This window comes from Rhodoferax sp. SPJ4, assembly GCF_058216275.1.
In genome coordinates this window covers 330,750-417,462 of sequence record NZ_JBYZMN010000003.1, presented here as the reverse complement: position 1 = coordinate 417,462, position 86,713 = coordinate 330,750, and the positions used below count along the sequence as shown (strand labels likewise).

Here is an 86,713-nt window from a genome sequence, read left to right as displayed (position 1 = left end):
AAGAGCATGGCCCGTGACAGTGTTTTACGTTTGCATCAGATTGCTGGGTCCATCGCCACGGGCAGCGTTGGGCACCTGATCGCAGACGCGGCCGCCACATGGCGGCCGGTTGGTAAACAGATTTATTTGGCGCGGGCCGACACAATGGCTTCGGCCACATTGCGCGGGGCTTCCGCGTAATGTTTGAATTCCATGGTGTAGGTGGCACGGCCTTGCGACATCGAGCGCAGGGTGGTGGAGTAGCCGAACATTTCCGACAGCGGCACTTCGGCCTTAATGGCCTTGCCGCCACCGACCATGTCGTCCATGCCCTGGACCATGCCGCGGCGTGAGGACAGGTCGCCCATCACGTTGCCGGCGTAGTCTTCAGGCGTTTCCACTTCCACAGCCATCATGGGCTCCAGAATGACCGGGTTGGCCTTGCGGCAACCTTCCTTGAAACCAAAGATGGCGGCCATCTTGAACGCCAGTTCGTTCGAGTCCACATCGTGGTACGAACCGAAGTGCAGCGTGACCTTGACGTCCACCACCGGGTAGCCGGCGAGCACGCCTTGGCCCAGCGCTTCGATGACGCCCTTTTCCACCGCAGGGATGTACTCGCGTGGCACCACACCGCCCTTGATGGCGTCGACGAACTCAAAGCCCTTGCCGGCTTCTTGCGGTTCAATCTTCAGCACCACGTGGCCGTACTGGCCCTTGCCGCCGGACTGGCGCACAAACTTGCCTTCCGAGTCTTCCACCGTCTTGCGGATGGTTTCGCGGTAGGCCACCTGGGGCTTGCCGACGTTGGCTTCCACGCCGAACTCGCGCTTCATGCGGTCGACAATGATTTCCAGGTGCAATTCGCCCTGGCCACCAATGATGGTCTGGCCCGATTCTTCGTCGGTCTGCACGCGGAAAGACGGGTCTTCGGCGGCCAGGCGGTTCAGGGCAATGCCCATCTTTTCCTGGTCGGCCTTGGTCTTGGGCTCGACAGCCTGGCGGATCACCGAGTCCGGGAACACCATGCGCTCCAGCGTGATCACCGCATTCGGGTCACACAGGGTTTCGCCGGTGGTCACGTCTTTCAGGCCCACGCAAGCAGCGATGTCGCCGGCGCGGATTTCGTCGACTTCCTCGCGGTTGTTGGCGTGCATCTGCACGATGCGGCCGATGCGCTCTTTCTTGCCACGCACCGCGTTGTAGACAGTGTCGCCCTTCTTCAGAACGCCGGAGTACACGCGCACGAAGGTCAACTGACCCACAAACGGGTCGGTCATCAGCTTGAACGCCAGCGCAGCAAACTTCTCGTCGTCGTCGGCCTTGCGGGTGATTTCCTTCTCGTCTTCGTCAAAGCCCTTGATGGCCTTGACGTCCAGCGGAGAGGGCATCAGTTCGATCACGGCGTCCAGCATGCGCTGCACACCCTTGTTCTTGAAGGCCGTGCCACACAGCATGGGCTGGATTTCGCCCGCGATGGTGCGGGTGCGCAGGCCTTGGGTGATCTCTTCTTCGGTCAAGTCACCTTCTTCAAGGTACTTGTTCATCAGTTCCTCAGAAGCTTCGGCTGCGGCCTCGACCATCTTCTCGCGCCACTCTTTGGCCAGGGCCACGAGCTCAGCGGGGATTTCTTCGAAGTTGAACTTCATGCCCTGAGAGGCTTCGTCCCAGATGATGGCCTTCATCTTGCGCAGGTCGACCACACCCTTGAAGTGCTCTTCGGCACCGATCGGGATCACGACGGGCACGGGGTTGGCCTTCAGGCGCAGCTTCATCTGCTCAACGACCTTGAAGAAGTTGGCGCCGGTGCGGTCCATCTTGTTCACAAAGGCCAGCCGCGGCACGCGGTACTTGTTGGCCTGGCGCCAGACAGTTTCCGACTGCGGCTGCACACCGCCCACGGCGCAGTACACCATGCAGGCACCGTCCAGCACGCGCATGGAACGCTCCACCTCGATGGTGAAGTCCACGTGGCCGGGGGTGTCGATGATGTTGATGCGGTGCTCAGGGAAGGACGAATCCATGCCCTTCCAGAAACAGGTGGTGGCAGCGGACGTGATCGTGATGCCACGCTCCTGCTCCTGCTCCATCCAGTCCATGGTCGCCGCGCCATCGTGCACTTCGCCAATCTTGTGGTTCACACCGGTGTAAAAAAGAATGCGCTCGGTGGTCGTGGTCTTGCCGGCATCGATGTGTGCCGAAATACCGATGTTGCGATAGCGCTCAATGGGCGTCTTGCGGGCCATAAAAATTCTCCGTTAAAAAAGTGCGAGCCCGCTCGTGGCGGGCTGGCAACTCCGAATGGGGGACAGGGATCAGAAGCGGAAGTGGCTGAAGGCCTTGTTGGCCTCGGCCATGCGGTGCACTTCGTCGCGCTTCTTCATCGCGCCGCCACGGCCTTCGGTGGCTTCCATCAACTCGTTGGCCAGGCGCAGGGCCATGGACTTCTCGCCGCGCTTCTTGGCGGCTTCCTTGATCCAGCGCATCGACAGCGCCAGACGGCGCACCGGGCGCACTTCCACCGGCACCTGGTAATTCGCACCACCGACGCGGCGGGACTTCACTTCGACCATGGGCTTCACGTTGTTGATGGCCATGGTGAAGGCTTCCACCGGGTCTTTGCCGGGGTTCTTCTTTTCGATCTGGTCGAGGGCACCGTAAATGATGCGCTCGGCGACCGCTTTTTTGCCGCCTTGCATGATCACGTTCATGAACTTGGCGAGCTCGACATTGCCGAACTTGGGATCCGGCAGGATTTCACGTTTAGGGACTTCGCGACGACGTGGCATTTTTTCACCTCTTTGCTTCAGTTGGCACCGCACCAGCACACAGCTTTTGCAGCACCGCGAGAGTCATTTCAACCCTCACTTACTCGACCGGCGCAACCAATTTGCACTTGGGTCACTTCGCTCAAACAGCCTGCCCCGGCAGTTCAAGCACCTTTTTTGAAGGAGTCACAACAACTTCTTCTGGCACGGGCAAAACCCGAGCCGGCCCGGCTTATTTGGCCTTGGGCTTCTTCGCACCGTACTTGGAGCGCGACTGCTTGCGGTCTTTCACGCCTTGCAGATCGAGCGAACCGCGCACGATGTGGTAACGCACACCGGGCAAGTCCTTGACACGGCCACCGCGCACCAGCACCACCGAGTGCTCCTGCAGGTTGTGACCTTCACCGCCGATGTAGGAAATGACCTCGAAACCGTTGGTCAGGCGCACCTTGGCGACCTTGCGCAACGCCGAGTTCGGCTTCTTAGGCGTCGTGGTGTACACACGGGTGCACACGCCACGGCGCTGTGGCGAGTTTTGCATCGCGGGGCTTTTGGACTTGGTCGTTTCGACCTCGCGCCCCTGACGCACCAATTGATTGATGGTTGGCATTGAAAAACGTCCCTAAACGTCTGATAAACGAAAACGTGAAACCCTTCGGAAATTCCGAAAAGCCTTCGATTCTAACAGTTTGACCCTGTCGGCGCAAATTGGCCCGCTGACCGGGCCCCGAGAGCCCGGGCAAGCGCCAAGCGCTTCACTTGATCCACAGGCGCACCGCGTCCCAGGCCCGGCCGAAAATGGACGCTTGCTCCACCCCCTCCAGCACCACCAGCGGCACATCGACCAGGGTCTTGTCGTTGAGCGTCACCCTCAGCGTGCCCACCGCCTGGCCTTTGGTGAAAGGCGCCACCAGCGGGTCGGGACGCGCCACCTGGGTCTGGATTTTCTGGGTGTTGCCGGCCGGCACCGCCACCACCAGCGGCTCGGGCCGGCCCAGCTTCACGGTGTTTTCCCGACCCTTCCAGACCGCGGGCATGGCCACCGGCTGGTTGGCGTCGAACAGCTTGACCCCTTCAAACGCGGTGTAGCCCCAGTTCAGCAGCTTCTGGGCCTCGTTGGCACGGGCGTTCTCACTGGCCGTGCCCAGCACAATGGCCAGCAGGCGGCGGCCGGCCAGGTTGGGGAAGTCGCGCTTGGCGGTGGCCACCAGGCAGTAACCGGCCGCCGCGGTGTGGCCGGTTTTCAGGCCGTCCACCGTGGGGTCGCGAAACAGCAAGAGGTTGCGGTTGGTGTCGTTGGCGGTGGGCGTGCCCTGGTAACGGTACTTTTTGATGCCGTTGTATTTGACGTGATCAGGAAACTCGCGCAACAGCTTGGCCGCCAGCAAGGCCAGGTCCCGGGCGGTGGTGGTGTGGCCGGGCGCGGCCAGCCCCTCGGGGTTCATGTAACGGGTGTTGACCATGCCCATCGCCTTGGCCTGCTCGTTCATCAGCTGCACAAAGCGCTCCACCGAGCCGCCCACGCCTTCGGCCAGCGCCACGGTGGCGTCGTTGCCCGACTGCACCACCATGCCCTTGATCAGGTCTTCCACCGGCACCATCATCTGGGGGTCGATGAACATCCGCGAGCCCGGCGTCTTCCAGGCCCGCTCGCTGACCGGAAAGGTCTGCTCCAGCGTGATCTTCTTGGCCCGCAGCGCGTCGAACACGATGTAGGCCGTCATCAGCTTGGTCAGCGAGGCCGGCTCGACCGGCGTGTCGATGTCTTTGGCCGCCAGGATCTGGTTGGCCGACACGTCCAGCAGCAGGTAGGACCGGGCGGCCACTTCGGGGGCCTCGGGGGCCTGGGCCCCGCTGGGCGCGGCGAAGGGCAGGGCCACGACGGCCAGGGTCAGGACGCGCAGCGCCCGCAGGAATCGGGTCATGGGTGTGGGTGTTGCACGGGGCTCGGCGCCGCCAAGGCCTGGCCCACCGCTCAGGCGCGCAGGTGCCGAACCACCAGCTGTTTCAAAAGCGGCAATTGTCCATGAAAGAAATGTTCGACCCCGGGGATGACGGTGACCGGCAGTGTCTGGGGCCGGGCCCAGTCCAGCACCGCGGCCAGCGGCACCGTGTCGTCCTGCTCGCCGTGCACCACCAGCGCCACCGGGCGCAAAGCCTCGGGCAGAGGCGCCACCGTGAAGCGCGAGGCCGCCGTGCCGACCAAGACCACCTGATCGATGGCGCGATCGGGCGCCAGCGCCGCGATGGCATGGCTGCTCACGAAGGCGCCGAACGAGAACCCGGCCAGGGCCAGCGGCCCCTGGGGCGCCAGCGCCGCCACCAGCGCCAGCAGGTCGTCACACTCACCGATGCCGGCGTCGTGCTCGCCCTGGCTCAGACCCACGCCACGGAAATTGAAGCGCAGCGTGGCCCAGCCGCATTGCACAAAAGCCCGCGCCAGGGTCTGCACGACCTTGTTGTCCAGCGTGCCGCCAAACAGCGGGTGCGGGTGGGCCACGATGGCCGTGCCACGGGCCTGGCCCTCGGGCAGGTCGCGGGCCACCTCGATCAGGCCGACCGGGCCGGGCAGGGTGAAGCGTTCGGTGCGGGGGTTGAGGCTCATGGGTCGACCAGGTGAACGGGCGCTCACAGCGCCAGGTCATAACCCACGGTGATGGGCGCGTGGTCGCTGAAACGCTGGGCCTTGAAGATGTCGACCTCACGGGCCTGCGCCGCCAGCGCCGGCGTGGCCAGGTGGTAATCCAGCCGCCAGCCCACGTTGTTGGCCCAGGCCTGGCCACGGTTGCTCCACCAGGTGTAGCAAGCGTCGGTGGTGTCGGGGTGCAGCTGGCGGTAGACGTCCACCAGGCCACCGTCGGTCAAGACCTGCGTCATCCAGGCCCGCTCCTCGGGCAGAAAGCCGCTGTTCTTCTGGTTGCTGCGCCAGTTCTTCAGGTCGATCTGCTGGTGGGCGATGTTGACGTCGCCACACAGAATGAATTCGCGCTCGGCCTTCAGCCGGGCCAGGTGCGGGTAGAACGCGGCCAGAAAGCGGAACTTGGCCTGTTGCCGGTCTTCGCCGCTGGAGCCGCTGGGGAAATAGGCGCTGATCAGCGACAGCTTGCGCGCCGGCGTGTCGAAGCGCAGCTCGACAAAGCGGCCCTCGGCGTCGAACTCGGCGCCGTCAAAACCCACCACCACCTCGCTGGGCTCGCGGCGGGTGTAAATGCCCACGCCGGAATAGCCTTTTTTCTCGGCAAAGTGGAAATGCCCGCGCAGGCCGGACAGCTGCTCGAAGCGGCCCTGCACGTCGTCGGCCACCGCTTTGAGCTCCTGCACACACATACAATCCGGCTGCTTTTCGTCCAGCCAGGCCTCCAGCCCCTTGTTGGCCGCCGAGCGGATTCCGTTGAGGTTGAGGCTGGTCAGTTTGAACAAGGAAGCTCCCATGTCGGTCAATGCGGGTTCGACGACGCCGGTGGACGGTCTGGCCCAGGATTTCGTGCGGTTTGCGGTGGACGCCGGCGTGCTGCGGTTTGGCGAATTCAAGACCAAGGCCGGCCGCTTGAGCCCGTATTTCTTCAACGCAGGCCTGTTTGACGACGGCGCCAAGCTCGGTCGGCTGGCCGAATTCTATGCTCGCCGCATTGTCGACAGCGGCATCGTGTTCGACATGATTTTCGGCCCGGCCTACAAGGGCATCCCCCTGGCCGCGGCAGTGGCCGTCGAGCTGGCCCGCCAGGGCCGCAACGTGCCCTTTGCCTACAACCGCAAGGAAGCCAAAGACCACGGCGAGGGCGGCACGCTGGTGGGTGCGCCGGTGCAAGGCCGGGTGCTGATCGTCGACGACGTGATGTCGGCCGGCACCGCGGCCAAGGAGTCGATCGCCATCATCCAGGCTGCCGGCGCCACGCCCCATGCGGTGGCGATTGCGCTGGACCGCCAGGAAAAAGCCACCGAGAACGGCGCCGACGTGCCGTACAGCGCCGTGCAATATGTCCGCCAACAGCTGGGCCTGCAGGTCTGTGCGATTGCCAGCCTGAGCGATTTGCTGCAGTATCTGCAACAGAGCGGCGGGTCGGCGTTCGCCGACCACCACCCGCGTGTTGCAGCCTACAGGGAACGTTACGGCGTGGATTGATGGTTTTTGGAAAAGCAAGACACCTGCTGGCCGGCGCCGGCCTGCTGTGCGGCGTGGTACTGACCGGCAGTGGCCAGGGCATTTACAGCTGCGTCGATGGGCAGGGTCGCACCCTCTCCGCCGACCGCCCCATTCCCAACTGCGCCGACCGGGTGCAACGCGAGCTGAACCCCAGCGGCACGGTGCGCCGCAAGGTGGACCCCAGCTTCACCGCCGAAGAGCGGGCCCAGATCGAGGCCCGCGATCGCCAGGCCGCCGAGGCCAATGCCAAGCTGCTGGAAGCCCGCCGCCGTGACCGGCTGCTGCTGGTCCGCTACCCCAACCCCCAGGCCCATGAGCGCGAACGCGCCAGCGCGCTGGCCCAGATCGACGAGGTCATTCGGGCAGCGCGCAAACGCATGGGTGAACTGGCCCAACAGCGCCAGGCCACCGACGCCGAGATGGAGTTTTACCTGAAAGACCCGTCCAAGGCCCCTGAAACGCTGAAGCGCCAGCGCGCCGACATCGAGGCCAGCACCGCCATCCAGCAGCGTTTCATTGCCGATCAGGAGGTCGACAAAAAGCGGGTGTCTCAGCGTTTTGACGACGAGCTGGCCCGCCTGAAGCCGATGTGGAGCAGCCCCACGCCCTGACCCGCGGCTCTCAGCCGAGTTTCTGCTTCATCAAGGCATTGACCTGGGCCGGGTTGCCCTTGCCCTTGGTGGCCTTCATGGCCTGGCCGACCAGAGCGTTGAAGGCTTTTTCCTTGCCGGCCTTGTACTGCGCCACGTTGTCGGCATTCGCGGCAATCACCTCGTCGAGGATGCGCTCCAGCTCGCCGGTGTCGTTCATCTGCTTCAGGCCCTTGGCCTCGATGACGGCATCCACCGCGCTGCCCTCGCCGGTCCACAGTGCGTCGAACACCTGCTTGGCCGCGTTGTTGGAGATGGTGCCATCGGCGATGCGGCCAATCAGCTGCGCCAGCTGCTCGGCGCTGACCGGTGAGGCGGCGATGCCGCCCTCCTGCGTGTTGAGCCGCCGCGACAGCTCCCCCATGACCCAGTTGCTGACCAGCTTGGGCTGGCCGCTGGCCTGGGCCGCGGCCTCGAAGTAGGCCCCCATCGCACGGCTCTGCGTCAGCGTGGTGGCGTCGTACTCGGGCAGGCCGAAGTCGGCCACAAACCGCGCGGCCATCGCGCGCGGCAATTCCGGCATCTGCGCTTTCACACGTTCGATCCAGTCGGCCGCGATCACCAGCGGCGGCAGGTCGGGGTCGGGGAAGTAGCGGTAATCGGCCGCGTCTTCCTTGGTGCGCATGGCCCGGGTTTCGCCGGTGTCGGGGTTGAACAGCACCGTGGCCTGCTGAATGGCATGGCCGTCCTCGATCTGTTCAATCTGCCAGCGGATCTCGTAGTCGATGGCCTGCTGCATGAACTTGAAGCTGTTCAGGTTCTTGATCTCGCGCCGCGTACCCAGCGGCTGGCCCGGCTTGCGCACCGACACGTTGGCGTCGCAGCGGAAGCTGCCCTCCTGCATGTTGCCGTCGCAAATGCCAATCCAGGTGACGATCTTGTGCAGTTCCTTGGCATAGGCCACCGCCTCGGCGCTGGAGCGCATATCGGGCTCGGTGACGATTTCCAAGAGCGGCGTGCCGGCACGGTTCAGGTCGATGCCGCTCTGGCCGATGAAGTCTTCGTGCAGCGATTTGCCGGCGTCTTCTTCCAGGTGGGCGCGCACCAGGCGCACTGTCTTTTTCTCGTCGCCCAGGAAGAATTCGATCGCGCCGCCCTGCACCACCGGGATCTCGAACTGGCTGATCTGGTAGCCCTTGGGCAGGTCGGGGTAGAAGTAGTTCTTGCGGGCAAAAACGCTGCGCGGCGCCACATGGGCCCCGATGGCCAGGCCGAACTGGATGGCGCGCTCGACCGCGCCCTTGTTCATCACTGGCAGCGTGCCGGGCAGGGCCAGGTCCACCGCGCAGGCTTGCGTGTTGGGCTCGGCGCCGAAGGCGGTGGAGGCGCGGCTGAAGATCTTGCTCTGGGTGGAGAGCTGGGCATGGGTTTCAAAGCCGATGATGACTTCATAGCCACCCACCAGCGGCCCGGTGGGACGGCCCTGCTGTTGGGCTTCAAAGCTGTTCACGGTCTCGCTCATCTCAAAATCCCTCGGGCTTGGCAGCATGCCAGTCGGTCGACTGCTGCAGCCGGTGCGCCACGTTCAAAAGCTTGGCTTCCTGCAGGTAGTTGCCGATGAGCTGCAGGCCCACCGGCATGCCCCCTTCCCCAAAGCCAGCCGGCACGCTCATGCCGGGCAGGCCGGCCAGCGAGGCGGGCAGGGTGAAGATGTCGGCCAGGTAGTTGGCCACCGGGTCGCTGGATTTTTCGCCCAGCTTCCAGGCCACCGTTGGCGCCACCGGGCCGGCGATGACGTCACAGGCCTTGAAAGCCTGCTGGAAATCGTCGGCGATCATGCGGCGGATTTTTTGCGCCTGCAGGTAGTAGGCGTCGTAGTAGCCGTGGCTCAGCACGTAGGCACCGATCATGATGCGGCGCTTGACCTCGTCGCCAAAGCCCTCGGCGCGGGTCTTTTTGTACATGTCGAGCAGGTCGGTGTAGTCCGCCGCCCGGTGGCCGAATTTCACACCGTCGAAACGGCTCAGGTTGGAGCTGGCCTCGGCCGGCGCGATGATGTAGTAGACCGGGATGGACAGCTCGGTGCGCGGCAGCGAAATGGGCACCAATGTCGCGCCGAGTTTTTCGTATTCTTTCAGCGCGGCGTCCACCGCGGCGCGCACGTCGGCCGACAGGCCTTCGGCAAAGAATTCTTTCGGGATGCCGATGCGCAGGCCATCGAGGGAATCGTTCAGCACGCGCGAGAAGTCTTCGGCTGGCACGTCCAGCGAGGTCGAGTCACGGTCCAGATCGGGGCCACACATGGCGGAGAGCAGCAGCGCGCAGTCTTCGGCGCTGCGCGCCATCGGGCCGGCCTGGTCCAGGCTGGAGGCAAAGGCCACCATGCCGTAGCGCGAGGCCCGGCCGTAGGTGGGCTTGATGCCGGTGATGCCACAGAACGCCGCCGGCTGGCGGATGGAGCCACCGGTGTCGGTACCAGTGACGGCCGGCGCCAGCCGCGCGGCCACCGCCGCGGCGCTGCCACCCGACGAGCCACCGGGCACACGGCCGGCGTCCCAGGGGTTTTGCACTGGCTTGAAAGCCGAGTTCTCGTTGCTGGAGCCCATGGCGAACTCGTCGCAATTGAGCTTGCCCAGGCACACCGCGCCCTGGCCGGCCATTTGGCTCACCACCGTGGCGTCAAAAGGAGAGCGGTAGCCGGCCAGCATCCTGGAGCCGGCGGTGGTGGGGAAGGCGGTGGTGACAAAGATGTCCTTGTGCGCGACAGGCACACCCAGCAGTGGCGCACTGTCGCCGGCGGCCAGGCGGGCGTCGGCCGCCCGGGCCTGGGCCAGCGTGGCCTCGGCGTCGGTGGCGAGAAAGGCCCCCAGGCCGGCATGGGCCTGGGCACGCTGCAGAAAATGCTGGGCGGCCTCGGTGGCGGAAACGGTTTTGGCGCGCAGCTGCGCGGCCAGCTGGGCCACGCCGAGGTGATGAAGTTCTGTCGTCATGTGGGGTTCACTCTGGCCGCCTCCGAGGCGCCAATGGTGTTCATGAATGGGATGGTGTCGGCAGCGTATCGAACTCGCGCGGCGTCTATCCCCGCAAAGCGGGGCCCCTCGCCGGGGGCGCTCATTCGATCACCTTGGGCACAAGAAACAAACCCCGCTCGACAGCGGGCGCACTTTGCTGGTTGGCCTCGCGCTGGTTGGGCTCGCTGGCCAGGTCGTCGCGCAGGCGCAGCGCAATGTCCTGGACGGTTGCAACCGGGTGTGACAGCGGCTCGACGCCGGTGGTGTCCACCGCACGCATCTGCTCGACGATGTCGAAGAACTGGTTGAGCTGCACAAGCAAGCGCTCGCTCTCGTCAGGCTGCAGCTCCAGGCGGGCCAGGTTGGCAATCCGGCCAAGTTCAAGGGTGGTGAGGGACATGGGTGTCAAAAGTTGGATTCGGCGCCCAACAAGCAGCAATCTCGCCGGTAAGCGGGCCGTTCTCGCCAGGGGGCCGTCGGATGATGCGTTATTATCCCGCCTTTGAGAGGCCACCACGCCCCCGCGTGCTTTTGCGCCTAGACGTCCCCGTTCGACCCGTTTAATGAGTGTGGCGACAGCATCCCGAAGTGGTGGCTGTGCCTGAGAGGATTTGCAATGTTCGGAGCATTCAGTCGGTATTTCTCCACCGACTTGGCGATTGACCTCGGTACGGCCAACACGCTGATTTATGTGCGTGGCAAGGGCATCGTGCTGGACGAGCCCTCGGTCGTGGCCATCCGCCACGAAGGCGGCCCCCAGGGCAAGAAAACCATCCAGGCCGTGGGCAAGGAAGCCAAGGCCATGCTGGGCAAGGTGCCGGGCAACATCGAGGCCATCCGACCGATGAAGGACGGCGTGATCGCCGACTTCACCGTCACCGAGCAGATGCTCAAGCAGTTCATCAAGATGGTGCACCCGCGCAGCATGTTCCGGCCCAGCCCGCGCATCATCATCTGCGTGCCCTGCGGCTCCACCCAGGTGGAACGCCGGGCCATCCGCGAATCGGCGCTGGGCGCCGGTGCCAGCGACGTCTACCTGATCGAGGAACCGATGGCCGCGGCCATTGGCGCCGGCCTGCCGGTGGCCGAGGCCAGCGGCTCCATGGTGGTCGACATCGGCGGCGGCACCACCGAGGTCGGTGTGATCTCGCTCGGCGGCATGGTCTACAAAGGCAGCGTGCGGGTCGGCGGCGACCGTTTCGACGAGGCCATCATCAGCTACATCCGCCGCAACTACGGCATGCTGATCGGCGAGCCCACCGCCGAAGCCATCAAGAAGAAAATCGGTTCGGCCTTCCCGGGCTCCGAAGTCAAGGAGATGGAAGTCAAGGGCCGCAACCTCTCCGAGGGCGTGCCGCGCAGCTTCACCATCTCCAGCAACGAGATTCTCGAGGCCCTGACCGACCCGGTGAACAACATCGTCAGCGCGGTGAAGAACGCGCTGGAGTACACCCCGCCCGAACTGGGCGCCGACATCGCCGAGCGCGGCATGATGCTGACCGGCGGCGGAGCCTTGCTGCGCGACCTGGACCGCCTGCTGGCCGAAGAAACCGGCCTGCCGGTGCTGGTGGCCGAAGACCCGCTGACCTGCGTGGTCCGTGGCTGCGGCATCGCGCTGGAAAAAATGGACCAGCTGGGAAGCATTTTCACCAGCGAGTGATGCACCACACCTCTGCAAAGCCGGCGCGCAATTTCCTGTCGCCGGCTTTTTCCATTTCAGAGCGCTGACACCATGCCCCTGGGAACGCTGGACCGCTCGCCCCCGCCCTTCTTCAAGCAGGGCCAGTCGGCACTGTCCAAAATGGCCTTGTTCAGCGCCCTGGCCTTGTTCCTGATGGTGGCCGACGCCCGTTTTGGGCTGACCCTGCCGCTGCGTTCTGCCGTCATCACCCTGCTGTGGCCCCTGGAATGGGTGGCCCGCCAGCCGGTGCTGGCCGCCGAGTCGGTGGGCCATTATTTCGACGGCCTGATGGAGTTGCGCGCCAGCGAGCAGGCGGCCCGCAAGCGCATGGCCGCGATGTCGGAGCGGGCCAACCAGGTCGAGTTGCTGACCCTGGAAAACAACCGCCTGCGCCAGCTGCTGGAACTGCGCACCCAGGCCGCCACCCCGGGCGTGGCAGCCGAGGTGCTGTACGACGCCGCCGACCCCTATGCCCGCAAAGTCATTGTCGACAAGGGTCTGGTCGCCGGCATCGAGGCCGGCTCGCCGGTGATCGACGAGTCCGGCGTGCTGGGGCAGGTGACGCGAGTGTATCCGCTGGTCAGCGAGGTCACGCTGGTGATCGACCGCGACCACGCGGTGCCGGTGCTCAATACCCGCACTGGCGCGCGCAACGTGGTCTACGGTGAGCCGGCCGTCCACGGCGGGGCGCTGGAGCTGCGCTTCATGACCGGCAACGCGGATGTGCAGCAGGGCGACCTGCTGACCACCAGCGGGGTCGACGGCGTCTACCCCGCCGGCCTGCCAGTGGCCACCGTGGACCGCATCGACCGGCGCGGCGAATCGGCTTTTGCGCGCATCTTCTGCACCCCCAAGGCGCAGATCCAGGCCGCCCGCCATGTGGTGATTCTGCAGCCGGTGTCGGCCCGCATTCCGCAACGGCCGCCGGCCGAGCCGGCCGCGGTGGCGCCACGCAAAGGGGGCCGCAAATGATCATGCCGCAGGGCCAGCAGCTGCTGCTGCCGGCCAACCCGCTCTTCATCTGGGCCAGCCTGCTGGGCGCGCTGGTGCTCAACATGCTGCCGCTGGGCCGGGTGGCCTGGATGCCCGATTTCCTGGCCCTGGCCTTGTTTTTCTGGGCTGTGCACCAGCCGCTGCGGGTGGGCATCGGCGCGGCCTTTGTGTTCGGCCTGGTCATGGACGTGCACCAGACCGCCTTGCTCGGCCAGCATGCCTGGACCTACACCACGCTGGCCTTTTTCGCCGCGCTGGTGCATCGCCGCATTTTGTGGTTCAAGGTGCCGTCGCAGACGCTGCAGCTGCTGCCGCTGTTCATTGGCGCGTTTGCGCTGGAATTCCTGATCCGGCTGGCCAGCGGCAGTGGCCTGCCGGGCTGGCTGTTCGTCCTCAAGCCGCTGCTCACCACCGCCCTGTGGCCGCTGGTGACGGTGCTGCTGCTGGCGCCGCAGCGCCGAGCCCCCAACCCCGACGTGACCCGGCCGCTGTGACCGCGATCCGCAACCTCAAGTTCGAGCTGGCGCGTTTCCACCGGCGGGTGCTGGTGGTGGGCCTGGTGGTGGTGATGGCCTTTGGCCTGCTGGGCAGCCGGCTGGTCTACCTGCAGGTGGTGCGCCACGACGACCTGAACGACCAGGCCGAGAACAACCGCACCGCCATCCTGCCCATCGTGCCGAACCGCGGGCTGATCATGGACCGCAACGGCATCGTGCTGGCCAACAACTACTCGGCCTACACACTGGAGATCACGCCGTCCAAGGTGGGCAACCTGGAGGCCACCATCGACGCCATCGCCGAGGTGGTGCCGGTGGACGCGCGCGACCGGCGACGCTTCAAGAAGCTGATGGAGGAGTCCAAAAGCTTCGAGTCGCTGCCCATCCGGACCCGCTTGTCCGACGAAGAGGTGGCCCGTTTCGCGGCCCAGCGTTTCCGCTTTCCCGGTGTCGACATCAAGGCCCGGCTGTTCCGCAGCTACCCCTATGGCGACCTGGCCAGCCATGTGATCGGCTACATCGGCCGCATCAACCAGGCCGAGAAGGAGCGCATCGAGGACGCCGACGACGAAGGCAACTACCGCGGCACCGACTACATCGGCAAGCTGGGCGTGGAGCAGAGCTTCGAGCAGCAACTGCACGGCCTGACCGGGGTCGACCAGGTGGAAACCTCGGCCGGTGGCCGCGCGGTGCGCAAGCTGGCCACCACCCCGCCCACCGAGGGCGACTCGGTCAAGCTGTCGATCGACATCAAGCTGCAAAAACTGGTCGAAGACCTGTTCGGCGAACGCCGCGGTGCGCTGGTGGCCATCGACCCGACCAACGGCGAAGTGCTGGCCTTTGTCAGCAAACCCACCTTCGACCCCAACCTGTTCGTCGAAGGCATCGACGTGGAGAACTGGCAGCTGCTCAGCGAGTCCATCGACAAGCCGCTGCTGAACCGCGCGCTGCGCGGCACCTACCCGCCAGGCTCGACCTACAAGCCCTTCATGGCGATGGCCGCCTTGCAGACCGGCAAACGTTCGCCCGGCTTCATCGTCAACGACAACGCCTCGTGGACCTTTGGCGGCCACACCTTCCGCAGCCACGGCGACATCGCGCTGGGGCCGGTGGACATGTACAAGGCCATTGCCAAGTCCAGCAACGTCTACTTCTATTCGCTGGCCAACGAGATGGGTGTGGACGCCATCCACGACTTCATGAAGCCGCTGGGCTTTGGCCAGATCACCGGCATCGACATCCACGGCGAGGTGCGCGGCGTGCTGCCCAGCACCGACTGGAAACGCAACGCCTACCGCCGGCCCGAGCAGCGCAAGTGGTACGCCGGCGAAACCATCTCGCTGGGCATTGGCCAGGGCTACAACACCTTCACCATGCTGCAGCTGGCCCAGGCCACCGCCATCCTGGCCAACAACGGCATCAAGTACAAACCGCACCTGATCCTGGCCACCCAGGACTCGGTGACCCACACCAGCAAGCCGGTGCCGGTGCCACCGCCGGAAGACCTGGGCTACAAGCCCGACAACGTGGCCGTGGTGCACCGCGCGCTGGTGGGCGTGACGCAGGAAGGCACCTCGGCCCGGGTGTTCGCCGGGGCCGGCTACCTGAGCGCCGGCAAAACCGGCACCGCCCAGGCGGTGACCATCGGCCAGAAAGACAAGTACAACAAATCCAAGCTCGACGAACACCAGCGCGACCACGCCCTTTACATGGCGTTTGCGCCGGCCGAGCATCCCAAGATCGCGCTGGCGGTGGTGGTGGAAAACGCCGGCTGGGGTGCCGAGGTGGCCGCCCCCATCGCGCGCCGGGTGTTCGACTACTGGTTGCTGCAGCAATACCCCAGCACGGAAGACATCGCCGCGGTGCAAAAAGGCCAGGCCGCCGCGCCCGTGGGCAGTGCCCGCCCGGTGGCCGAGGTGCCCTGGCCGGCCGGCAACGCCACCCCCACCAACACCGCGGCCCGGCTCAGCGCCGGCAAGGCGGGCGAGCGTCCCACGGCCGCCAAGGCCAACGCCGCCAGTGCGGCCGCGGCAGCAGCCCCCGCGCGCTGACAAGCCCTCAGCGCAGGAACGCGTCCCAGCCAGTCTTCAGAATCAGGGCGCTGACCACCGCCATGAACACCTGGCGCACAAAGCCGGTGCCCAGCCGCAGCGCCAATTGGGTGCCCACCAGACTGCCCACGACGTTGGCCACCGCCATCGCCAGCGCCAAATGCCACCAGATGTGGCCCTTGGCGGCAAACAAGGCCAGGGCGGCGATGTTGGTGGCGGTGTTGAGCAACTTGGCCGAGGCCGAGGCGTGCAGGAAGTCGTAGCCCAGCCAGCGCACCCACAAAAAGATGAAAAAGCTGCCGGTGCCCGGGCCAAAAAAGCCGTCGTAGGCCCCCACCACCAGGCCGATGGCCACCGCCGGCAGCACCTCGGCGCGACCGGCGTAGCGGGGCCGGTGCTGTTGCCCCAGGTCTTTGCGGGCCAGCGTGTAGACCAGCACTGCCAGCAGCACCAGCGGCAGCAGTTTGCGCAGGAAATCGGGCGACACCAGGGTCACCGCCCAGGCCCCGCCAAAAGCGCCCAGCCCGCCAGCCAGCGCCGCCGGCAGCAGCGACAACCAGTTCAGCTGTACCCGCCGGCTGTAGCGCCAGGTGGCCATGCCCGTGCCCCACACCGAGGCGCCCTTGTTGCAACCGAACAGCGTCGCCGGGTGGGTGCCGGGGTAGGTGGCGAACAGCGCGGGCACCAGAATCAGCCCACCACCGCCGACGATGGCGTCCACCAGGCCCGCCAGCAGCGAGGCGGCGCAGACGAACAGCAAGTCCATCCGGCCATTGTGGCACCCGCGTCCTGGACGTCCCGGCTGCCCCGGACGCAACGGTCGCCCCCAAAAGAAAAGGCGCTGGAAATCCAGCGCCTTGTGCAAACACCTCGAGCGGGCGTCTTTGTGATCAATCCGTTGTGGTTGTTTTGTTCAGTGTCTCCTCGGCTCCTCGCGTTCGGGACGACTCCCTCCTGCAATGCCCAGAACTGTACCCCTGTGCCCCATGCCGGGGCACTCGGGGTTTCCCGATTCAGTGCGCAAATACAACAACGTGCACAGCAGCGGAAACCCGCCACGCGGCAGGCCACCTGCGCCCCGGCGAGGCGTGGCACGGCTTATGCAAACAGTGCCAAAAACAACCCTGAAGGACCCGTCATGCTGCGCGCCCTGTCGTTTGTTCTGGCCATCGCCCTGGGTGTGGCCCTGTGCGCCACCCTGCCAGCCACCGCCTGGGCACAGGGCGCCGCACCGGTGCTTGCCGGGCCCGCCAGCGCCCCGTCAGCAGCGTCCCTATCGGTCACGGCGGCGGAGCCCGGCGACGCTGCTGGGCCACCCACCCATCCCGCGCTGGTGAAGGAAGACACGCTGCGCCCCGCCGACACCGCCTGGATGATGACCTCGACCGCGCTGGTGCTGCTGATGACCTTGCCAGGCATTGCGCTGTTCTACGGCGGCATGGTGCGGCGCAAGAACGTCATCAACACCATGGCCTCGGTGGTGGCGGTGGCTGCCGTCGTCAGCCTGTTGTGGTTTGCTTGCGGCTACTCCTGGGCCTTCACGCCGGGCAACGGCTGGATAGGCGGCAACGGCCGGCTGTGGTTTGGCGGGCTGGACTATCGCAAGGACGCCGGCCTGGTGGCGGTGAGCCACATCGCGCCCCTGATCCCCGAGTCGGTCTACGCGATGTTCCAGCTGAGCTTTGCCATCATCACCGCGGCGCTGGTGATCGGTGCGCTGGTGGAACGCATGCGCTTCTCGGCCATGCTTTTGTTCATCGGCCTGTGGTCGCTGGTGGTCTACGTGCCCATCGCCCACTGGGTCTGGGAGCCCGGTGGCTGGCTGGCCCAGCGCGGTGCGCTGGACTTTGCCGGCGGCTCGGTGGTGCACATCAATGCCGGCATCAGCGGCCTGGCCTGCGCCTGGGTGTTGGGGCGGCGACGCGGTTTTGGCCAGCAGGCCTTCGAGCCCTTCAACCTGGGCCTGACCATGGCCGGCGCCGGCCTGCTGTGGGTGGGCTGGTTCGGCTTCAATGCCGGCTCGGCGGTGGCGGCCGACGGGCGGGCGGGCCTGGCGATGGCCGTGACCCACATCGCTGCCGCTGCTGGCGCCGTGGCCTGGATGCTGGGCGAATGGGTGGTGCGCCACAAGCCCTCGCTGCTGGGCCTGTGCTCGGGGCTGGTGGCGGGCCTGGTGGCCATCACCCCGGCGGCCGGTTATGTCAGTCCTTCATCGGCGCTGCTGATTGGCGGCGTCTCCGGTGTCGCCTGCTACTGGGGCGCAACCGGCCTGAAGCGGCTGCTGGGCGCCGACGACTCGCTGGACGTGTTCGGTGTGCACGGCATCGGTGGCATTGTCGGCTCGCTGCTGACCGGTCTGCTGGCCAGCAAGACCATCGGCGGTGTCAGCGGCGACCTGCTGACCCAGGCGGTGGGGGTGGGTGCGGTGCTGGGCTACAGTCTGCTCATCACCACGCTGCTGCTGTGGATCACCTCGCTGCTGGTGCCGCTGCGGGTGGATGCCGAGTCCGAAGACACCGGCCTGGACATTGCCGTGCACAGCGAGCGAATGGGCACCTGAGGAGCACCGATGACCCCCACCGAAACCGTGGCGATTGCCGCCCACCTGCATGTGTTGCTGCGTCGCAAGACCGGCCGGGTGACCGATGTCGAATGGATGGCGGCCAACGCCGAATACGCGGCCGAGGTGGTGCGTTACGCCCGCGCCAGGGCGGCCCAGGACGGCCACACCGAGCTGCTGGGCTGGGCCGACAAGCTGGAGCAGGCCATGACCGCTCTGGCCACGCCCCGGAGCCCGCCAGTGCCAGCGGCCATCCACGCGGTGGCCGTGGCCACCGGGCTGGCACCTGCGGCACCTGCACCCGCCGGCACGGCCGCTGCACCCAGCGCCGCCGACAGCCGCTACGTTGGCCGGTTGCGTTGAGCATGAAAAAAGCCGCCCCCTGACGGGAGCGGCTTGATGGCCGGCGGCCACGCCCCACCGGCACCCGGCCGGAGGCGCTGGCCAGGTGCCGATTACTTGGCGGCGGAAGCCGCAGATGCGGCGACAGCGGCAGCCGATGCAGCCTCGGCCGCTGCAGGCGCAGCAACGGCGGTTGCGGCAGAAGCAGCCGACTTGGCCTTGGCCTCTTCCATGTGCTGCGCTTCGGCGCCGTGCTTTTCACCGCCCATGTCGATGTCGCCACCCTTGGACAGGACGAACAAGGCGATGGCGGCGAACACCACAAAACCGACCACAATTTTCCACATGCTGATTTCTCCAGAAGGTCAATGAATTTCAAAAAATTGCCCTCGCGAAGAAAACGCTTCGCAAGGGCAATTTTTGGAAACGGCGCGAAGTGTACCGCGCCGAATGATGCCCTGGGGGCATCACCACCCGGAGCAAGGGGCCGTCACCGTGGTGTCAGCCCAATGACCGGGAAGGGGCTTCAGTCGCCTGCGTAGATGTCCACGTCCTTGGTTTCGCGGACGAACACCATGCCGATGACGAAGGTCACAGCGGCGATGATGATGGGGTACCACAGGCCGTTGTACATGTTGCCGGTCTGGGCCACGATGGCGAAGGCGGTCGTGGGCAGCAAGCCACCGAACCAGCCGTTACCAATGTGGTAAGGCAGCGACATGGAGGTGTAGCGGATGCGGGTCGGGAACATTTCCACCAGCATCGCGGCGATCGGGCCGTACACCATGGTCACCAGGATCATCAGGTAGCTGAGGATCACGATGATCATGACCTTGTCGACCTTGGCCGGATCGGCCTTGGCGGGGTAGCCAGCGGCCTTCAGCGCGTCGGCCACGGCCTTCTTGAAGGCGGCGTCCTTGGCCTTGGCTTCGTCAGCCGGCAGGCCCTTGGCCGAGTAGCCCTCGATCTTGGTCTCACCGATGGAGATCGCGGCCACGGTGCCAGCGGGAACCGTCAGGTCGTTGTCGTAGCTCACCGAGCTGGCGGCCAGCACCTGCTTGGCGATGTCGCACGAGCTGGTGAACTTGACGGTGCCGGTCGGGTTGAACTGGAACGAGCACTCGGCGGGGTTGGCATGCACGATGACCTTGTTGGCCTTTTGTGCGGCGTGCAGGTCAGGGTTGGCGGCCTTGGTCAGCGCTTCGAAGACCGGGAAGTAGGTCACCGCAGCCAGCAGCAAACCGGCCATGATGATGGGCTTGCGGCCAATCTTGTCAGACCAGGCACCGAAGACGATGAAGAACGGCGTACCGATGACCAGCGCGCCGGCGATCAGCAGGTTGGCGGTGGCGCCATCAACCTTCAGCGACTGCGTCAGGAAGAACAGTGCGTAGAACTGGCCGGTGTACCACACCACAGCCTGGCCAGCGACCAAGCCGATCAGCGCCAGGATCACGATCTTCAGGTTCTTCCATTGGCCGAAGGACTCGGACAGCGGGGCCTTGGAGGTCTTGCCTTCGGCCTTCATCTTGGCGAAAGCCGGCGACTCGTTCATCGACAGTCGGATGTAGACCGAGATGCCCAGCAGCAAGATGGAGACGATGAAAGGCACGCGCCAGCCCCAGTCGGCGAAGGCAGCTTCACCGATGATGGTGCGGGTCGTCAGGATCACGATCAGCGACAGGAACAGGCCCAGCGTGGCGGTGGTCTGAATCCAGGCGGTGTAGGCACCGCGCTTGCCCATGGGGGCATGCTCGGCCACGTAGGTGGCGGCGCCACCGTACTCACCACCCAGTGCCAGACCTTGCAGCATGCGCAGCGCGATCAGGATGACGGGAGCGGCCACACCGATGGTGGCGTAGTTGGGCAGCAGGCCCACGATGAAGGTCGACGCACCCATCAGCAGAATGGTCACCAGGAAGGTGTACTTGCGACCGATCATGTCGCCCAGACGGCCGAACACCAACGCGCCGAAGGGGCGCACGATGAAGCCGGCGGCGAATGCCAGCAACGCGAAGATGAACGCCGAGCCGGCGTCCAGTCCCGAGAAGAACTGCTTGGCAATGATCGCTGCGAGCGAACCGTACAAATAAAAGTCATACCACTCGAAAACCGTGCCCAGCGAGGACGCAAAGATGACCTTGCGTTCTTCAGCGGACATGGGACGCGCTGCGGGTGCTGTCGCCATGGATCGTCTCCTTCAACCTGTGAATAAATATCACCCCGACGGGGTGGAGGAGGCCGACTGTGGCGGTGGGGTCTGACCCATCGCTGACGGGTAGCTGTACAGACGCTTACAAACTAAGTTCTAACCCTTAGAAAAGCTTTCGTGATGCGAATTTGAGCCCAAAGCTTGCGGGTAAACCTTAGGATTGAATTTTCAACAGGCCCGCCCGGTGAGAGCGCCACCGGGCATCCAGCAGGTCGCATCACCGACCTGTGGACGCCCCGTTGTTAGGTTGCGAGGCACGCTCAGCAGTGGTCGGCCGCGATCCAGGCCGCGGCCTTTTCGGCAATCATCAGCGTCGGCGAGTTGGTGTTGCCGCTGGTGATGGTGGGCATCACACCGGCATCGACCACCCGCAGCGCGGCAATGCCGCGCACCCGCAACCGCGAATCCACCACCGCCATGGGATCGTTGGCGCGGCCCATCTTGGTGGTGCCCACCGGGTGAAAGATGGTGGTGGCAATGTCGCCGGCCAGTTTGGCCAGTTCCTCGTCGGTCTGGAACTGCACGCCGGGCTTCCATTCCTCGGGCTGGTAGGCGGCCAGCGCCGGCTGGGCCACGATGCGCCGCGTCACCCGCAGCGAATCGGCCGCCACCTGGCGGTCTTCCGGCGTGCTGAGGTAGTTGGGCTTGATCGCCGGCGCGTCTTCCAGCCGGGGGCTTTTGAGCTGCACCGTGCCGCGGCTGGTGGGGTTGAGGTTGCAGACGCTGGCGGTGAAGGCCGGGAAGGCATGCAGCGGCTCGCCGAAGGCGTCCAGGCTCAGCGGCTGCACGTGGTACTCCAGGTTGGCCCATTCGCGCGACGGGTCGCTGCGGGTGAAAGCGCCGAGCTGCGACGGCGCCATGCTCAGCGGCCCGCTGCGCTTGAGCGCGTACTCCAGCCCCATCTTGGCCTTGCCCCACCAGCTGTTGGCCATGGTGTTGAGCGTCAGCGCGTTCTGCACCTTGAACACCGCGCGGATCTGCAAATGGTCTTGCAGGTTGGCGCCCACGCCGGGCAGGTCCACCAGCACCGGGATGCCGTGCTGCTGCAACAGCGCGCCTGGGCCTACACCGGAGCGCTGCAGGATGTGCGGCGAGCCGATGGCGCCGGCGCACAGCACCACCTCGCAGGCGGCGGTGGCGGTCACCATCTCGTGGCCGCTCCACACCTCCACACCGGTGCAGCGCAACTTGGTTTGGCCGCTGGGGTCGTCGTGCGGCGCGAACACCAGCCGGTTGACCTCGGCCCGGGTCCACATCTCAAAATTGGAACGGCCATAGCAGGTGGGTCGGAGAAAGGCTTTGGCGGTGTTCCAGCGCCAGCCGTCCTTCTGGTTGACTTCGAAATAGCCCACACCCTCGTTGTTGCCGGTGTTGAAGTCGTCGGTGGCCGGAATGCCGGCCTGGGTGGCGGCCTTGGCAAAGGCGTCAAGGATGTCCCAGCGCAGGCGCTGCTTCTCCACCCGCCATTCACCGCCGGCCTTGCGCACCGCCTGTTTGTGCTGCGGGTGCTGGCTGCCGTGGCCATGGAAACGCTTGAAATTGGCGTTGACCGTGGGCTGGCCGGGGTCGAGCTTGTAATGGTCTTCGTGCTGCTTGAAGGCCGCCAGCGCCTCGTCCCAGCGCCAGGCGTCGTCGCCGGTGAGCTGGGCCCAGTGGTCGTAGTCGCGGGCCTGGCCGCGCATGTAAATCATGCCGTTGATGCTGGAGCAGCCACCCAGCGTCTTGCCACGCGGGTAACGCAGCCGGCGGCCGTTCAGGCCGGCGTCGGCCTCGGTGTTGTAGAGCCAGTCGGTGCGCGGGTTGCCGATGCAATGCAGGTAGCCCACCGGGATGTGGATCCAGTGGTAGTCGTCACGCCGGCCGGCCTCCACCAGCAGCACCCGCTTGGTGCCGTTGGCACTGAGCCGGTTCGCCACCAGGCTGCCGGCGGTGCCGCCACCGACGACGATGTAGTCAAACGCCAGCTCGGCCGCTTCCGGGGACTCGGCGCCTTGGTTGGCCGCGCTCATTTGGCGGTGGGCATGACAAACTCGGCGCCCTTGCCGATGCTCTCGGGCCAGCGCTGCATCACGCTCTTTTGCTTGGTGTAGAAACGCACGCCTTCTTCGCCGTAGGCGTGCATGTCGCCGAACAGGCTCTTCTTCCAGCCGCCGAAGCCATGCCAGGCCATGGGCACCGGAATCGGCACGTTGATGCCCACCATGCCGACCTGGATGCGGCGGGCGAACTCGCGCGCCACGTTGCCGTCGCGGGTGAAGCAGCTCACACCGTTGCCGAACTCGTGGTCGTTGACCAGCTTCACCGCGGTGGCGAAGTCGGGCACCCGCACACAGCTCAGCACCGGGCCGAAGATTTCTTCCTTGTAGATGCGCATCTCGGGTGTGACATGGTCGAACAGCGTGCCGCCCAGCCAGAAGCCTCCCGCGCAGCCCTCGCCGGCTTTGGCACCGTCGAAGCCCCGGCCATCGACCAGCAGCTGCGCGCCTTCTTTCACACCTTGCTCGATGTAGCCGGTGATGCGCTGCTGCGCGATGGCCGTGACGATGGGGCCCATCTCGGCCGCCAGGTTGCTGCCGTTCAAGACCTTCAGGGTCTTGGTGCGCTCAATCAGCGCCGGCATGATTTTGTCGGCGGCGTCGCCCACCAGCACCGCCACCGAAATCGCCATGCAGCGCTCGCCGGCACTGCCGTAGGCCGCGCCGATCAGCGCGTCCACCGACTGCTCGATGTCGGCGTCGGGCATCACCACCATGTGGTTCTTGGCGCCGCCCAGGGCCTGCACCCGCTTGCCGTGGTGGGCACCGGTCTCGTAGATGTAGTTGGCGATCGGCGTCGAGCCGACAAAGCTCACCGCCTTCACGTCGGGGTGCACCAGCAGCGCGTCGACCGCTTCCTTGTCGCCCTGGACCACGTTGAACACGCCGTCAGGCAGGCCGGCCTGCTTGAGCAGGTCGGCGATGAACAGGCTGGGGCTGGGGTCGATGGGGCTGGGCTTGAGCACGAAGCTGTTGCCCGCGGCGATGGCCACCGGGAACATCCACATCGGCACCATGACGGGGAAGTTGAATGGCGTGATGCCGGCCACCACGCCCAGTGGCTGGCGCAGCGTCCAGTTGTCCATGCCGGTCGACACCTGGTCGGTGAAATCGCCCTTCAGCAGCTGCGGGATGCCGCAGGCGAACTCGACGATGTCGATGCCACGCGCCACCTCGCCCTGGGCGTCGGTGAAGACCTTGCCGTGCTCGGCAGTGATCATCCGGGCCAGCTCGTCCTTGTGGCGGTTCAGCAGTTCCAGGAACTTGAACATCACCCGGGCGCGGCGGATGGGCGGCGTGTCGGCCCAGGCCGGAAAAGCCTGTTGTGCGGCCGCCACGGCAGACGCCACATCGGCGGCGTTGGCCAGCGCCACCCGGCCGGTCACCGCACCGGTCGCGGGGTTGAACACGTCCTGGAAACGGGTCGATGAGGCGGCCGTGGCTCGGCCCTGAATGTGGTGGGGAATATTTGCTGCGCTCATGGTGTCTCTGCCCTGTAAAGGGCGTCAGTATCCCGAATCGGCGAGGTTCTTGCCAATGACTTCGCCAAAACAGGTGTATAAATTTCGCAAATATGGCCGCACTGACCGAACCCCAAACCCTGCGTGCCTTTGTGGCCGTGGCGCGCGAGGGCAACGTCTCGCGGGCCGCCCAGCAGCTGCATTTGAGCCAGCCGGCGGTCAGCCTGCAACTCAAAAGCCTGGCCGAGAGCACCGGCCTGCAGCTCTTCACCCGCACCCCCCAGGGCCTGGTGCTGACCCGCGATGGCGCGGCCCTGCTGCCGCAGGCCGAGCGGGCACTGGCCGCGCTGCACGACTTCGGCCAGGCGGCTTTGGGTCTGCAGACCACGGTGCGCGGCCGGCTGCGCATCGGCACCATCCTGGACCCGGAATTCATCCGCCTGGGCGCTTTCCTGAAGGTGCTGGTGGAATCGGCACCGCAGATCGAGACCGAGCTGCGCCAGGGCATGAGCGGCGAAATGCTGACCCTGCTGACCCGCCAGGAACTGGACGTGGGCTTCTACCTGGGCCTGCCCGAGGGCCTGGCCGGCGTCAAAGCCGGCGAGCCCGCGCCCGTTTTCGAAGCCCGGGCCCTGACCCATTTCACCTACCGGGTAGTGGCCCCGGCCGGCTGGGGCCCGCAGGTGCTGGGCCGCGACTGGCGGGCCCTGGCCGCGCTGCCCTGGCTGGCCACCCCACCGGCCTCGGCCCACCACCGGCTGCTGGCCAGCGCCTTCGAGCCGCTGGGGCTGGAGCCCAAGCGGGTGGCGCTGGTGGACCAGGAGGCGTCGATGCTGGACCTGGTGAAGTCCGGCGTGGGCCTGAGCCTGGTGCGCGACTCGATTGCCATCCGCGAAAGCCAGGCCCATGGCCTGGTGATTGCCGACAAGGTGGGGCTGGACTGTGTGCTGAGCTTTGTCTGCCTGAAGTCGCGCGCGGCCGAGCCGGTGGTGGCCGCGGCCTGGAAGGCGCTGGAGGTCGCATGGCGTTGAGCCCGGTGCTGCTGGCCAAAGACCTGTGCGCCCACACCCCGCACCGCACGCTGTTCGACGGCCTGGCCCTGACGCTGCCCCCCGGCCTGAGCTGGCTGCGCGGCGGCGACGGCAGCGGCAAGACCACGCTGCTGCGGCTGCTGGCCGGCGCGCCCCAGCCGCCGGACCTCACCACCCACGCGACGCTGCCTGCCGACCTGGCGGTGTTCTGGGCCGACCCGCAGTCCGACGCGCTGGACAGCGCCACGCCCACCGAGGCCTGGGCCGCACTGGCCAGCCCCCACCCGGGCTTTGACGCCAGCCTGGCGCACGAACTGGCAGAGGCGCTGGGGCTGGCGCCGCATTGGCACAAGCCGCTGTACGCGCTGTCCACCGGCAGCAAGCGCAAGGTCTGGCTGGCCGCGGCCTTCGCCTCGGGCGCGGCGCTGACCTTGCTGGACGAACCGCTGGCCGCACTCGACGGCGCGGCCGCCCGGGTGGTGCTGGACCTGCTGGAAGACGCGGCCGGCCACCGCCGCCGGGCTTTTCTGGTGGCCAGCCACCACCCGCTGGACGGCCTGCCTTTGGCCAGCAGCGTGGACCTGGGCGGTGACTGAGCCCCGCAGGCCCCACCCGAGGACGCTGGCCGGCGGTTTGCGCTGCATCAGACGAACCGCACAATCCTGCCGGAAAGGGCCGCAATCGACACCCGACGGTCAAACACCGGCCAAAAAGCGCAGTGAATTGGCCTATCCTCAGCACCATGGCGCCTGCCCCTGGGGACAGGGCCCATGAAGCCACCCACCATGCACCTGCCATCCACCCCGTTTGCGCGCCAGATCGCCCTCACCCTGGCGGTGATGGCGGCCATGGTGTGCAGCTTTGTGGTCTATGTGGCGGCCGAAAAAACCATCGACATGGCCAACACCCGGCGTGTCCAGTCGCTGCTGCTGGTGGAGGAGTTGCGTCAGTCCTCCAACGACCTGACCCGCATGGCGCGGCTCTATGTGGCCACCGGCGAGCCCCGCTACGCCCGCCATTTCCAGCAGATCCTCGACATCCGCGACGGCCGCGTGCCCAAGCCGCCCGGCTACGACAACGTGTACTGGGACCTGGTGATGGCCGACTCGGCCGAGCCGCCCCCGGCCAAGGGCGCCGGTGAGGCCTTGCTGGCCCGGATGCAGGCCGCCGGCTTCACCGACGACGAGTTCGCGGTGCTGGCCCGCTCCAAGGAACTGTCGGACCAGCTGACCCGTACCGAACGCGAGGCCATGCGCCTGCGCCAGGTCAGCGGTGACGGCGCCGAAGCCGCCCACCGGCAGGCCCGCGCCCTGTTGCTGGATGCCAATTACCTGACCGCCAAGGCCGACATCCTGCGGCCGGTCGCCGACTTCACCCGCCGCATGGAGACCCGCACCGCCCAGGCCGTGGCCGACGCCGAGCAGCGGGCGCTGGCCATGCGCTGGGTGCTGATTGGCTTTGGGCTGGTGCTGCTGTTCATGGTCTACCGCTCGGCCAAGGCCTTCCACGCCATCATGGGCGGACCGGTGGACCAGGTCCATGCCCAGATCACCCGGCTGGGCTCCGGCGACTTCTCCGACAGCTGGCCGAACACCGCCGCGCAGCCGGGCACGGTGATGGCCCGGCTGGCCGACACCCAGGCCAAGCTGCAGCGCCTGGCCGACGAACGCAACACCGCCCAGAGCGACATGCAGCGCAGCGAGGCCCAACTCAAAGAGGCCCAGCGCCTGGCCCGGCTGGGCAGCTGGGAGGTGACGCTGTCCACCCGCCAGCTGACCGGCTCGGACGAAACCTTCCACATTTTCGAGCTCGACCGGTCGCGCTTCGACGGCACCTACGACGCCTTCATGGCCGCCGTCCACCCCGAAGACCGCGACGCGGTGCGCAAGGGCTTTGGCGAGGCCATGGCCCGGCGCCGGCCCTACGCCAGCACCTTCCGGCTGCAAATGTCGGACGGCCGCATCAAGTACGTGCACGAACGCTGCGAAATGCAGCTCGACGGCCAGGGCCGGGCGGAGCGGGCAGTGGGCACGGTGCAGGACATCACCGAAAGCCGGCTCGGCAAGCTGGCACTGGAGCGCGCCAACCGCGACCTGCGGCTGCTCAGCGACTGCAACATGGCACTGGTGCAGGCCGAAGAAGAGCACCGCCTGCTGGCCGAGATCTGCCGGCTTTGCGTGGTCAACGGCGGCTACCGCATGGCCTGGGTGGGCTACGCCGACAACGACGAGGCCAAGACCGTGCGGCCCATCGCCCAGCATGGCCACGAGGCCGGCTACCTCGACCAGGTGAGCATCAGCTGGGCCGACAACGTGCAAGGCCATGGCCCCACCGGCACCGCCATCCGCACCGGCCTGCCCAGCATCAACCAGAACGTGCTCACCAACCCGCGCATGGACGCCTGGCGCGGTTCGGCCGCCGAGCGCGGCTTCCAGTCCAGCGTGGCCCTGCCGCTGGTCTGCAATGGCCAGACCCTGGGTGCGCTCAACCTCTACGCGGCCGAGGCCAACACCTTCGACCCCGAAGAGCTGGAGCTGCTGATGGAGCTGGCCAACGACCTGGCCTACGGCATCCTGACGCTGCGCACCCGCACCGAGCATGCGGCGGCCAAGGAGCGGCTGGAGTTTCTGGCCAACTTCGACGCGCTGACCAATTTGCCCAACCGCCTGCTGCTGCGCGACCGCTTCGAGCATGCCGCCCGCATCGCCGAAATGGACGGCAAAACGGTCAGCATGCTCTACATCGACCTCGACCGCTTCCAGGAAATCAACGACAGCCAGGGCCACGCGGTGGCCGACCAGGTGCTGGTGCTGGTGGTCGAGCGGCTGCGCCAGGCCATCCCCGCCACCGCCACCATCAGCCGCCACAGCGGCGACGAATTCATCGTGCTGCTCAACGGCCAGCACGACATCCCGGCCGTCATCGGCCTGGTCACCGCCATCCGCGAGGCCTTGAGCGAGCCCATCGCGCTGGACGGCGGCACCCTCAACGTGTCGTGCTGCATCGGCATCGGTTTCTTCCCCGGCGATGGCGAGGATTTCGACACCTTGCACCGCCACCTGCGGGCTGCGGTCGACAGCGCCAAGGAGGCTGGCGGCGACACCTACCGCTTCTACTCGCGCGACATGAAGAAGGGGGCGCTGGAGCAAATCCGGCTGACCGGCGGCCTGACCAGCGCACTGCGACGCGGCGAGTTCGTGCTGCACTACCAGTCGCAGGTCGACATCCGCAGCGGCCGCATCGTCGCCGCCGAGGCCCTGGTGCGCTGGCAGCACCCGACCGACGGGCTGATCGCGCCGTCGCAGTTCATTGCACTGGCCGAGCGCAGCGGTCACATCGTGCCGCTGGGCGAATGGGTGCTCAACGAAGCCTGTCGCCAAGGCCGGCTGTGGCAGGACCGGCTGGCCATCCCGCCGGTGGTGGCGGTCAACCTGTCGTCACTGCATTTCAAGCGCGGCGATGTGCTCGAAATGGTGCGCCGCGCGCTGGCCAACTCGGGCCTGCACCCCGACCTGCTGGAGCTGGAACTGACCGAGTCGGTGCTGTTGCAGGACTTCACCGCCACCGTCAAGACCCTGCTCGACCTGAAGGCCCTGGGCGTCAAGCTGTCCATCGACGACTTCGGCACCGGCTACTCCAGCCTGTCCTATCTGCAGCAGCTGGCGGTGGACAAACTCAAGATCGACCAGTCCTTCATCCCGCAAGACCTGTCGGCCACCGGCAACGCCGCCATCGTCCGCGCGGTGGTGCAGCTGGGCCACAACCTGAACCTGCAGGTGATTGCAGAGGGCGTCGAAACCCCGGCCCAGCTGGCCTTTCTGGACGAGGTCGGTTGCGACCAGGCCCAGGGCTTTCTGTTCAGCCGCCCGGTCTCGGCCGAGGTCTTTGAGCGCCTGATGGAGCAAGAGCAGCGCCAACGGGCCTGAGCCCTTTTCGGTCCCAGGCCGCGGCCCCGTGGTGTTTGGAAGCTCCTGAAATCAGAGCAAGCGGCCAGAGGGCGGCCCACCCATGATGGCCTGGGCCGGACGCCAAGGGCCGCCGGCTGGCATGATGTCGGGTTTTCCTCCGGCCGCAGCCCACCATGTCCGACATTGCCGACACCCCCTTGCCCCCCCACACGGCCGCTGCCGACGCCACGCCCTCGCTCAGCGCTGACAGCACCGCCCCTGCGACGACGGCCAGCCGCCCTCAGCGACAAGACAAGCGCCGTCGCGGCCCCGCCCCGGCCCAGGCCAAACGCGGCGCCCCGGTGCACCCGGCGCTGGAGCAGCTCGCCACGCTGTACCCGGCCCTGTTCGGCGCGGTGTTCCGCCCGCTCAAGCGCGGCATCTTTCAGGAACTGCTGGCCGCCCACCCCGAGGCCTTCGAGCGCGAGGCGCTGAAGACCGCGCTGGCCTTGCACACCCGCTCCACCCGCTACCTGAACGCGGTGGCCTCCGGCATGGCGCGGCACGACCTGGCCGGCCAGCCGGTCGAGCCCATGGCCCCCGAGCATGTGCACCACGCGCTGATGGAGGTGTTTCGCCGCCGCCTGGGCCGCACCGCCCCTGACCAGCAGGCCGCGCTGCGGGCCCGTGTGGTGCAAGACCTGGTGCGCGCCTTCGAGGCCTCTGGCCTGAGCCGCGAAGCCTATGGCGAACGGCTGCACGGCAAGGACGAGGCCGGCAATGCCTTGTTGGCCGAAGCCCTGGCCGAGGCCGCCGCCCGCCACGCCAAGGCCGAGGCCCTGCGCCGGGCCTTCACGCTGAGCGGCCAGGACATCGCCGCCTTTGCCAGCATGTACGGCCTGGACCCGCGCGATGTGGCCCGCACACTGGGCCGGCCTGAGACCTCCCCGACCACGACCGCCACGCCCACCACCACCGAGTGAGCCTCAGCGGCTGCCGGGCAGCCGCTGCACCCCGCGCAGAAAGGTCGCCACCTTGGCCAGCGGCATCTCGCAGGGTTTGACCCGCTCGCCGCCCGTGGTGAGGTAGCAATTCAGGCTCACAAAGTCGGTGCCACCCAGCGCCCGGGCAAAGACCTTGACCGAGCGGCCGCCGTTGAAACAGGTCTTGGTGATGCCATAGCGCTGGCCCTGGTACAGACCTTCGCTGTAGCCCTCAGGCAAGCGATCGATCTCGGGCATCAGGTCCATGGTGGCCATTGTGCGACCACCCAGGCCGCACAATGACGGCATGAGCACGCCGCCCGACCTGCCCCCGAACAACCCGCCACCGGCCCAGCCCCGCAACCCGCTGCACGGCGTGACGCTGGAGGCCATGGTCAGCGCGCTGGCCGACCACTACGGCTGGGAGGGTTTGGGCCAGCGCATCGCGGTGCGCTGTTTCACCCACGACCCCAGCGTGGCTTCCAGCCTGAAGTTTTTGCGCAAGACGCCCTGGGCCCGCGACAAGGTCGAGGACCTCTACCTGTTCATGCTGCGCGAGCAGCGCCGCGGTCGCTGAGCAGGCTTTCAGCGGGCCGCCGCCACGCTGACGCTGAAACGGTCAAAGCCGTACAACACCGCCACCACCAGCAGCGCGGCGAAAGGCCCGGCCATCGGGTGCAGCATGGACGCCAGCAAGGGCGCCACCAGGATCAGGTGGCGCAGCGCCCAGCTGTACAACAGCCCGGCGCGACGCAGGTAGACCTTGCCGGCCCCGGCCCAGCGGGCGCGGGCCACGCAACCCACCGGCAGCGCGGTGATGAAGCCGGCGTGGTTGTAGTAGCGCACCGCCATCACCGAGCTCACCAGCGACGAAAACAGCAGCGCCATCAAAGCCAGCTCCAGCGCCAGCCGCGGCGTCAACACCGCCGCCACGCCCTCGCCCAGGCTGGCATGCAGCGACGGCGCGGCCAAGGTGGCCGTGCCCATCAGCCCCAGCGCCGCGGTGGAGGCGATCATGGTGGACGACATCAGCGAGTTGCGCAGCGTCTGCACCGCCAGGATTTCGCTGCCCTCGTGGGCCGACAAGGCCTCCAGCCAGTCTTCACGCAACACCACGTTGACCGAGCGGGCCAGCTGGCGCGGGTCGCGTTTCTGCAGCCAGGCCAGCACCAGCTCGTACAACACCATCACCGCCACGGTGGCGGCCGCGGCGTACCAGCTTTCGGTCGGGCTCATGCGCGGCCTCCGTTCCAGCGGGGGCAGGTGGGTGCGGGGCGCGGGTCAATGGTCATGGGAATCCTCGGGGCCACGGGGCGGTTCGGCAGGCTGGCCTCACAGCCTGGATTTTGACCCAGCAGCGAAACCACGCAGCCGGAGTTCAGGCCGGCGGCGCACCCACCTGGCGGTGCGGCGCGGCGGCGGCAAAGGCCTCCAGCGCGTCGCAGGCCGCCACGATGCGTCGCACCGTGGGCAACTCGGGCAGATCGATCTTGAAGACCCGCATCACCGCGGTGATGCTGGCCAGGCAGATGTCGGCCATGCCGGGCTGGTCGCCGTGGCAGAAGACGCCGGTGGCCGACTCGCTGGCCAGCCGCTGCTCCACCGCCGCCAGGCCGGTGCCAAACCAGTGGGTCTGCCAGGCGCGGAAAGCCGCGTCGTCGAAACCGCCGGTGGTGGTGAGGTATTTCTTCACCCGCGGCGTCACCAGCGGGTGGGTGTCGGTGGCCAGCATGCCGGCGATCGCCCGCACCCGGGCCCGGCCATGCAAGTCGGCGGGTAACAGCGGTGGCTGGGGCTGGTATTCGTCCAGGAATTCGAGGATGGCCAGCGACTGCGTCAGCGGCGGCTGGCCGGCCACCACCAGCGCCGGAATGGCGCCCAGCGGGTTGATCTTCAGAAAGGCCTCGCTGCGCTGCTCGCCAGCATCGAGGTTGACGATGTGCTCATGGGCACTCAGGCCCTTCAGGTTCAGCGCCACCCGCACCCGGTAGGTCGCGGAGGTGCGCCAGAAGGCAAACAGTTCGAACGGGGCAGCGGCAGGGTCGGCGGTGGTCATGGGCAGGCTCCAAAGGTCCAGCGGCCATTGTGGCGCCGTTTGGCACTGCCAGCGCCGAAAGCCCGCGTGGGCTCGCCCGGCCTCCCCGCCGGATTCGCCGCCTTGGAGGCGGCCACCGGAACGGGGAGAAGGGAGACTTACTTCGGCGGGACCACCACGATGGTGCTGCCACCCGAGCCGGTGCTGCCGGTGTTGCCCTTGGCGCCAGTGGCACCGGTGGCGCCGGTGTAACCCGTGCTGCCTGTGCTGCCTGTGCTGCCTGTGCTGCCGGTGTCCCCGGTGGCGCCAGTGCTGCCCATGGCGCCGGTGGCGCCGGTGGCACCGGTGTAGCCTGTGCTACCGGTATTTCCGGTGTTGCCAGTGTTGCCTTGGGCGCCGGTGTAACCGGTGTTGCCCTGGCTGCCGGTGTTGCCCTTGGCGCCGGTGTAACCGGTGTCGCCTTGGATGCCTTGCGGGCCGGCCGGGCCGGTGCAGGCACCCAGCAGACAAGCGGACGCAAGCAATGCGGTGGTGAGAAGGTGGTTCATGGAATGTCCTTGGTAACGGGGTCATGGCACGGCGTGCACATCCAGCGAGCATGGGCGCATGGCGGCCCGGCGTCTGTGCGCTGCGCCACCCAGAAACCGCTTCGCCCGTACGGCAACGCACAGACCGCCATCCCGGGCAGGGCTAAGGTGGAGAAGTCATCCAGACACAGGACACCGCCATGAACCCCACACGTCAAGCCTTTCTCACCGTTGCCGCGCTGCTGCTGGCCGCGCCCGCAATGGCCCAGGTCACCTTTTATGAGGCCGAGGGTTACCGCGGCCAGGCCTTCACCAGCAACAAAACCGTGCCCAACCTGGCCCGCACCGGCTTCAACGACCGCGCCTCGTCGGCGGTGGTGGCCAACGGCCGCTGGGAGGTCTGCGAAAACGCCGGCTTCCAGGGCCGCTGCGTGGTGTTGCGCCGGGGCAGCTACAACTCGCTGCGTGGCATGGGCCTGGACAACCAGGTCTCGTCGATGCGGCCGGTGAATGGCCGGGGCCGCTATGCCAACGAGGCGCCCGAGCCGCAGTCGGAACCCGATTACGCCTACCGCCAGCGCGCCAACGAGCGCACCTTCTCCGTGCCAGTGAGTTCAGCACGGGCGGTGATGGGCACGCCGGAGCAGCGCTGCTGGGTGGAACGCCAGCAGGTGCCGGGCACCAGCGGCGGCGCCAACGTCGGGGCCGGCATTGCCGGCGCGGTGATCGGCGGCATCCTGGGTCACCAGGTCGGTGGCGGCACCGGCCGTGACATCGCCACCGTGGGCGGTGCGGTGGCCGGCGGTGCCATCGGCGCCAACGTCGGTCGCCGTGGCGAACCCGCCAGCGAACGCGATGTGCAGCGCTGCGAAACCGTGACCAGCGGCCAGCCCCAGTACTGGGACGTGACCTACAACTTCCGCGGCACCGAGCACCGGCTGCAGATGGCCGCCGCCCCGGGCCCGACCATCACCGTCAACCGCGACGGCGAACCCCGCCAGTGAGCCTGCGCCTGGGGGTGGACGGCACGCCGGCCCCCCAGCGCATACTCCCCTGACTTGACCCACTCTTTCTGAGGCCTTTCCTGCGGGGCTTTGACGCCCCCATGCCCGGCTACCAGACCAAGCAGGAATCCATCGCCGTGGCCGGCGTGGACGACCTTGTCATCCGCTCCTTGCTCGACCGGCAGCAGTTCGCCGACCCACTCGGCGAGGCGGCCCGGCTCGGCATTTCTTCGGCCAGCTGGCCGCTGTTCGGTCTGCTGTGGCCCTCGGGCGCCCACCTGGCGGCGCGGCTGGCGCGCCGGCCGGTGAGTACCGAACGCATTCTGGAACTGGGCTGCGGCCTGGCCCTGGCCAGCCTGGTCGGCCACCGGCGCGGCGCCAACATGACCGCCAGCGACTGCCACCCATTGACTGCCAGCTTTCTGGCCGCCAACCTTGCCCTCAACGGCCTGCCGCCGCTGGCCTACCGCCAAGGCCATTGGGGCGCCCACACGCCACCCGCTGCCGGCCCGCCGGTGGTGGAGGGCGAGTTCGACCTGCTGATCGGCAGCGACCTGCTCTACGAGCGCGACGCCGACGGCGCCCTGGCCGCCTTCATTGACGGCCACGCCACCCCCGGCGCCACCGTCTGGATCGTCGACCCCGACCGAGGCAACCGCGCGGCCTTCAGCCGCCAGATGGCGGTGCGGGGTTTCGGCCTGCGCGAGGAGCGGCTGGACACCGCCGCCGCACCCGGCGTGCCGGCCTACCGTGGCCGGCTGCTGGTGTTCCGGCGCACCGACCGGCCCTTCGACTGGGCCTGAGGCCGGGCGCAAAACCGCGCCAGCCCCCAACAATTGCACAAAAAAACCGGGGCGGCGCGCGCTGGCCGGTTCAGGTGTGGCCGTCAGTGGCCGATACCACCCTCAGGGGTCGGGTGTGCAATGGCAGCCGCGCCGGCCCGCCGGAGCCCATCACGTCCCCCTCTATCCTGCTCGTTGACGACGACCTAGGCACCATCCAGCTGATGCACCGCATCCTGGACGGGGCGGGAGAGCTGCGCTTTGCCACCAACGGTTTCGAGGCCCTGCGGCTGGCCCGCGAGGTCAAGCCCGACCTGGTGCTGCTGGACGCCGAGATGCCCGGCATGACCGGCTTTGAGGTCTGCACCGCCCTCAAAGCCGACCCGCTGCTGGCCGACATTCCGGTGATTTTTGTCACCAGCCACAACGAGATGCGGCTGGAGGTGGCCGGCTTTGACGCCGGCGCGGCCGATTTCATCGCCAAGCCGGTCAGCCCGCCGCTGGTGCTGGCCCGGGTCAAGACCCAGCTGCGGCTCAAGCGCCTGAGCGATCAGCTGCACCGGCTGGCCACGGTGGACGGCCTGACCGGCCTGGCCAACCGGCGCCGCTTCGACGAGGCGCTGCAGCACGAGTGGCGCATCGCCCGCCGCAGCGGCGAGCCGCTGGCCCTGGTGATGGCCGACGTCGACCACTTCAAGGCCTACAACGACCACCATGGCCACCCGGCCGGCGACGCCTGCCTGCAGGCGGTGGCCGGCGCACTGGCCGGCATCGGCCTGCGGCCCTCGGACCTGGTGGCCCGCTACGGCGGCGAGGAGTTTGTGCTGCTGATGCCCCACACCCCATGCAACGGCGCGGTGCACCTGGCCGGCCAGGCGCTGGCGGCGGTGGCCGGCCTGCGCATTCCCCACCCCACCGCGGCCAGTGGCCATGTGAGCTTGAGCGCCGGCGTGGCCTGTCTGGACGAGACCGACCCGGCGGGCAGCGACACCAGCCACAACCTGCCCGCCGCCAGCACCCTGGTGGCGGCGGCCGACCAGGCCTTGTACGCCGCCAAACGCGCCGGCCGGGCCCAGGTCTGGCTGCAGGGCCTGGCCCCGGCTGCCGTGCCCCAGCCAGCCAGCAGCCTGACCCGGGAGCGCGCCTGAGGGCGCGGCACCGGCATGGATGTCCGGGTCTCGCCCCGGCTTGCTGCGCTGGCCACCTTTGGCCTGGGCCTGCTGCTGAGTGCCGCGGCCACCGCCTGGCTGGCGCGCGACAACGAGACCACCGCCCACCGCCGCTTCGAGGCCATGGCCCGCCGGGCGGCTGATCAGGTCAGCGAAAGGCTGCGCACCTACGAATACGGCCTGAAGGCGGCGCGGGGCGCGGTCATCGTGGCCGGCACCGGCCACATCAGCCGCGAGCGCTACCGCCTGTACAGCGAGTCGCGTGACCTGGCACGCGAGTTTCCCGGCGTGCATGGCATCGGCATCGTGCGCCGGGTGGCGGCGGCCGACGAGGCCCGCTTTCTGGCGGCCGCCCGGCGCGATGGCCAGCCCGGCTTCACACTGCGCCAGATCGCCCCCCATGAAGGTGACCGCTACGTCATCCAGTACATCGAGCCGGCAGCACCCAACGCCGCCGCGCTGGGGCTGGACGTGGCCTCTGAGCCCCGCCGCCGCGCCGCCGCCGAACAGGCCATGCGCAACAACCAGGCCACCATCACCGCCCCCATCACACTGCTGCAGGCCACCAGCCTGCCCGACCACGCCTTTCTGCTGATGCTGCCCATCTACGAACCCGGCCTCGCGCTGGACACGGTGGCACAGCGCGAGGCCGCCATCTTTGGCTGGGTCTACGCGGCGTTGGTGATCGACGAGGTGATGGACGGGGCCGACCTGGCCGACGGCCGGCTGGAACTGGCGCTGCATGACAGCACCGATGGAAAGGTCGGTGCGCCGTTTTTTGCCACCGCCCGTACCCAGAAGCCAGCGGCCAACGGGATGGTGCTGCGTGTCAGCATGCCGCTCTATGGCCGGCTCTGGGAGGCCGAGGTGCGGGCCACCGCGCTGTTCGTCGAATCGCTGTACCCGCTCGACCCGACCGCCGTGGCCACCAGCCTGGTGGCCTTGTCGGCGCTGCTGGCCGGGCTGACCTTCATGCTGGTGCAAAACGCCCGTCGCAAGCTGCAGCTGGCCAACGAGCAGGCCCGCCGGGCCGCCATCATCCAGACCACCGGCGACGCCATCATCGGGCAGTCGCTGGACGGCCTGGTCACCGACTGGAACGCCGGCGCCGAGCGGCTGTTCGGCCACAGCGCCGAGTCGGTGCTGGGCCAGCCATTGGCGGCGCTGCTGGTGCCCGACGAACGGCTGGCCGAAGACGCCCGCATCCGGGCCACGGTGGCGCGCGGCCTGTCGGTGCCGCCCTTCGACTCGGTGCGGCTGGCCAGCGACGGCAGCCCGCGCGACGTGTCGATCGCCGCCTCGCCCATCGTCGGACCGGAAGGCAAGATCGTGGGCCTGGCCAAGATCGTGCGCGACATCAGCGAAGCCAGGCTGGCCGAACGCCAGATGCGGGAACTCAATGCCACGCTGGAGTTGCAGGTGGTGGAGCGCACCGCCATGTTGGAGGCCGCCCACCGCGACCTGAAAACCATCGTCGACGCCATCCCCTCGCTGGTGGCCTACTGCGACCGGCTGATGATCAACCGCTTCAGCAACCTGGCCAGCCGCCAGTGGTTCGGCATCGAGCCCGAGGCCATGCCGGGCCGCCATGTGCGCGACCTGCTGGGCCCGGTGATGTTCGCCGAGGTTCTGCCCCACCTGGAGGCGGTCCTGCGAGGGGAGCCACAGACCTTCGAGCGGACCTTTGCCAACCCGGACGGCGACCCGCGCCAGGCGCTGACCTTGTTCCTGCCCGACCAGGTGGGCGGCGAGGTAAAGGGTTTTTACGTGCTGGTGCACGACATCACCGAGCAAACCCGCGACAAAGCCAGGCTGGCCGCCGCGCTGCGCGAAAACGAGGCCTTGCTGAGCACCATCCAGCTGCACGCCATCTTCTCGGTGGCCGACCGCAGCGGCCGCATCATCGACGCCAACGAAAACTTCTGTCGCATCACCGGCTACAGCCGCGAGGAGCTGCTGGGTCGCAACCACAACATCGTCAACTCCGGCGTCCAAGACAAGGCCTTCTGGGTCAACATGTGGCGCACCATCCGCTCCGGCAAGCCCTGGCGCGGCGAGATCTGCAACCGCGCCAAGGACGGCTCGTTGTACTGGGTGGACAGCATCATCGCGCCCTTCATGGGCGAGAACGGGCAGATCGAGAAATACATCTCCATCCGCACCGACACCACAGCCACCAAACGCAGCGAACAAAAGCTGCGCGAGAGCCAGGCCTTCCTGGAGCGGGCCGAGCGGGTGGCCGGGGTCGGGGCCTGGGAATTCGACATCGAACAGCAGCGCATCGTCTGGTCGGCCCAGATGAATGCGCTGTACGAGATGCCTGCCGACCATGTGCCGGCGCTGGAAGACGGCCTGGGTTGGGTCCAGCCCCAGTCGCAGCGGCTGATCCGCCACGCCATCAAACGCGCCAAGCGCGACGGCACCGGTTGGGACCTGGAGCTGGCGGTGACCACCGTGACCGGCAAGCCGATCTGGGTGCGCTGCGTCGGTGAGGCCATGCGCGAGCAGGGCCAGGTGGTGCGGCTGGTCGGCTCTATGCAGGACATCACGCTGCGCAAACAGGCCGAGGCCGACCTCAGCCAGACCATGTCGCTGTTGCGCAGCGTGATGGACTCGGCCTCCGAGGTCTCGCTGATCGCCACCGACCCGTCGCTGACCATCACCGTCTTCAACCGCGGCGCCGAACGCATGCTGGGCTACACCCAGGGTGAGGTGGTGGGCCGCTCGCCCATCACGCTGCTGCACGAGCCCGACGAGTTGCTGTACCGGCAGCAGGAGTTGTCGCGCGCGCTGGCCCGCGAGGTGGCCATCGACCAGGTGCTGATCGAGCCCATGACCTTGCGCAAGCCCCGCGAGTGGACCTACCGGGCCAAGGACGGCCGGCGCATCGGCGTGTCGCTGGTGGTCACCGCGATGCACGGTGCCGATGGCGCGCTGCTGGGCTATTTGGGCGTGGCCCACGACGTGACGCGCCAGCGACAGCATGAAGACTCGCTGCGCGAGGCGCGCCGCAAGGCCGAGGAAGCCAACCTGGCCAAGAGCCAGTTCCTGGCCAATGTGAGCCACGAAATCCGCACCCCGATGAACGCGGTGGTGGGCCTGACCTATTTGCTGGGCCAAACCCCGCTGGACACCGAACAGACGGCCTTTCTGAACAAGATGTCGCTGGCCAGCAAGTCGCTGCTGGCGGTGATCAACGACGTGCTCGACCTGGCCAAGATCGAGGCCGGCGAGCTGGTTCTGGAGCACCAGCCCTTCCACCTGCGCGGCATGCTGCAGGAGCTGTCAGACGTGATGGCGGTGCACGCCGACGCCAAGCGCATCGGCTTCAGCGTGGACACCACCGACAAGCTGCCCGACCACCTGCTCGGCGACGTGACGCGGCTCAACCAGATCCTGAGCAACCTGCTGTCCAACGCCATCAAATTCACCGACCAGGGCGGCGTGAGGCTGGTGGTGCAGACGGTCTCGCAAACCCCGGAACGGGTGCGGCTGCGCTTCACCGTGTTCGACACCGGCATCGGCATCGCAGCGCCACTGCAGGCCCAGGTGTTCACCCCCTTCACCCAGGCAGACCCCTCCACCACCCGCCGTTTCGGCGGCACCGGCCTGGGCCTGTCCATCGTCAAGTATTTGGTCCAGCGGCTGGGCGGCCAGGTCGGTCTGCGCAGCGCGCTGGGCCGCGGCAGCGAGTTCTGGGTGATGCTGGATTTCGAGCGCGCCCCGGCCGGCGTGGATGCGCCGCCCGAACCCACGGCCGGTCCCGGCGCCGCCCGCGCCGGGCTGGCCGGCATGCGGGTGCTGGTGGTGGACGACAGCGAGATCAACCTGGAGGTGGCGCAGCGCATGCTGGAGCTGCAGGGTGCGGTGGTGGCACTGGCCACCAACGGCGAGCGCGCCATCGCCCACCTGCGGGACCACCCCGGCAGCATCGACGCGGTGCTGATGGACGTTCAAATGCCGGTGCTCGATGGCCACGAGGCGACCCGCCGCATTCGCAGCGAGTTGGGCCTGACCACCTTGCCGGTGATCGCCCTGACCGCCGGCGCACTGACCGAGGAGCGGCAGCGAGCGGCCGCCGCCGGCATGGACGACTTCATCACCAAACCCTTCGACATGCAGGCGGTGGTGCGCTGTCTGCGCCGCCTGGTGGGCCGGGTGCCCCTGTCACTGCCCCCCCCGGTGGCACCGCGCGCCGCCGAGCCGGAGCCGGAAGCGCAGACCCCCTGGCCCGAGATCGACGGCATCGAGGCCCTGGAGGTGCGCGAGCGGCTGTGCGGCAGCCTGCACCTGTTCGAGTCACTGCTGCGGCGCTTCACCGCCGAATTTGGCCAGGCCCCGACCCTGGGGCCGGCACCACTGGACGTGGCCGCCATGGTGGCCCAGGCCCGGCTGATGCACCGGCTGCGCGGCAGCGCCGGCGTGCTGGGCGCCCGCGCCATCCACCGCCTGGCCTCCCAGGCCGAAGCCGCCTTCACCGCCGGCGAAGAAGCCCTGGGGCGTCAGTTGCTGGGCTCGCTGGACACCCAACTGCGGGCCCTGCAGCGCAGCGCCGCGGCCGCGCTGGGCGCCCTGGCCAGCGGCCGGCCGGCGGCGGTGCCGCTGCTGACTGGCACGGTGGCCAGCCCGGTGGCCGCCGACGCCCAGGCCGTGGCACCGCTGGTGGCCCTGCTGCGCCAGCACAACCTGGGGGCGCTGGCGGCCTTCGGTCAGCTGTCCAGCGCGCTGCGCCAGCGCCTGGGCGACGACGGCTGGACCCGTTTGAACCGGCAGATGGCGCAGCTGCAGTTTGACGAGGCCGCCCAAAGCCTTTCCGAGGCCATGGCCGTGCCATCCCCATCGCCGCCCGCGGCCGAAGAGCCGGCACCCGAGGCCGCGCTGGTGCTCAGCGCACCACCGAGTAATTGACCGGCACCCAGCGGTAGCCCTTGCCGTCGGCACGCAGGCGGCCAATGCCGGGGAAGGACAGGTGGGCGCCGGCCACCAGGTAGCCCTGCTTGGCGGCGTCGGCATAGGCCTTCTTGCGCTGGGCGGCGGCGGCCTTGCTGTCGGTGTCAAACTGAATGGTGGTTTCGGGGTGCTCGAACTGCACCGCGGCCACGTGCATCAAATCGCCCCACAGCACCAGCTTTTCGCCCTTGCTCTCGACCACGTAAAGGCTGTGGCCGGCGGTGTGGCCACGGCTGGCCACCGCCTGGATGCCGGGCACCAGCACGGTGTCGCCGTCAAAGGGCTGGAACTTGCCGGCCTTCACATAAGGGTTCAGCGAGGCCATCGCGCCCTGGAAAAAGCCCTTGGCATCGGCCGGCGCCTTGTCCAGGTTGGCCTGGCTGAGCCAGAAATCGGCGTCATGCTGGTCGGCCCGCACCACCGCGTTGGGGAAGGCCCGCTGCTCGCCGGCCATCAGGCCGCCCACATGGTCGGGGTGCATGTGGGTGATGTAGACCTCGTCGACCTGCTCCGGCTGGTAGCCGGCGGCCTTCAGGTTGGCCAGCAGCCTGCCCAGCGTGGGGCCGAACAGCCCGGCCGCGCCGGTGTCGATCAGCACCAGCTTGGCCCCGGTGTTGACCAGGTAGCCGTTGACCGAGGTTTCCAGCGGGCTTTTCAGGTAGGAGCGGGCCAGCGCCTGGTCGACCTTGGCCGGCGTGGTGCCGGTCAGCAGCTTGTTGACCGGCAGGGCCACGGTGCCGTCCGACAGCGCGGTGACCTCAAAGTCGCCCAGCATCATCCGGTAATAGCCGGGCGCCGAGGTCTTGGCCATGGGCGCGGCGGCCTGGGCCGGGCCGGAGGTCAGGCACAAGGCGGCGGTGGCGGTGAGAACAGCGAGGGCGCTGGCGCGCAGCAGATGGGCGGTGGTCATGGAAGTTCTCCTGGGGGTGATGGGCAAGGGCAGTCGGCGCGAGTATGCCGGCTTCGCGTGACCCTTGTGCGGGCCGGTTTTTCAGCCCCCTGGTCAACACGCATGGCCGCCGGCCGGGCGGCCCTGTATGCTTGCCGGTTATGTTCGTTTTGTCCTGCCCACCCGCGTTGGGCCCGCGCTGAAAGACCGGCCGCATGTCCTACATCCTTGACGCCCTGAAACGCGCCGAATCCGAGCGCGAACGCGGCAGCATTCCGGGCCTGCACAGCCAGCAGGTGCTGGCCGGCGCCGCAGGCCCCGGCCAGGGCCCGGCCTCCTGGCTGTGGCCGGCCGCTGGCGCGTCGGCGGTGCTGCTGGGCGCGGTGGCGCTGTACTGGTTTGCCCCGGTGGCCTTGAAGCTCAGCCCCCAAGGCATGGCCGCCAGCCCCTCGCCCAGCCCCGTCCCGGCGGCCTTGCCAGCGCCGCAGATCAACGCGGTGACGGTGGTGGCCGAAGCCCCGCGGGCCGCGCCGCTTGAGGCGGAAGCCGACGGCGCTGCCGCCCGCGCCAGCCGGCGCGCCCAACGGGCCGCCGCGTCCGAGGCCCGGGCCAAGCCGCGCGACGACGGCCCCCCTGGCCAGGGCCCGGCCAAGGCCTCCGAGGCCCGGGTCTATGCACTCAACGAGCTGCCCGACAACATCCGGCTGGAATTGCCGCGGGTGGTGGTGGGGGGCTCCAGCTACTCCACCAACCCGGCGCTGCGCATGCTGATGATCAACGGCCAGATGTACCAGGAGCGCGAGCAGCCCATGCCCAATTTGCAGCTGGAGCAGATCCGCCAGGGCTCGGCGGTGCTCAAGTACAAGGGCTACCGCTACCGCATCACCTACTGAGCAAGCCGTCAGGAGACCCCCATGCTGCCCACCACCTCGCTGGCCGACTTTGAAGCCGCTGCCAAGGCCCAAGGGTTTGACGAAGCGCTGGAACGGCGCTGGGACCCGCTGACGGTGCTGGACACCCACAGCCACCCGTTTGCCGCCAAGGCGGTGGTGGTGCAGGGCGAGATGTGGCTCACCGTGGGCGCCGACACCCAGCACCTGCGGCCGGGCGACGGCTTCGAGCTGGCCCAGGGCGTGCCGCATTCGGAGCGCTACGGCCCGGAAGGCGCGACCTACTGGGTGGCGCGCCAGGCCGGCGCCGCGCCGCTGCCCGGCGGCTACTGAGCCGGCGACGCCGCAGGCGCGGCGGGGTGGCGGCGGCGAAACATGCCGTAGCCGTCCATGAACAGCACCCGCTCGCCATGCTGGTTGGTCATCACCCAGTGGTTGCGAACCAGGCCCACGTCGGGCCGGCTGGCCATGGGACGCGACTCGACGATGGTCAGGCTCAGGCCCAAGGTGTCGCCGGGGTAGACCGGTTGATGCCATTTCAGCCCCTCCAGGCCGGGCGAGCCCAGGCTGGTGGAGCGGCTCAGAAAGTTCGTCACCATCAGCCGCATCGCCAGGCTGCAGGTGTGCCAGCCGCTGGCGCACAGGCCACCGAACAGCGAGGCCTCGCCGCCGGCCTGGCTCAGGTGAAAAGGCTGGGGGTCGAACTGGCGGGCAAAGGCGATGACCTCTTCGGCGCTCACCGTCAGCTGGCCCAGGTCGCGCTGGGTGCCCACCGGCAGGTCTTCCCAGCAAATCAGTGCATCCTTGGTTTCGGTGGTCATGGCCGGCCTTTCAACGGCCACCGGCCACGTCGATCAGGCTGCCGGTGGTGTAGCTGGACGCGTCGGACAACAGCCACAGAATGGCCTGAGCCACCTCGTCGGCGGTGCCGGGGCGCTGCATCGGCACCTGGGGGGCGACCTCGTGGGCCCGGTTGGGCTGGCCGCCGGAGGCGTGGATCTCGGTGTCAATGATGCCGGGCCGCACACCGTTGACGCGGATGCCCTCGGTCGCCACCTCCTTGGCCAGGCCCAGCGTGAAGGTGTCGATGGCGGCCTTGGCCGCGGCGTAGTCCACGTACTGGCCGGGTGAGCCCAGCCGCGCCGCCGCGCTGCCCACGTTGACGATGGCGCCGCCGGCGCCACCGTGGCGGGTGCTCATGCGCCGCACTGCCTCGCGCGCGCACAGGAACGAGCCCACCACGTTGATGCCAAACATGCGCTGCAGCCGGGCCGCGTCCATCGCGTCCACCCGGGCCGCCACGTCCACCACGCCGGCGTTGTTGACCAGCGCGCTGAGCCGGCCCAGCTTGGCGTCGACCTTCTCGAACATCGCAACCACCTGGTCTTCGTGGGCCACATCGGCCTGCACCGCGATGGCCGTGCCGCCAGCGGCGCGAATCTGCCGCACCACCTCGTCGGCGGCCAGCGAGTTGGCGGTGTAGTTCACCGCCACCGCATAGCCCAGATGGGCCGCCTGCAGCGCGGTGGCCGCGCCAATGCCCCGGCTGCCGCCGGTGACCAACAGTACTTTGTCCAAAGCCCACCCCCTGCAGAAAATCCGATTTTGGACTAGTGTGCGGGCTGGCGTTCACAGCGTCTGCCACGCTGGCGACGCGGCCCCACCCCAGCCACCCACAACACCAGGAGACCTCCCCATGCCCTTCATCGACCTGCGCGCCGCCGACGGCACCGCCATTCCGGCCTATGTGGCCGAGCCACCGAGCGCCCCGCGCGGCGGCCTGGTGCTGCTGCAGGAGATCTTCGGCGTCAATTCGCACATCCGCGCGGTGGCCGACGGCTACGCCGCCAAGGGCTACCGGGTGGTGGCGCCGTCCACCTTCCAGCGCGTCAAACCCGGCGTGGAACTGGGCTACAGCCAGGACGACATGGGGGCCGGCTTTGCGCTGAAAACCGCGGTGGAGGCCTTGCCTGCACCGGGTGTGCTGCAAGACATCCAGGCCGCGATTGGCCATGCCGCCAGCGCCGGCAAGGTGGGCATCGTCGGCTATTGCTGGGGTGGCCTGCTGACCTGGCGCGCCGCCTGCCAGCTCGACGGTCTGGCGGCCGCCGTGCCCTACTACGGCGGCGGCGTCACCGCCGAGCCCGATGCCAGCCGCTCGCCCCAGGTGCCGGTGCTGGCCCATTTTGGCGACCAGGACCACTGGATCCCGCTCGACAGCGTGCTGGCCTTCCAGCGCCAGCACCCCGGCGTGGAGGTCCATGTCTACAACGCCAACCACGGCTTCAACTGCGACCAGCGCGCCTCCTACAACGAGGCCGCCGCCACGCTGGCCCGCCAACGCACGCTGGCCTTTTTGGCCGAGCACGTGGGCTGACCATGGCCTTCCCGCGCTGGCCCCTCGCGGCCCTGTTGGCCGCGCTCCTCCCCTTCGCTGCGGCGGCCGGCCCCTATACCGGCCCGCTGTTCGACGCCCACCTGCACTACAACGTGGAGGCCTGGCAAGGCCCGCACCCGGTGGCCGATGTGCTGGCCCGGCTGCAGCGCAATGGCGTGCGGGCCGCGCTGGTGAACTCGCGGCCCAACGACGGCACCCGCTCGCTGGCCGAAGCCCAAGCCGAGGCCGCCCGGGCTGGCGTGACCGTGGTGCCCTTTGTGCGGCTGTACCGAAACCGGGCCGACTACGACGGCTGGTTTGCCGACGACAGCATTCGCACCATGGTGCAGGCCGAGCTGGCCCGCGGCACCGCCGCCGGCCCCTACCGCGGGCTGGGTGAGTTCCACCTGTACGACAGCGCCAACGCCAACGGGCCTGTGGCCCGCGCGCTGATGCGGCTGGCCGCTGAAAAGCAGCTGGCCGTGCTGGCCCATGTGGACGACGACGCCATCGAGTTGCTGATGGCCCATGTGGCCGACCTGCCGCGCGCGCCGCGCCTGGTCTGGGCCCACACCGGCATTGGCGGTGTGCCGGTGGCGCGGGTCGAGGCCTTGCTGACCCGTTACCCGACGCTGATGGGCGAGCTGTCTTACCGGCCGGGTCTGACCTGCGAGGCGAAAGGCTCACCACGCCTGTGCCCCGAATGGCGGGCGCTGCTGCTGAAATTTCCCGACCGCTTCATGGTCGGCTCCGACACCTGGGTCAACCAGCGCTGGCAGGACTACGACGCGCTGATGCAGGGCTACCGCGCCTGGCTGGGCGAGCTGCCACCCGCGGTGGCAGCCCAGGTGGGCTGGGGCAATGGCGCGGCGCTGTTCGGCCTGCCCCTGCCAAAGTAGCTAACGGCCGCTGCGGGCCAGGTAGCGTTTGCGCCAGAACACCGCCACCATCACCAGCGCGATGCCCAGCATGGCGCCACAGGCCCACCAGAAGCCCGACTGGGTGTGGATCAGCGGCAAGGCGTCGAAGTTCATGCCGAAGATGCCGGCGATCAGGTTCAGCGGCAGAAACACCGCGGTCAGCGCGGTCAGCACCCGCATCACGTCGTTGGTGCGGTTGGCGGTGGCCGAGAAATGCATCTGGATGGCCGACTCCAGCGACTGCTCCAGCCGCTGCACATGGGACAGCACCCGCTCGATGTGCTCCACCGTGTCGCGGGTGCGCACCTGCAGCATCTCGCGGTCGACCACATCGAAATCGTCTTCGTTCAGCGTCTGCAGCCACTCGGCCAGCGCCGAGCGCTGGTCTTCGCACATCTCCTGCAGCTGGTGCAAGGTGTTGCGGCCGTCCAGCAAGGCCTGCCAGTTGTTGAAACGCGAGCGCGGGTTCAGCAACTCGGACTGCCAGTGGTCGAGCTGGGTGGACAAACGACGGCGCAGGTTGAGGTAGCCGTCGACCATGTGGTCCACGGTGCGCAGCATCAGCTCGGCCGGGCTGGTAGGCAGGCGCACCAGGCCCTTGGCGCGCAGGCCGGCGGCGGTGGCCGGCGGGGCCACGCTGGCCTCGCCCTGGCGCAGCAGGCGCTCGACGAAATGGTCGCGCACCGCGCAGTCGGCCGGGTGCACCGTCAGCAGCACCCGGTCGAACACCGCGAAACCCACCGGGCTGGTGTCGATGTGGCGCAGCGCCGACGGCCCGCGCGAACGCGCCGCCTCCGGCGTCTCGTTGCTGACCACGCCGCCGGTCAGCGAGGCCACCTCGCGCTCGCTGGCGGCCAGCCGGCGGAACACCACCACGTCGTACTGGGAGGTGAAGTCGTAATGCGAAGGCAGCTGGTTGTTCAGCAGGTCGCGCACATGGAAATCCAGCAGCTGGGTGCCGGTGAGTCGCTGCAGCGCGTCCTGCAGCTCGGTCTGGTGGACCTCGAAATCGCGCCGCGCGGCCGACACCCACAAGAAGCCGTGGGCTGGCAGGGCCGTGGGCAGCGCGTCGAGCTCGCGTGCCTTGCCGTCGATTTCCAGGATGCGCATGGGCGGCCTTTAAGCGCGCAGCAGGCGCGCGGCGTCGCGGGCGAAATAGGTCAGCACACCGTCGGCGCCGGCGCGCTTGAAGGCCAGCAGGCTTTCCAGCATCACCGCGTCGTGGTCCAGCCAGCCGTTCTGCGCGGCGGCTTTCAGCATCGCGTACTCGCCGCTGACCTGGTAGGCGAAGGTGGGCACACCGAACTCGTCCTTGACCCGGCGCACGATGTCCAAATAGGGCATGCCGGGCTTGACCATCACCATGTCGGCGCCCTCGGCGATGTCGATCGCCACCTCGCGCAGCGCCTCGTTGCTGTTGCCTGGGTCCATCTGGTAGACCTTTTTGTTGCTTTTGCCCAGGTTGGCGGCCGAGCCCACGGCGTCGCGGAAGGGGCCGTAAAAGGCGCTGGCGTATTTGGCGCTGTAGGCCATGATGCGGGTGTGGATGTGGCCGCGCAGCTCCAGCATGTCACGGATGGCGCCGATGCGGCCGTCCATCATGTCGCTGGGGGCGACGATGTCCACGCCGGCCTCGGCCTGGGTCAGCGCCTGGCCCACCAGCACTTCCACGGTTTCGTCGTTGAGGACGTAGCCGGTGTCGTCAAGCAGGCCGTCCTGGCCGTGGCTGGTGAAGGGGTCGAGCGCCACGTCGGTCATCACGCCCAGTTCAGGGAAACGCTTTTTCAGCTCGCGCACCACCCGCGGCACCAGGCCTTCGGGGTTCAGTGCTTCCTTGCCGTCGGGGGTTTTCAGCGCGCCATCGATCACCGGGAACAAGGCCATCACCGGGATGCCCAGCTTCACGCAGTCTTCGGCCACCGGCAGCAGCAAATCCAGGCTCAGCCGCTCGACACCGGGCATGGAGCCCACGGCCTCGCGGCGGCCCGCGCCGTCCAGCACAAACACCGGGTAGATCAGGTCGTGCGGCGTGAGCGCGTGTTCGCGCACCAGGTTGCGGGTGAAGGCGTCGCGGCGCAGGCGGCGCGGGCGGGCAGCGGGGAAGGGGGCGATCGGTGGCACAGGCGGCATGGTGGGCACTCGGCAGCAGAGGATAGGCCCAGTTTATCGTGGCCTACACTGTGGCCATGCTCTGGGTCAAAGCCTTTCACATCGTGTTCGTGGCGAGCTGGTTTGCCGGCCTGTTCTACCTGCCGCGCCTCTTCGTCAACCTGGCCATGGTGCCGGTGGAAAGCCTGGCTGAACAGCAGCGGCTGCTGCTGATGGCGCGCAAGCTGATGCGCTTCACCACGCTGCTGGCGGTGCCGGCGCTGGCACTGGGGCTTTGGCTGTGGCTGGGTTATGGCATCGGCCGCGGCCCGGGCAACGGCTGGCTGCACGCCAAGCTGCTGGTGGTGCTGCTGGCGCTGGGCTACCACCACCTGTGTGGCGCCCTGCTGAAGCGCTTTGAGCGCGGCGACAACCGCCGCAGCCATGTCTGGTACCGCTGGTTCAACGAGGCCCCGGTGCTGCTGCTGGTGGCCGCGGTGGTGCTGGTGGTCGTCAAGCCCTTCTGAGCGGCCGGCAGGGCAGGCCATGAGCGCGCACGCCGAGCCCCCCCACCGCAGCGCGGCCTGGCCGCTGTCGCTGCTGTACGTGGCGCTGATCGTCTACGCCAGCCTCTACCCCTTCAGCGACTGGCGCGACCAGGGGGTGTCGGCCTTTGCCTACCTGAGCGCGCCGCTGCCGCGTTACTGGTCGGGCTTTGACGTGCTGGCCAATGTGCTGGGCTATGGCCCGCTGGGTTTTCTGCTGGCCTGGGCCGCCTGCGCCACCGGCCGCGAGCGCCACGCGGTGTGGGTGGCCAGCCTCAGCGCCGGCCTGCTGTCGCTGGGGATGGAGGCCTTGCAAAGCTATCTGCCGACCCGGGTGCCGTCCAACGTGGACCTGGTGCTCAACCTGTTCGGCGCGGCGGCGGGCGCCGGCTTCGCCTGGCTGCTGGCCAAACTGGGCGCCATGACGCTGTGGCGGCAATGGCGGGCCCGCTGGTTTGTCGGCGAGGCGCGCGGCGCGCTGGTGCTGCTGGCGCTGTGGCCGGTGGCGCTGCTGTTCCCGCAGGCCGTGCCACTGGGCCTGGGCCAGGTGATGGAACGGCTGGAGGCCGGCCTGGCGCAGCTGCTGTCGGGCACGCCCTTTCTGGAATGGTTGCCGGTGCGCGACATCGAACTGCAGCCGCTGGTGCCGGGCGCCGAGCTGCTGTGTGTGGTGCTGGGCGCGCTGACCCCTTGTTTGCTGGCCTATTCGGTGCTGCGCCAGCAGCGCCAGCGGGTGATCAGCCTGGGCCTGGTGCTGGCCATCGGTGTGCTGGTGACGGCGCTGTCGTCGGCGCTGAGCTACGGGCCCGACCACGCCTGGGCCTGGCTGACCGCCCCGGTGCAGGCCGGTCTGGGCATGGGGCTGGTGCTGGGCGCAGCGCTGCTACCGCTGCCGCGCCGGGTTTGTGCGGCGCTGGCCTTGCCGGTGGCGGCGGTGGCCTTGACGGTGCTGAACCAGGCCCCCAACAGCGCCTATTTCTGGCAGACCCTGCAGACCTGGGAGCAGGGCCGCTTCATCCGCTTCCATGGCCTGGCGCAATGGCTGGGCTGGCTGTGGCCTTTTGCGGTGCTGGTCTACCTGGTGGCCCGGCTGTCGCGGCGCGAGCCTCCCGGCTGAACGCCCGCCAGGCGCTGCCTAAAATGGGCCATGACCGAGCCCACCGCCTACTACCAGCGCCACATCTTTTTCTGCCTGAATCAGCGCAAGGAGGGCGAGGCCTGCTGTGCCGCCCAGGGCGCGGTGGCCGGCTTTGACCGCGCCAAGCGGCTGATCCGCGACGCCGGCCTGTCTGGCCCCGGCGGGGTGCGGGTCAACAAGGCCGGCTGCTTGGACCGCTGCGCTGGCGGCCCGGTGGCGGTTGTCTACCCCGAAGGCGTCTGGTACACCTATGTCGACGAGCACGACATCGACGAGATCGTCGAATCGCACCTGAGAAACGGCCAGGTGGTGCAGCGCCTGCTGACGCCGCCCGAAGCCGGCCGCTGAACGCGGGCCCGACGGCTCAGCCGCGACGGGCCTTTTCATAGAGCGGCATCACCTGCGGCAGGTTGCGCTCCATCTCGGCGATCCGGCTGCTGCCCGACGGGTGGGTGGACAGCCACTGCGGCGGCGCCCCCTTGTTGGCCGCCGCCATCTTCTGCCACAGCGTGATGCCAGCCCGCGGGTCGTAGCCGGCACGGGCGCCCAGCTCCATGCCCACCAGGTCGGCCTCGGTTTCGTCCTCGCGGCTGAACTTCAGACTCAGCAGCTGCGCACCGCTGCCAATCACCTGCTGGCCGATGGCACCCACGCCCAGCAGCTGGCTCAGCACACTGGCGCCGATGTTGGTGGCCGCCGTTTTGCCCATGCGCTCGCGGGCGTGTTCGCGCAGCGCATGCGCCACCTCGTGGCCCATGACCATGGCCACCTCGTCGTCGGTGAGTTGCAACTGGTCCAGGATGCCGGTGTAGAAGGCGATCTTGCCGCCCGGCATGCAGAAGGCGTTGATCTGTTTGCTGCCGATCAAGTTCACCTCCCATTGCCAGTCCTTGGCGCGCGGGTTCCAGACCAGTGCAAACGGGATGATGCGGCGGGCAATGGCCCGCAGCCGGACCACCTGCGGGTGGTTGTCGGGGCCCAGCGCGTTCTGGGCCTTGGCTTTTTTCAGCAGGTCGCCGTACTGCTGGCCCGACGAGCGCTCCACGTCCTCGGCCGGCACCAGCTTGGAGAAGGCCGAGTTGTTGCCCACGTCCACGCCGTCGCGGGCCAGCGCGGGCGTCGGCAGCACCGGGCCGGCCAGCGCGCAGGCCACCAGCAGGGTGCGCAGGCGCGGCGACAACAACGGGGGGACAGGCATGGTCAACTCCTCAAAGCCCTGGGGTGGGCCCGCGTATTATTCCCGGATGCACCACCGCGCCACCGAGACATCGGCCGAAACTTCTTCCAAGATGCCCTCCTGGGCCGCGACTTTCAAGGTCTACCTGGAACCGGCCAGCCTGCGCATGCTGCTGCTGGGTTTTTCCGCCGGCCTGCCGCTGCTGCTGGTGCTGGGCACGCTGAGCTTTCGGCTGCGCGAGGCCGGCATCGACCGCGCCACTATCGGCTACCTGAGCTGGGTGGGCCTGGCCTACGGTTTCAAATGGGTCTGGGCGCCGCTGGTCGACCGGCTGCCGCTGCCCGGCCTCACCACCCACTTTGGCCGGCGCCGCGGCTGGCTGCTGCTGGCCCAGGGCCTGGTGGTGGCCGGCCTGGTGGGCATGGCGCTGAACAACCCGCAGAGCGGGCTGGAGCCGGTGGTCTGGTGTGCGCTGCTGGTGGCCTTTGGCTCGGCCACCCAGGACATCGCCCTCGACGCCTACCGCATCGAGTCGGCTGGCACCGAGCGCCAGGGCGCGCTGGCCGCCACCTACCAGACCGGCTACCGGCTGGCCATGATCTGGGCCGGTGCCGGCGTGCTGTGGCTGGCGGCCTGGGCCGAGGCCGCGCCGCTGGCCACTGCCGGTGCGGTGGGCTACCAGAACGCCGCCTGGCAGACCGCCTACCTGGTGATGGCGGCGTCAATGGCGGTGGGCATGGCCACGGTGCTGCTGTCGCCCGAGCCGCTGCGCCGGCCGCTACCACCAGCCAAAAACGCCGCCGACTGGCTGCGCAGCGTGCTGGTGGAGCCGTTTGCCGAGTTCCTGCGCCGCCACCGCTGGCACGCGGTGCTGATCCTGGCGCTGATCGCTGTCTACCGCATCAGCGACGTGGTGATGGGCATCATGGCCAACCCGTTTTACGTGGACATGGGCTACAGCAAGGACGAAGTGGCCGCGGTGACCAAGATCTACGGTGTGGTGATGACGCTGGTGGGTGCCTTTGTCGGCGGCGCGATGGCGGTGCGGCTGGGCGTGATGCGGGTGCTGATGCTGGGCGCGGTGTTGAGCGCGGCCAGCAATTTGCTGTTCGCCTGGCTGGGCACCCGCGGCCACGACACGACCGCGCTGGTCTTCGTGATCTCGGCCGACAATCTCAGCAGCGGCATCGCCTCGGCCGCCTTCATTGCCTACCTGTCGGGCCTGACCAGTGTCCAGTACTCGGCCACCCAGTACGCGCTGTTCAGCTCCATGATGCTGCTGCTGCCCAAGTTCGTGGCCGGCTTCTCCGGCGTTTACGTCGACCAGTTCGGCTACAGCCATTTCTTTGTGGCCACCGCGCTGCTGGGCCTGCCGGTGCTGCTGCTGGTGTGGCTGGCCAGCCGGCTGGCGCCGGTGGGGCCGCGCCCGGACTGACCCATCCACCGCTGGGCGGCTGTTTACCATTCTTTACCGGCGCTTCAAGCAGCCGGCGACCCGCCGGTGCACACTCTGCCGAGCTTTGTAAAGAGAACGCGCGCATGACCCACCACCTGTTGATGATCGAAGACGACAGCCGCCTGGCCCAGATGGTGGGCGAGTACCTGCGCCAGTCGGGTTTCGGTTTTGCCCATGCCGGCGACGGCGGCCAGGGCCTGAGCCAGGCCGCCGAGCGCACCCCCGACCTGGTGATCCTGGACCTGATGCTGCCCGACATGGACGGCCTGGAGGTCTGCCGCCGGCTGCGTGGCCACCCCAGCGTGCTGGCCCGGGTGCCGGTGCTGATGCTGACCGCCAAAGGCGACCCGATGGACCGCATCATCGGCCTGGAGATGGGCGCCGACGACTACCTGCCCAAGCCCTTTGAGCCGCGCGAGTTGCTGGCCCGCATCCGCGCCATCCTGCGGCGGCAGAACGACAACCCGGCCCAGACCCACCAGCTGATGCGCTTTGGCGGCCTGACCATCGACCGCGACGGCCGCACCGTGACGGTGGACGAACAGCCCTGCGAACTCACCTCCTACCAGTTCGATTTGCTGCTGGCCATGGCCGAGCGGGCCGGCCGGGTGCTGACCCGCGACCAGATCATGGAGGCGGTGCGCGGCCGCGAGCTGGAGGCCTTCGACCGTTCCATCGACGTGCACATCGGCCGCATCCGCGCCGCCATCGAGGCCGATGCCAAAAACCCCAAGCGCATCGTCACCGTGCGCGGCGTGGGCTACGTGTTCGCCAAGCAGCAGGACTGAGCGTGGCTTGCCGGCCCCGGAGTCGCCCATGAGCGCCGTTCAGCCTGCTGCCCCCGCGCCGTCGCGCGAGTGGCGCTTGCGTCCCTGGCGCTACTTCGCCAAAAGCCTGTCACTGCGGCTGTGGCTGGCGGTGGTGGTAGCGGTGATGGTGCTGACCGTCATCGTCGGTTGGGCCTGGCGCCAGGCGGCCGAGCCGCCGCTGCGCGAGATCCGTATCCGCAACGAGGCCGGTCAGCTGATCGGCAGCGCCACCTCGCGGCCCCGCGAGCCGCTGGACGCCGACACGCCCCGGCCGCGTGGGGCGGAATTCACCGTGCCACTGAGCACCGGCCAGGTGCTGGAGGTGCAGGTGCTGCGACCCCAGCCGCCGTCGTTCTGGAACCGCCCACCCTTTGGTTTCTTCTGGATGCTGGCCATGGTGGGCCTGGGCGTGGCGCTGGCCACCTACCCCATGGTGCGCCACCTCACGCGGCGGCTGGAGGCCTTGCAACGCGGTGTGGAGCGCTGGGGCGACGGTGATTTGTCGGCGCGGGTGCCGGTCAGCGGCGACGACGAGGTGGCCTTTCTGGCCAACCGCTTCAACCACGCCGCCGGCCGGGTCGAGGCGCTGGTGACCTCCCACAAATCGCTGCTGGCCAACGCCTCGCACGAGCTGCGCTCGCCGCTGGCCCGCATCCGCATGGGGCTTGAATTGATGGGTGGCAACCCGACCTCGCCCACCCGGGCCGAGATCGAGCGCAACATCGCCGAGCTGGACCTGCTGGTAGACGAAATTTTGCTGGCCAGCCGGCTCGACGCCCAGCAGGCCGATGTGGGCGCGGCCGAGCCGCTGGACCTGACCGGTCTGGCGGCCGAGGAATGTGCGCAGTTCAGCGACCCGCCCTGGGTGGAATTGCACGCCGAGTTCGACCGGCCGCCGGTGCTGGTGTCGGGTGTGCCGCGCCTGCTGCGCCGGATGGTGCGCAACCTGATTGAGAACGCCCGCCGCCACGGCGACGGCCCGGTGCAGGTGCAGCTGGCGGCCCGAGGCCCGCAGGCGGTGCTGCGGGTGTGCGACCAAGGCCCCGGCGTGCCACCGGCCGAGCGCGAACGCATCTTTGAGCCCTTTTACCGGCTGGCCGGCGCCAGCGAGCACCAGGGCGGGGTGGGGCTGGGGCTGGCGCTGGTGAAGTCGATTGCCGAGCGCCATGGCGGCACGGTGCGCTGCGAGGAGCAACCCGGCGGTGGCGCCTGTTTCACCGTGAGCCTGCCGCTGCTGGCCAGCGCGGCGTGAGCGCCGTCTGGCTCAGCCGGGTGGCAGGCTTTGCAGCACCCGCTCGGCGCTGATGTCGTTCAGGCAGCGGGTGTGGCCCAGCGGGCAGTCGCGCTCGAAGCAGGGCGCACAGTCCAGCGGCGGCTGGTAGCCGGGGTCGACTTTCAGCCACAGCACCCGGGCCAGCGGGTTCAACGGTGGCGTGTGGTGCGGGCTGGACGAGCCGAACACCGCCACCTGGCGCACGCCGAAAGCGGCCGCCACATGCATCAACCCCGAATCGTTGCTGACCACCTGGCGGGCGCCGGCAATCAGCGCCAGCGCTTCGGGCAAGCTGGTCTGGCCGGCCAGGTTGTGGCACTGGCCAGGCCGCGCGGCGTTGGCTGGCATGGCGATCTCCTCGCACAGCGCCGCCTCCTTGGCCGAACCCAGCAGCAGCACCGGCACGTCCAGCCGCGCCGCCAAATCCGCGAAATGGCCGGCGGGCCAGCGTTTGGCCGGACCGAATTCGGCGCCCGGCGCAAACACCACATAGCCCGCCGCCACCAGACCGCGTGCGGCCAGCACACTGGCCACGGCCTCGGGCGGCAGTTGCAGCGCGGGCCGGTCGGTAGCGGTGTCGGTGGCGCCGCTGAGCGCAGAGTAAAAAGCCACCATCGGTGGCCGGGCGGTTTTGGACGGGTTTTTCAGCCGGTGCGTCAGCAGGCCCACCCGGGCCTCGCCCAGATAGCCCACCCGTTGCGGGATGCCGGCCAGAAAGGGCAGCAGCGCGCTTTTCAGTGAATTGGGCAGCACATAGGCCACGTCAAACTGGCCGTCGAACTGGCGGGCCAGCGTGCGGCGGGCTCGCAGCTGCAGGCCGCCATGGGCAAAGGGAAAGTCCACCACCTCGGCCACCGCCGGCATGGCGCGGTAGACCGGCGCCACCCAGGGCAGGGCGCCGACGGTGAGGCGCTCGCCGCGGGCGGCCAGGCGGCGCATCAGCGGCTCGGTCATCACCGCGTCGCCGATCCACTGCGGGGCGATGACCAGGCTGCGCGTCATGGCGTCAGCCTGTTTGCAGAGGCGAGCGAGCGCCGCCGGGCCGCCCCAAGGTGGAATGCAGGCCCCCGAGGGGCTGAGGGCTGCGGCTCCCAACCTGCCTGCGCAGGTTGGGACAGCCTGAAGAGTCGCCGCGTCTGGCGGCGACAGGTCCAGCGATCCACACGAAGTGGCGGAGCGTGGGGGTCGTCAGTGAGCACCGTCGAAATGCTCGCCGGCCTTCAGCTTGTAGACGGTGCCGCAGTAGGGGCACTTGGCCTCGCCGCTGCGGCCCACGTCCAGGTAGACCTTGGGGTGGGTGTCCCAGACCTTCATGTCGGCCTTGGGGCTGGGGCAGAACACGCCGCCTTGGGCGTTCAGGTCCTTGGCCAGCAACTCGATGGTGGCTTTGCTCATGGGTGTCTTTCGGGCGTGGCTCAGACCAGCGCCAGCCAGTGGGCGTAGTGGGGGTTGCGGCCGTTGACGATGTCAAAGAACGCGCTCTGGATTTTCTCGGTGATGGGGCCACGCGAGCCGCTGCCGAGTTCGATGCGGTCGAGTTCGCGGATGGGCGTGACTTCGGCGGCGGTGCCGGTGAAGAAGGCCTCGTCGGCGATGTAGACCTCGTCGCGGGTGATGCGCTTCTGCACGATCTCCAGGCCCAGGTCCTTGGCGATGTGGAAGATGGTGTTGCGGGTGATGCCGTTCAAGGCGCCGGCCGACAGGTCGGGCGTGTAGATCACGCCGTTCTTGACGATGAAGATGTTCTCGCCCGCGCCTTCGCTGACGAAGCCGGAGGCGTCGAGCAGCAGGGCCTCGTCGTAGCCGTCGTCAACGGCCTCCATGTTGGCCAGGATGGAGTTGGTGTAGTTGCTGACCGCCTTGGCCTGCGTCATGGTGATGTTGACGTGGTGGCGGGTGTAGCTGGAGGTCTTGACGCGGATGCCGCGGCGCAGGCCTTCTTCACCGAGGTAGGCGCCCCAGGTCCAGGCGGCCACCATCAGGTGGATGGTGTTGCCCTTGGGGGACACCCCCAGCTTTTGCGAACCGATCCAGGTCAGCGGGCGCAGGTAGCCGCTTTCCAGTTTGTTCTCGCGCACCACGGCCTTTTGCGCTTCCATCACCTCTTCTTTGCTGAAGGGGATCTTCATGCGCAGGATCTTGGCGCTGTTGAACAGCCGCTCGGTGTGTTCTTCCAGACGGAAGATGGCGGTGCCGTTGGCGGTTTTGTAGGCGCGCACGCCCTCAAAAGCGCCACAGCCGTAGTGCAGGGTGTGGGTCAACACATGGATCTTGGCGTCGCGCCAGTCCACCATCTGTCCGTCCATCCAGATCTTGCCGTCGCGGTCGTGCATGGCGGGTGGCAGGGCGCTCATAGTCTCATCCTTGGGTTAACTGGGTTCACCGCGGCCGTGCGGGGCACGCGGGGGCCGACAGGTTGGCGGCAGGCCGCTGATTTTAAGGGGCTGCCGGCGGCGGCGATTCCGGCGCCTCGGGCGGACGGCAAAGCGACCAGTTCGCCAGCTTGCCGGCGCGGAATTCACAGCGCACGCTGACGCCGCCGGCGTCGGCCCAGACAAAGACCTCGGGTTGGGTGTCCGGCGGCGACTGCAGCTGGCCCAGCGCGCGGCTCAAGCCCACCACCTGCAACAGGGTCTGGCCGGCTTTCAGGCGGGAATTCAGCATCACCGCGCTGCCCACCTGGCCAATCGGCCGCTCGGCGGTCTTTTTCAGCACCTGCACCATGCGGTTGAACTGCAGCAGCGCCCACATCACCAGGCCGGCGGCGGCAAAGGCCACGCCGGGCCAGCCCCAGGAACGGTAGGCGACCACCATCAGTGCCGTGCCGAACAGGGGCCACAACATGCTCTGGAATTGCATGCGCGGATTTTCTCGCAGGTTTTCTGCCGCGCCGCGGGCGCCCCACCGGGCCACTGGGCGGGCGTCATCCCCCCGCTCCCGCGGTAGTCAGGCCGCCGTCCAGTCACCCTGGGTCACCGTGAGGTTCTGGCCCACCAGCAGAACGCCGGTCTCGCCCCCTGCGGTCTGGCTGTACCGGTCATGGCCAGGGGTGACGGCGCTGTCATGCAACCAACCGGTGCCGATGTACAAATGGTCGCCGGTGTCGCCATCCACCAACAGGGTGTTGGTTTCGGTGGACAAGGCCAGCAGTTGCGTCACCGACAGCAGCAGCGTGCCAGCACTGCCGTTGCGCAGGTCCATGGCCTCGATGCCGGTCAGGCGCTGGCCGGCCAAGCCGGCCAGGTCGAGGAACGCCAGGTCGGCACCCCATTGCAGGGTGTCGGTGCCGCTGCCGCCCGCCACCTGCTCCTGTCCGGAATGGAGGGTCAGACTGTCGTCGCCGCCATGGCCCACCAGCCGGTCCAGCCCGCCCAGGCCGTCGATGCGGTTGTCGGCATCGTTGCCCTCGATCAGGTTGGCCAGCGCGTTGCCGTTGGCCACCACCCCGGTCTGGCCGATCAGCATCAGGTTCTCGAAGTTGTCCTGCAAGGTGTGGCTGATGTAGCTTTGAACGCTGTCTGTGCCTTCATTGGCCGCCTCCCACAGGTAGTCGCCAGCGTCGTTGACGACCACGGTGTCGTTGCCCAGACCGCCGAACATCTGGTCCTGGCCCAGCTCGCCGTTCAGGAAGTCGTTGCCGGCGTCGCCGTACAGGACGTCGTTGCCCGAGCGGCCCAGCAGCACGTTGTCCAGGCCATTGCCGATGATGAAGTTGTCCAGTGCGTTGCCCGTGGCCTCCACCGCCAGGTTGCCAATCAGCGTCAGGTTTTCCACGTCGCCGCCCAGCGCGTAACTGACGTAGCTTTGCACCGTGTCCAGGCCCTCGTTGGCGCGTTCGTTCACCACGTCCAGCCCGCTGTCGACGATCAGCATGTCGTCGCCGGTGCCGCCGCTCAGCAGGTCGTTGCCCAGTTCGCCATTGAGGAAATCGTTGCCCGCGCCGCCGGAGAGCACGTCATCGCCACCGCGGCCCTGCAGCTCGTCATCGCCACCGCGGCCCTGCAGCTCGTCGGCGCCCGGGGTGCCGGTGAGCGTGTCGTTGCCCTCGGTTCCCGTCTGCGAGCTGCCGGGGCTGGGCGGCGGCTCCACCGGGCCGGGCACCACGCGCGCATCGATGTCGGCGTTGGTCCAGGCGGTGTCCGAAAACACGATGGAATGGATGGGGTAGAGCTTGGCATCGGCCGAAGCGAAGTAGTTCGCCACCGTCACGCGGTCGTCGCCGTCGTTGCGGTCAATCACCAGGTCGTCGCCGGTGCGGGTCAGCACCACCTCGGTGGACGCGATGCCAACTGGAATGGCGCCCAGCGAGCCCACCGCGTAGGAGGTGACCAGTTCGAGACGCGTGCGGTCAACGCCGCCGTCGGTGGCCAGGCCACGAACAAGGTCCTGGCCGTCCCCTTGCTGAAAGATCAAGCGGTTCTGCCCGCGGCCGCCGTCCAGCAGGTCGTTGCCGGTGCCACCGTCCAGGAAATCGTCGCCCACATCGCCCAGCAAAGTGTCCGCGCCAGCGCCCCCCAGCAGGCGGTCGCCATCGCCCCCGCCATTGAGCACATCGGCGCCGTTGCCGCCCAGCAACAGGTCGCGCCCGGCACCCCCGAGCAGGTAGTCGTTGCCATCTCCGCCCGAGACCTTGTCGGCCCCGTCCTTGCCGTCGATGGTGTCGTTGCCGCCCAGCCCCGTCAGGGTTTCGTTGCTGTCGGTGCCGCGAATGAAGCGGTCACCGTTGCCCAACGGGCCAAGCTGCGCGGCCTCGAACTCGGCGCTGCCCCACACCGTGCCATCACTGAACAGCGCCGCCGTCAACGGCCGGACGGGGACGCTGAAGTAGTCGACCACAGAGAGCTCGTTGTCGGCAAAACCGACGATGTAGAAGTTCAGGTCATTGCCTTCATGGCGGATCGCCACGTCGGCGGCGGTGACACCGTCCTCAAAACGCAGCCGGTTGGCTTCACCGCTGACCGCGGCCTCCACGATCCGGTCGGCGCGCGCGCTGCGGCCAAACAGGTAGGTGTCGTCGCCCGCGCCCCCCGACAAGGTGTCGTTGCCAGGGAAATAGTCGCTGCCAAAGAGGTCGGCCTCTTTGCCGGGCGGCAGCAGGTCAAAGCCGCCGTCCAGCAGGTCGTTGCCAGCCCCGCCATCCAGCACATCGTTGCCCAGACCGCCATCCAGGGTGTCGGCGCCGGCCTGGCCATGCAAGACATCGTCGCCGTTGTCGCCAAACAGCGCGTCGTCTGCGGTCGCTGAATACACCAGGTCGCGGCCTTCGCCCTGGTCGCCCCAGAGCTCGTCGTTGCCGGCGCCGCCGCGGATCAAGTCGGCGCCGGTGTTGCCCGAGAACGCGTTGGACCCGTTCAGGTAGGCAAAGTCGCCCTGGATGTAGTCATTCCCGGCGCCACCACCCAGCGTGTCGTTGCCGGTGTTGTTGCCCAGGATGCGGTTGTCCAGTCCGTTGCCGAATGCAGACAGGCTGTTGAAGTAGCCCACCAGGGTCAGGTTCTCCACGTGGGAGGGCAGGAAGTAGGTGCTGGTGAAGGTGTCGTCCCGGAAGTACAGGCTGTCGTTGCCCTCGTCGACCTGCTCGGTGACGGTGTCTGTGCGATCGACCTCGTAGCGGTCATCGCCCGTGCCGCCGCTCAGGCTGTCGTTGCCCTGCTGGCCATCAAGCGCGTCATTGCCTGGGCCGCCCAGCAAGGCGTCGTCACCACCGCCGCCGTACACGGTGTCGTTGCCCCCCAGTGCGTCAATGAGGTCGGGCTGGGCATCGCCAATGATGGTGTCGTCGCCAGCGGTGGGGGCCGGGGTGTAGCTCATGTCGGTTCCTGGGGTTGAATGATGGAATTCATTCTGGGAACCGATGGCGTCCAAGGTCTGTTCGATCAGCCACCCATGACCCGCGTCACAAGGTAAGTCATTGTTTGCGGGGTGCGGCTGTGCAAGGTGTCCATGGCCTGCCCCCACAGCGCCGCCTGGGCGCGGCGGCCGGTCAGCTCAGGCTGCGCACCGCGTCCAGCGCGTGCTCGATGCGCTCCACCGCGTGGATGGTCAGGCCCTCGATGGGGGTTTTGGGCGCATTGGCCTTGGGCACCACCGCGACGCTGAAGCCCAGCTTGGCGGCCTCGCGCAACCGCTCCTGGCCACGCGGCGCCGGCCGCACCTCGCCCGCCAGGCCGACCTCGCCAAAGGCCAGAAAGCCTTTGGGCAGCGGCCGGCCGCGCAAGGACGAGTTGATGGCCAGCATCACCGCCAGGTCGGCCGCCGGCTCGCTGATGCGCACCCCGCCCACCGCGTTGACGAACACGTCCTGGTCCATGCAGTCGACGCCGGCATGGCGGTGCAGCACCGCCAGCAGCATGGCCAGCCGGTCACGGTCCAGGCCCACACTCAGGCGGCGCGGGCTGGGGCCGCCGGTGTCCACCAGGGCCTGGATTTCCACCAGCAGGGGCCGCGTGCCTTCCAGCGTGACCATCACACAGCTGCCGGGCACCGGCTCGCTGTGCTGGCTCAGAAAGATGGCACTGGGGTTGGTGACGCCTTTCAGGCCCTTTTCGGTCATGGCGAACACGCCGATCTCGTTGACCGCGCCGAAGCGGTTCTTGATCGCCCGTACCAGCCGGAAGCTGCTGTGGGTGTCGCCCTCGAAATACAGCACCGTGTCCACCATGTGCTCCAGCACCCGCGGCCCGGCCAGCGCACCTTCTTTGGTGACATGGCCCACCAGCACGATGCTGCTGCCGCCGGCCTTGGCGGCGCGCGTCAAATGGGCGGCGCATTCGCGCACCTGGGCCACCGAGCCGGGCGCCGAGGTCAGCTGCTCGGAGTACATGGTCTGGATGGAGTCGATCACCGCCACCTGGGGCCGATGGCTGTCCAGCGTGGCGAGGATTTTTTCCAGCTGGATTTCGGCCAGCACCTGCACCTGGCTGTGGTCCAGCCCCAGCCGGCGCGAGCGCAGCGCCACCTGGGCGCCGCTTTCCTCGCCGGTGACGTAGAGGGTGCGGGCGCCGGCGCGCTGCAGCGCGTCCAGCGCCTGCAGCAGCAGCGTGGACTTGCCGATGCCGGGGTCGCCGCCGATCAACACCACCCCGCCCTCGACCATGCCGCCGCCCAGCACCCGGTCCAGCTCGGACAGGCCGGTGGGCAGGCGGGCGGTGTCTGTGGCCTCGATGTCGGCCAGCGTGGCCACCTCGGCGGTTTTGGCCAGCGACGCGAACCGGTTCTTGGCGGGACCGGCGCTGTCGGCCACCGACTCGATCAGCGTGTTCCAGGCGTTGCAGTGCGGGCATTTGCCCAGCCACTTGGGGCTGGTGCCGCCACACTCGGTGCAGCTGTAAATGGTTTTCTCTTTGGCCATGGGGTCGCTTATTTCACCAACACCGGCACCCGGGCCGCCAGCGCACACATCAGCTCGTAGCCCACGGTGCCGGCGGCCTGGGCCGGCTCGTCGATGGCCAGCACCGCGCCGTTGCTGGCCACGCCCCACAGCACCGCCTCGCTGCCATGGCCGGCCTGCGGCAGCGCCGACAAATCCACCGCCACCATGTCCATGCTGACCCGGCCCAACGTGCGGGTGCGTTGGCCGTCAATCAGCACCGGCGTGCCGGTGAGGCAGTGGCGGGGGTAGCCGTCGGCATAGCCGCAGGCCACGATGCCAATGCGCAGCGGCCCCTCGGCAACAAAGTGGGAGCCATAGCCCACGCTGTCGCCGGCCTGCAGCTGCTGCACCGCCACCACCTGGCTGGCCAGCGTCATGGCCGGCTGCAGCGCCCAGTCGGCGGCCGAGTGCTCGGGGAAATCGGCCGCGCTGCCGTACAACACGATGCCGGGCCGGACCCAGTCGCCGGCCAGCTGGCCGTGGCGCAGGATGGCGGCGCTGTTGCTCAGCGAGCGTTCGCCGGGCAGGTCGGCCGTGGCCCGCTCAAAGGCCGCCAGCTGGGCGGCAACACCCTTGGGGCCGTCGGCGTCGCTGAAATGCGTCATCAGCGAAATCTCGTCGACCTGCGGCAGGGCGTTGAGCCGGGTCCAGGCCGAGCGGAAGGCCTGCGGCGCAAAGCCCAGCCGGTTCATGCCGGAGTTCATTTTCAGAAACACCCGGTGCGGCACCTGGGTCTTGTGGGTGGCCAGCATGTCGATCTGCTCGGTGCAATGCACCGTGTGCCACAGGTCCAGCCGCGAACACAGCTCCAGGTCACGCTGCTCGAAGATGCCCTCCAGCAGCAGGATGGGGCCACGCCAGCCCAGCCGCCGCACCCGCTGGGCCTCGTCGAGGTCGAGCAGCGCAAAGCCGTCGGCGCCGCGCAGGCCATCAAACACCCGCTCGATGCCATGGCCATAGGCATCGGCCTTGACCACCGCCCAGACCCGGGCGTCGGGGGCGGCCGCACGCACCCGGGCCAGGTTGTGGCGCAAGGCCTCGGTGTGGATGGTGGCGCGAATGGGACGGGGCATGGGGATGGCAGCAGGCAGACCTCAGGGGAAATCCAGGGTCAATCGAGGGATTTTGGCATTGCGCGCCATGATATAACCCGCTGTCACTTGGAGACAGCTCTACACAACGACTCCTGCATCAGCCGCGCTGGTGCCCGTCAGACTTTTCAATGAAGCGCGGTTTCTACACCATCATGGCGGCGCAGTTCTTCTCGTCGCTGGCCGACAACGCGCTGTTCGTGGCGGCGGTGGAACTGATCCGTGGCGCCGGCGGTGCCGAATGGCAACGGGCCGCGCTGATCCCGATGTTTGCGCTGTTTTACGTGGTCTTGGCGCCTTTTGTCGGCGCCTTTGCCGACGCCCAGCCCAAGGGCAAGGTGATGTTCATCAGCAACGCGATCAAGGTGATCGGCTGTCTGATGATGCTGTTCGGTACCCACCCGCTGCTGGCCTACGCCATCGTGGGCCTGGGCGCAGCGGCCTACTCGCCGGCCAAGTACGGCATCCTGACCGAATTGCTGCCGGCCTCGCAGCTGGTCAAGGCCAATGGCTGGATCGAGGGCCTGACCATCGGCTCCATCATTCTCGGTGTGTTGCTGGGTGGCCAGCTGGTGGGGGTGAAGATTTCCGGCCTGCTGCTGTCGGTCGATTTCCCGCTGATCGACACCGGCGTGGACACGCCGCCCGAAGCGGCGATTTCGGTGCTGATTTTTGTCTACGCACTGGCCGCCTGGTTCAACACCCGCATCCCGCACACCGGCGTGGAAATGCGGCCCATGCCCCAACACAAGTACGAGCTGCTGTCGGACTTCTGGCAGTGCAACGCCCGGCTGTGGCGTGACAAGCTGGGCCAGATCTCGCTGGCCACCACCACGCTGTTCTGGGGCGTCAGCGGCAACCTGCGCTACATCATCCTGGCCTGGAGCGCCGCCGCGCTGGGCTACAGCACCACCCAGGCCTCCAGCCTGGTGGGTGTGGTGGCCATCGGCACGGCGGTGGGCGCGGTGGCGGCCTCGCTGCGCATGCGGCTGGACCAGGCCACCAGCGTGATGCCACTGGGCATCGCCATGGGCCTGCTGGTGATAGCGATGAACTTCATCGGCAACGTCTGGGTGGCCGCGCCCTTTCTGATTTTGCTCGGCGGCCTGGGCGGCTTTTTGGTGGTGCCGATGAACGCGCTGCTGCAGCACCGCGGCCACAACCTGATGGGCGCTGGCCGCTCGATCGCGGTGCAGAACTTCAACGAGCAGGCCTGCATCCTGGGCCTGGGTGCCTTCTACAGCCTGTCCACCGGCATGGGCCTGTCGGCCTTTGGCGCCATCACCGCCTTCGGCCTGGTGGTGGCCGGCGTGATGTGGCTGATCAAGCGCTGGCACGCCAACAACTGCGTGGTCCACCGCGCCGAGGTCGAGCACCTGCTCGACATCGCGCGCCACGACAACCTGCACGGCTGAGCTGGTCGGCCACGCGCCCGGCGTGGCCCCTGCCCTCCCTCCGATGTCTCCCTTTTTCCCCGCGCTGGCCCTGGTTTTCAATGCGCTGGTGTGGGGCCTGTCCTGGTGGCCTTTCCGCGCCCTGAGCGCCCAGGGTGTGCACGCGCTGTGGGCCACCGCGCTGGTGTTTGTGGCCGCCTCGGTGCTGGTGGGCTTGGTGCTGTGGTTGCGCCGCGCGCCCCCGTCCATGGCCGTGCCCATCCAATGGGGCGGATTGGTGGCGCTGGCGCTGGCCGCCGGCAGCACCAACATCGGCTTCAACTGGGCGGTGGCCACCGGCGACGTGGTGCGGGTGGTGCTGCTGTTCTATCTGATGCCGGCCTGGACGGTGCTGCTGGCCTGGCCCCTGCTGGGCGAGCGGCCCAGCATGGGCGCGCTGGCCCGGCTGGCGCTGGCGCTGGCCGGCGTGCTGCTGGTGCTGAAAACCCCGGAGGTGCAGTGGCCGGTGCCGGAAAGCGCAGCCGACTGGCTGGCGATTGGCGGTGGCCAGGCCTTTGCGCTGACCAATGTGCTGCTGCGCCGGCTCCAAGGCCAGGCCGAATCGGCCCGCATGCTGGCGATGTTTGGCGGCGGCGCCGGCACCGCGCTGGCGGTGGCGGTGCTGGGCGGGCTGGCCGGCGGCATTCCCTGGCCACCGGCCCCGGCGGCCGACTGGCTGCTGATCGCCGCAGGCCTGGGACTGGCGCTGCTGCTGGGCAACCTGGCGCTGCAGTTCGGCGCGGCCCGGCTGCCGGCCAACACCAGCGCGCTGATCATGCTGTCGGAGCTGGTGTTCGCCACCCTGTCGTCGGTGGCGCTGGGCGCGGCCACGCTGACGCCGCGCACCTGGGCCGGTGGCGGCCTCATCGTGCTGGCGGCTTTGATGGCATCATTGGCCAGCACCCCAGCCAAGGAGCCCCCGCCATGAGCACGATTTACGACTTTGAAGCCCAACAGATCAACGGCCAGCCGGTGCCATTGAGCACTTACCGCGGCAAGGCCATGCTGATCGTCAACACCGCCAGCGCCTGCGGCTTCACGCCGCAGTTCGCCGGGCTGGAGGAACTGCACAAGACCTATGGCCCGCAGGGCCTGGTGGTGCTGGGTTTTCCTTGCAACCAGTTCGGTGGGCAAGACCCGGGCGCCAACGACGAGATCGCATCGTTCTGCTCGCTGAACTACGGCGTGAGTTTTCCGATGATGGCCAAGGTCAATGTGAACGGCGCCGAGGCCCACCCGCTGTACCAGTGGCTGACCAAAGAAGCGCCCGGCCTGCTGGGCAGCAAGGCCATCAAGTGGAATTTCACCAAATTCCTGGTGGGCAAGGACGGCCAGGTGCTGAAGCGCTACGCGCCCACCGACACACCCAAGAGCCTGGCGAAGGACATCGAGGCCGCGCTGGGGGGATAGCCCCCACGGTCGCTCACTGCGTGTAGCTCCCTGCCCCCCGAGGGGGCCGCGTTTCGCCTTGGGGGCGGCCCGGCGGCGAAACCTTTCTCTCGTCGAACCGCGTGCTCAGCGGGAAGTCGGTGTGGCAGTCAACCCCGCGTCCAGCAACTCCACCCAGTGCCGCACCGGCACCTCGGTGCCGCTTTGCAAATGGGTGATGCAGCCGATGTTGGCCGACACGATGGCGGTGGGCTGCAGCTCGGTCAAATGGCCCAGCTTGCGGTCGCGCAGCGCGTAAGACAGCTCGGGGTTGAGCACCGAGTAGGTGCCGGCCGAGCCGCAGCACAAATGGGCCTCGTTGCCCGCCACCCTGAGCTCGAAGCCCAAGGCACCCAGGTGTTTTTCCACCCCACCGCGCAGCTGCTGGCCATGCTGCAGGGTGCAAGGCGGGTGAAAGGCCACCAGGCCGGCCGGGGCCTGCACCCGGCCGCGCAGCGCCACCACCAGCTCGGGCAGCAGCTCGCTCAGGTCACGGGTCAATGCGCTGATGCGGGCGGCGCGTTCGGCGTAGGCCGGGTCGTCGCGCAGCAGGTGGCCGTATTCCTTGACGGTGACGCCGCAGCCCGAGGCGTTCATCACCAGCGCCTCCACCCCGCCTTCGACCAGCGGCCACCAGGCGTCGATGTTGGCGCGCATCTGGGCCAGACCACCGGCCTGGTCGTTCAGGTGGAATTTCACCGCGCCACAACAGCCGGCCTGGGGCGCGACCACGGCCTGGATGTCGGCGGCGTCCAGCACGCGCGCGGTGGCGGCGTGGATGTTGGGCGCCATGGTGGGCTGCACACAGCCGGCCAGCAGCAGCATCTGGCGGGCATGGCGCCGGGTGGGCAGGGCACCCGCATCCTGCGGCGCCGGCACCTTGTTTTTCAGGCTCTGCGGCAGCAGGCCGCGCACGGCCTGGCCCAGCTTCATCGCGGGGCCGAACAGCGGTGAGGGCAGGCCTTCTTTCAATGCCCAGCGCAGCGCCTGTTCGCCCAGCGGGCGCGGCACCTTGGCATCGACCACCTTGCGGCCGATGTCGACCAGGTGGCCGTACTGCACGCCACTGGGGCAGGTGGTTTCGCAGTTGCGGCAGGTCAGGCAACGGTCGAGGTGCAACTGGGTTTTGCGGGTGGGCGGCTGGCCTTCCAACACCTGCTTGATCAGGTAGATGCGGCCGCGCGGGCCATCCAGTTCGTCACCCAGCAGCTGGTAGGTCGGGCAGGTGGCGGTGCAAAAACCGCAGTGCACACATTTGCGCAGAATGGCTTCGGCTTCGCTGCCGTCGGCCGTGCCCTGGAATTCGGGGGCGAGGTGGGTTTGCATGGTCTCGCCTCAGAGGTCGGGGTAGAGCCGGCCGCGGTTGAAGATGCCGGCCGGGTCGAATTGCTGCTTGAGCGAGCTGTGGACGCGGTCCAGCGGCCGCTGCAGCGCGTTGAAGCGGGTCAGGCCCAGCGGTGTGGCCTCGGCGCCGGCGATGAACAGCGTGGCGTGGCCGCCCACCGCGGCAGCGGCCTGGCGGATGCGGCTGGCGTCACTGGCGGCGGCCCTCACCCAGCGCTGGCCGCCATGCCACTCGACCAGCGGCGGCTCGGGCAGGTCCAGCACCGGCGCGGTTTGCGGCACCGACAAGCGCCACAGCGCGCGCCCACCCCGTTCGGCAAACCAGGGCAGCTGCTGGTCGCGGCACAGCGTCCAGTCGACGGCGGTCTGGGCGGTGTCGAGGCGCTCGCCGCCCAGGGTCTGGCAGGCGGCGCCCACCGCCGCCACCGCGCCGCGCAGCCGCAGATAAAGCGTCTCATGGCCGTTGTCATTGACCCAGCAGCTGGCGTTGAGCGGCAGTGGCTGGCCGCCCCAGCGGTTGAGCCGGTCCAGCGCCTGGGCCTGGCCCATGTCAAAGCGCAGCGTGGCCTCGGCCGGCGCCACCGGCAGCACCTTGAGTGTGACTTCGGTCACCAGGCCCAGCGTGCCCAAAGCGCCCACCAGCAGGCGAGACACGTCGTAACCGGCGACGTTTTTCATCACCTGGCCGCCGAAGGCCAGGTGCTCACCTCGGCCGTTGAGCAAGGACAGGCCCAGCACGAAGTCGCGCACCGAGCCCACGCTGGCCCGCGCCGGGCCGCTCAGGCCGGCGCTGACCATGCCACCCAGCGTGGCCTCGCCGGTGGCGAAGCGGGGCGGCTCGAAGGGCAGGCATTGCTGGTGGGCGGCCAGGGCCGCCTCGATCTCGGCCAGCGGCGTGCCGGCCCAGGCCCGGATGTAGAGCTCACTGGGCTCGTAGGCCATGATGCCGCTCAGCGGGCGGGTGTCGAGCCGCTCGCCCTGGGCGGGTTCGCCGTAGAAGTCTTTGCTGCCACCGCCACGGATCTGCAGCGGCCGGCCACTCGCCGCGGCCTCCAGGATCTGGTCGGTCAGGGGTTGGAGCGCCTTGTGCATGCGCTGGATGTTAAGCCTTTGGCGCGGCGCCGGTGTGGCTGGACTCAGCCCTTGCTGTCGCCTGGGCGCATCCGGTCGGCGTTGCTGGCCTTGGACGGTGCGGTTGCCCGCGGGGCCCGGCCGCGCCGCATGGGCGAAACATCGAAGTACAGCGTCTGCTCGACGCCATCGGCGCGCCGCACCTGCCACAGGTCGTGGCTGAGGTGGCGCTGGCTGGCGATGCGCTTCTTGGCGATCGGCGTGTAGCGGTCGGCGTGGGCCACAAACCAGCCATCGGCCTCGCTGGGCAAGACCAGGCGCAGCGCCGTGGCCTCGCTCTGGCCGTTGCCGCTGGCGTCGATGGCGCGCACCAGCGCGGTGGCAAAGGCCCGGTGGTGGCGCAGCCGGTCGCTGTGGCCCTGGTGCTGGGCGATGGCCGCCATCAGCAGCTGCGCCTTGATGAAGGGCAGCTCGGCGATGGGGGCATATTTTTGCAGCGGCGCCAAAGCCAGCAAGGCCTGGTCGGCCTGGCCACGCTCCCAGAAGCGCTCGGCGCGTTGCAGGGCCGCGGCGTGATCGGCCTCGATGCGGTAAGGGTCCAGTTGGGTGGACAGCAAGGCCCGGCGCAGCCGGTTGGCACGCGGCTGCACCAAAGGCAGGCGCTCCTCCACCGTCAGTTCGGCCTGGGCCGGCAGGGCGAATCCTCCGACCGCTGGCACGGCCAGGAAACAAAGCAGATGGCGACGGCGCAGGCCAGCGGCGCGGGGGGCAGAAAAAATCATGTCAGGGCGGAAAGATCGGGGCATGCGACGCACAGGCGCCGGCGGCCAGGGCAGGCCCCGATTGTCGGGCAAGTGGCGGCGGCGCCAGCCGGGCTGGGCTGGCACGGGCCGGGTCCCATGAAAAAAGCCCGCAGGCCAAAGGCTTGCGGGCTTGGGGGGACAGGCACCCAGCGGGTGCCGGTCTCAGGCTCAGCGGTTGTAGGCGGTTTCGCCGTGCGAAGAGATGTCGAGGCCTTCGCGCTCTTCCTCTTCGGTGACACGCAGACCGATCAGCAGGTCGACGATCTTGTAGGCCACCAGCGAGACCACGGCCGACCAGACGATGGTCAACAGCACGGCCTTGGCCTGGATCCAGACCTGGTCCATCACCGGCACCGAGGACACGGCAGCGGTGACCCAGTCGCCCACCAAACCGGGGCCACCCAGGGCCTGGTTGTTGAACACACCGGTCAGCAGGGCACCGACGATGCCGCCGACGCCGTGCACGCCGAACACGTCCAGCGAGTCGTCTGCACCCAGCATGCGCTTGAGGCCGTTGACGCCCCAGAGGCAGGCGAAGCCAGCAACAAAGCCGATCACGATGGCGCCCATCAGGCCCACGTTGCCGCAGGCCGGGGTGATGGCCACCAGGCCAGCCACCGCGCCGGACGCAGCGCCCAGCATGGAAGCCTTGCCCTTGCTCAGCGATTCACCGATGCACCAGGCCAGCACCGCAGCGGCGGTGGCCGAGAAGGTGTTGATGAAGGCCAGCACGGCAGAGTTGCCAGCTTCCAGCGCCGAGCCGGCGTTGAAACCGAACCAGCCCACCCACAGCAGCGAGGCACCGACCATGGTCAGCGTCAGGCTGTGAGGCGCCATCGATTCCTTGCCGTAGCCGGTGCGCTTGCCGATCACATAGGCGCCCACCAGGCCCGCCACAGCGGCGTTGATGTGCACCACGGTGCCGCCGGCGAAGTCCAGCGCGCCCCATTGCCAGATCAGACCGGCCTTGGCGTTGGTGGCGTCGACCACTTCCTTGGCGGTGTAGGCGTCCGGACCGGCCCAGAACCAGACCATGTGGGCGATCGGGGTGTAGCTGAAGGTGAACCACAGCACCATGAACAGCAGCATGGCCGAGAACTTGATGCGCTCGGCGAAGGCGCCGACGATCAAACAGCAGGTGATGGCGGCAAACGTGGCCTGGAAAGCCAGGAACAGCAGCTCGGGAATCACGACACCCTTGCTGAAGGTGGCGGCCATGGTGAACTCACCCTTCACCGGGTCGAACAAGCCCTTCATGAACAGCCGGTCGAAACCGCCGATGAAGGCATTGCCCTCGCTGAAAGCCAGGCTGTAGCCGTACAGGCACCACAGCACGACGATCATCGAGAAGGTGACAAACACCTGCATCAGGATGGACAGCATGTTCTTGCTGCGCACCAGGCCGCCGTAGAACAGCGCCAGACCCGGAATGGACATCATGATGACCAACAGGGTGGACACCAGCATCCACGATACGTCGCCCTTGTTGGGAACGGGTGCCGGGGGGGCCGATGCGGCGGCGGCCGGCGCTTCCGCGGCGGGCGCAGCCGCGGCTGCTGCAGGGGCTGGCGCAGAGGCAGGTGCGGCGGCTGCCGGTTTGGCTTCGGCTGCGGGGGCGGCTTGGGCCACCTTCACATCAGCGTCGGCCTTGGGCTTGGCCGCCGGTTTGGCAGCTGCCACGGCGGCGGGTGCGGCGGCTTCGGCCGGCGCGGTGACCGCAGCAGCAGGAGCGTCCGCGGGCTTGGCATCGGCCTGGGCGAAGGCCACGGAGCCCCCCGCCATCAGGCCCAGCCCCAGCACGAAGGAGGCGATTAGGTTTTTCATACAGGTCCTCTTTTTGGGTGATGCGGTGGGCCTTACAGCGCTTCCTTGCCGGTCTCGCCGGTGCGGATGCGGACAACCTGCTCCAGGTTGTAGACGAAGATCTTGCCGTCGCCGATTTTGCCGGTGCGTGCAGCGCCTTCGATGGCCTCGATCACGCGATCCACCAGCTCGTCGGCCACCGCCGCCTCGATCTTGACCTTGGGCAAGAAATCGACAACGTACTCCGCGCCGCGGTACAGCTCGGTGTGGCCTTTCTGGCGACCGAAGCCTTTGACTTCGGTCACGGTGATGCCTTGCACGCCGATGCCGGAGAGGGCTTCGCGCACCTCGTCCAGCTTGAACGGTTTGATGATGGCCGTCACGAGTTTCATGGTTTGTTTCCTCAGAGACAGGGGAGGTTTAGAACGTCTTGCCGAGCGAGACGAACAGGCGGGTTTTGCCGGCGGCTTCGATCGGGCCGACCTGGCCGGTGCTGAAGTAGCCCTTCTTGGAGGTACCGATCACGGCGCCGGTCAGCGCGTAGCCAGCCAGATCCTTGGTCAGGCTCAGCTTGTAGTCGGTGACGTTCTTGGACAGGGTGTTGCCGTTGATGTCGGTGAACTGCTGGTTTTCCTTCAGGCTCAAGATACCGGCGTGCACGCCCAGCGTCAGGCCAGTGGCGACTTCGGTGCTGTAGTTCAGGTCCAGGTAGGTCGTGCCCTTGGTGGAGTTGGGCGCGCCGACCAGCTGGGCGGCCTTGAAGTAGTCGCCGGTGGCGTAGTACAGCTTGCCGGAGAAGGGGCCGTAGGTCAGACCACCGTAGATTTCGGTGTTGCTGATCTTGGTCGAGCCGGCCACACCGCTCTTGGGGTAGTAGTAATAGATGGCGCCGACGTCGTAGCCGAGGTCCTTGGCGATCTCACCCTTGTAGCCGCCGTAGAAATCCATTTCCAGGCTGCCGCCGGTGTACAGGCTTTGCAGCACGTTCGAGTTCCAGTTGCCCAGGTAGAAACCGGACTTGTGGGCGAAATCGAAGCCGCCTTGCAGGGCTGGGCCGTAGTCCGTTTGGGTGAAACCGCGGAACTTGTAGTCAGAATTCAGCGAAACGTTGCCGGTGATGGTGAAATCGGGTTCCGGTGCTTTGGCTTGGGCAAAAGCGGCGCCTGCAGACAGCAGGGCGATGGCAACGGTGATGGTGCTGATTTGTGATTTCATTCAAAGCTCCTGGGTAAAAGTAATGACAAGGGTTGTAAAAGAAATACGCTCGGTTACCAAGCACAGACCATGCCATTTGGTCTGCGCCCCCTTGACCTTGTCGGACAAGGTGTCTTGGGGCAAAAAAAGGCGATCGGTCGGGACACCACATCCGACATTCGCACCGATTTTGTGCACAAAGTTGATCTGACGCACGAAATGCACCAAAACTGGATGTAACGGGGAAATCAGGCATGCAGGGCTTCTCAATGGTGCATAGTCGGGCGTTGCTGGGCCTGCAGGCGCCAGAAGTCACCGTTGAGGTGCATCTGGCCAATGGGTTACCCAGCTTTACCTTGGTTGGCTTGGCCGACACCGAGGTCAAAGAAGCCAGAGAGCGGGTCCGCAGCGCCATCCAGAACGCCGGCCTGCCATGGCCGGCCAACAAGCGGGTCACCGTCAATCTGGCGCCAGCCGACCTGCCCAAGGACTCCGGGCGCTTTGATTTGCCCATCGCGCTGGGCTTGCTAGCGGCCAGCGGCCAGGTCGATGCCCAGGCACTGTCGGCCTTCACCTTTGCCGGTGAGCTGTCGCTGGGCGGTGAATTGCGTCCCGTTCGAGGTGCCCTGGCCATGGCGCTGGCCCTGGCACAGACCCAGCCCGCAGCGGCGGGGCCGGCCCGGCTGGTGCTGCCATTGGCCAGCGCCCACGAGGCCGCCCTGGTGCCCGGGGTGCAGGTCCATGGTGCGCGCCACCTGCTGGACGTGGTGCAGCAGTTCCTGCCTGGTGGCCAGACCGCCGTGCCGGCCAACGATGGCTGGGTGCGGTGCGACGCCACGGCCCAGCGGTTGGGCCGCGCCACTTACCCCGACCTGGCCGACGTCAAAGGCCAGGCTGCGGCCAAGCGGGCGCTGGAAATCGCTGCGGCGGGTGGCCACAGCCTGTTGATGGTGGGACCGCCGGGCTCGGGCAAATCCATGCTGGCCCAGCGTTTTGCCGGGCTGCTGCCGCCGATGAACACCATGGAGGCCCTGGAAACGGCCGCCCTGGCCAGCCTGGCCGGCGCCTTTGCCGTTGAGCGCTGGGGCATGCGCCCGACCTCGGCGCCGCACCACACGGCCAGCGCGGTGGCGCTGGTCGGTGGCGGCTCACCGCCGCGGCCGGGTGAAATCTCCCTGGCCCACCACGGGGTGCTGTTTCTCGATGAATTTCCGGAGTTTCCGCGCATGGCGCTGGAGGCCTTGCGCGAGCCCTTGGAAAGCGGCCACATCAGCATCGCCCGGGCCGCCCGGCGGGCCGAGTTTCCGGCCCGCTTCCAGCTGATCGCGGCGATGAACCCCTGCCCCTGCGGCTACCTGGGCCATGCGGTACGGCCGTGCCGTTGCACACCCGACCAGGTGGCGCGTTACCAAGGCAAGCTCAGCGGCCCCTTGCTGGACCGGATTGACCTGCATGTGGAGGTGCCGGCGCTGCCGGCCGACACCTTGTTGCACACCGGACCGGGCGAAGCCAGTGCCGCGGTGGCCGACCGGGTGCTGGCCGCGCGGCAACGGGCGCTGGACCGGCAAGGCTGCGCCAACCAGGCCTTGCAGGCCAAGCAACTGGAAGCCCCATTGAATGTGGCGCCGGCAGCGCTGCGGTTTTTGCAATCCGCGGCCGCCAAACTGGGCTGGTCCGCCCGCAGCACCCACCGGGCGCTGAAGGTGGCCCGCACCGTGGCCGACCTGGAGGGCACAGCCGCGGTGGCCGAACCCCATGTGGCCGAGGCCCTGCAGTACCGCAGCACGCTCAGGCAGGGGCACTGAGCCCCGGCCCCGGATCAGTACTTGGTGAGGGTGTTGTTGCTGTTGACGCGAACCACGTTGCCGGCCGCCCAGTTGGGCTGCGGCTCCTGCTCAAACTTGCGTTCGCTGCCATCGCGCATCTTGACTGTGGTGACCCAGACCTTTTTGCTGGTGACCTTTTTCTGCACCTCGTTGCCCACGTAGCCGCCAGCGGCTGCGCCGCCCACGGTGGCCAGCGTCTTGCCGGTGCCACCGCCGACCTGGTTGCCCAGCAGACCACCAATCACGGCACCGCCGATCACACCGGCCGCACCACCCTGTCCCTTGCGGGTTTCCTGGTTGACACTTTTCACCACCGCGCACTCTTTGCACAGCGCCTGGGTCACCGGGTTTTGCGCCCAGGCAGTGGTGATCGCAAACAAGGCCAACATGGTCAGCAACAGTTTTTTCATGGGAGCTCCCTCTTTTTTGATGTGAACATGCGCGGATGGTGAACCCATCATGCAGGCCGGTCAAGCGCCAGTTCGCAGACCTCAGTAGGCCGAGCCGGTCGGCGCGCTGGACTGCACGGGCGCCGGTGTCGGCGAATAGGCCACGCCGTCACTGCTGCGCAAGGTGTTGCCATCGACCGTCACACGGGCACCCACGGCCGGCGCGGTTTTCTGCTCGAAGCTGCGAACCGAGCCGTCCTCCATGCGCACACGGACTTGGTAGACGATGTCCTTCTTGACGTTTTTCTCGATGGCGTTGCCGGCGTAACCGCCGCCCAGCGCACCCAGCACCGTGGCCGCCGCCCGGCCGTTGCCATGGCCCACCTGGTTGCCAACGATGGCGCCCAGCACACCACCGGCCACCGCGCCCACGCCATTGGTTTGGCCTTTGCGCTCCACCGGGGTGACGGCGTCCACCGTGCCGCAATTCAGGCAAACCTCGCGGGCGGGCACCGTGGCCGGCACCTTGCCCACGCTGCCCGACGGGTAGGCGGTGGGATCGGCCGGCCGCGGGGCGTTGTTGTGGGTGACCGGGCGGGGGGCCGGGGTCTTGCTACCGGGCACCGGGGTGGCCACCGATTTGGCGGCCTCAGGCGCCATGCCAGGCGCTGCGGCGGCGGCCTTGTCGGTCATCGCCGCAGTGTCCGTGGCCGGCACAGCGGCCACCATCTCGGCCGTGGGCTGCGGGCGCAGCTCCTTGTAGGCCAGCGTGCCGCCCATGGCCAGCACGGCGACGCCCAGCACCCCGATGGCGATCCACAGGGGTTTGCTGGCGCCGCTGGGGGCGGAAGTGGGGGTGGTTTGCATTGACGTGTCCATGGTGATTCCTCGGGAAATGTGAGTCTTGGGTGTTCAACGCCTCAAGACCAGGCAGCGTAGACAGGGCCCATGTCCACACCGCGCGTGTTTGTAACCCGAGGTAAGCGCCAAGGCCATCCACGGCTCACAGGTTGGGCGCCAGCAGGCGCGACAAGGCCTGGACCTCGGCGCCCTTGCGGCGGGCCAGGTCGTGCAATTGGTCGTCGCCGATCTTGCCCACGTTGAAATAACTGCTCTGCGGGTGGCCGATGTAAAAGCCGCTGACGCTGGCCGCCGGCGTCATCGCCAGGCTGTCGGTCAGGCCCATGCCGATGTCTTCGCACTGCAGCAGCTGGAACAGCTCGCGCTTGACGCTGTGGTCCGGGCAGGCCGGGTAGCCGGGCGCCGGGCGGATGCCGCGGTACTTCTCGGCGATCAGGTCCTCGTTGCTCAGGGCCTCGCCGGCGGCGTAACCCCAGAGGTCGGTGCGCACGCGGTGGTGCAGGCATTCGGCAAAGGCCTCGGCCAGCCGGTCGGCCAGGGCCTTGAACATGATGGCGGAATAGTCGTCGTGGTCGTCGAGGAAGTACTTTTCCTTCTTCTCGGCGCCGATGCCGGTGGTGACGGCAAACATGCCGGCGTAGTCGGCCGTGCCCACCGGCGCCACAAAGTCGGCCAGACAACGGCTGGGGCGCATGATGCCGTCGATGACCTGCTTTTCGGTCTGCTGGCGCAGGCCGTGCCAGGTGAGGGCCACCTCGCTGCGGCTGTCGTCGGTGTAGAAGGCAATGTCGTCGTCGTTCACCTGGTTGGCCGGGTAGAGGGCGACGATGGCGTTGGCGGTGAGCCAGCGGCCCTCGATCAATCGCTTGAGCATGCGCTGGCCATCGCTCATCACCCGCACCGCCTCGGTGCCGACGATTTCGTCTTTCAGGATGTCGGGGAATTTGCCGGCCAGGTCCCAGGTCTGGAAAAAGGGCGCCCAGTCGATGTATTTGGCCAGCTCGGCCAGGTCGAAATTCTTGAACACGCGACGGCCGAAAAACTTCGGCTTCACCGGTGCGTAACCGGTCCAGTCCATCGGCGTCTTGTTGGCGCGGGCCTTGGCCAGGGGCCAGATCGGCGTCTGTTTCTTGTTGGCGTGCTGGGTGCGGACCTTGTCGTAGTCGGCGTTGATGTCGGCGATGTACTGCGTGGCCTGCTCGCTCAGCAGGCTTTGCGCCACGCTGACCGATCGCGAGGCGTCGGGCACATAGACCACCGGGCCTTCGTAGTGCGGCGCGATCTTCACCGCGGTGTGCACCCGGCTGGTGGTGGCGCCGCCAATCAGCAGCGGGATTTTCTTGATGCGGAAATGGTCGTCCTTCTGCATCTCGCCGGCCACGTACTGCATCTCCTCCAAGCTGGGCGTGATCAGGCCGGAGAGCCCGACGATGTCGGCCCCCTCGACCTTGGCGCGGGCCAGGATCTCGTGGCAGGGCACCATCACGCCCATGTTCACCACCTCGAAGTTGTTGCACTGGAGCACCACGGTGACGATGTTCTTGCCGATGTCGTGCACATCGCCCTTCACCGTGGCGATGATGATCTTGCCCTTGGGTTTCACATCCCCACCGGCCGCTTCCATCAGCAGCTTTTCGGCCTCGATGTAGGGCAGCAGGTGGGCCACCGCCTGCTTCATCACGCGAGCGCTTTTGACCACCTGGGGCAAGAACATCTTGCCCTGGCCGAACAGGTCGCCGACCACGTTCATGCCGTCCATCAGCGGGCCTTCGATCACATGCAGCGGCCGACCACCCTTGGCCAGAATAGCCTGGTAGGCCTCTTCGGTGTCCGGCACGATGTGGTCGGTGATACCGTGCACCAGCGCATGGCTCAACCGCTGGCCCACGGTGGTGCCCACGCGCCATTCGTTCTTCTTGCTCTCGTCCTTGGCACCGCTCTTGGCGCTGTCGGCAATTTCCACCAACCGCTCCCCCGAGTCGGCACGGCGGTTCAGCACCACGTCCTCGACCCGCTCGCGCAATGTGGGCTCCAGTTCGTCGTACACGCCCACCATGCCGGCGTTGACGATGCCCATGTCCATGCCCGCCTGGATGGCGTGGTACAGGAACACCGTGTGGATGGCTTCGCGCACCGGGTCGTTGCCACGGAAGGAAAAGCTCACGTTGGACACACCGCCGCTGACCTTGGCGCCCGGCAGATTGGCCTTGATCCAGCGCGTGGCCTCGATGAAGTCCACCGCGTAGTTGTTGTGTTCCTCGATGCCGGTGGCAATGGCAAAGATGTTGGGGTCGAAGATGATGTCTTCGGGCGGAAAGTCCACCTCGTCCACCAGCACCCGGTAGGCGCGTTCGCAGATTTCAATTTTTCGCTGGTAGGTGTCGGCCTGGCCCAGCTCGTCAAAGGCCATCACCACCGCAGCCGCGCCGTAGCGCTTGACCAGCGTGGCCTGGCGCTTGAACTCCTCCAGGCCCTCTTTCATGCTGATGGAGTTGACGATGCCCTTGCCCTGCACACAGCGCAGGCCGGCCTCGATGACGCTCCACTTGGAGCTGTCGATCATGATGGGCACGCGGGCGATGTCGGGCTCGCTGGCGATCAGGTTCAGAAACCGCACCATCGCGGCCTGGCTGTCGAGCATGGCCTCGTCCATGTTGATGTCGATGACCTGGGCGCCGTTTTCCACCTGCTGGCGGGCCACCGCCAGCGCCTGCTCGAAGTCGCCGTTGAGGACCATCCGCGCAAAGGCTTTGGAGCCGGTGACGTTGGTGCGCTCGCCGATGTTGACAAAGGTGGCGCTGGGGGCCGTGCCCTCGGCGGCGGCCACGCCAATGGCCACCGGTTCCAGGCCCGACAACAGCATGGGCGGCACAAAAGAAGGGGAAACAGACACGGTCATCACTCACCTGGTTGGGGCAACAGGCGAGCGTCGTTGGCAGAATGGGCAGGTTCAAGCCTGACGAAACGCATGGTGGTTTCGCTGCAACGCTCCTTGAACCGAGTGTCATTTTAATCGATCATGCCTGTCTGATGCCCTTCAAGCTGTTCCAGCGCACCCCCAAGTCCCCTCCGCCCACCGAGGCCCAGCGCCATCGCTTGAAGGCGCTGGAGGGCTCGTCCACGGCCGAATTGGCGGTGGATTTGCTGCGTGCGCCCACCGCGCTGATGCAGCTCAGCCGCGAGGAATCGCGGGTGGTGGTGAGCTATATGCTGCCCATGCGGATTGCCGAGGGCAACACCTTCATTCACCAGGGCGACCGCAGCACCGACTTCATGGTGCTGGTGCTGGAGGGCGAGGTGACGGTGGAAACCATTGTGGTCAGTCGCACCACCCCCACCACCGTCAATGTGCTGGGGCCGGGCCACCTGATCGGTGAGATGGGCCTGCTGGACGGGGAGATGCGCTCGGCCTCGTGCACCGCCAGCAGCTCGCTGGTTTGCGCCATCCTGACCCGCCACGCGCTGCGCTCGCTGATGGAGCAAGAACCGGCCATCAGCGCGAAATTGCTGCTGGCGGTGGCCATCCGCCTGGGCCAGCGGCTGCGCGACACCAGCGACAAGCTCAACCGCTATGTGATGCTCACCCGCACCATGCAGCAGGAGATCGACCGGGTGTTGCCCAGCTGATCTGCCTGCGGGGCGCTCAGGCGTCCTGCGGCTCTTTGTAGAAAAAGCCGCGCTGTACCGAGCGGGCCTTCTGTGGCGCCACCGCCTGGCCGATGGCTCCGATGTGCTCCGGCGTGGTGCCGCAGCAGCCCCCCACGATGTTGACCAGGCCTTCGGCCGCGAACTCTTGCAGCAGGCGCGAGGTCACGTCGGGGGTTTCGTCAAAGCCGGTGTCGCTCATCGGGTTGGGCAGGCCGGCGTTGGGGTAGCAGCTGATGAAGGTGTCGGGCGCGGCCTTGGCCAGCTCCTGGATGTAGGGCCGCATCAGCGCCGCACCCAAGGCGCAGTTCAGGCCCACCGCCAGCGGGCGGGCGTGGCGCACGCTGTGCCAGAAAGCGGTGACGGTCTGGCCGCTGAGGATGCGGCCGGAGGCGTCGGTCACGGTACCGCTGATGATCAGCGGCAGCCGCTCGCCGGTGTTGGCAAAAAACTCCTCGATGGCGAACAGCGCGGCCTTGGCGTTCAGGGTGTCGAAAATGGTTTCCACCAGCAGCACGTCGCTGCCGCCCTCCACCAGCGCCTCGACCTGCTCGTAATAAGCCGCGCGCAGCTCCTCGAAATTGACGTTGCGCGCGCCGGGGTCGTTCACGTCGGGGCTGATGCTGGCGGTCTTGGGCGTGGGGCCCAGGGCGCCGGCCACAAAGCGCGGCTTGTCCGGCGTGCTGTATTTGTCGCAGGCGGCGCGGGCCAGCTGGGCCGACACGAGATTCATCTCGCGGGCCAGACCGGCCATGTCGTAGTCGGCCTGGGCGACGGTGGTGGCGCCGAAGGTGTTGGTCTCGATCAGGTCGGCGCCGGCGGCCAGGTAGCGCTCGTGGATGTCGCGGATCACGTCGGGCCGGGTCAGGCTCAGCAGTTCGTTGTTGCCCTTGACGTCGCGGTGGAAGTCGGTGAACCGCTCGCCCTGCGCGCCCGGGCCGGTGTAGCCGGCGCCGCGGTACTGGGCCTCTCCCAGCTTGAAGCGCTGGATCATCGTGCCCATGGCGCCGTCGAGGATGGCGATGCGCTCGCCGAGGATGGCGGGCAGTTGCTGGGCACGGGTGTAGTGGAGCGGCTTCATGCCCCGATTGTAGAAAGCCCCCGGTTTGGGCCGACAATTCATGCGCGGTGCCCCCGGCAGCGGCCCAGGTTTTGCCGGCGGCCGCACTCCCCCTTTCCATTGACCCCGACCCAGAGCAGCCCACCCCTTGGCTTTTGAATCCATCCTGCGCGAGGTGTTTGGCTACAGCGCCTTCCGCGGCCCGCAGCAGGCCATCGTTGAACATGTGTCGGCCGGCGGTGACGCGCTGGTGCTGATGCCCACCGGCGGTGGCAAGTCGCTGTGTTACCAGATCCCGGCGCTGGCCCGCCAGCGCGCCGGCCAGGGTGTGGCGGTGGTGGTGTCGCCGCTGATCGCGCTGATGCACGACCAGGTGGGTGCTTTGCACGAGGCCGGGGTGGAAGCCGCTTTTCTCAACTCCAGCCTGAGCGGCGACGAGGCCTGGGCGGTGGAAAAGCAGGTGCAGCGCGACGAGTTGACGCTGCTCTACGCCGCGCCGGAGCGGGTCACCACCTCACGCTTCTTGGCCCTGCTGGACGCCTTGCATGCACGCGGCAAGCTGAGCCTGTTTGCCATTGACGAGGCGCATTGCGTCAGCCAATGGGGCCACGACTTCCGGCCCGAATACCGGGCGCTGACCGTGCTGCACGAACGCTACCCCGGTGTGCCGCGGATGGCGCTCACCGCCACCGCGGACGCGCTGACCCGGGCCGACATCGTGGAGCGGCTGCAGCTGGAGGATGCGCGGCAGTTTGTCAGCAGCTTCGACCGGCCCAACATCCGCTACACCATCGTCGAGAAAAAAGACGGCTTGCAGCAGCTGCTGCGCTTCATCGAGCGCGAGCATTCCGACGCCACCGGCCACGACTGCGGCATCGTCTACTGCCAGTCGCGCAAGCGGGTGGAGGAGGTGGCTGGGCAACTGAACGACGCCGGCATCCAGGCCCTGCCCTACCACGCGGGTCTGGACGGCGCGTTGCGCCAGCAGCACCAGGACCGCTTCCTGCGCGAAGAAGGCCTGGTGATGGTGGCCACGGTGGCCTTTGGCATGGGCATCGACAAGCCCGACGTGCGCTTTGTGGCCCACCTCGACATGCCCAAGAACATCGAGGGCTACTACCAGGAAACCGGCCGGGCAGGCCGCGACGGCGAGGCCGCCAACGCCTGGATGGCCTATGGCCTGCAAGACGTGGTCAACCAGGCCCGGATGATCGACGAAAGCCCGGCCGGCGACGATTTCAAGCGGGTGCTGCGCGGCAAACTCGACGCGCTGCTGGCGCTGGCCGAGGCCACCGACTGCCGGCGTGGCCGGCTGCTGGCCTATTTCGACGAGCAGCTGGATGCCGCCTCCCACACCGATGGCCGCTACCGCTGCGGCAACTGCGACAACTGCCTGAACCCGCCGGCGGTCTGGGACGGCACCGAGGCCGCCCGCATGCTGCTGAGCGCCATCTACCGGGTGCAGCAGCACAGTGGCATCGGTTTTGGTTCGGGCCACATCATGGACATCGTGCGCGGCAAGGCCACCGAGAAGGTCAAGCAGTTCGGCCACGAGGCCTTGAGCCCGTTTGGGGTGGGCGCGGCCTTCAGCGAAAGCCAGCTGCGGGCGGTGCTGCGGCAGCTGCTGGCGCTGGGCGCGGTGGCCGTCAACGCCCAGGCCTTCAACACCTTGCAGCTGGCCGAGGGCGCGCGGGCCATCCTCAAAGGCGAGCGGACGGTGTCGCTGCGCGACAGCGGGCCGGCCACCGCCAGCACCAAGTCCCGCCGTGGTGCGACCAGTGCAGCCCGCCAGGCGGTGGCCGCGGCCCTGGACGGCCCGGCCCAGGCCCGACTGGCGGCGCTGCGGGCTTGGCGCGCCGAGGTGGCGCGCAGCCACAACCTGCCGGCCTATGTGATTTTTCACGACGCCACGCTGGCCGCGGTGGCTGAGCGTCATCCCCGCTCGCTGCTGGACCTGGAAGGCATCAGCGGCATTGGCACGAAAAAGCTGGAAGCCTACGGCGAGGCGCTGTTGCTGGCGCTGCGTTCGGTGAGGGAAGACCCCGCTGCCACAGCGGGATGACGCTGGGGAAGGCTCAAGCGGCGTTGCCGAAGAACTGCTGCACCACCTGGGCGGTGGCGTCGGCGCTCAGGGGCTTGGTCAGGTAGGCCTTGATGGCCGGAAACTGCTTGGCGCGCAAATGGTCTTCGGACGACGGCGACGAGGTCAGCATCACCACCACCGCAGCCGGATGCCGGTTGGTCAGCGTGGCGTACTTTTCCAGAAACTCGAAGCCGTTCATGCCCGGCATATTGATGTCGAGGAAGATCAGGTCCACATCGGGTTCGCTGCTGTTCTTCAGGTAGTCCAGCGCCTCGAAACCGGACTCCACCACCACCACGTCTTCCACCGCGCCCGAGCGCTCGATCATGATCTGGTGGTAGACGTTGTCGGCCTCGTTGTCGTCAATCAGCATGACGCGCTCAATCTTTTTCACTCGCATGTCTCCTTGGGGTCAGGCCGCGCTCTGGCCTGGCGGGGGGGCTGTGTGGCGCAGCGGCAGCTCCACATGGAAGCGCGTGCCCTCGCCCAGCGTGGATTCGGCCCAGATGCGGCCATGATGGTACATCGCAACCCGTTTGCACATGGCCAGGCCCAGGCCGCTGCCGTCGAACTCCTTGCGGGAATTCAGCCGGTGGAAGATGCGGAACACCGCGTCCAGCTTGTCTTCGGGAATGCCGATGCCGTTGTCGGCCACGGTCAGGGTGCAGGTCTTTTCGCCCAGTTCGGCCGTGACCTTGACCACCGGCTTGGCGCCGCGCTTCTGGAACTTCAGGCCGTTGCTGACGAGGTTTTGCAGCAGCAGCCGCAGCATGGACGGGTGCGCCGGGATGACGGGCAGGGTGCCGAACTCCAGCGTGGCGTTCTTTTCCCGCAGCGTGCTGTCGACGTCCTGCTGGATCTCGCCCAGCATCACCGTCAGGTCGCAGTCGGCAAAAGCGTCCTCGGGTTGCTCCAGGCGCACGAAACTCATCAGGTCATCGAGCAGGCGGCGCATGCGGCGGCCGGCGCCGTGGATGAAATCGAGGTAACGGCGGCCGGTGGCGTCGAGCTGGGCAGCGTTGTCGGCGCCCAGCATGTTGGAGAAATTGATGATGGAGTTCAGCGGCTCGCGCAGGTCGTGCGACAGGATGTAGATGAACTCTTTTTGCAGCGCATTGACCCGCTCCAGCGAGGACACGGTGGCCCGCAGGTTGGACTCCAGCTGGTGGAACTTGGTCACGTCGCGCGCCCGCACCACCACGCCCAGCACGTTGCCGGCGGTGTCGCGGGCCGGGGTGTAGAGGATGTCCAGGTGTTTCTCGGTCTGGTCGGGCAGAACCAGAATCCAGGCGTGCTCCACGGTATTGCCGTTCAAGGCCTCGTCCAGCAGCGGCTTGGAGTTGCGGTGGAAGGCCTGCTCGCCAATGATGTCGACCACTGGGTGGCCTTCGATCAGGTTCAGCGGCTTGTTGACGTAGTTGCGGTAGGTGTCGTTGACGTAGCGGTAGACGTAGCGCCGGTCGACAAACGACACCATGTCGGACGAGGCCGCGCCGATGGCGCTGAGCTGGGCGCGGATTTCCAGCGCCATGCGCCGCTCATGGGCCAGCGCCCGGTCCTTGAAGGCCAGCAGGCGCAGCACCTCCAGGTGGCCGATGGCCTTGCGGGCCAGCAGCTGCAGGGACTCGATCTGCCCGGCGTTGAGCGTGCGCGGCCGCTGGTCAAGCACACACAGCGCGCCGATGGCCTGGCCGGTGGAGGTGATCAGCGGGGCGGCGGCGTAAAACGCCACATGGGGCGGGCCGGTCACCAAGGGCGTTCTGGCGAAGCGGGGGTCGCGCTGGGTGTCGGGCACCACCAGCACCCGCATCGGCTCCAGCACCGCGTGGGAACACAGCGACAGGTCGCGCGACTCGGGATCGGGCAGGTAATCGACCCCCGGGGTGTACCACTGGGTGGTGCCGTTGATCAGCGACAGCGCCACCATGGGGGTGTCGCAGATCTGCGCCGCCAGCACCGAGATGTCGCGCACCTCGGCGGCAAATTGCACGCCGCCTTCGGCATCGGTGCCGGGCACGGCGGCCATGGGCCGCGGCGTGTCGCGAAGGGCGGCGGGTTCAGCAGCCATGGGGTGGGGTCCAAGAAAACATGTCGCCAGGGGATCGGGAATGACACGGGAGCTTAAACCCGCGGGCACCGGGACAAGCCCCGAACTGCCCCCCAAAAACCCAGCTTACTGCAAAAACCCCATGGCCCGGCCGTCGCGCACCTCGGGCTTGACCCGGTGCTCGGCCTCCAGTTGCAGCAGGAATTCCTCGGCCGACAGCGTGCTGGCCAAAATGTCGGCCTGGCGTTTCACTGCGGCAAAGTCGCCGGGGCACAACAGGTCCAGCCGGGCCAGTCGGGCCCGCGTCGCATCGTCCAGCAGGTCGGCGTCGCCGCCCAGCGCTTCGGTGACGAACATGGCTTCACGCTGCAGGGGGGTGAGCGGCTTGAAACGGATCTTGAAGGTGAAGCGCCGCAGCGCAGCCTGGTCGATGCGGTCGAACAAATTGGTGGTGCAGACAAAAATACCGGCAAAGGCCTCCATGCCCTGCAGCATCTCGTTGACCTCGCTGACCTCGTAGCTGCGCTGGGCGGCGCGGCGGTCCTGCAAATAGCTGTCGGCTTCGTCCAGCACCAGCACCGCCTTCTCGGATTCAGCCTCGCGGAACATGGCAGCCATGTTCTGCTCGGTTTCGCCCACGTACTTGCTCATCAGGTCGCTGGCGCGCTTGACCAGCAGTGGCCGGCCCACCTCGCGGGCGATGTGGGCGGCCAGCGCGGTTTTGCCGGTGCCGGGCGCGCCATAAAAACACAGCGTGCCATGGCCCCGGGCCTTGAGCGCCGACACGATGCGCGGGATGTCGAAGCGCGATTCGACGTTGAGCAAGTCCAGACTGTAGGTGGTGGCCGCTGGCAAGCCGCTGGACTCCCGGCTGCGCTGGCCCAGCGCCAGGTCGGCGCTGCGCAGCTGGCGCTCGATCAGCCCCTCCACCGCCGTGCCCTCGGCACCGTCCACCAGGCTGGCAAAGCGCGCGGCGGTGCGGATTTGCGCAGGCGTCAGGCCCTTGCGGTCGGACAGCCGGGCCACAAAGGCGTCGGACACGGCCACCCCTTCCAGCGTCTTGCGCACCAGGCCTTCGCGCGCGCCGGGCGGCGGCGATTTCAGCTCCAGGTGGTAGGCAAAGCGGCGGCGAAAGGCCGGGTCGATCTGCTCGATGCGGTTGGTGACCCACAGCGTGGGCACCGGGTTGGTTTCCAGGATCTGGTTGACCCAGGCCTTGCCACTGACCGAGCCGCTCATGCCCGACGAGGGCACGGCCTGGTCGGCGCGGGCCATCAGCTGGGCCGCCTCGCTGGAGATGGGCGGGAACACGTCTTCCACCTCGTCGAACAACAACGCGGCCTGGGCGCTGCCTTTCAGAAACACTTGGGCGATCTGCAGCGATCGGTAACGGTCGCGGCCGCTGAGCGAGTTGCCGTCGCGGTCGGCGTATTCCACCTCGTACAACTCCAACCCGGCGGCCTGGGCCACCACCTTGGCCAGTTCAGTTTTACCGGTGCCGGGTGGGCCGTACAGCAGCACGTTGACGCCGGGCGCTTTGCGCGCCACCGCGTTGCGCAGCAGCGCGCTCAGCACCGCCACGTCCTCCGCCACAAAGTCGAAATCGGCCTGACCCAGCGGGCTCTTGACGCTGGGCCGGGTGAACACCGCCATCAGCTCGCTCTCATCGCGGTACTCGCGCATCAGCACCGGTGGCAGCTTCTCGCTGACCTTCATCAGGTCGGCCAGGTCGGTGATGTTGTGCTCGGAAATCAGGTTTTCCACCAGGCCGATGCGCTCCAACCGGGAGCCGGCGCGCAAGGCCTCGCCGATCTCGGTGGCGCTGACGCCGGCCAGCTCGGCCAGCGCCGCATAGGCCTCGGGCGCGTTGTTGACCTTGAACTCCACCAGCAGCGAGCGCAGGTCGCGCTGGTAGCGGGCCAGCGTGCCGTAAAGCAACAAGGCCCGTTCGGCGCGGTTGAGCTGCAGCAAATGGGCCAGCGCGTCGATGTTTTTCTCCACCAGCGTGCTCTGCTTCTTCAGCACATGGGTCAGCCATTCACCGGTGACGGTCAGGGCCGACAGCAGGTCTTTGGGCGCGTCTTTGGCGAATTCGTCCAGGTAGAAAAACAGCGTGCCCTCTTCGTAGGGGCCGCGCCAGGCGCCATGGCGGGCCAGAAAGGCGGTGTTGCCCAGGGCCTCGTGGCCACGCCAGAACTCGTTGCCCACACAGCGCCGAGCCAGAAACTCGCGCAGCCGGGCCAGCACCGGTGTGGGCCACACCAGGTGACGCCCGGCCAGCGACAGCAGGCCATGCAGGTCGCGCCGCAGGTTGAACTTCAGGCCCTGTTTGGCCGCCAGCGTGAGCACGAAATGCGAGCACATCAGGTCCAGCACCGGCGCGTCACGCAGACCCGGTGAGGGACACACCTGCACATCCACAAGACGCTTCACCATGGTGTTGCTGCTCCGAAAAGCGGGGGAAGAGCGAAGGCCGACGCCGTTTTGGCGCCTGGGCTTCACCGCACCATAACGCAGCTTGGCCCATTCTGGAAGTCACCCAGGCACAGAAAGCGGCACAGCGCCACGCTTTTGCGGGCTGTGACTGACTTGGCTCAACGCAGGTGCTTGAGCATGCGCGCTGAAAACCGCTCCGGAATGCCCATGTGGCGCGGCCCCGGCACCAGCCGCACCGGGTCACCCGCGGTCAGGCTGCCGGGCTCGCTGACCGACAGGTAAAAGCCACAAAAACCCGACAAGGCCATCTGCCGCGAGGCCTGGTTGAAACCCATCGCGGCATTGAACTTGTGGCAAGGTTCGCGGGGTGCGCTCACGGTCAATTCGCAGCCGGGAAACACCAGGCGGTCACCCACCCACACATCCCGCTCCAACAGGCCCTGCAGGGTGAGGTTTTCGCCAAAACTGCCCGAGGGCAACGCGTCGTCAATCCCGGCCACGCCGGCCGTCTGCCTGGCCTCGCGCCAGAAGGGGTAATGCTCCGACGGGTAGGCGTACACCGCCTTCTCCAGC

The 86,713-nt window shown here is 67.7% G+C and carries 78 protein-coding genes and 1 riboswitch (1 of these 79 running past the window's edge); of the genes, 33 read left to right on the top strand and 45 right to left on the bottom strand.

Annotated features, from left to right (window positions below; translation table 11 throughout):
* Window positions 1-122: 122 nt before the first annotated feature.
* The 6 genes from fusA to AC4BAR_RS13105 all read right to left on the bottom strand — a co-directional run bounded on the left by fusA (window position 123) and on the right by AC4BAR_RS13105 (window position 6,179).
* Window positions 123-2,225 carry an elongation factor G gene (gene fusA, locus AC4BAR_RS13130; RefSeq protein ID WP_490628314.1) on the bottom strand — a complete coding sequence of 701 codons (2,103 nt, stop codon included), beginning with the start codon at window positions 2,223-2,225 and terminating at the stop codon, window positions 123-125.
* A gap of 69 nt (window positions 2,226-2,294) precedes the next feature.
* Window positions 2,295-2,768 (bottom strand): 30S ribosomal protein S7, encoded by a 474-nt coding sequence (rpsG, locus tag AC4BAR_RS13125; RefSeq protein WP_490628313.1) that lies wholly within the window; start codon window positions 2,766-2,768, stop codon window positions 2,295-2,297.
* Between the two features lie 211 nt (window positions 2,769-2,979).
* A complete protein-coding gene (rpsL, locus tag AC4BAR_RS13120) occupies window positions 2,980-3,357 on the bottom strand; it encodes a 30S ribosomal protein S12 (protein WP_066708835.1) in 378 nt (125 codons plus the stop codon).
* A 145-nt stretch (window positions 3,358-3,502) separates the two neighbouring features.
* The gene (locus AC4BAR_RS13115; RefSeq protein ID WP_490628312.1) at window positions 3,503-4,672 is read right to left on the bottom strand and encodes a D-alanyl-D-alanine carboxypeptidase family protein; all 1,170 of its coding nucleotides are present in this window, start codon (window positions 4,670-4,672) and stop codon (window positions 3,503-3,505) included.
* A gap of 50 nt (window positions 4,673-4,722) precedes the next feature.
* Window positions 4,723-5,352, bottom strand: coding sequence for an alpha/beta hydrolase (locus AC4BAR_RS13110; protein WP_490628311.1), 630 nt, complete (start codon window positions 5,350-5,352; stop codon window positions 4,723-4,725).
* A 23-nt stretch (window positions 5,353-5,375) separates the two neighbouring features.
* Window positions 5,376-6,179, bottom strand: coding sequence for an exodeoxyribonuclease III (locus AC4BAR_RS13105; protein WP_490628310.1), 804 nt, complete (start codon window positions 6,177-6,179; stop codon window positions 5,376-5,378).
* On the opposite strand from AC4BAR_RS13105, the gene pyrE reads away from it, so the two are divergent.
* Together pyrE and AC4BAR_RS13095 are read left to right on the top strand one after the other, a co-directional pair.
* Window positions 6,178-6,870: an orotate phosphoribosyltransferase gene (pyrE, locus tag AC4BAR_RS13100; protein WP_490628309.1), complete on the top strand. Its 693-nt coding sequence runs from the start codon at window positions 6,178-6,180 to the stop codon at window positions 6,868-6,870. The two genes, AC4BAR_RS13105 and pyrE, sit on opposite strands and share 2 nt — an antisense overlap.
* Window positions 6,870-7,502 (top strand): DUF4124 domain-containing protein, encoded by a 633-nt coding sequence (locus AC4BAR_RS13095; RefSeq protein WP_490628308.1) that lies wholly within the window; start codon window positions 6,870-6,872, stop codon window positions 7,500-7,502. Before pyrE ends, AC4BAR_RS13095 begins: the two co-directional genes overlap by 1 nt.
* Window positions 7,503-7,512: 10 nt before the next feature.
* Here the strand turns inward: AC4BAR_RS13095 and gatB are convergent, their stop codons facing one another.
* From gatB to gatC, 3 genes are all read right to left on the bottom strand, one after another.
* The gene (gene gatB, locus AC4BAR_RS13090) at window positions 7,513-9,003 is read right to left on the bottom strand and encodes an Asp-tRNA(Asn)/Glu-tRNA(Gln) amidotransferase subunit GatB (protein WP_490628307.1); all 1,491 of its coding nucleotides are present in this window, start codon (window positions 9,001-9,003) and stop codon (window positions 7,513-7,515) included.
* 1 nt (window position 9,004) lies between these two features.
* Window positions 9,005-10,471, bottom strand: coding sequence for an Asp-tRNA(Asn)/Glu-tRNA(Gln) amidotransferase subunit GatA (gene gatA, locus AC4BAR_RS13085; protein WP_490628306.1), 1,467 nt, complete (start codon window positions 10,469-10,471; stop codon window positions 9,005-9,007).
* 121 nt (window positions 10,472-10,592) lie between these two features.
* Window positions 10,593-10,892 carry an Asp-tRNA(Asn)/Glu-tRNA(Gln) amidotransferase subunit GatC gene (gene gatC, locus AC4BAR_RS13080; protein ID WP_490628305.1) on the bottom strand — a complete coding sequence of 100 codons (300 nt, stop codon included), beginning with the start codon at window positions 10,890-10,892 and terminating at the stop codon, window positions 10,593-10,595.
* 216 nt (window positions 10,893-11,108) lie between these two features.
* Between gatC and AC4BAR_RS13075 the strand changes: the two genes are divergently transcribed.
* The 4 genes from AC4BAR_RS13075 to mrdA all read left to right on the top strand — a co-directional run bounded on the left by AC4BAR_RS13075 (window position 11,109) and on the right by mrdA (window position 15,714).
* The gene (locus AC4BAR_RS13075; RefSeq protein WP_490628304.1) at window positions 11,109-12,152 is read left to right on the top strand and encodes a rod shape-determining protein; all 1,044 of its coding nucleotides are present in this window, start codon (window positions 11,109-11,111) and stop codon (window positions 12,150-12,152) included.
* A gap of 72 nt (window positions 12,153-12,224) precedes the next feature.
* Window positions 12,225-13,145 (top strand): rod shape-determining protein MreC, encoded by a 921-nt coding sequence (gene mreC / locus AC4BAR_RS13070; protein ID WP_490628303.1) that lies wholly within the window; start codon window positions 12,225-12,227, stop codon window positions 13,143-13,145.
* The gene (mreD, locus tag AC4BAR_RS13065; RefSeq protein ID WP_490628302.1) at window positions 13,142-13,660 is read left to right on the top strand and encodes a rod shape-determining protein MreD; all 519 of its coding nucleotides are present in this window, start codon (window positions 13,142-13,144) and stop codon (window positions 13,658-13,660) included. The genes mreC and mreD overlap by 4 nt, the downstream gene beginning before the upstream one ends.
* Window positions 13,657-15,714, top strand: a complete 2,058-nt coding sequence (gene mrdA, locus AC4BAR_RS13060) for a penicillin-binding protein 2 (RefSeq protein WP_490628301.1) — start codon at window positions 13,657-13,659, stop codon at window positions 15,712-15,714. Before mreD ends, mrdA begins: the two co-directional genes overlap by 4 nt.
* A gap of 7 nt (window positions 15,715-15,721) precedes the next feature.
* Here mrdA and AC4BAR_RS13055 read toward each other — a convergent pair whose 3' ends face one another.
* Entirely contained in the window at window positions 15,722-16,480 is a 759-nt protein-coding gene (locus AC4BAR_RS13055; protein ID WP_490628300.1) for a sulfite exporter TauE/SafE family protein, read from the bottom strand.
* A gap of 372 nt (window positions 16,481-16,852) precedes the next feature.
* Here AC4BAR_RS13055 and AC4BAR_RS13050 point away from each other — a divergent pair, with 372 nt between their 5' ends.
* Window positions 16,853-18,274: an ammonium transporter gene (locus AC4BAR_RS13050; protein ID WP_490628299.1), complete on the top strand. Its 1,422-nt coding sequence runs from the start codon at window positions 16,853-16,855 to the stop codon at window positions 18,272-18,274.
* Window positions 18,275-18,283: 9 nt separating this feature from the next.
* Complete coding sequence (locus tag AC4BAR_RS13045) at window positions 18,284-18,637, top strand: hypothetical protein (RefSeq protein ID WP_490628298.1); 354 nt, start codon at window positions 18,284-18,286, stop codon at window positions 18,635-18,637.
* 92 nt (window positions 18,638-18,729) lie between these two features.
* Here AC4BAR_RS13045 and AC4BAR_RS13040 read toward each other — a convergent pair whose 3' ends face one another.
* The 4 genes from AC4BAR_RS13040 to AC4BAR_RS13025 form a co-directional block, all read right to left on the bottom strand.
* Window positions 18,730-18,963: a hypothetical protein gene (locus AC4BAR_RS13040; protein WP_490628297.1), complete on the bottom strand. Its 234-nt coding sequence runs from the start codon at window positions 18,961-18,963 to the stop codon at window positions 18,730-18,732.
* 179 nt (window positions 18,964-19,142) lie between these two features.
* Window positions 19,143-20,804: an MFS transporter gene (locus AC4BAR_RS13035; protein WP_490628296.1), complete on the bottom strand. Its 1,662-nt coding sequence runs from the start codon at window positions 20,802-20,804 to the stop codon at window positions 19,143-19,145.
* Between the two features lie 284 nt (window positions 20,805-21,088).
* Window positions 21,089-22,837 carry a GMC family oxidoreductase gene (locus tag AC4BAR_RS13030; RefSeq protein ID WP_490628295.1) on the bottom strand — a complete coding sequence of 583 codons (1,749 nt, stop codon included), beginning with the start codon at window positions 22,835-22,837 and terminating at the stop codon, window positions 21,089-21,091.
* Window positions 22,834-24,345 carry a CoA-acylating methylmalonate-semialdehyde dehydrogenase gene (locus AC4BAR_RS13025; protein WP_490628294.1) on the bottom strand — a complete coding sequence of 504 codons (1,512 nt, stop codon included), beginning with the start codon at window positions 24,343-24,345 and terminating at the stop codon, window positions 22,834-22,836. Before AC4BAR_RS13025 ends, AC4BAR_RS13030 begins: the two co-directional genes overlap by 4 nt.
* 92 nt (window positions 24,346-24,437) lie before the next feature.
* Between AC4BAR_RS13025 and AC4BAR_RS13020 the strand changes: the two genes are divergently transcribed.
* The 4 genes from AC4BAR_RS13020 (at window position 24,438) to AC4BAR_RS13005 (ending at window position 30,225) form a co-directional block, all read left to right on the top strand.
* A complete protein-coding gene (locus AC4BAR_RS13020; protein ID WP_490628293.1) occupies window positions 24,438-25,355 on the top strand; it encodes a LysR family transcriptional regulator in 918 nt (305 codons plus the stop codon).
* Entirely contained in the window at window positions 25,346-25,951 is a 606-nt protein-coding gene (locus AC4BAR_RS13015) for an ABC transporter ATP-binding protein (RefSeq protein ID WP_490628292.1), read from the top strand. The genes AC4BAR_RS13020 and AC4BAR_RS13015 overlap by 10 nt, the downstream gene beginning before the upstream one ends.
* 174 nt (window positions 25,952-26,125) lie before the next feature.
* Window positions 26,126-29,281, top strand: coding sequence for an EAL domain-containing protein (locus tag AC4BAR_RS13010; protein WP_490628291.1), 3,156 nt, complete (start codon window positions 26,126-26,128; stop codon window positions 29,279-29,281).
* Between the two features lie 155 nt (window positions 29,282-29,436).
* On the top strand, window positions 29,437-30,225 hold the full coding sequence (locus AC4BAR_RS13005; protein WP_490628290.1) for a ProQ/FINO family protein: 789 nt from the start codon (window positions 29,437-29,439) through the stop codon (window positions 30,223-30,225).
* A 3-nt stretch (window positions 30,226-30,228) separates the two neighbouring features.
* On the opposite strand, the gene AC4BAR_RS13000 is transcribed toward AC4BAR_RS13005, so the two are convergent.
* Entirely contained in the window at window positions 30,229-30,492 is a 264-nt protein-coding gene (locus AC4BAR_RS13000; RefSeq protein ID WP_490628289.1) for a hypothetical protein, read from the bottom strand.
* Between the two features lie 40 nt (window positions 30,493-30,532).
* Between AC4BAR_RS13000 and AC4BAR_RS12995 the strand changes: the two genes are divergently transcribed.
* Window positions 30,533-30,802, top strand: a complete 270-nt coding sequence (locus tag AC4BAR_RS12995) for a VF530 family protein (RefSeq protein ID WP_490628288.1) — start codon at window positions 30,533-30,535, stop codon at window positions 30,800-30,802.
* An 8-nt stretch (window positions 30,803-30,810) separates the two neighbouring features.
* On the opposite strand, the gene AC4BAR_RS12990 is transcribed toward AC4BAR_RS12995, so the two are convergent.
* The 3 genes from AC4BAR_RS12990 to AC4BAR_RS12980 all read right to left on the bottom strand — a co-directional run bounded on the left by AC4BAR_RS12990 (window position 30,811) and on the right by AC4BAR_RS12980 (window position 32,808).
* Complete coding sequence (locus tag AC4BAR_RS12990; RefSeq protein WP_490628287.1) at window positions 30,811-31,461, bottom strand: DUF599 domain-containing protein; 651 nt, start codon at window positions 31,459-31,461, stop codon at window positions 30,811-30,813.
* A gap of 142 nt (window positions 31,462-31,603) precedes the next feature.
* Window positions 31,604-32,281, bottom strand: coding sequence for a maleylacetoacetate isomerase (gene maiA / locus AC4BAR_RS12985; RefSeq protein WP_490628286.1), 678 nt, complete (start codon window positions 32,279-32,281; stop codon window positions 31,604-31,606).
* A gap of 137 nt (window positions 32,282-32,418) precedes the next feature.
* Complete coding sequence (locus tag AC4BAR_RS12980) at window positions 32,419-32,808, bottom strand: collagen-like protein (RefSeq protein ID WP_490628285.1); 390 nt, start codon at window positions 32,806-32,808, stop codon at window positions 32,419-32,421.
* Window positions 32,809-32,987: 179 nt separating this feature from the next.
* On the opposite strand from AC4BAR_RS12980, the gene AC4BAR_RS12975 reads away from it, so the two are divergent.
* The 4 genes from AC4BAR_RS12975 (at window position 32,988) to AC4BAR_RS12960 (ending at window position 40,650) form a co-directional block, all read left to right on the top strand.
* Entirely contained in the window at window positions 32,988-33,791 is an 804-nt protein-coding gene (locus AC4BAR_RS12975; protein WP_490628284.1) for a beta/gamma crystallin-related protein, read from the top strand.
* A 101-nt stretch (window positions 33,792-33,892) separates the two neighbouring features.
* Window positions 33,893-34,594: a class I SAM-dependent methyltransferase gene (locus tag AC4BAR_RS12970; protein ID WP_490628283.1), complete on the top strand. Its 702-nt coding sequence runs from the start codon at window positions 33,893-33,895 to the stop codon at window positions 34,592-34,594.
* Window positions 34,595-34,668: 74 nt separating this feature from the next.
* A complete protein-coding gene (locus AC4BAR_RS12965; RefSeq protein WP_490628282.1) occupies window positions 34,669-35,721 on the top strand; it encodes a GGDEF domain-containing response regulator in 1,053 nt (350 codons plus the stop codon).
* A 15-nt stretch (window positions 35,722-35,736) separates the two neighbouring features.
* The gene (locus AC4BAR_RS12960) at window positions 35,737-40,650 is read left to right on the top strand and encodes a PAS domain S-box protein (RefSeq protein ID WP_490628281.1); all 4,914 of its coding nucleotides are present in this window, start codon (window positions 35,737-35,739) and stop codon (window positions 40,648-40,650) included.
* Here AC4BAR_RS12960 and AC4BAR_RS12955 read toward each other — a convergent pair.
* Window positions 40,628-41,602 (bottom strand): MBL fold metallo-hydrolase, encoded by a 975-nt coding sequence (locus tag AC4BAR_RS12955; RefSeq protein WP_490628280.1) that lies wholly within the window; start codon window positions 41,600-41,602, stop codon window positions 40,628-40,630. The genes AC4BAR_RS12960 and AC4BAR_RS12955 overlap by 23 nt on opposite strands.
* Window positions 41,603-41,796: 194 nt before the next feature.
* Between AC4BAR_RS12955 and AC4BAR_RS12950 the strand changes: the two genes are divergently transcribed.
* Together AC4BAR_RS12950 and AC4BAR_RS12945 are read left to right on the top strand one after the other, a co-directional pair.
* Window positions 41,797-42,474, top strand: coding sequence for a general secretion pathway protein GspB (locus AC4BAR_RS12950; RefSeq protein WP_490628279.1), 678 nt, complete (start codon window positions 41,797-41,799; stop codon window positions 42,472-42,474).
* A 21-nt stretch (window positions 42,475-42,495) separates the two neighbouring features.
* Window positions 42,496-42,804 carry a cupin domain-containing protein gene (locus AC4BAR_RS12945; RefSeq protein WP_490628278.1) on the top strand — a complete coding sequence of 103 codons (309 nt, stop codon included), beginning with the start codon at window positions 42,496-42,498 and terminating at the stop codon, window positions 42,802-42,804.
* Here the strand turns inward: AC4BAR_RS12945 and AC4BAR_RS12940 are convergent.
* Both AC4BAR_RS12940 and AC4BAR_RS12935 read right to left on the bottom strand, forming a co-directional pair.
* The gene (locus AC4BAR_RS12940; RefSeq protein ID WP_490628277.1) at window positions 42,798-43,292 is read right to left on the bottom strand and encodes a MaoC family dehydratase; all 495 of its coding nucleotides are present in this window, start codon (window positions 43,290-43,292) and stop codon (window positions 42,798-42,800) included. The two genes, AC4BAR_RS12945 and AC4BAR_RS12940, sit on opposite strands and share 7 nt — an antisense overlap.
* Window positions 43,293-43,302: 10 nt before the next feature.
* A complete protein-coding gene (locus tag AC4BAR_RS12935) occupies window positions 43,303-44,049 on the bottom strand; it encodes an SDR family oxidoreductase (protein WP_490628276.1) in 747 nt (248 codons plus the stop codon).
* A 118-nt stretch (window positions 44,050-44,167) separates the two neighbouring features.
* Here AC4BAR_RS12935 and AC4BAR_RS12930 point away from each other — a divergent pair, with 118 nt between their 5' ends.
* Together AC4BAR_RS12930 and AC4BAR_RS12925 are read left to right on the top strand one after the other, a co-directional pair.
* Window positions 44,168-44,848: a dienelactone hydrolase family protein gene (locus tag AC4BAR_RS12930; RefSeq protein ID WP_490628275.1), complete on the top strand. Its 681-nt coding sequence runs from the start codon at window positions 44,168-44,170 to the stop codon at window positions 44,846-44,848.
* Between the two features lie 2 nt (window positions 44,849-44,850).
* Complete coding sequence (locus AC4BAR_RS12925) at window positions 44,851-45,747, top strand: amidohydrolase (RefSeq protein WP_490628274.1); 897 nt, start codon at window positions 44,851-44,853, stop codon at window positions 45,745-45,747.
* On the opposite strand, the gene AC4BAR_RS12920 is transcribed toward AC4BAR_RS12925, so the two are convergent.
* Both AC4BAR_RS12920 and hemB read right to left on the bottom strand, forming a co-directional pair.
* Entirely contained in the window at window positions 45,748-46,878 is a 1,131-nt protein-coding gene (locus tag AC4BAR_RS12920) for a magnesium transporter CorA family protein (RefSeq protein WP_490628273.1), read from the bottom strand.
* A 9-nt stretch (window positions 46,879-46,887) separates the two neighbouring features.
* Window positions 46,888-47,898, bottom strand: coding sequence for a porphobilinogen synthase (gene hemB / locus AC4BAR_RS12915; protein WP_490628272.1), 1,011 nt, complete (start codon window positions 47,896-47,898; stop codon window positions 46,888-46,890).
* 56 nt (window positions 47,899-47,954) lie between these two features.
* Here hemB and AC4BAR_RS12910 point away from each other — a divergent pair, with 56 nt between their 5' ends.
* From AC4BAR_RS12910 to AC4BAR_RS12900, 3 genes are read left to right on the top strand one after another with little or no spacing between them, the layout of a single operon-like run.
* Entirely contained in the window at window positions 47,955-48,383 is a 429-nt protein-coding gene (locus AC4BAR_RS12910; protein WP_490628271.1) for a CopD family protein, read from the top strand.
* A gap of 19 nt (window positions 48,384-48,402) precedes the next feature.
* Window positions 48,403-49,518 (top strand): VanZ family protein, encoded by a 1,116-nt coding sequence (locus AC4BAR_RS12905; RefSeq protein ID WP_490628270.1) that lies wholly within the window; start codon window positions 48,403-48,405, stop codon window positions 49,516-49,518.
* Between the two features lie 30 nt (window positions 49,519-49,548).
* Window positions 49,549-49,887, top strand: a complete 339-nt coding sequence (locus AC4BAR_RS12900; protein WP_490628269.1) for a (2Fe-2S) ferredoxin domain-containing protein — start codon at window positions 49,549-49,551, stop codon at window positions 49,885-49,887.
* A 16-nt stretch (window positions 49,888-49,903) separates the two neighbouring features.
* Here AC4BAR_RS12900 and AC4BAR_RS12895 read toward each other — a convergent pair whose 3' ends face one another.
* Complete coding sequence (locus tag AC4BAR_RS12895; RefSeq protein ID WP_490628268.1) at window positions 49,904-50,737, bottom strand: M48 family metallopeptidase; 834 nt, start codon at window positions 50,735-50,737, stop codon at window positions 49,904-49,906.
* 91 nt (window positions 50,738-50,828) lie between these two features.
* Between AC4BAR_RS12895 and AC4BAR_RS12890 the strand changes: the two genes are divergently transcribed.
* The 3 genes from AC4BAR_RS12890 to AC4BAR_RS12880 all read left to right on the top strand — a co-directional run bounded on the left by AC4BAR_RS12890 (window position 50,829) and on the right by AC4BAR_RS12880 (window position 54,233).
* Window positions 50,829-52,151 carry an AmpG family muropeptide MFS transporter gene (locus AC4BAR_RS12890; protein ID WP_490628267.1) on the top strand — a complete coding sequence of 441 codons (1,323 nt, stop codon included), beginning with the start codon at window positions 50,829-50,831 and terminating at the stop codon, window positions 52,149-52,151.
* A 104-nt stretch (window positions 52,152-52,255) separates the two neighbouring features.
* Window positions 52,256-52,960 carry a response regulator gene (locus AC4BAR_RS12885; RefSeq protein ID WP_490628266.1) on the top strand — a complete coding sequence of 235 codons (705 nt, stop codon included), beginning with the start codon at window positions 52,256-52,258 and terminating at the stop codon, window positions 52,958-52,960.
* A gap of 28 nt (window positions 52,961-52,988) precedes the next feature.
* Window positions 52,989-54,233 carry a sensor histidine kinase gene (locus tag AC4BAR_RS12880; protein ID WP_490628265.1) on the top strand — a complete coding sequence of 415 codons (1,245 nt, stop codon included), beginning with the start codon at window positions 52,989-52,991 and terminating at the stop codon, window positions 54,231-54,233.
* A 12-nt stretch (window positions 54,234-54,245) separates the two neighbouring features.
* Here AC4BAR_RS12880 and waaF read toward each other — a convergent pair whose 3' ends face one another.
* The 7 genes from waaF to alr all read right to left on the bottom strand — a co-directional run bounded on the left by waaF (window position 54,246) and on the right by alr (window position 62,699).
* On the bottom strand, window positions 54,246-55,256 hold the full coding sequence (gene waaF / locus AC4BAR_RS12875; protein ID WP_490628264.1) for a lipopolysaccharide heptosyltransferase II: 1,011 nt from the start codon (window positions 55,254-55,256) through the stop codon (window positions 54,246-54,248).
* A 186-nt stretch (window positions 55,257-55,442) separates the two neighbouring features.
* The gene (locus tag AC4BAR_RS12870; protein WP_490628263.1) at window positions 55,443-55,649 is read right to left on the bottom strand and encodes a zinc-finger domain-containing protein; all 207 of its coding nucleotides are present in this window, start codon (window positions 55,647-55,649) and stop codon (window positions 55,443-55,445) included.
* Window positions 55,650-55,669: 20 nt separating this feature from the next.
* A complete protein-coding gene (locus tag AC4BAR_RS12865) occupies window positions 55,670-56,608 on the bottom strand; it encodes a branched-chain amino acid transaminase (protein WP_490628262.1) in 939 nt (312 codons plus the stop codon).
* 82 nt (window positions 56,609-56,690) lie between these two features.
* On the bottom strand, window positions 56,691-57,113 hold the full coding sequence (locus AC4BAR_RS12860; protein WP_490628261.1) for a glycerate kinase: 423 nt from the start codon (window positions 57,111-57,113) through the stop codon (window positions 56,691-56,693).
* Between the two features lie 87 nt (window positions 57,114-57,200).
* The gene (locus AC4BAR_RS12855) at window positions 57,201-60,065 is read right to left on the bottom strand and encodes a calcium-binding protein (protein ID WP_490628260.1); all 2,865 of its coding nucleotides are present in this window, start codon (window positions 60,063-60,065) and stop codon (window positions 57,201-57,203) included.
* A 172-nt stretch (window positions 60,066-60,237) separates the two neighbouring features.
* Window positions 60,238-61,605 (bottom strand): DNA repair protein RadA, encoded by a 1,368-nt coding sequence (gene radA, locus AC4BAR_RS12850; RefSeq protein ID WP_490628259.1) that lies wholly within the window; start codon window positions 61,603-61,605, stop codon window positions 60,238-60,240.
* 8 nt (window positions 61,606-61,613) lie between these two features.
* Window positions 61,614-62,699, bottom strand: a complete 1,086-nt coding sequence (gene alr / locus AC4BAR_RS12845) for an alanine racemase (RefSeq protein WP_490628258.1) — start codon at window positions 62,697-62,699, stop codon at window positions 61,614-61,616.
* A gap of 149 nt (window positions 62,700-62,848) precedes the next feature.
* On the opposite strand from alr, the gene lplT reads away from it, so the two are divergent.
* From lplT to AC4BAR_RS12830, 3 genes are read left to right on the top strand one after another with little or no spacing between them, the layout of a single operon-like run.
* The gene (lplT, locus tag AC4BAR_RS12840; protein WP_490628257.1) at window positions 62,849-64,132 is read left to right on the top strand and encodes a lysophospholipid transporter LplT; all 1,284 of its coding nucleotides are present in this window, start codon (window positions 62,849-62,851) and stop codon (window positions 64,130-64,132) included.
* Between the two features lie 43 nt (window positions 64,133-64,175).
* A complete protein-coding gene (locus AC4BAR_RS12835) occupies window positions 64,176-65,078 on the top strand; it encodes a DMT family transporter (RefSeq protein WP_490628256.1) in 903 nt (300 codons plus the stop codon).
* Window positions 65,075-65,560, top strand: coding sequence for a glutathione peroxidase (locus AC4BAR_RS12830; RefSeq protein WP_490628255.1), 486 nt, complete (start codon window positions 65,075-65,077; stop codon window positions 65,558-65,560). The genes AC4BAR_RS12835 and AC4BAR_RS12830 overlap by 4 nt, the downstream gene beginning before the upstream one ends.
* A 105-nt stretch (window positions 65,561-65,665) precedes the next feature.
* Here the strand turns inward: AC4BAR_RS12830 and glcF are convergent, their stop codons facing one another.
* The 6 genes from glcF to AC4BAR_RS12800 all read right to left on the bottom strand — a co-directional run bounded on the left by glcF (window position 65,666) and on the right by AC4BAR_RS12800 (window position 71,814).
* Complete coding sequence (gene glcF, locus AC4BAR_RS12825) at window positions 65,666-66,904, bottom strand: glycolate oxidase subunit GlcF (protein ID WP_490628254.1); 1,239 nt, start codon at window positions 66,902-66,904, stop codon at window positions 65,666-65,668.
* Window positions 66,905-66,913: 9 nt separating this feature from the next.
* Window positions 66,914-68,014 carry a glycolate oxidase subunit GlcE gene (gene glcE, locus AC4BAR_RS12820; RefSeq protein WP_490628253.1) on the bottom strand — a complete coding sequence of 367 codons (1,101 nt, stop codon included), beginning with the start codon at window positions 68,012-68,014 and terminating at the stop codon, window positions 66,914-66,916.
* A 44-nt stretch (window positions 68,015-68,058) separates the two neighbouring features.
* Window positions 68,059-68,775 carry a DUF4919 domain-containing protein gene (locus AC4BAR_RS12815; RefSeq protein ID WP_490628252.1) on the bottom strand — a complete coding sequence of 239 codons (717 nt, stop codon included), beginning with the start codon at window positions 68,773-68,775 and terminating at the stop codon, window positions 68,059-68,061.
* Window positions 68,776-68,964: 189 nt separating this feature from the next.
* Complete coding sequence (locus AC4BAR_RS12810; RefSeq protein ID WP_490628251.1) at window positions 68,965-70,620, bottom strand: ammonium transporter; 1,656 nt, start codon at window positions 70,618-70,620, stop codon at window positions 68,965-68,967.
* Between the two features lie 32 nt (window positions 70,621-70,652).
* Entirely contained in the window at window positions 70,653-70,991 is a 339-nt protein-coding gene (gene glnK / locus AC4BAR_RS12805; RefSeq protein WP_490628250.1) for a P-II family nitrogen regulator, read from the bottom strand.
* 28 nt (window positions 70,992-71,019) lie between these two features.
* Complete coding sequence (locus AC4BAR_RS12800; RefSeq protein ID WP_490628249.1) at window positions 71,020-71,814, bottom strand: TorF family putative porin; 795 nt, start codon at window positions 71,812-71,814, stop codon at window positions 71,020-71,022.
* 233 nt (window positions 71,815-72,047) lie between these two features.
* Between AC4BAR_RS12800 and AC4BAR_RS12795 the strand changes: the two genes are divergently transcribed.
* A complete protein-coding gene (locus AC4BAR_RS12795; protein ID WP_490628248.1) occupies window positions 72,048-73,598 on the top strand; it encodes a YifB family Mg chelatase-like AAA ATPase in 1,551 nt (516 codons plus the stop codon).
* 14 nt (window positions 73,599-73,612) lie between these two features.
* Here the strand turns inward: AC4BAR_RS12795 and AC4BAR_RS12790 are convergent, their stop codons facing one another.
* The 3 genes from AC4BAR_RS12790 to metH all read right to left on the bottom strand — a co-directional run bounded on the left by AC4BAR_RS12790 (window position 73,613) and on the right by metH (window position 77,732).
* Window positions 73,613-74,029, bottom strand: coding sequence for a glycine zipper 2TM domain-containing protein (locus AC4BAR_RS12790; RefSeq protein ID WP_490628247.1), 417 nt, complete (start codon window positions 74,027-74,029; stop codon window positions 73,613-73,615).
* 81 nt (window positions 74,030-74,110) lie between these two features.
* Window positions 74,111-74,887 (bottom strand): outer membrane lipoprotein, encoded by a 777-nt coding sequence (locus AC4BAR_RS12785; RefSeq protein WP_490628246.1) that lies wholly within the window; start codon window positions 74,885-74,887, stop codon window positions 74,111-74,113.
* Window positions 74,888-75,011: 124 nt separating this feature from the next.
* A complete protein-coding gene (gene metH / locus AC4BAR_RS12780) occupies window positions 75,012-77,732 on the bottom strand; it encodes a methionine synthase (protein ID WP_490628327.1) in 2,721 nt (906 codons plus the stop codon).
* Between the two features lie 54 nt (window positions 77,733-77,786).
* Window positions 77,787-77,869: riboswitch (S-adenosyl-L-homocysteine riboswitch) on the bottom strand.
* Window positions 77,870-77,899: 30 nt separating this feature from the next.
* On the opposite strand from metH, the gene AC4BAR_RS12775 reads away from it, so the two are divergent.
* Window positions 77,900-78,496, top strand: coding sequence for a cyclic nucleotide-binding domain-containing protein (locus AC4BAR_RS12775; RefSeq protein ID WP_490628245.1), 597 nt, complete (start codon window positions 77,900-77,902; stop codon window positions 78,494-78,496).
* Between the two features lie 16 nt (window positions 78,497-78,512).
* Here the strand turns inward: AC4BAR_RS12775 and AC4BAR_RS12770 are convergent, their stop codons facing one another.
* A complete protein-coding gene (locus AC4BAR_RS12770) occupies window positions 78,513-79,595 on the bottom strand; it encodes a homocysteine S-methyltransferase family protein (RefSeq protein ID WP_490628244.1) in 1,083 nt (360 codons plus the stop codon).
* Between the two features lie 127 nt (window positions 79,596-79,722).
* On the opposite strand from AC4BAR_RS12770, the gene recQ reads away from it, so the two are divergent.
* On the top strand, window positions 79,723-81,636 hold the full coding sequence (recQ, locus tag AC4BAR_RS12765; protein ID WP_490628243.1) for a DNA helicase RecQ: 1,914 nt from the start codon (window positions 79,723-79,725) through the stop codon (window positions 81,634-81,636).
* Between the two features lie 13 nt (window positions 81,637-81,649).
* Here recQ and AC4BAR_RS12760 read toward each other — a convergent pair whose 3' ends face one another.
* The 4 genes from AC4BAR_RS12760 to AC4BAR_RS12745 form a co-directional block, all read right to left on the bottom strand.
* The gene (locus tag AC4BAR_RS12760) at window positions 81,650-82,051 is read right to left on the bottom strand and encodes a response regulator (protein WP_490628242.1); all 402 of its coding nucleotides are present in this window, start codon (window positions 82,049-82,051) and stop codon (window positions 81,650-81,652) included.
* Between the two features lie 18 nt (window positions 82,052-82,069).
* On the bottom strand, window positions 82,070-83,725 hold the full coding sequence (locus AC4BAR_RS12755) for a GAF domain-containing sensor histidine kinase (protein WP_490628241.1): 1,656 nt from the start codon (window positions 83,723-83,725) through the stop codon (window positions 82,070-82,072).
* A gap of 105 nt (window positions 83,726-83,830) precedes the next feature.
* Window positions 83,831-86,140 (bottom strand): ATP-binding protein, encoded by a 2,310-nt coding sequence (locus AC4BAR_RS12750; protein ID WP_490628240.1) that lies wholly within the window; start codon window positions 86,138-86,140, stop codon window positions 83,831-83,833.
* Between the two features lie 158 nt (window positions 86,141-86,298).
* Window positions 86,299-86,713, bottom strand: partial view of an MOSC domain-containing protein gene (locus tag AC4BAR_RS12745; protein ID WP_490628239.1) — the 3' portion only. 164 nt of this gene lie beyond the right edge of the window; only the last 415 of its 579 coding nucleotides appear in the window; its start codon lies beyond the right edge, outside the window; it ends in the stop codon at window positions 86,299-86,301.

Excerpts from the sequence above, each read along its gene's own strand:
- fusA (WP_490628314.1), bottom strand. The coding sequence starts at position 2,225 with ATGGCCCGCAAGACGCCCATTGAGCGCTATCGCAACATCGGTATTTCG.
- rpsG (WP_490628313.1), bottom strand. The coding sequence starts at position 2,768 with ATGCCACGTCGTCGCGAAGTCCCTAAACGTGAAATCCTGCCGGATCCC.
- rpsL (WP_066708835.1), bottom strand. The coding sequence starts at position 3,357 with ATGCCAACCATCAATCAATTGGTGCGTCAGGGGCGCGAGGTCGAAACG.
- AC4BAR_RS13115 (WP_490628312.1), bottom strand. The coding sequence starts at position 4,672 with ATGACCCGATTCCTGCGGGCGCTGCGCGTCCTGACCCTGGCCGTCGTG.
- AC4BAR_RS13110 (WP_490628311.1), bottom strand. The coding sequence starts at position 5,352 with ATGAGCCTCAACCCCCGCACCGAACGCTTCACCCTGCCCGGCCCGGTC.
- pyrE (WP_490628309.1), top strand. The coding sequence starts at position 6,178 with ATGTCGGTCAATGCGGGTTCGACGACGCCGGTGGACGGTCTGGCCCAG.
- AC4BAR_RS13105 (WP_490628310.1), bottom strand. The coding sequence starts at position 6,179 with ATGGGAGCTTCCTTGTTCAAACTGACCAGCCTCAACCTCAACGGAATC.
- AC4BAR_RS13095 (WP_490628308.1), top strand. The coding sequence starts at position 6,870 with ATGGTTTTTGGAAAAGCAAGACACCTGCTGGCCGGCGCCGGCCTGCTG.
- gatB (WP_490628307.1), bottom strand. The coding sequence starts at position 9,003 with ATGAGCGAGACCGTGAACAGCTTTGAAGCCCAACAGCAGGGCCGTCCC.
- gatA (WP_490628306.1), bottom strand. The coding sequence starts at position 10,471 with ATGACGACAGAACTTCATCACCTCGGCGTGGCCCAGCTGGCCGCGCAG.
- gatC (WP_490628305.1), bottom strand. The coding sequence starts at position 10,892 with ATGTCCCTCACCACCCTTGAACTTGGCCGGATTGCCAACCTGGCCCGC.
- AC4BAR_RS13075 (WP_490628304.1), top strand. The coding sequence starts at position 11,109 with ATGTTCGGAGCATTCAGTCGGTATTTCTCCACCGACTTGGCGATTGAC.
- mreC (WP_490628303.1), top strand. The coding sequence starts at position 12,225 with ATGCCCCTGGGAACGCTGGACCGCTCGCCCCCGCCCTTCTTCAAGCAG.
- mreD (WP_490628302.1), top strand. The coding sequence starts at position 13,142 with ATGATCATGCCGCAGGGCCAGCAGCTGCTGCTGCCGGCCAACCCGCTC.
- AC4BAR_RS13055 (WP_490628300.1), bottom strand. The coding sequence starts at position 16,480 with ATGGACTTGCTGTTCGTCTGCGCCGCCTCGCTGCTGGCGGGCCTGGTG.
- AC4BAR_RS13050 (WP_490628299.1), top strand. The coding sequence starts at position 16,853 with ATGCTGCGCGCCCTGTCGTTTGTTCTGGCCATCGCCCTGGGTGTGGCC.
- AC4BAR_RS13045 (WP_490628298.1), top strand. The coding sequence starts at position 18,284 with ATGACCCCCACCGAAACCGTGGCGATTGCCGCCCACCTGCATGTGTTG.
- AC4BAR_RS13040 (WP_490628297.1), bottom strand. The coding sequence starts at position 18,963 with ATGTGGAAAATTGTGGTCGGTTTTGTGGTGTTCGCCGCCATCGCCTTG.
- AC4BAR_RS13035 (WP_490628296.1), bottom strand. The coding sequence starts at position 20,804 with ATGGCGACAGCACCCGCAGCGCGTCCCATGTCCGCTGAAGAACGCAAG.
- AC4BAR_RS13030 (WP_490628295.1), bottom strand. The coding sequence starts at position 22,837 with ATGAGCGCGGCCAACCAAGGCGCCGAGTCCCCGGAAGCGGCCGAGCTG.
- AC4BAR_RS13025 (WP_490628294.1), bottom strand. The coding sequence starts at position 24,345 with ATGAGCGCAGCAAATATTCCCCACCACATTCAGGGCCGAGCCACGGCC.
- AC4BAR_RS13020 (WP_490628293.1), top strand. The coding sequence starts at position 24,438 with ATGGCCGCACTGACCGAACCCCAAACCCTGCGTGCCTTTGTGGCCGTG.
- AC4BAR_RS13015 (WP_490628292.1), top strand. The coding sequence starts at position 25,346 with ATGGCGTTGAGCCCGGTGCTGCTGGCCAAAGACCTGTGCGCCCACACC.
- AC4BAR_RS13010 (WP_490628291.1), top strand. The coding sequence starts at position 26,126 with ATGAAGCCACCCACCATGCACCTGCCATCCACCCCGTTTGCGCGCCAG.
- AC4BAR_RS13005 (WP_490628290.1), top strand. The coding sequence starts at position 29,437 with ATGTCCGACATTGCCGACACCCCCTTGCCCCCCCACACGGCCGCTGCC.
- AC4BAR_RS13000 (WP_490628289.1), bottom strand. The coding sequence starts at position 30,492 with ATGGACCTGATGCCCGAGATCGATCGCTTGCCTGAGGGCTACAGCGAA.
- AC4BAR_RS12995 (WP_490628288.1), top strand. The coding sequence starts at position 30,533 with ATGAGCACGCCGCCCGACCTGCCCCCGAACAACCCGCCACCGGCCCAG.
- AC4BAR_RS12990 (WP_490628287.1), bottom strand. The coding sequence starts at position 31,461 with ATGAGCCCGACCGAAAGCTGGTACGCCGCGGCCGCCACCGTGGCGGTG.
- maiA (WP_490628286.1), bottom strand. The coding sequence starts at position 32,281 with ATGACCACCGCCGACCCTGCCGCTGCCCCGTTCGAACTGTTTGCCTTC.
- AC4BAR_RS12980 (WP_490628285.1), bottom strand. The coding sequence starts at position 32,808 with ATGAACCACCTTCTCACCACCGCATTGCTTGCGTCCGCTTGTCTGCTG.
- AC4BAR_RS12975 (WP_490628284.1), top strand. The coding sequence starts at position 32,988 with ATGAACCCCACACGTCAAGCCTTTCTCACCGTTGCCGCGCTGCTGCTG.
- AC4BAR_RS12970 (WP_490628283.1), top strand. The coding sequence starts at position 33,893 with ATGCCCGGCTACCAGACCAAGCAGGAATCCATCGCCGTGGCCGGCGTG.
- AC4BAR_RS12960 (WP_490628281.1), top strand. The coding sequence starts at position 35,737 with ATGGATGTCCGGGTCTCGCCCCGGCTTGCTGCGCTGGCCACCTTTGGC.
- AC4BAR_RS12955 (WP_490628280.1), bottom strand. The coding sequence starts at position 41,602 with ATGACCACCGCCCATCTGCTGCGCGCCAGCGCCCTCGCTGTTCTCACC.
- AC4BAR_RS12950 (WP_490628279.1), top strand. The coding sequence starts at position 41,797 with ATGTCCTACATCCTTGACGCCCTGAAACGCGCCGAATCCGAGCGCGAA.
- AC4BAR_RS12945 (WP_490628278.1), top strand. The coding sequence starts at position 42,496 with ATGCTGCCCACCACCTCGCTGGCCGACTTTGAAGCCGCTGCCAAGGCC.
- AC4BAR_RS12940 (WP_490628277.1), bottom strand. The coding sequence starts at position 43,292 with ATGACCACCGAAACCAAGGATGCACTGATTTGCTGGGAAGACCTGCCG.
- AC4BAR_RS12930 (WP_490628275.1), top strand. The coding sequence starts at position 44,168 with ATGCCCTTCATCGACCTGCGCGCCGCCGACGGCACCGCCATTCCGGCC.
- AC4BAR_RS12925 (WP_490628274.1), top strand. The coding sequence starts at position 44,851 with ATGGCCTTCCCGCGCTGGCCCCTCGCGGCCCTGTTGGCCGCGCTCCTC.
- AC4BAR_RS12920 (WP_490628273.1), bottom strand. The coding sequence starts at position 46,878 with ATGCGCATCCTGGAAATCGACGGCAAGGCACGCGAGCTCGACGCGCTG.
- hemB (WP_490628272.1), bottom strand. The coding sequence starts at position 47,898 with ATGCCGCCTGTGCCACCGATCGCCCCCTTCCCCGCTGCCCGCCCGCGC.
- AC4BAR_RS12910 (WP_490628271.1), top strand. The coding sequence starts at position 47,955 with ATGCTCTGGGTCAAAGCCTTTCACATCGTGTTCGTGGCGAGCTGGTTT.
- AC4BAR_RS12905 (WP_490628270.1), top strand. The coding sequence starts at position 48,403 with ATGAGCGCGCACGCCGAGCCCCCCCACCGCAGCGCGGCCTGGCCGCTG.
- AC4BAR_RS12900 (WP_490628269.1), top strand. The coding sequence starts at position 49,549 with ATGACCGAGCCCACCGCCTACTACCAGCGCCACATCTTTTTCTGCCTG.
- AC4BAR_RS12895 (WP_490628268.1), bottom strand. The coding sequence starts at position 50,737 with ATGCCTGTCCCCCCGTTGTTGTCGCCGCGCCTGCGCACCCTGCTGGTG.
- AC4BAR_RS12890 (WP_490628267.1), top strand. The coding sequence starts at position 50,829 with ATGCCCTCCTGGGCCGCGACTTTCAAGGTCTACCTGGAACCGGCCAGC.
- AC4BAR_RS12885 (WP_490628266.1), top strand. The coding sequence starts at position 52,256 with ATGACCCACCACCTGTTGATGATCGAAGACGACAGCCGCCTGGCCCAG.
- AC4BAR_RS12880 (WP_490628265.1), top strand. The coding sequence starts at position 52,989 with ATGAGCGCCGTTCAGCCTGCTGCCCCCGCGCCGTCGCGCGAGTGGCGC.
- waaF (WP_490628264.1), bottom strand. The coding sequence starts at position 55,256 with ATGACGCGCAGCCTGGTCATCGCCCCGCAGTGGATCGGCGACGCGGTG.
- AC4BAR_RS12870 (WP_490628263.1), bottom strand. The coding sequence starts at position 55,649 with ATGAGCAAAGCCACCATCGAGTTGCTGGCCAAGGACCTGAACGCCCAA.
- AC4BAR_RS12865 (WP_490628262.1), bottom strand. The coding sequence starts at position 56,608 with ATGAGCGCCCTGCCACCCGCCATGCACGACCGCGACGGCAAGATCTGG.
- AC4BAR_RS12860 (WP_490628261.1), bottom strand. The coding sequence starts at position 57,113 with ATGCAATTCCAGAGCATGTTGTGGCCCCTGTTCGGCACGGCACTGATG.
- AC4BAR_RS12855 (WP_490628260.1), bottom strand. The coding sequence starts at position 60,065 with ATGAGCTACACCCCGGCCCCCACCGCTGGCGACGACACCATCATTGGC.
- radA (WP_490628259.1), bottom strand. The coding sequence starts at position 61,605 with ATGGCCAAAGAGAAAACCATTTACAGCTGCACCGAGTGTGGCGGCACC.
- alr (WP_490628258.1), bottom strand. The coding sequence starts at position 62,699 with ATGCCCCGTCCCATTCGCGCCACCATCCACACCGAGGCCTTGCGCCAC.
- lplT (WP_490628257.1), top strand. The coding sequence starts at position 62,849 with ATGAAGCGCGGTTTCTACACCATCATGGCGGCGCAGTTCTTCTCGTCG.
- AC4BAR_RS12835 (WP_490628256.1), top strand. The coding sequence starts at position 64,176 with ATGTCTCCCTTTTTCCCCGCGCTGGCCCTGGTTTTCAATGCGCTGGTG.
- AC4BAR_RS12830 (WP_490628255.1), top strand. The coding sequence starts at position 65,075 with ATGAGCACGATTTACGACTTTGAAGCCCAACAGATCAACGGCCAGCCG.
- glcF (WP_490628254.1), bottom strand. The coding sequence starts at position 66,904 with ATGCAAACCCACCTCGCCCCCGAATTCCAGGGCACGGCCGACGGCAGC.
- glcE (WP_490628253.1), bottom strand. The coding sequence starts at position 68,014 with ATGCACAAGGCGCTCCAACCCCTGACCGACCAGATCCTGGAGGCCGCG.
- AC4BAR_RS12815 (WP_490628252.1), bottom strand. The coding sequence starts at position 68,775 with ATGATTTTTTCTGCCCCCCGCGCCGCTGGCCTGCGCCGTCGCCATCTG.
- AC4BAR_RS12810 (WP_490628251.1), bottom strand. The coding sequence starts at position 70,620 with ATGAAAAACCTAATCGCCTCCTTCGTGCTGGGGCTGGGCCTGATGGCG.
- glnK (WP_490628250.1), bottom strand. The coding sequence starts at position 70,991 with ATGAAACTCGTGACGGCCATCATCAAACCGTTCAAGCTGGACGAGGTG.
- AC4BAR_RS12800 (WP_490628249.1), bottom strand. The coding sequence starts at position 71,814 with ATGAAATCACAAATCAGCACCATCACCGTTGCCATCGCCCTGCTGTCT.
- AC4BAR_RS12795 (WP_490628248.1), top strand. The coding sequence starts at position 72,048 with ATGCAGGGCTTCTCAATGGTGCATAGTCGGGCGTTGCTGGGCCTGCAG.
- AC4BAR_RS12790 (WP_490628247.1), bottom strand. The coding sequence starts at position 74,029 with ATGAAAAAACTGTTGCTGACCATGTTGGCCTTGTTTGCGATCACCACT.
- AC4BAR_RS12785 (WP_490628246.1), bottom strand. The coding sequence starts at position 74,887 with ATGGACACGTCAATGCAAACCACCCCCACTTCCGCCCCCAGCGGCGCC.
- metH (WP_490628327.1), bottom strand. The coding sequence starts at position 77,732 with ATGCTGTTGTCGGGCCTGGAACCGGTGGCCATTGGCGTGGCCGCCGCC.
- AC4BAR_RS12775 (WP_490628245.1), top strand. The coding sequence starts at position 77,900 with ATGCCCTTCAAGCTGTTCCAGCGCACCCCCAAGTCCCCTCCGCCCACC.
- AC4BAR_RS12770 (WP_490628244.1), bottom strand. The coding sequence starts at position 79,595 with ATGAAGCCGCTCCACTACACCCGTGCCCAGCAACTGCCCGCCATCCTC.
- AC4BAR_RS12755 (WP_490628241.1), bottom strand. The coding sequence starts at position 83,725 with ATGGCTGCTGAACCCGCCGCCCTTCGCGACACGCCGCGGCCCATGGCC.
- AC4BAR_RS12750 (WP_490628240.1), bottom strand. The coding sequence starts at position 86,140 with ATGGTGAAGCGTCTTGTGGATGTGCAGGTGTGTCCCTCACCGGGTCTG.